This window comes from Amycolatopsis sp. Poz14, assembly GCF_006704225.1.
GTDB classification, from domain to species: Bacteria; Actinomycetota; Actinomycetes; order Mycobacteriales; family Pseudonocardiaceae; genus Amycolatopsis; species Amycolatopsis nivea.
The window spans coordinates 1691128-1803295 of the sequence record NZ_JACLHD010000001.1; the positions used below are offsets into that span (position 1 = coordinate 1691128).

At 69.2% G+C, this 112168-nt stretch carries 112 protein-coding genes, 1 tRNA gene and 1 riboswitch (2 of these 114 running past the window's edge); of the genes, 54 read left to right on the forward strand and 59 right to left on the reverse strand.

What is annotated here, in order from left to right; all coding sequences use genetic code 11:
• The 5 genes in view from FKO37_RS08420 to FKO37_RS08440 are tightly spaced (at most 17 nt apart) and all read right to left on the reverse strand, a layout consistent with a single transcriptional unit that may run on beyond the window.
• A protein-coding gene (locus tag FKO37_RS08420) for a bifunctional 3-(3-hydroxy-phenyl)propionate/3-hydroxycinnamic acid hydroxylase (protein WP_238604159.1) crosses the window boundary here: on the reverse strand, nucleotides 1-416 show its 5' portion. It extends 1036 nt beyond the left edge of the window; the window shows 416 of its 1452 coding nt (coding positions 1-416); it begins with the start codon at nucleotides 414-416; the stop codon falls past the left edge of the window.
• 14 nt (nucleotides 417-430) lie between these two features.
• Nucleotides 431-1642 (reverse strand): aromatic acid/H+ symport family MFS transporter, encoded by a 1212-nt coding sequence (locus tag FKO37_RS08425; protein ID WP_238604160.1) that lies wholly within the window; start codon nucleotides 1640-1642, stop codon nucleotides 431-433.
• Nucleotides 1639-2613 carry an amidohydrolase family protein gene (locus FKO37_RS08430; RefSeq protein WP_238604161.1) on the reverse strand — a complete coding sequence of 325 codons (975 nt, stop codon included), beginning with the start codon at nucleotides 2611-2613 and terminating at the stop codon, nucleotides 1639-1641. The genes FKO37_RS08425 and FKO37_RS08430 overlap by 4 nt, the downstream gene beginning before the upstream one ends.
• Nucleotides 2614-2630: 17 nt before the next feature.
• The gene (locus FKO37_RS08435) at nucleotides 2631-3557 is read right to left on the reverse strand and encodes a VOC family protein (protein ID WP_238604162.1); all 927 of its coding nucleotides are present in this window, start codon (nucleotides 3555-3557) and stop codon (nucleotides 2631-2633) included.
• Between the two features lie 13 nt (nucleotides 3558-3570).
• Complete coding sequence (locus FKO37_RS08440; protein WP_134729278.1) at nucleotides 3571-4404, reverse strand: fumarylacetoacetate hydrolase family protein; 834 nt, start codon at nucleotides 4402-4404, stop codon at nucleotides 3571-3573.
• Nucleotides 4405-4513: 109 nt separating this feature from the next.
• Between FKO37_RS08440 and FKO37_RS08445 the strand changes: the two genes are divergently transcribed.
• On the forward strand, nucleotides 4514-5197 hold the full coding sequence (locus FKO37_RS08445) for a GntR family transcriptional regulator (protein WP_037811108.1): 684 nt from the start codon (nucleotides 4514-4516) through the stop codon (nucleotides 5195-5197).
• A 116-nt stretch (nucleotides 5198-5313) separates the two neighbouring features.
• On the opposite strand, the gene FKO37_RS08450 is transcribed toward FKO37_RS08445, so the two are convergent.
• A complete protein-coding gene (locus FKO37_RS08450) occupies nucleotides 5314-6231 on the reverse strand; it encodes an alpha/beta hydrolase (protein WP_238604163.1) in 918 nt (305 codons plus the stop codon).
• Between the two features lie 70 nt (nucleotides 6232-6301).
• On the opposite strand from FKO37_RS08450, the gene FKO37_RS08455 reads away from it, so the two are divergent.
• Nucleotides 6302-6913: a TetR/AcrR family transcriptional regulator gene (locus tag FKO37_RS08455; protein WP_238604164.1), complete on the forward strand. Its 612-nt coding sequence runs from the start codon at nucleotides 6302-6304 to the stop codon at nucleotides 6911-6913.
• Here FKO37_RS08455 and FKO37_RS08460 read toward each other — a convergent pair.
• Nucleotides 6879-8066, reverse strand: coding sequence for an MFS transporter (locus FKO37_RS08460; protein ID WP_238604165.1), 1188 nt, complete (start codon nucleotides 8064-8066; stop codon nucleotides 6879-6881). The two genes, FKO37_RS08455 and FKO37_RS08460, sit on opposite strands and share 35 nt — an antisense overlap.
• Nucleotides 8067-8528: 462 nt before the next feature.
• Between FKO37_RS08460 and FKO37_RS08465 the strand changes: the two genes are divergently transcribed.
• The 7 genes from FKO37_RS08465 to FKO37_RS08495 all read left to right on the forward strand — a co-directional run bounded on the left by FKO37_RS08465 (nucleotide 8529) and on the right by FKO37_RS08495 (nucleotide 15734).
• The gene (locus FKO37_RS08465; RefSeq protein ID WP_009083595.1) at nucleotides 8529-9182 is read left to right on the forward strand and encodes a response regulator transcription factor; all 654 of its coding nucleotides are present in this window, start codon (nucleotides 8529-8531) and stop codon (nucleotides 9180-9182) included.
• A 9-nt stretch (nucleotides 9183-9191) separates the two neighbouring features.
• Nucleotides 9192-9812 (forward strand): trimeric intracellular cation channel family protein, encoded by a 621-nt coding sequence (locus FKO37_RS08470; protein ID WP_134665171.1) that lies wholly within the window; start codon nucleotides 9192-9194, stop codon nucleotides 9810-9812.
• A 131-nt stretch (nucleotides 9813-9943) separates the two neighbouring features.
• Nucleotides 9944-10636 (forward strand): response regulator transcription factor, encoded by a 693-nt coding sequence (locus FKO37_RS08475; RefSeq protein ID WP_037811118.1) that lies wholly within the window; start codon nucleotides 9944-9946, stop codon nucleotides 10634-10636.
• Entirely contained in the window at nucleotides 10633-12072 is a 1440-nt protein-coding gene (locus FKO37_RS08480; protein WP_134665169.1) for a HAMP domain-containing sensor histidine kinase, read from the forward strand. Before FKO37_RS08475 ends, FKO37_RS08480 begins: the two co-directional genes overlap by 4 nt.
• Before the next feature lie 119 nt (nucleotides 12073-12191).
• Complete coding sequence (locus FKO37_RS08485; RefSeq protein WP_238604166.1) at nucleotides 12192-12992, forward strand: DeoR/GlpR family DNA-binding transcription regulator; 801 nt, start codon at nucleotides 12192-12194, stop codon at nucleotides 12990-12992.
• Nucleotides 12989-14059, forward strand: a complete 1071-nt coding sequence (galT, locus tag FKO37_RS08490) for a galactose-1-phosphate uridylyltransferase (protein WP_238604167.1) — start codon at nucleotides 12989-12991, stop codon at nucleotides 14057-14059. The genes FKO37_RS08485 and galT overlap by 4 nt, the downstream gene beginning before the upstream one ends.
• 79 nt (nucleotides 14060-14138) lie before the next feature.
• Nucleotides 14139-15734 (forward strand): S1C family serine protease, encoded by a 1596-nt coding sequence (locus FKO37_RS08495; RefSeq protein ID WP_238604168.1) that lies wholly within the window; start codon nucleotides 14139-14141, stop codon nucleotides 15732-15734.
• 292 nt (nucleotides 15735-16026) lie between these two features.
• Here the strand turns inward: FKO37_RS08495 and FKO37_RS08500 are convergent, their stop codons facing one another.
• Genes FKO37_RS08500 through FKO37_RS08520 form a run of 5 tightly spaced genes read right to left on the reverse strand, consistent with a single transcriptional unit; the run spans nucleotide 16027 to nucleotide 19622 of the window.
• Nucleotides 16027-16479, reverse strand: a complete 453-nt coding sequence (locus FKO37_RS08500) for a hypothetical protein (protein ID WP_037811128.1) — start codon at nucleotides 16477-16479, stop codon at nucleotides 16027-16029.
• Nucleotides 16476-17687 (reverse strand): molybdopterin-dependent oxidoreductase, encoded by a 1212-nt coding sequence (locus tag FKO37_RS08505; RefSeq protein ID WP_238604169.1) that lies wholly within the window; start codon nucleotides 17685-17687, stop codon nucleotides 16476-16478. The genes FKO37_RS08500 and FKO37_RS08505 overlap by 4 nt, the downstream gene beginning before the upstream one ends.
• Nucleotides 17684-18313: a class I SAM-dependent methyltransferase gene (locus tag FKO37_RS08510; protein WP_037811130.1), complete on the reverse strand. Its 630-nt coding sequence runs from the start codon at nucleotides 18311-18313 to the stop codon at nucleotides 17684-17686. The genes FKO37_RS08505 and FKO37_RS08510 overlap by 4 nt, the downstream gene beginning before the upstream one ends.
• A complete protein-coding gene (locus tag FKO37_RS08515) occupies nucleotides 18310-18981 on the reverse strand; it encodes a DUF2064 domain-containing protein (RefSeq protein ID WP_134665165.1) in 672 nt (223 codons plus the stop codon). Before FKO37_RS08515 ends, FKO37_RS08510 begins: the two co-directional genes overlap by 4 nt.
• A complete protein-coding gene (locus tag FKO37_RS08520) occupies nucleotides 18978-19622 on the reverse strand; it encodes a glycosyltransferase family 2 protein (RefSeq protein ID WP_238608235.1) in 645 nt (214 codons plus the stop codon). Before FKO37_RS08520 ends, FKO37_RS08515 begins: the two co-directional genes overlap by 4 nt.
• Before the next feature lie 159 nt (nucleotides 19623-19781).
• Between FKO37_RS08520 and FKO37_RS08525 the strand changes: the two genes are divergently transcribed.
• From FKO37_RS08525 to FKO37_RS08535, 3 genes are read left to right on the forward strand one after another with little or no spacing between them, the layout of a single operon-like run.
• The gene (locus FKO37_RS08525) at nucleotides 19782-21185 is read left to right on the forward strand and encodes a hypothetical protein (protein ID WP_238604170.1); all 1404 of its coding nucleotides are present in this window, start codon (nucleotides 19782-19784) and stop codon (nucleotides 21183-21185) included.
• An 8-nt stretch (nucleotides 21186-21193) separates the two neighbouring features.
• Nucleotides 21194-21895 (forward strand): response regulator transcription factor, encoded by a 702-nt coding sequence (locus FKO37_RS08530; protein WP_238604171.1) that lies wholly within the window; start codon nucleotides 21194-21196, stop codon nucleotides 21893-21895.
• The gene (locus FKO37_RS08535) at nucleotides 21892-22941 is read left to right on the forward strand and encodes a sensor histidine kinase KdpD (protein ID WP_134729262.1); all 1050 of its coding nucleotides are present in this window, start codon (nucleotides 21892-21894) and stop codon (nucleotides 22939-22941) included. Before FKO37_RS08530 ends, FKO37_RS08535 begins: the two co-directional genes overlap by 4 nt.
• An 18-nt stretch (nucleotides 22942-22959) precedes the next feature.
• Here the strand turns inward: FKO37_RS08535 and FKO37_RS08540 are convergent, their stop codons facing one another.
• Nucleotides 22960-23841, reverse strand: coding sequence for an MBL fold metallo-hydrolase (locus tag FKO37_RS08540; RefSeq protein ID WP_238604172.1), 882 nt, complete (start codon nucleotides 23839-23841; stop codon nucleotides 22960-22962).
• Nucleotides 23842-23861: 20 nt separating this feature from the next.
• Entirely contained in the window at nucleotides 23862-24923 is a 1062-nt protein-coding gene (locus FKO37_RS08545; protein ID WP_238604173.1) for an SDR family NAD(P)-dependent oxidoreductase, read from the reverse strand.
• Between the two features lie 123 nt (nucleotides 24924-25046).
• On the opposite strand from FKO37_RS08545, the gene FKO37_RS08550 reads away from it, so the two are divergent.
• On the forward strand, nucleotides 25047-25547 hold the full coding sequence (locus FKO37_RS08550; protein ID WP_009083558.1) for a molybdenum cofactor biosynthesis protein B: 501 nt from the start codon (nucleotides 25047-25049) through the stop codon (nucleotides 25545-25547).
• Between the two features lie 64 nt (nucleotides 25548-25611).
• Nucleotides 25612-25785, forward strand: a complete 174-nt coding sequence (locus tag FKO37_RS08555) for a hypothetical protein (protein WP_162836035.1) — start codon at nucleotides 25612-25614, stop codon at nucleotides 25783-25785.
• Between the two features lie 4 nt (nucleotides 25786-25789).
• On the opposite strand, the gene mscL is transcribed toward FKO37_RS08555, so the two are convergent.
• The 4 genes from mscL to FKO37_RS08575 form a co-directional block, all read right to left on the reverse strand.
• Nucleotides 25790-26209 (reverse strand): large-conductance mechanosensitive channel protein MscL, encoded by a 420-nt coding sequence (gene mscL, locus FKO37_RS08560; RefSeq protein WP_037811136.1) that lies wholly within the window; start codon nucleotides 26207-26209, stop codon nucleotides 25790-25792.
• A gap of 74 nt (nucleotides 26210-26283) precedes the next feature.
• On the reverse strand, nucleotides 26284-26943 hold the full coding sequence (locus FKO37_RS08565; RefSeq protein WP_238604174.1) for an SAF domain-containing protein: 660 nt from the start codon (nucleotides 26941-26943) through the stop codon (nucleotides 26284-26286).
• Between the two features lie 129 nt (nucleotides 26944-27072).
• Nucleotides 27073-27402: an FmdB family zinc ribbon protein gene (locus FKO37_RS08570; protein WP_078870386.1), complete on the reverse strand. Its 330-nt coding sequence runs from the start codon at nucleotides 27400-27402 to the stop codon at nucleotides 27073-27075.
• Between the two features lie 770 nt (nucleotides 27403-28172).
• Nucleotides 28173-28772, reverse strand: a complete 600-nt coding sequence (locus tag FKO37_RS08575; RefSeq protein ID WP_238604175.1) for a 5-formyltetrahydrofolate cyclo-ligase — start codon at nucleotides 28770-28772, stop codon at nucleotides 28173-28175.
• A gap of 24 nt (nucleotides 28773-28796) precedes the next feature.
• On the opposite strand from FKO37_RS08575, the gene FKO37_RS08580 reads away from it, so the two are divergent.
• From FKO37_RS08580 to FKO37_RS08600, 5 genes are all read left to right on the forward strand, one after another.
• A complete protein-coding gene (locus FKO37_RS08580; RefSeq protein WP_043830782.1) occupies nucleotides 28797-29702 on the forward strand; it encodes a UTP--glucose-1-phosphate uridylyltransferase in 906 nt (301 codons plus the stop codon).
• On the forward strand, nucleotides 29699-31054 hold the full coding sequence (glp, locus tag FKO37_RS08585; protein ID WP_238604176.1) for a gephyrin-like molybdotransferase Glp: 1356 nt from the start codon (nucleotides 29699-29701) through the stop codon (nucleotides 31052-31054). Before FKO37_RS08580 ends, glp begins: the two co-directional genes overlap by 4 nt.
• 3 nt (nucleotides 31055-31057) lie before the next feature.
• The gene (locus FKO37_RS08590; RefSeq protein ID WP_037811141.1) at nucleotides 31058-31717 is read left to right on the forward strand and encodes a GNAT family N-acetyltransferase; all 660 of its coding nucleotides are present in this window, start codon (nucleotides 31058-31060) and stop codon (nucleotides 31715-31717) included.
• A gap of 161 nt (nucleotides 31718-31878) precedes the next feature.
• Nucleotides 31879-32697 (forward strand): gephyrin-like molybdotransferase receptor GlpR, encoded by an 819-nt coding sequence (gene glpR, locus FKO37_RS08595; protein ID WP_238604177.1) that lies wholly within the window; start codon nucleotides 31879-31881, stop codon nucleotides 32695-32697.
• A 73-nt stretch (nucleotides 32698-32770) separates the two neighbouring features.
• A tRNA-Ala gene (locus FKO37_RS08600) sits at nucleotides 32771-32843 on the forward strand.
• Nucleotides 32844-33000: 157 nt separating this feature from the next.
• On the opposite strand, the gene FKO37_RS08605 is transcribed toward FKO37_RS08600, so the two are convergent.
• Complete coding sequence (locus FKO37_RS08605) at nucleotides 33001-33963, reverse strand: amidohydrolase family protein (protein WP_238604178.1); 963 nt, start codon at nucleotides 33961-33963, stop codon at nucleotides 33001-33003.
• 165 nt (nucleotides 33964-34128) lie between these two features.
• Here FKO37_RS08605 and FKO37_RS08610 point away from each other — a divergent pair, with 165 nt between their 5' ends.
• The gene (locus tag FKO37_RS08610; RefSeq protein WP_238604179.1) at nucleotides 34129-35031 is read left to right on the forward strand and encodes a LysR family transcriptional regulator; all 903 of its coding nucleotides are present in this window, start codon (nucleotides 34129-34131) and stop codon (nucleotides 35029-35031) included.
• Nucleotides 35032-35052: 21 nt separating this feature from the next.
• Here FKO37_RS08610 and FKO37_RS08615 read toward each other — a convergent pair whose 3' ends face one another.
• The 4 genes from FKO37_RS08615 to FKO37_RS08630 all read right to left on the reverse strand — a co-directional run bounded on the left by FKO37_RS08615 (nucleotide 35053) and on the right by FKO37_RS08630 (nucleotide 40088).
• Entirely contained in the window at nucleotides 35053-36546 is a 1494-nt protein-coding gene (locus FKO37_RS08615) for an aldehyde dehydrogenase (RefSeq protein WP_238608236.1), read from the reverse strand.
• A gap of 42 nt (nucleotides 36547-36588) precedes the next feature.
• A complete protein-coding gene (locus tag FKO37_RS08620) occupies nucleotides 36589-37662 on the reverse strand; it encodes an amidohydrolase family protein (protein ID WP_238604180.1) in 1074 nt (357 codons plus the stop codon).
• A 138-nt stretch (nucleotides 37663-37800) separates the two neighbouring features.
• Nucleotides 37801-39561, reverse strand: a complete 1761-nt coding sequence (locus FKO37_RS08625; RefSeq protein ID WP_238604181.1) for a chitinase — start codon at nucleotides 39559-39561, stop codon at nucleotides 37801-37803.
• A gap of 104 nt (nucleotides 39562-39665) precedes the next feature.
• Entirely contained in the window at nucleotides 39666-40088 is a 423-nt protein-coding gene (locus FKO37_RS08630; RefSeq protein ID WP_037811147.1) for a MarR family winged helix-turn-helix transcriptional regulator, read from the reverse strand.
• 80 nt (nucleotides 40089-40168) lie between these two features.
• On the opposite strand from FKO37_RS08630, the gene FKO37_RS08635 reads away from it, so the two are divergent.
• Entirely contained in the window at nucleotides 40169-41317 is a 1149-nt protein-coding gene (locus FKO37_RS08635) for an MFS transporter (RefSeq protein WP_238604182.1), read from the forward strand.
• 59 nt (nucleotides 41318-41376) lie between these two features.
• A complete protein-coding gene (locus FKO37_RS08640) occupies nucleotides 41377-42333 on the forward strand; it encodes a LysR family transcriptional regulator (protein WP_238604183.1) in 957 nt (318 codons plus the stop codon).
• Here the strand turns inward: FKO37_RS08640 and FKO37_RS08645 are convergent.
• The 3 genes from FKO37_RS08645 to FKO37_RS08655 form a co-directional block, all read right to left on the reverse strand.
• Nucleotides 42330-43217, reverse strand: a complete 888-nt coding sequence (locus FKO37_RS08645; protein WP_238604184.1) for a carbohydrate-binding protein — start codon at nucleotides 43215-43217, stop codon at nucleotides 42330-42332. The genes FKO37_RS08640 and FKO37_RS08645 overlap by 4 nt on opposite strands.
• A 189-nt stretch (nucleotides 43218-43406) precedes the next feature.
• On the reverse strand, nucleotides 43407-43946 hold the full coding sequence (locus FKO37_RS08650; protein ID WP_205670053.1) for a helix-turn-helix domain-containing protein: 540 nt from the start codon (nucleotides 43944-43946) through the stop codon (nucleotides 43407-43409).
• Between the two features lie 197 nt (nucleotides 43947-44143).
• The gene (locus FKO37_RS08655; protein WP_238604185.1) at nucleotides 44144-44977 is read right to left on the reverse strand and encodes a LysR family transcriptional regulator; all 834 of its coding nucleotides are present in this window, start codon (nucleotides 44975-44977) and stop codon (nucleotides 44144-44146) included.
• Nucleotides 44978-45047: 70 nt separating this feature from the next.
• Here FKO37_RS08655 and FKO37_RS08660 point away from each other — a divergent pair, with 70 nt between their 5' ends.
• Together FKO37_RS08660 and FKO37_RS08665 are read left to right on the forward strand one after the other, a co-directional pair.
• Nucleotides 45048-45365, forward strand: coding sequence for a hypothetical protein (locus tag FKO37_RS08660; protein ID WP_043832494.1), 318 nt, complete (start codon nucleotides 45048-45050; stop codon nucleotides 45363-45365).
• Nucleotides 45362-46093 carry an SDR family NAD(P)-dependent oxidoreductase gene (locus tag FKO37_RS08665; protein WP_238604186.1) on the forward strand — a complete coding sequence of 244 codons (732 nt, stop codon included), beginning with the start codon at nucleotides 45362-45364 and terminating at the stop codon, nucleotides 46091-46093. The genes FKO37_RS08660 and FKO37_RS08665 overlap by 4 nt, the downstream gene beginning before the upstream one ends.
• Here FKO37_RS08665 and FKO37_RS08670 read toward each other — a convergent pair.
• Genes FKO37_RS08670 through FKO37_RS08680 form a run of 3 tightly spaced genes read right to left on the reverse strand, consistent with a single transcriptional unit; the run spans nucleotide 46090 to nucleotide 48781 of the window.
• Entirely contained in the window at nucleotides 46090-46860 is a 771-nt protein-coding gene (locus FKO37_RS08670; protein WP_238604187.1) for an alpha/beta fold hydrolase, read from the reverse strand. The genes FKO37_RS08665 and FKO37_RS08670 overlap by 4 nt on opposite strands.
• A 10-nt stretch (nucleotides 46861-46870) precedes the next feature.
• Entirely contained in the window at nucleotides 46871-47941 is a 1071-nt protein-coding gene (locus FKO37_RS08675) for an NADH:flavin oxidoreductase/NADH oxidase (RefSeq protein ID WP_238604188.1), read from the reverse strand.
• 45 nt (nucleotides 47942-47986) lie between these two features.
• The gene (locus tag FKO37_RS08680) at nucleotides 47987-48781 is read right to left on the reverse strand and encodes an IclR family transcriptional regulator (protein WP_238604189.1); all 795 of its coding nucleotides are present in this window, start codon (nucleotides 48779-48781) and stop codon (nucleotides 47987-47989) included.
• A 56-nt stretch (nucleotides 48782-48837) separates the two neighbouring features.
• Between FKO37_RS08680 and FKO37_RS08685 the strand changes: the two genes are divergently transcribed.
• Nucleotides 48838-49752, forward strand: a complete 915-nt coding sequence (locus tag FKO37_RS08685; protein WP_238604190.1) for a polysaccharide deacetylase — start codon at nucleotides 48838-48840, stop codon at nucleotides 49750-49752.
• Here the strand turns inward: FKO37_RS08685 and FKO37_RS08690 are convergent.
• Nucleotides 49705-50880: an MFS transporter gene (locus FKO37_RS08690; protein ID WP_238604191.1), complete on the reverse strand. Its 1176-nt coding sequence runs from the start codon at nucleotides 50878-50880 to the stop codon at nucleotides 49705-49707. The genes FKO37_RS08685 and FKO37_RS08690 overlap by 48 nt on opposite strands.
• 132 nt (nucleotides 50881-51012) lie before the next feature.
• Here FKO37_RS08690 and FKO37_RS08695 point away from each other — a divergent pair, with 132 nt between their 5' ends.
• Both FKO37_RS08695 and FKO37_RS08700 read left to right on the forward strand, forming a co-directional pair.
• Entirely contained in the window at nucleotides 51013-52344 is a 1332-nt protein-coding gene (locus FKO37_RS08695) for a sensor domain-containing protein (protein ID WP_238604192.1), read from the forward strand.
• A gap of 11 nt (nucleotides 52345-52355) precedes the next feature.
• Entirely contained in the window at nucleotides 52356-53003 is a 648-nt protein-coding gene (locus tag FKO37_RS08700) for a response regulator transcription factor (RefSeq protein WP_037811162.1), read from the forward strand.
• Between the two features lie 38 nt (nucleotides 53004-53041).
• On the opposite strand, the gene FKO37_RS08705 is transcribed toward FKO37_RS08700, so the two are convergent.
• Nucleotides 53042-54730, reverse strand: coding sequence for a 2-isopropylmalate synthase (locus FKO37_RS08705; RefSeq protein WP_051728833.1), 1689 nt, complete (start codon nucleotides 54728-54730; stop codon nucleotides 53042-53044).
• Between the two features lie 203 nt (nucleotides 54731-54933).
• Here FKO37_RS08705 and FKO37_RS08710 point away from each other — a divergent pair, with 203 nt between their 5' ends.
• On the forward strand, nucleotides 54934-55863 hold the full coding sequence (locus tag FKO37_RS08710; protein ID WP_134729226.1) for a LysR family transcriptional regulator: 930 nt from the start codon (nucleotides 54934-54936) through the stop codon (nucleotides 55861-55863).
• On the opposite strand, the gene FKO37_RS08715 is transcribed toward FKO37_RS08710, so the two are convergent.
• The 6 genes from FKO37_RS08715 to FKO37_RS08740 form a co-directional block, all read right to left on the reverse strand.
• Entirely contained in the window at nucleotides 55864-56568 is a 705-nt protein-coding gene (locus tag FKO37_RS08715; protein ID WP_134729224.1) for a GNAT family N-acetyltransferase, read from the reverse strand.
• Nucleotides 56569-56581: 13 nt separating this feature from the next.
• A complete protein-coding gene (locus FKO37_RS08720; protein ID WP_037811165.1) occupies nucleotides 56582-57313 on the reverse strand; it encodes a DUF2786 domain-containing protein in 732 nt (243 codons plus the stop codon).
• Nucleotides 57314-57544: 231 nt separating this feature from the next.
• Entirely contained in the window at nucleotides 57545-58195 is a 651-nt protein-coding gene (locus FKO37_RS08725) for a response regulator transcription factor (RefSeq protein ID WP_134665115.1), read from the reverse strand.
• Nucleotides 58192-59334 carry a sensor histidine kinase gene (locus FKO37_RS08730; RefSeq protein WP_238608237.1) on the reverse strand — a complete coding sequence of 381 codons (1143 nt, stop codon included), beginning with the start codon at nucleotides 59332-59334 and terminating at the stop codon, nucleotides 58192-58194. Before FKO37_RS08730 ends, FKO37_RS08725 begins: the two co-directional genes overlap by 4 nt.
• A gap of 213 nt (nucleotides 59335-59547) precedes the next feature.
• On the reverse strand, nucleotides 59548-60117 hold the full coding sequence (locus FKO37_RS08735) for a TetR/AcrR family transcriptional regulator (RefSeq protein WP_009083495.1): 570 nt from the start codon (nucleotides 60115-60117) through the stop codon (nucleotides 59548-59550).
• Nucleotides 60114-60899: an SGNH/GDSL hydrolase family protein gene (locus FKO37_RS08740; RefSeq protein ID WP_037811169.1), complete on the reverse strand. Its 786-nt coding sequence runs from the start codon at nucleotides 60897-60899 to the stop codon at nucleotides 60114-60116. Before FKO37_RS08740 ends, FKO37_RS08735 begins: the two co-directional genes overlap by 4 nt.
• Nucleotides 60900-61057: 158 nt before the next feature.
• On the opposite strand from FKO37_RS08740, the gene FKO37_RS08745 reads away from it, so the two are divergent.
• The 3 genes from FKO37_RS08745 to FKO37_RS08755 all read left to right on the forward strand — a co-directional run bounded on the left by FKO37_RS08745 (nucleotide 61058) and on the right by FKO37_RS08755 (nucleotide 63594).
• The gene (locus FKO37_RS08745) at nucleotides 61058-61702 is read left to right on the forward strand and encodes a lytic polysaccharide monooxygenase (RefSeq protein WP_037811170.1); all 645 of its coding nucleotides are present in this window, start codon (nucleotides 61058-61060) and stop codon (nucleotides 61700-61702) included.
• A gap of 86 nt (nucleotides 61703-61788) precedes the next feature.
• A complete protein-coding gene (locus tag FKO37_RS08750) occupies nucleotides 61789-62658 on the forward strand; it encodes a YwqG family protein (protein WP_037811171.1) in 870 nt (289 codons plus the stop codon).
• A 24-nt stretch (nucleotides 62659-62682) separates the two neighbouring features.
• Entirely contained in the window at nucleotides 62683-63594 is a 912-nt protein-coding gene (locus FKO37_RS08755; RefSeq protein ID WP_037811239.1) for an NAD(P)-dependent oxidoreductase, read from the forward strand.
• A 3-nt stretch (nucleotides 63595-63597) separates the two neighbouring features.
• Here FKO37_RS08755 and FKO37_RS08760 read toward each other — a convergent pair whose 3' ends face one another.
• Entirely contained in the window at nucleotides 63598-65076 is a 1479-nt protein-coding gene (locus FKO37_RS08760) for a helix-turn-helix domain-containing protein (protein WP_238604193.1), read from the reverse strand.
• A 100-nt stretch (nucleotides 65077-65176) separates the two neighbouring features.
• Between FKO37_RS08760 and adh the strand changes: the two genes are divergently transcribed.
• The 5 genes from adh to FKO37_RS08785 all read left to right on the forward strand — a co-directional run bounded on the left by adh (nucleotide 65177) and on the right by FKO37_RS08785 (nucleotide 68822).
• A complete protein-coding gene (gene adh, locus FKO37_RS08765; RefSeq protein WP_037811172.1) occupies nucleotides 65177-66700 on the forward strand; it encodes an aldehyde dehydrogenase in 1524 nt (507 codons plus the stop codon).
• Nucleotides 66700-67071, forward strand: coding sequence for a DUF779 domain-containing protein (locus FKO37_RS08770; RefSeq protein ID WP_037811174.1), 372 nt, complete (start codon nucleotides 66700-66702; stop codon nucleotides 67069-67071). Before adh ends, FKO37_RS08770 begins: the two co-directional genes overlap by 1 nt.
• Before the next feature lie 225 nt (nucleotides 67072-67296).
• Nucleotides 67297-67680 carry a hypothetical protein gene (locus tag FKO37_RS08775; protein ID WP_037811176.1) on the forward strand — a complete coding sequence of 128 codons (384 nt, stop codon included), beginning with the start codon at nucleotides 67297-67299 and terminating at the stop codon, nucleotides 67678-67680.
• A gap of 17 nt (nucleotides 67681-67697) precedes the next feature.
• Complete coding sequence (locus FKO37_RS08780; RefSeq protein ID WP_238604194.1) at nucleotides 67698-68123, forward strand: hypothetical protein; 426 nt, start codon at nucleotides 67698-67700, stop codon at nucleotides 68121-68123.
• A 9-nt stretch (nucleotides 68124-68132) separates the two neighbouring features.
• Nucleotides 68133-68822 carry an MOSC domain-containing protein gene (locus tag FKO37_RS08785; protein WP_238604195.1) on the forward strand — a complete coding sequence of 230 codons (690 nt, stop codon included), beginning with the start codon at nucleotides 68133-68135 and terminating at the stop codon, nucleotides 68820-68822.
• On the opposite strand, the gene FKO37_RS08790 is transcribed toward FKO37_RS08785, so the two are convergent.
• The 3 genes from FKO37_RS08790 to FKO37_RS08800 all read right to left on the reverse strand — a co-directional run bounded on the left by FKO37_RS08790 (nucleotide 68799) and on the right by FKO37_RS08800 (nucleotide 73808).
• Nucleotides 68799-70373, reverse strand: a complete 1575-nt coding sequence (locus tag FKO37_RS08790; RefSeq protein WP_238604196.1) for a beta-N-acetylhexosaminidase — start codon at nucleotides 70371-70373, stop codon at nucleotides 68799-68801. The genes FKO37_RS08785 and FKO37_RS08790 overlap by 24 nt on opposite strands.
• Nucleotides 70374-70564: 191 nt before the next feature.
• Nucleotides 70565-71455, reverse strand: coding sequence for a transposase family protein (locus FKO37_RS08795; protein ID WP_238603392.1), 891 nt, complete (start codon nucleotides 71453-71455; stop codon nucleotides 70565-70567).
• Between the two features lie 478 nt (nucleotides 71456-71933).
• A complete protein-coding gene (locus tag FKO37_RS08800; protein ID WP_238604197.1) occupies nucleotides 71934-73808 on the reverse strand; it encodes a propionyl-CoA synthetase in 1875 nt (624 codons plus the stop codon).
• A gap of 218 nt (nucleotides 73809-74026) precedes the next feature.
• On the opposite strand from FKO37_RS08800, the gene FKO37_RS08805 reads away from it, so the two are divergent.
• Nucleotides 74027-75748 carry a serine/threonine-protein kinase gene (locus tag FKO37_RS08805; protein WP_238604198.1) on the forward strand — a complete coding sequence of 574 codons (1722 nt, stop codon included), beginning with the start codon at nucleotides 74027-74029 and terminating at the stop codon, nucleotides 75746-75748.
• A gap of 41 nt (nucleotides 75749-75789) precedes the next feature.
• Here the strand turns inward: FKO37_RS08805 and FKO37_RS08810 are convergent, their stop codons facing one another.
• A complete protein-coding gene (locus FKO37_RS08810; protein ID WP_238604199.1) occupies nucleotides 75790-76356 on the reverse strand; it encodes a class I SAM-dependent methyltransferase in 567 nt (188 codons plus the stop codon).
• 55 nt (nucleotides 76357-76411) lie between these two features.
• On the opposite strand from FKO37_RS08810, the gene FKO37_RS08815 reads away from it, so the two are divergent.
• Complete coding sequence (locus FKO37_RS08815; RefSeq protein ID WP_238604200.1) at nucleotides 76412-77191, forward strand: helix-turn-helix domain-containing protein; 780 nt, start codon at nucleotides 76412-76414, stop codon at nucleotides 77189-77191.
• On the opposite strand, the gene FKO37_RS08820 is transcribed toward FKO37_RS08815, so the two are convergent.
• Nucleotides 77142-78710, reverse strand: a complete 1569-nt coding sequence (locus FKO37_RS08820) for a dolichyl-phosphate-mannose--protein mannosyltransferase (protein WP_238604201.1) — start codon at nucleotides 78708-78710, stop codon at nucleotides 77142-77144. The genes FKO37_RS08815 and FKO37_RS08820 overlap by 50 nt on opposite strands.
• Before the next feature lie 54 nt (nucleotides 78711-78764).
• Between FKO37_RS08820 and rsmI the strand changes: the two genes are divergently transcribed.
• Complete coding sequence (rsmI, locus tag FKO37_RS08825) at nucleotides 78765-79604, forward strand: 16S rRNA (cytidine(1402)-2'-O)-methyltransferase (protein ID WP_043832532.1); 840 nt, start codon at nucleotides 78765-78767, stop codon at nucleotides 79602-79604.
• Between the two features lies 1 nt (nucleotide 79605).
• Here rsmI and FKO37_RS08830 read toward each other — a convergent pair whose 3' ends face one another.
• The gene (locus FKO37_RS08830; protein ID WP_238604202.1) at nucleotides 79606-80727 is read right to left on the reverse strand and encodes a hypothetical protein; all 1122 of its coding nucleotides are present in this window, start codon (nucleotides 80725-80727) and stop codon (nucleotides 79606-79608) included.
• A gap of 9 nt (nucleotides 80728-80736) precedes the next feature.
• Nucleotides 80737-81213, reverse strand: a complete 477-nt coding sequence (locus FKO37_RS08835) for a QsdR family transcriptional regulator (protein WP_107050993.1) — start codon at nucleotides 81211-81213, stop codon at nucleotides 80737-80739.
• Between the two features lie 176 nt (nucleotides 81214-81389).
• Here FKO37_RS08835 and FKO37_RS08840 point away from each other — a divergent pair, with 176 nt between their 5' ends.
• On the forward strand, nucleotides 81390-82349 hold the full coding sequence (locus tag FKO37_RS08840; RefSeq protein WP_037811187.1) for an NADPH:quinone oxidoreductase family protein: 960 nt from the start codon (nucleotides 81390-81392) through the stop codon (nucleotides 82347-82349).
• Here the strand turns inward: FKO37_RS08840 and FKO37_RS08845 are convergent.
• The 5 genes from FKO37_RS08845 to FKO37_RS08865 all read right to left on the reverse strand — a co-directional run bounded on the left by FKO37_RS08845 (nucleotide 82346) and on the right by FKO37_RS08865 (nucleotide 86773).
• Entirely contained in the window at nucleotides 82346-83584 is a 1239-nt protein-coding gene (locus FKO37_RS08845) for an aminodeoxychorismate synthase component I (RefSeq protein ID WP_238604203.1), read from the reverse strand. The two genes, FKO37_RS08840 and FKO37_RS08845, sit on opposite strands and share 4 nt — an antisense overlap.
• 45 nt (nucleotides 83585-83629) lie before the next feature.
• The gene (locus tag FKO37_RS08850) at nucleotides 83630-84244 is read right to left on the reverse strand and encodes a glycoside hydrolase family 25 protein (protein ID WP_037811190.1); all 615 of its coding nucleotides are present in this window, start codon (nucleotides 84242-84244) and stop codon (nucleotides 83630-83632) included.
• A 97-nt stretch (nucleotides 84245-84341) separates the two neighbouring features.
• The gene (locus FKO37_RS08855) at nucleotides 84342-85106 is read right to left on the reverse strand and encodes an ABC transporter permease (protein WP_037811192.1); all 765 of its coding nucleotides are present in this window, start codon (nucleotides 85104-85106) and stop codon (nucleotides 84342-84344) included.
• Nucleotides 85096-86094 carry an ATP-binding cassette domain-containing protein gene (locus tag FKO37_RS08860; RefSeq protein ID WP_238604204.1) on the reverse strand — a complete coding sequence of 333 codons (999 nt, stop codon included), beginning with the start codon at nucleotides 86092-86094 and terminating at the stop codon, nucleotides 85096-85098. The genes FKO37_RS08855 and FKO37_RS08860 overlap by 11 nt, the downstream gene beginning before the upstream one ends.
• Nucleotides 86095-86188: 94 nt before the next feature.
• The gene (locus FKO37_RS08865; protein WP_037811196.1) at nucleotides 86189-86773 is read right to left on the reverse strand and encodes a PadR family transcriptional regulator; all 585 of its coding nucleotides are present in this window, start codon (nucleotides 86771-86773) and stop codon (nucleotides 86189-86191) included.
• 61 nt (nucleotides 86774-86834) lie between these two features.
• On the opposite strand from FKO37_RS08865, the gene metG reads away from it, so the two are divergent.
• Complete coding sequence (gene metG, locus FKO37_RS08870) at nucleotides 86835-88631, forward strand: methionine--tRNA ligase (RefSeq protein ID WP_238604205.1); 1797 nt, start codon at nucleotides 86835-86837, stop codon at nucleotides 88629-88631.
• A 471-nt stretch (nucleotides 88632-89102) separates the two neighbouring features.
• Here the strand turns inward: metG and FKO37_RS08875 are convergent, their stop codons facing one another.
• Nucleotides 89103-89945, reverse strand: coding sequence for a transposase family protein (locus FKO37_RS08875; RefSeq protein ID WP_238603465.1), 843 nt, complete (start codon nucleotides 89943-89945; stop codon nucleotides 89103-89105).
• Nucleotides 89946-90287: 342 nt separating this feature from the next.
• Between FKO37_RS08875 and FKO37_RS08880 the strand changes: the two genes are divergently transcribed.
• The 4 genes from FKO37_RS08880 (at nucleotide 90288) to FKO37_RS08895 (ending at nucleotide 95737) form a co-directional block, all read left to right on the forward strand.
• The gene (locus FKO37_RS08880) at nucleotides 90288-91112 is read left to right on the forward strand and encodes a TatD family hydrolase (RefSeq protein ID WP_238604206.1); all 825 of its coding nucleotides are present in this window, start codon (nucleotides 90288-90290) and stop codon (nucleotides 91110-91112) included.
• A gap of 349 nt (nucleotides 91113-91461) precedes the next feature.
• Nucleotides 91462-92922, forward strand: coding sequence for a resuscitation-promoting factor (locus FKO37_RS47395; RefSeq protein WP_370318254.1), 1461 nt, complete (start codon nucleotides 91462-91464; stop codon nucleotides 92920-92922).
• A gap of 93 nt (nucleotides 92923-93015) precedes the next feature.
• A complete protein-coding gene (rsmA, locus tag FKO37_RS08890) occupies nucleotides 93016-93858 on the forward strand; it encodes a 16S rRNA (adenine(1518)-N(6)/adenine(1519)-N(6))-dimethyltransferase RsmA (RefSeq protein ID WP_037820166.1) in 843 nt (280 codons plus the stop codon).
• A gap of 559 nt (nucleotides 93859-94417) precedes the next feature.
• Nucleotides 94418-94508: riboswitch (SAM riboswitch) on the forward strand.
• A 215-nt stretch (nucleotides 94509-94723) separates the two neighbouring features.
• Entirely contained in the window at nucleotides 94724-95737 is a 1014-nt protein-coding gene (locus tag FKO37_RS08895) for an ATP-binding cassette domain-containing protein (RefSeq protein WP_037820167.1), read from the forward strand.
• Nucleotides 95738-95846: 109 nt separating this feature from the next.
• On the opposite strand, the gene FKO37_RS08900 is transcribed toward FKO37_RS08895, so the two are convergent.
• Nucleotides 95847-96320 (reverse strand): hypothetical protein, encoded by a 474-nt coding sequence (locus tag FKO37_RS08900; protein ID WP_238604207.1) that lies wholly within the window; start codon nucleotides 96318-96320, stop codon nucleotides 95847-95849.
• A gap of 121 nt (nucleotides 96321-96441) precedes the next feature.
• Between FKO37_RS08900 and FKO37_RS08905 the strand changes: the two genes are divergently transcribed.
• The 5 genes from FKO37_RS08905 (at nucleotide 96442) to FKO37_RS08925 (ending at nucleotide 102727) form a co-directional block, all read left to right on the forward strand.
• The gene (locus FKO37_RS08905) at nucleotides 96442-97410 is read left to right on the forward strand and encodes a 4-(cytidine 5'-diphospho)-2-C-methyl-D-erythritol kinase (RefSeq protein ID WP_037820169.1); all 969 of its coding nucleotides are present in this window, start codon (nucleotides 96442-96444) and stop codon (nucleotides 97408-97410) included.
• Between the two features lie 37 nt (nucleotides 97411-97447).
• On the forward strand, nucleotides 97448-99217 hold the full coding sequence (locus FKO37_RS08910) for an ABC-F family ATP-binding cassette domain-containing protein (protein ID WP_134670252.1): 1770 nt from the start codon (nucleotides 97448-97450) through the stop codon (nucleotides 99215-99217).
• 10 nt (nucleotides 99218-99227) lie between these two features.
• Complete coding sequence (locus tag FKO37_RS08915) at nucleotides 99228-100307, forward strand: CdaR family transcriptional regulator (RefSeq protein ID WP_238604208.1); 1080 nt, start codon at nucleotides 99228-99230, stop codon at nucleotides 100305-100307.
• A gap of 115 nt (nucleotides 100308-100422) precedes the next feature.
• Nucleotides 100423-100971, forward strand: coding sequence for a nuclear transport factor 2 family protein (locus FKO37_RS08920; RefSeq protein WP_238604209.1), 549 nt, complete (start codon nucleotides 100423-100425; stop codon nucleotides 100969-100971).
• Nucleotides 100972-101038: 67 nt separating this feature from the next.
• The gene (locus FKO37_RS08925; RefSeq protein WP_238604210.1) at nucleotides 101039-102727 is read left to right on the forward strand and encodes a fatty acyl-AMP ligase; all 1689 of its coding nucleotides are present in this window, start codon (nucleotides 101039-101041) and stop codon (nucleotides 102725-102727) included.
• Between the two features lie 66 nt (nucleotides 102728-102793).
• Here FKO37_RS08925 and FKO37_RS08930 read toward each other — a convergent pair whose 3' ends face one another.
• The 3 genes from FKO37_RS08930 to FKO37_RS08940 all read right to left on the reverse strand — a co-directional run bounded on the left by FKO37_RS08930 (nucleotide 102794) and on the right by FKO37_RS08940 (nucleotide 104899).
• Complete coding sequence (locus tag FKO37_RS08930) at nucleotides 102794-103162, reverse strand: DivIVA domain-containing protein (protein ID WP_037820175.1); 369 nt, start codon at nucleotides 103160-103162, stop codon at nucleotides 102794-102796.
• Nucleotides 103163-103695: 533 nt separating this feature from the next.
• Complete coding sequence (gene pth, locus FKO37_RS08935) at nucleotides 103696-104289, reverse strand: aminoacyl-tRNA hydrolase (RefSeq protein WP_134670244.1); 594 nt, start codon at nucleotides 104287-104289, stop codon at nucleotides 103696-103698.
• A gap of 10 nt (nucleotides 104290-104299) precedes the next feature.
• Nucleotides 104300-104899 carry a 50S ribosomal protein L25/general stress protein Ctc gene (locus FKO37_RS08940; RefSeq protein ID WP_037820179.1) on the reverse strand — a complete coding sequence of 200 codons (600 nt, stop codon included), beginning with the start codon at nucleotides 104897-104899 and terminating at the stop codon, nucleotides 104300-104302.
• A 325-nt stretch (nucleotides 104900-105224) separates the two neighbouring features.
• On the opposite strand from FKO37_RS08940, the gene FKO37_RS08945 reads away from it, so the two are divergent.
• Both FKO37_RS08945 and FKO37_RS08950 read left to right on the forward strand, forming a co-directional pair.
• A complete protein-coding gene (locus tag FKO37_RS08945; RefSeq protein ID WP_238604211.1) occupies nucleotides 105225-106340 on the forward strand; it encodes a hypothetical protein in 1116 nt (371 codons plus the stop codon).
• A gap of 102 nt (nucleotides 106341-106442) precedes the next feature.
• Entirely contained in the window at nucleotides 106443-107087 is a 645-nt protein-coding gene (locus tag FKO37_RS08950; protein ID WP_037820183.1) for an NAD(P)-dependent oxidoreductase, read from the forward strand.
• A 48-nt stretch (nucleotides 107088-107135) separates the two neighbouring features.
• On the opposite strand, the gene FKO37_RS08955 is transcribed toward FKO37_RS08950, so the two are convergent.
• The gene (locus tag FKO37_RS08955) at nucleotides 107136-107981 is read right to left on the reverse strand and encodes a triacylglycerol lipase (RefSeq protein ID WP_238604212.1); all 846 of its coding nucleotides are present in this window, start codon (nucleotides 107979-107981) and stop codon (nucleotides 107136-107138) included.
• A gap of 110 nt (nucleotides 107982-108091) precedes the next feature.
• On the opposite strand from FKO37_RS08955, the gene FKO37_RS08960 reads away from it, so the two are divergent.
• On the forward strand, nucleotides 108092-108766 hold the full coding sequence (locus tag FKO37_RS08960) for a TetR/AcrR family transcriptional regulator (RefSeq protein WP_051729802.1): 675 nt from the start codon (nucleotides 108092-108094) through the stop codon (nucleotides 108764-108766).
• Here FKO37_RS08960 and FKO37_RS08965 read toward each other — a convergent pair.
• Nucleotides 108702-109574 (reverse strand): TIGR03621 family F420-dependent LLM class oxidoreductase, encoded by an 873-nt coding sequence (locus FKO37_RS08965; RefSeq protein WP_238604213.1) that lies wholly within the window; start codon nucleotides 109572-109574, stop codon nucleotides 108702-108704. The genes FKO37_RS08960 and FKO37_RS08965 overlap by 65 nt on opposite strands.
• Nucleotides 109575-109670: 96 nt before the next feature.
• Between FKO37_RS08965 and FKO37_RS08970 the strand changes: the two genes are divergently transcribed.
• Nucleotides 109671-110096 carry a pyridoxamine 5'-phosphate oxidase family protein gene (locus FKO37_RS08970; RefSeq protein WP_238604214.1) on the forward strand — a complete coding sequence of 142 codons (426 nt, stop codon included), beginning with the start codon at nucleotides 109671-109673 and terminating at the stop codon, nucleotides 110094-110096.
• A gap of 873 nt (nucleotides 110097-110969) precedes the next feature.
• Here FKO37_RS08970 and FKO37_RS08975 read toward each other — a convergent pair.
• Entirely contained in the window at nucleotides 110970-111950 is a 981-nt protein-coding gene (locus tag FKO37_RS08975; protein WP_037820198.1) for a ribose-phosphate diphosphokinase, read from the reverse strand.
• Nucleotides 111947-112168: the 3' portion of a bifunctional UDP-N-acetylglucosamine diphosphorylase/glucosamine-1-phosphate N-acetyltransferase GlmU gene (gene glmU, locus FKO37_RS08980; RefSeq protein ID WP_238604215.1), read on the reverse strand. Its footprint extends 1275 nt past the window's final position; only the last 222 of its 1497 coding nucleotides appear in the window; the start codon falls outside the window, past its right edge; its stop codon occupies nucleotides 111947-111949. The genes FKO37_RS08975 and glmU overlap by 4 nt, the downstream gene beginning before the upstream one ends.

A 112168-nucleotide genomic window follows, 5' to 3' on the forward strand; every position in this document is an offset into this window, starting at 1 on the left:
GCGTCGACGTACTGGGTGATTTCGGTGACGGACCAGCCGAACCACAGGTCGACGTTCGGGTCGTTCGCGAGCAAACCGCGCAGCCGGGATTCGAAATCCGGTTGGTGGAACTGGTAATCCGTGCGCCAGCCCTGTCCGGATTCTTCCCGGGCGTGGGCGAATTCGAGGAATGGCGTGCCGTCCGGCAGTTGCAGCGTCCATCCGGTCTGCCGCAGGAACCGGTCCTCCAGATCGGCCGCGCCCAGCGTTTGCAGAGTGCGCATCGATTCGTCGTCGAGATGAGTCGCCCGCGGATGGTGGCAGACGATCCGGTTCGGATCGATCGCGGCGACCCGCAGTCCTTTCGCGCTGAGCAGCCGCGCGAGGGTCAGGCCGACCGGACCGCAGCCCACGACCGCGATGTCGTACGTGTCCATGACTGTTCCTTCGTTCAAGCCGGTTCTTCGACCGGTTGCGACGCGGGGGTTTCGGCGGTGCGGCGGAAACTTCCGAGGACGACAGTGAGGATCGCCCCGAGGATCGCCGGTACCGCGAAAAGCAGGAAATTCCACTGTGGAGCGAACCCGGCGGCAAGGACCGATCCGCCGAGCACCGGCCCGGCGATCGCGCCGATCCGGCCGATTCCCAGCGCGACGCCGATCGCGCTGGCCCGGGCGTGCGCTGGATAAGTGCGGGCGACGTACACGTTGATCAGCCCCTGCACACCGAACGCGCCCGCGCCGCCGATCAACACGATCACCGACAGCACCGGCAATGGCGACCGAACGCTCAAGGCAGCCATAGCTCCTGCGGCAACGACAAAACAGGCGATGATCGGGATTCGCGATCCCGCCCGGTCGGCGAGCGCCGCGATCGCGAGACCGCCGACCGTCGCGCCGACATTGACCAGGGTCAGGAACATCAGCGAGGAATCCAGCGGATACCGCGCGGCCTGCATCAATTGCGGCAACCAGGTGTTGATCCCGAAAATGAGCAAGAACGAACAGATCACCATGGCGCAGAACAGCACGGTCGTTCCGGTATACGGCGGGCGCAACACGACGCGCAGACCGCGTGCTCCGGTCGGCTCTCGGCGGTAGACCGGTGATTCGGGAAGCCACCGGTAAGTCATCGGCACCAGCAGCAACCCGACCGCTCCGCCGACGAGATACTCGGGCCGGAAGTTGTCTCCGCTCAGGAACGCCGCGGCTACAACAGCGGCCAGCGAACCGCCGATGGTAACTCCACATTGGACGATTGCCGAACTGAGGTTCTTCCGTTTCGGCGGCGCGAGTTCGAAGATCAGCGGCCCCATCGCGGGGTAGACCGCGCCGACTCCCAGTCCGACGAGAAGCCTGCTGGCACCGAACAATTCCGGATTGGGCGCGAACGCACAAGCGAACATGCCCAGCGAGACGATCGCGATGCTGAGCAAAGTCGTCCGGCGGCGCCCGTGCCGATCAGTGAGCGGCCCGACCAGCAGTGCGCCGAAAAGCATGCCCACTGGCGTGAGGCTGCCCAACGTGCCTAGTTCGGGAAGGGAAAGCTGCCACGGTTGATGGCGGAGCAACAGGGGCGTCGTCGCGCCGTAAGCGACGAGGTCGTATCCCTCCAGTGTCATGACGGCCAGCCCGATCGCGATGGCTCGCCACGGCATCTTCATGTGCTCGCCTTGTCCGTGGAAAGGTGTAGCACCCGTTCGGCGTTGCCGTGGCTGATCTTCTCCCGGTCGCGGTTGCTGATCGGTGCTTGCTCGAGGAACTGGACGGCCTCTGCAGTGTCTTCGAAGGGATAGTCGACGGCGAACATGATCGCGTCCGCTCCGACGGCCAGTACCGCCCCGGCGAGCGCGGCCGGGGAACAAACCCCGCTGGTGGTGATCAGGATGTTGTCGCCGAAGTATTCCGACGGTTTCCGCGCGAGAGTCCGGAGTTCCTGCCGGTCGTAGCGCGAATCGAGACGCGCGAGCTGAAACGGCAGGAACTCGCCCAGGTGACCGAGGATGAGAGTGGCCCCCGGATGCCGGTCGAAGACGCCGCCGAAAACCAGCCGTAGCGCGTGTCCGCTTGTCTCGGCCGCCCAGCTCCACAATGGACCGCGCAGTTCGGGGCGTCCGTCGAGTACGTTCCAGGATTCGGCTGGGGGAGCGCCCGGGTGAAGGTAAAGCGGCACGTTCAGTTCTTCGAGGGCGGACCACACCGGTTCGTAGCGCGGGTCGTCGAGGTAGGTGCCGTTGGTGTGGTCGTTGACGAGAGCTCCGCTGAGCCCGAGTTCACCGACGGCGCGGTGAAGTTCCGTCACCGCCGCCTCCGGACTCTGGAGCGGCAACGCGGCCAGGCCGCGGAACCGATCCGGATGCGCGGCAATTACTTCGGCTAGATGGTCATTGGCGATCCGAGCATCCTTGACCGCCTGGTCGGCATCGGTCAGCCCTTGAATACCGGGTGCGGTCAGGGAAAGCACCTGAACATCGATGCCGTTCGCGTCCATTTCCGGCAGCCGGTATGTCGTGTAGTCGCACAACCGTTTCCCCCAGTCCTCGACCCACCGCGCGGCGGTTTCCGTCTTGGGCACTGGGTATCCGGCCTGCAGTTCGGGAAGCGCGAACGCTTCTTCCATGGCGATGTAACGCAAGATGATGGCCTTTCCGCTCAGCTGCCTTCGGCGTGCGCGCCGGTCATGTGCGCCGCCAGGTCCTCCGGATTGATGAACGACGGCGGGGGCGGCGGGCCCCATTCGTAGAGCGACCGCATGCCCTCGAACGACCGCGGCGTCCAGAGCTGGTCGTCGACGATGGCGTCCATGTCGGAGTAGTACTCGGCGAAGTTCCCGGCGGGATCCTTGAGGTACCAGAAGAAATTCGACCCGATGTGGTGGCGGCCGAGACCCCAGACGTGCCGTTCCGGATGCTCGGCGAGCATGCCCATCGCTCCGCGGCCGACTTCGTCCACATCGGACACCTGCCAGGACGTGTGGTGCAGGAAATTGAGCGGAGCCTGCTGCACCAGCAGGTTGTGGTGATCGGTGGAGCACCGCAGGAACGCCGCCCGGCCCGGAACCACGTCGCTGACCTTGAACCCGATGCCGTCGGTGAAGAACCGCTGGGTCGATTCCTGCTCGACCGTCCCGATCACGACGTGCCCCAGCGCGAGCGGCCGCACCGGCCCGGTCCGCGACAACACGGGCGCGCGAGTATTGGCGCGGTCCAACCGGCCAGGCCCGTTGTACGGAGTCGCCGCCACCGGTGCGCGGACCAGCCGCGGCGCGACGACCGCTTCGACGGCGATGTCCGCGATCGGCTCCCGGGCGTGCAGCGTGTCGGCCTCGCGCTGCACCGGAAAGCCGAGCCGGTCGAGGTTGGCGGCGATCCGAGCGAGGTCGTCGGCGTCGTCGACCGCGACGGTCAAACCCAGCAGGCGGCGGACATGCGAGTGCGCGAGCACGAACTGCTCGCCGCCCTCGACCGTGGCGAACCTGCCCGGTGTGAGCTGCGTGAGCCCGAAGTCGGCGTAGTAGCCGGCGGTGCCCGCGACGTCGGGCACTCCGACGGTCAGCGACTTCAATCTGTGCAGTGCCATGGAATCGCTCCCTTCACCCGGCGACGCAGGTCTGCCGGAGCTGTCCGATGCCCTCGATCTGGGTGACGACCTCGTCGCCCGGCCGCAGGTAGCGCCGCGGGGACCGCGAATGCCCGACCCCCGAGGGCGTGCCGGTGAAGATCAGGTCGCCGGGAAGGAGCGGGCACACCGCCGAGAGCCGCGCGATCAGTTCGGCGACCGAGAAGACCATTGACGACGTGCGCGCCTTCTGCACGCTCTCGCCGTTGACCAGGCACTCGATCGCGAGGTCGTCGGGGTCGGCGAACTCGTCCGCGGTCACCAGCACCGGCCCGGTGGGAGCGAACCCCGGGAACGACTTGCCGAGCGAGAACTGCGGCACCGGCCCCGCCGCCTGGACGACTCGCTCGGAAAAGTCCTGTCCCACGGTCAATCCCGCCACATGCAGCCAGGCGTCCTCGGCCGCGGTTTTCTCCGCCCGGCGGCCGATCACCACCACGAGTTCCGCTTCCCAGTCGACGAACTCGCTCGGCAGCTTCAGCTCCGTGTCCGGCCCGGTGAGGGACGTGGCGAACTTCGTGAAAGTGGCCGGCGACTCCGGAAGCTCGAGCCCGGCTTCCTGCGCGTGCTCGCGGTAATTCAGCCCGATGGCGAAGATCTGCCGAGGCTTCGGCGAAGGGCTCCCCGCGAGACCCTCGGGCGCGGCCGGTCCGTCGGTCGTCGTCCGCCCCCACTCCGCGAACTCGCTCCAGCGCTCGAAAACCGCGAGCGGATCGGCCGGGAACCGCCCGCCGCTCGCCCCTTCGACGTCGATCGCCCTGTCATTGAGCACTAGGCACATCCGGCCGGCCCGTGTCGTCGTTTGCATTCTCCGCGTCCTTCCGCTGCTTCCCGGCCAGTGAACACCGCTGAATCTCGATAAGTCAACTAAATCTCGAGATTATGGCGAGTATGCGGAACCAGGTACGATCTGCGACATGACTGGCGCTCGCAGCACGACCCGCGTCGAGGACGTTTACCTGCGTCTTCGCGCCGACATCCTCAACGGCCGGCACGCGCCCGGAACTCGGCTGCGCGTCGAAGCGCTCAAAGGGGACTACGACGCCAGCAGCGGCGTCCTGCGCGAAGCGCTGCCCCGGCTGGTCGGCCAAGGACTCGCGACTTTCGCGCCACAGCAAGGGTTCCGGGTCATCGACGTCTCCCCGGACACCCTGCAAGACCTCACCGAGGCGCGCGTGGTCGTCGAAACGCACGTGGTCCGCGAATCCCTCGCGCACGGCACCATCGAATGGGAGTCCGACCTGCTCGCGGCGCACCACAATCTCGCCCGCACCACGTTCGCCGACGAGTCAGACGCGATCAACGAGCGCTGGCTGTCCGCGCACGCCCGGTTCCACCAGGTCCTGCTGGAGGGCTGCCCGAACCAGCACCTGCGCACGGTGGCGACCCAGCTGCGCGAATCGGCCGAGGTCTACCGGTGCTGGGCCCGCGCCTCGAGCGAGGACAACCACCGCGACGTCGCGGCGGAACACCGGCTGATCTGCGAACGCGCGATCGAACGAGACGTCGCGGGCACGGTCGAGGCCCTGCGGGACCACATCGAGTTGACTACGAAGCTGCTGCTCGACGGGTATCGGAGCCGGGAAGAGGGCGACGGATAGTGGTGGTCATGCCTCGAGTTTTGCCTGCGTGCGGACCTGGCGTCCAAGACTGGTTCGCTATCCGGCGATAACCTGACGGCATCGGATCTCGAAAGTCTTGCGGCAAACAAGTTCTCTCAACTCCGAGCGAGAAACCGCCGCTGCTCCGCCGCCGCGTCCAAGTCCTCCGGGCTGTCGCCGCCGAACCCGCCGTGCGGCATCGCCTCGAACACGTGCAGTTCGGCTGCCACGCCGGCGGCGCGCAATTTCCGATGCATCCGGACCGTGTTCGACAGGAACAGATCGCGGGTACCGCTCCGGAGGAAGGTGCGCGGGAAGCCGGAAACGTCACCGAAGATCGGGGACAGGTACGGATCCCGCAGGTCGGCACCCGCTGCGTAGAGGGCGTTCGTGGGAGCCAGACTGCGGAGGATGTTGTCGACACCGTCCAGCGTCTGGAAGGTGTCGCCGGATTCGGTCAGGTCGACTTGCGGTGTGTTGAGCACCAGCGCGGCCGGCATCGGCAACCCGGCGTCCTTGGCGCACAACAAAAGCGCGGCCGCGATGTTTCCTCCCGCGGAATCGCCGCCGACGAACACCTGCGACGGATCACGCTCCCGCAACGCGTGCTGGTACACGGACATCGCATCATTCAGTGCCGCCGGATGCGGATAGAGCGGCGGCAGTCGATAGTCCACGCCCCACACGAGCATGCCGGTCGACAAGGCGGTCCTGGCCGTTGTCGCCCGGCACGCGTCCCCGCCGCCGACCAGGAGGCCGCCGGGATGCATCCACAGGAAGACGGCGTCGTCATCGACCCCATGCGGCCGCGCGGCGTACCCGGCGGCTCCGTCGACCTCGAAGTCCTCGACGTGCACCGGCAGTCCAGTGACCGGAAACCGCTGGGCTGTCGACTGATTCGCCCGAGCCGCCATCGCGAGCCAGCCATCCGTGTCGTCGGCAGCCGGATAGGTCAACTCACCGGCGTCGAGGGCGAGCCAAGACCGTGCTTGCTCGCTGATCGTCGACGGCGCGGGAAACACGCGCTCGCTCATGACTGGGCTCCCCTCTGCCAGGTAGTATCTTAACTAACTAAATTTAGTGACACAAGGAAGTGGTTTCCGGATGCCCAGAACCAGCGAACGCGGCGGCCCGCGGACGCGCGCCCGGATCCTGGCGGTCGCGAACCGGCTGTTCGTGGAGCGCGGGTACGAAGCCGTGACCGTTGCCGAGATCGCGCGGGAGGCCGGGGTTTCCAGCGTGACGGTCTTCAACCACTTCGCGCGAAAGGAAGACCTCTTCCTGGACCGAGCGGCCGACGCCGTGGATCTGCTGCGCGCGGCAGTCCGAGACCGCGCGCCGGACGCCGATATCCTGACCTCCTTGCAGGACCTGTGCTTCCGCCTGTGCGACGACTGTGCGCCGCTGTCCGGGATCAGCGCCAATTCCGTACCGTTTTTCTGGACGGTCGCCGGTTCCCCCGCCCTGATCGCCCGCGCGCGAGCCATCGGTTCCGAACTCCAGTCCGTCCTCGCCGAGGAGCTAGCCCAAGACCCCGCCTTCGACGGCGACGGGTTTTTGCTCGCGGCCTTCTTTATCGCTGGCTACAGCGCGGTGCTCGTGGAAACCGTCCGCCGCCGTATCGAGGGCGAGCCGGACCGCGCGGTGGCGAAGAACCACCGCGTCCGTCTCGATCAGCTGTTCACGGCACTGCGCGACGGCGTCGTGGCGCGCTGACGAGCAAGACGACCGCTGCGGCCGCGGTGCAGATCGCGAGGGCGGTGCCGGGTGCCGTGGTTTCCGTCGTCGCGCCGAGGAGACCCGAGCCGGCAGCGGCACCGAGGTTGACCGCGGTGTTGATCCAGCTGCTCGCTTCGGTCCGCACGGTGGGATCGGTGCGCGCGTCAGCCGCTAGGTACCCGACGATGAGCAGCGGTGCGATGAAGCCGCCCGCTATGCCGATGCCGACGACCAGCACTGGCGTGGACCCGATGAGCCCAGCGGTCGCGCTGACGCCGATCAGCGCTGTGCCGAGAACGAGCAGTTGTCGTTCGACCGACATCCGCGGATTGAGGCGGCCATACAGCAAACCGCCGAGCGCGCTCGCCCCTGCGAACAGGGCCAGGACGACGCCGGGCAGAACTGCGGAACCCTCGGCCGCGCCCACGGCCGGTGCCACGATCTCGACCGCGCCGAGGATGATTCCCGGAGCCATGATGGCGACCACCACCGGGAGAAAACCGGGCGACCGCAACGGTTTCGGCGCTTCCGCGGTTCGCTTGGTGCGGTGTCCGCGCTGTTGCCGGGACAGCGGGCTGAGCACGAAAAGGCCGCTCCCCGTGGCGACGAGGCTGGCCGAGACGTAAAGCGCCAGCGCCGGATCCGCGAGCGCGGTGAGGATTGCGGAAGTCAACGGCCCGACCGCGAAAATCAGCTCTTCGGCGACCGCGTCCAGGCTCAGTCCTCGAGTGCGAAGCGGTCCGCTGGCGAGCGCCGCCGACCACACCACGCGCATCGTCGATCCGAACGGCGGGAGCGACAACCCCGCGACGGCGCCAAGACCCAGCAAGAAGGGCAAGGGCGCGCCCGGATCCATGGCGAACACCACGAGCGCCATCGTGTGGACCGCGCCCAGCGTGGACAAGACGGTTGCCTGGCCGAATCGGTCGACGGCGCGCGCTCGCCAGGGTGTCGCGACGACGTTGGCGATTCCCAGCGTGGCCGTGACGGCTCCGGCGGCGGCGAACGACCCGCTGCCGGATTCGAGGAGGAACACGAGCGCGAGCCCGGACATCGCCAACGACGATCGGCCAAGGATGCTCGGCAGGAAGGAGCGCACCACGTGGGGCTGGCGCAGCGCGGTCCAGTAGGAAGGGTGTTCAGGTGACACGTCGTTCTCCAGGGCACAGCGCGAGTCGAGGCGCGCGGCTGACGGGGTCCTGCGCCGAAAACGGCGCGTTGAGACCCGCCCGGGCCGGTGCTGGATCTGCGAGGGGCGGGTCGCAGGACCGTCAGCTGAAGAGAACGATGAACTGGAACATCGCCGCGACCATAGCAGCGGCGGCGCGTCCGGCGGTCACCATTTTCGCGCGGACTCCAGCCAGCAAGCCTTCCGAACCAGCCGATGAACCTCCGCTCCTTCTGGATCGGTTACGCAACTCGGCGGCGCCCATCCGAAGAAGTCACTCAAGTGGGTGACCAGCAACCGGGTCGACTGCTGTTCTCGGCCGCTCCGGTGGACCAGCCGCGTCACCTGGTCGTGTCTGGTTTCGAAACCGTGAACAACAGTAGGTAATCTTCCGTAACGGGTGCGGGGAGCCGCCTCCAACCCACGGTTTGCCGGAGGGCTTCGTTGATCAAGCTCATGTTCGCCGACGACGAGGAACTAGTTCGGTCGGGGCTGCGCGCCATGATGTCCGGGGCGTCGGACATCGAGATCGTGGGCGAGGCGAGCGACGGCAGATCGGCGGTCGAGGTCGCCCGTCGCTATCACCCTGACGTCGCGCTGCTCGACATCAAGATGCGCGCCCCTGACGACGGCATTCGCGCGCTCCGGGCCATTCTCGCGCTGCCCGATCCGCCGACCGTCGCCATGCTCACCACCTTCGACATCGACGAGTACGTCAGCCTCGCGCTGCGGCTCGGCGCCAACGGCTTCCTGCTGAAGGACATCGACCCGGCGGCGTTGCTGCGGGCCGTGCGCGACCTGGCCAAGGGCGGTGCCGTCCTCGATCCGGGCGTGGCCGTGCGCATGGTGCAGAGCCACCGCGACGAGCAGCGGGCCGCGCAGCCGGCGCGCAAGCTCCTGGCCTCGCTGTCCGAACGCGAACGCGAGGTCGTCGCGCTGATCGGGCAGGGTCTGTCGAACGCCGAGATCGGCGGGCGGCTGCACCTGTCCGAGGCGACGGTGAAGGGGTACGTCTCGGCGGTGCTGTCGAAGATCGGCGCGGCCAACCGGGTGCAGGCCGCGCTCCTGGCCTACCGCGGCGGGCTTCTCGACCAGTAGAACCAGCACATGCTGCTGACCGCGCTCGAGTTCCTCGGGCTGGTGGCGTTCGCGGCGTCCGGGGCGCTGGCCGCGGTCCGGGCGCGGCTGGACGTGTTCGGGGTCGTCGTGGTCGGCCTGACCACGGCACTCGGCGGCGGCATCATCCGCGACGTGCTCCTCGGCATCCATCCGCCGACGTCCCTGCGCAACTGGCCGTACCTGGCCGTCTGCGCGGTGACAGCTCTGGTCGTGTTCGCCTTCCACCCGCAGGTCGCCCGGCTGCGCCACGCCGTGCTGCTCGCGGACGCGGTCGGGCTCGGAGTGTTCGCCACGGCCGGGACGACGCTGGCGCTGAACGCGGGCGCGACCGGGTACGCCGCGTGTCTGATCGGCATGACCAGCGGCATCGGCGGCGGCGCGGTCCGCGACCTGCTGCTGCGGGAGATCCCGCTCGTGCTGCGCAAGGAGATCTACGCGATGGCCGCGCTGACCGGTGCGGTGTGTGTCTGGGCGGGGCACGCGCTGCACCTCCCGGCCGGCGCGGTCACGACCGTCTCGGCGGTGGTCGTGGTCGCGATCCGCGTGCTCGCTCTCTGGCGACACTGGAACGCCCCGGTCGCCCGGCCGCCGGAAGAGCGCTCGTTGTGATTTCCGCGTCCGCGACCCCCGGCGCGGCCAGTGCGAATGTGCCGCCCTGTCCGCGGTCGTCCGGAAATGCTCTTTGTGTGTTCTGCGTGTGTTCTTAGGCGGGTCTCAGCACTCTGCGTAAGACTGACGGCATGCGCATCCTCGTAGTGGACGACGACCGTGCCGTCCGTGAATCGCTCAGGCGGTCTTTGGAGTTCAACGGCTACACCGTGGAGCTCGCGAGCGATGGTGCGCAGGCGTTGGAGACGATCCTCGCCAACCGTCCGGACGCGATGGTTCTCGACGTGATGATGCCGCGCCTCGACGGGCTCGAAGTGGCCCGCCGGCTCCGCAGCACCGGCGACGACCTGCCGATTCTCGTGCTGACCGCCCGCGACACCGTCTCCGACCGGGTCTCCGGCCTCGACGCCGGCGCCGACGACTACCTGCCCAAGCCGTTCGCCCTGGAGGAGCTGCTCGCCCGGTTGCGCGCCCTGCTGCGCCGCGCCGCGCCGGACGCTCAGCAGGGCGAGACGTCGGAGGTGCTGTCGTTCGCCGACCTCACGCTGGACCCGGGCACTCGCGAGGTCCGCCGCGGCGGTCGCGAGATCAGTCTCACCCGCACCGAGTTCGCGCTGCTCGAGCTGTTCCTCTCGTACCCCAAGCACGTGCTGACCCGCGGAAGGATCCTGGAGGAAGTATGGGGTTACGACTTCCCGACGTCGGGCAACGCGCTGGAGGTCTACGTCGGCTATTTGCGCCGCAAGACGGAAGCGGACAACGAACCGAGGCTGATCCACACGGTGCGTGGAGTGGGGTACGTCCTGCGCGAGACCCCGCCGTGACCGACTACCCGGCGGGTGCGCACGCCGCGCCGGAGGGGGAGGTCCCGGATCCGCGGGGCACCCGGTGGACCACCCGGCGGTTCTCGCTGCGCGGCCGCGTCACGCTGCTGGCCGCGGCGTGCGTCGCGGGTGCGGTGGCGCTCGTGTCCCTGTGCGCGTACCTCGTGGTGCGCAACAACCTCCTTACTCAGCTCGACGACAACCTGCTGGCCCGCGCACAAGCCGCGGCGAACTCGCCGCAGGTGCCGACCGACCAGTTGCGCGAGGTCCCGGGGGCACTGCTGGCCAGCGCTGACCTGCAGATCGGCCAGCTCAACGGCCTCACCGGCGACCTGATCTATCCGCAGCCGGGCACGCGGCCGCCGGTCGGCCCGTCCGAGATGCGCGTCGCGACCGGCGTGCTTCCGCAGTCGCTGCGCACCGACGCGGCCACCGGCATGCGCGTGGTCGCGGTGCCGCTCGGGCACGGGCAGGCGATCGTGCTGGCCCAGTCGATGGCTCCGACGATGCGCGCGCTGAACCAGCTGTCCGTGGTGCTGTTCCTCGTCGGCGGTGCCGGGATCGTGGTGGCCGCGGGCGCGGGCACGGCCGTCGCGCGCGCCGGATTGCGCCCCGTCGACCGGCTGACCTCAGCTGCCGAACGGGTAGCCGCGACCGGCGACCTGCGCCCGATCCCGGTGAGCGGCGATGACGAACTCGCCCGGCTCACGCACAGCTTCAACATCATGCTCGGCACGGTCGCGGACTCGCAGGAACGGCAGCGGCAACTGGTCGCCGATGCCGGGCACGAGCTGCGGACCCCGCTGACTTCCATGCGCACCAACCTGGAACTGCTGCTGTCGGCCAGTCGCCCGGGCGCGCCGTCGCTGCCGGACGAAGATCGCGCCGACATCGAGGCCGACATTCGCGGCCAGCTCGACGAGCTGACCCAGCTCATCGGCGACCTGGTGGAGCTGGCGCGGCAGGACGAACCGCGCGAGCAGGCCGAACGCGTCGACCTGATGGACGTGGTCGAGCGCGCGCTCGACCGGGCGCGCCGGCGGGCGGGCGAGATCGAGTTCGAGGTCGCGCTGCAGCCGTGGGTCCTCACCGGCGACAACAGCTCGCTCGAGCGGGCGGTGCTGAACCTGCTGGACAATGCGGTGAAGTTCTCGCCGCAGGGTTCGCGGGTGCGGGTCACGCTGCGTCCGCTCGGCGACGGCACCGCGGTGGTCGAGGTCGCGGACTCCGGACCGGGCATCGCCGAGGAAGACCTGCCCAAGGTGTTCGACCGTTTCTACCGCTCTTCGGAGGCACGCACCCTGCCCGGTTCCGGCCTCGGGCTGGCGATCGTGAAGCACGCCGCCGAACGGCACGGCGGCACGGTTTACGCCAACCGGGCACCGGAAGGCGGCGCTCTGCTCACCATCCGGCTACCAGGGGCGCCGGTCGCCTGAGCGGCCCGCCACGCATGGCTGTCGCCCGGCAGGGGGACGCTTGATCTGCACGTCGCGCACACCTGATGTTGAATCGTGTAGGATTTTGTGCAGTTGATGGGTGTGCTTGGGGAGTGGCGGTGCTCGCGCGGCAGCGACAGGCGGTGATCCTCGAGGAAGCACGCCGGACCGGTGCGGTCCGGGTCAGTGACCTCGTCGCGAGGCTCGGCGTCTCCGACATGACGGTCCGCCGGGACCTCGACGTGCTCGCGGGCCGCGGCCTGGTCGAGAAGGTCTACGGCGGCGCGACGTCGCTGGTCGGCAAGAGCACCGACGAACCGGGGTTCGAGGCGAAATCGGTGCGCCAGCGCGCACAGAAGGAAGCCATCGCCGAACTGGCGGCCACCCTCGTCAAGCCGGGCACCGCGATCGGCCTGTCCGCGGGCACCACCACCTGGACGCTCGCGCACGCGCTCGACGGCGTCGAGGGCCTCACCATCGTCACCAACTCGATCCAGGTCGCCGATGTGCTGCGCAACGCGGGACAGCCGGAACGCACGGTGGTCCTCACCGGCGGGGTGCGCACCCCCTCGGACGCGCTGGTCGGCCCGGTCGCCGTGCAGAGCCTGCGGACACTGCACCTCGACTTGGTGTTCCTCGGCGTGCACGGCATGGCGGTGGGGCCCGGGTTCACCACCCCGAACCTCACCGAGAGCGAAACCGACCGCGCGCTGGTGGAGGCCGGACGGCGGCTGGTGGTGCTCGCCGACCACACGAAGTGGGGCACCGTCGGCATTTCCACGATCGCGGACCTGGAAGAAGCACAGGTCGTGGTGACCGACGACGGACTGGACGACCGCGCGCGGGAAGACCTCGCGGAGCGGGTCGGAGAACTCATGATCGCCGAAACGGCGGAGAACCTCGAGGCAGAAGAAGCGTGAAACGCACTGCGGCGCACCTGGCCGACGGCCGGGAGATCATTTATTTCGACCACACCGACGACCGTGAACGGATCGCCGAGGACACCCGGGACCTGCCGCCGGTCGCGGCGGCCTCGGAGATCCGCCGCGACCCGCTGACCGGCGAGTGGGTCGCGATGGCGGCGCACCGCCAGACGCGCACGTACAAGCCGCCCGCCAACCTCTGCCCGCTCTGCCCGACCCGGCCGGGCAAGCCGAGCGAAATCCCCGAAGCCGACTACGACGTGGTCGTCTTCGAGAACCGGTTCCCGTCGTTCTCGCAGCAGGCGACCGGCGAACCGTCCACTGTGGACGGATTGGGCCTCGTCCCGACCGCGCCGGGACTCGGCCGCTGCGAGGTCGTGTGCTTCACGAGCGACCACGACGGCGCGTTCTCCCGGCTGACTCCGGAACAGGTGCGCCTCGTGGTGGACGCCTGGGCTGACCGCACGGCCGCGCTCGCGCAGACGCCTGGCGTGGAACAGGTCTTCCCGTTCGAGAACCGCGGCGAAGAAATCGGCGTCACGCTCTCGCACCCGCACGGCCAGATCTACGGCTACCCGTTCGTCACGCCGAAGACCGAGCGGATGCTGGCGGTCGCGCGCGAGCACGGCGGCTCGGTGCTCGGCGACGTGCTGGCGGCGGAACGGAAATCGGGCGAGCGCGTGATCGCGACCGGCGAGCACTGGACGGCGTTCGTGCCGCCTGCCGCGCGCTGGCCGGTGCACGTCCAGATCGTGCCGCACCGGCAGACACCGGACCTCCCGTCGCTCACCGACGCCGAGCGCGATGACTTTTCCCGCGTGTACCTCGACGTGCTGCGCCGGTGTGACGCGCTGTACGACCGGCCGCTGCCGTACATCGCGGGCTGGCATCAGGCTCCGGTGCGGCGGGACCGCGAGCTGTCGTGGCTGCATCTGGAGCTGTTCTCCGTGCTGCGGGCCAAGGACAAGCTGAAGTACCTGGCCGGATCCGAGTCGGGCATGGCGGTCTGGATCAACGACGCCACCCCGGAACAGATCGCGGAACGGCTTCGTTCGGCAGGCTGACCGGAACTCGCGGCATACTCATCTACGAAACACAGGTTCGACTCAGGAACCTCTCAGGCCCAGCCGCTTAGGTGAGGACATGACCGAGAACGACCCCCACGTGCCCGACTCCGCGGCGGGTCGCCAGGACCCGGGCGCCCAGCCGGGCGCCGAAGGCCAGGCGGCCTGGCAGCAGACCCCGGCTCAGCCGGACCAACCCGCTTCCGGCGGCGACGCGAACCAGTCGGCTTCCAGCGCCACTGGTTCGACCGCCGCGTACGGTTCGGCCGCTGAGGGCTCGGCGGGAACGTCCGGCACTGGCACGGCGAGCGGCGACGCTTCCGGTGCGTACGGAGCGCCTGCGGGGCAGTACGGTGCCGCTCCGACGTACGGGGCCGCTGCTCCGGCTGGCAGCACGCCGAATCCGTGGTCGGCCCAAGGCGCGGCCGCACCGCACGCTGGCGCGCCCCAGAGCGGCGCGATCCCCGGCGCGCAGCAGCCTTACGGCAGCCAATACCCCGGCGGCACGCACACTCCGCCCGCCGGAGCCCCGGCCAATCCTTACGGCGCACCGGGAACCTCGGTGTACGGCGTCCCCGCGCAGCGCGAGAAGAAGGGTTCGGCGGGCAAGCTCCTCGCGAGCGTCGCCGCGATCTCGCTCGTGATCGGCGGCGTGGCGGGCGGAACCGTCGGGTACCTGACCGGCGGGTCCGGTTCGTCGGTGAGCGCGCTCGACGCGCCGAAACCCGCGCAGCAGACCGGCAACGTGCCGGCCGGCTCGGTCGAATCGGTGGCGCAGAAGCTGTCGCCGAGCGTGGTCGAGCTGCAGGTGTCCGGCCGGACCGCGGCGGGCGAGGGCTCCGGCTTCGTGATCAGCAGCGACGGCTACATCCTCACCAACAACCACGTCGTCCAGGTCGCCGCGAACGGCGGCCAGATCCAGGCCGTGTTCCAGGACGGCAAGAAGGCCGCGGCGAAGGTTGTCGGCCGTGACCCGACCACGGACATCGCCGTGGTCAAGGTGTCCGGCGTCAGCAACTTGAAGCCGGTCGAACTGGGCCGCTCCGACGACCTGCGGGTCGGCCAGCAGGTGGTGGCCATCGGTTCGCCGTACGAGCTGACCGGCACGGTCACCTCGGGCATCGTCAGCTCGCTGCACCGCCCGGTGCAGGCGGGCGGCGACGAAACCGACCAGACCACGGTGATGGACGCGATCCAGACCGACGCCGCGATCAACCCCGGCAACTCGGGCGGTCCGCTGTCGAACATGAACGGCCAGGTCATCGGCATCAACTCGGCCATCTACAGCCCGAACTCGGGCCGCGGCCAGGGCAGCGGCAGCGAGGGCGGCAACGTCGGCATCGGCTTCGCCATCCCGATCGACCAGGCGCGCCGCACCGCGCAGGACATCATCAAGACCGGGCACGCGACCCAGACGTTCATCGGCGCGAAGGTCACCGACGCGCCCCAGGGCGGCGCTCAGCTCGGCGACATCACGCCGGGCAGCCCGGCGGAGAAGGCGGGCCTGAAGTCCGGCGACGTGGTGACCAAGATCGACGACCGCGTCATCGACAGCGCCAACACGCTCGTCGCCGCGATCCGCACCCGCGCCCCGAACGACCAGACCACCTTCACCCTCGCCGACGGACGCACGGTGCAGGTCACCTTGGGCGGACAGGCGGTACCGGCCAACTAGTTCGCTCGGCCGCCGAGGCGCGGCCGAGACCAGCCACGGCTCGACCCCCTATCCGCGCTGGGGCCGAACCTTTGCAGGCCGCGCGCGACCGGAGCACAAGAGCCGGTCGCGCGTGGCCGTTTTTCATGCCCAGCGCGCGAAAACCGGCTCGCACACGAAAACACGAAGAGGCTCTCCGTGCCGCCTCCGACTCGGCACGGAGAGCCTCTCCGCGTGCGGTGAGGTGCCCACGCGCACGCTGTCCCAAACGCCGAATCCGCGGGAAAATTCCGGTACCGGAAGAAAACCCAGGTCAACTACGTGCGCGCGGCCGAATTTTCCGTGCCGCCTGCCGCCGTACCCGGACAATCCGGACGAGCGAAACGACCAGCACGGCACTCCACACCACGGCGAGCGTCGCCAGCAGCCCCAGCCATGTGTTCCCGTCGTGCAGACCGGGCTTCGGCGGCACGCCATAAGCACGCCACAGCAGCGGGAACGCCACGAAACCCAGCACCGCGGTCAACGCCGCGCCGACCTGCACTGGCCCACGCCACGGCAGCGGCAGGAATCGAGCGAGCAGCAGACCGACTACGCCCGCGATCGGAGCGAACACCGCGTCGTTGACGATCGGACCGCCGCCGATCCACAGCAACGTCGTGAAACTGTCCGGCCACGCCGGCGCCGCGTACTCGAGGAACAGCACGATCCCGTACGCCAACGCCGTTAATCCGGGCAGCACCAGCAGAATTCGCGCGGTCTTCACCGCACCTCCAGCTTCTCGACCCACTTCGTCTGCAACACGCCTGGCCGACTGGGTGCGATCACGCGGCACGGATACCCGTGGTCGAGATTCAGCACCTCACCGTTCAGTTCCAGCGCCAGCAACGTGAGCGGGTCGGCCGTGTGCTCGCCGGGCAACACGCTGACGCCGTACAGGCCGGTCTTCTCCAGCGACGACACCCGCACGTCCACGCCGGGCGAAGTCCCGCTCGCGCGCAGCAGGTCCGGGAACGAGACGCCGCGCCAGGTCGCCATCTGGCTCCACCCTTCGACGCACGCGATCGGCAAGTCCACAGTGGTCTGCGGCAACGCCCGCAGCTCGGCCAGCGTGAACTGCCGAGTCCCCGCCGGAGTCACCACGGACAACCGCCATCCAGGATCCTGCGCTGCCCGCGTGACCCGCGCTGCCACGGCCGTGCGGTTGACCGGCAGCTTCTGCGTGCCCTTGTCCGATCGCCACGACAACCCGGAGACGTTCCGCAGCGCCGGAACGGTCGCCCCAGCGGTCGCCAGCACGGCAACTCCGGTCGCGATCCCCGTGGTGGTCAGGAATCCCCGACGCGACAACCCAGGGCCAGACTGCTGAGCGGGCGCACGCTCCCGCGTCAGCGCCCGCCGGATCACCGGGAGCTTCACCGCGACATGCACGAAGATCGATCCGATCGCGACCCATGCCACCGCATAGTGCACCTGAGGAAAGTAGAAATTCCATGGGTAATTCTGCGCGACGTTCAGCAGTCCCGAACTCAGCTCGAAGAACGCTGCGCCGGACAGGACAAGGATCGACAGCCGCTCCACGGCGTGCGGCACCGAGCGCACCAGCGGCCGCTCGAACAGCTTCGGGTAGACGCTCCACAGTTTGGCCAGCAGCAACGGAATCGCCGCGATCCCGGACAGCACGTGTGCGCCCTGCGTCACCCGATACAGCCACACCGGACGGCTCGGCCAGAAGAACCACTCGGGCGGATGCTGGATCAAATGGCTCAGCAGACCGGTGATGAAGCAGATCAGGAACGCGAGCCCGAGCAGGCTGCCGACCCGGGCGGTCGCGCGTTCGCCGTGCGCACCGCCCTTGAACTGCTCCGCCCTCGGCACCCGGCGATCGACGGCACGGGCCCGTTCGCCGATCTTTGCCTGTGCTGCGGAAACCCGAGCGTCGAGCCCGCGCCACGCGGCTGCCAGCCGTTTCATGCGCGTGCCAGCTTCGCGAACCAGCGGCGGCCGCGACTGGTCGTCCACGCCACTCGAAAACCCGTCCGCACCGCGATTTCCGCAATGGCGTCGACACCGACCCACGCCCAGGTGAACCACCGCCCACCAGCGGGATCCGGCCGCAAGCGGACGTGGTCGCGGCGCACTCCCTGGCCGGGCTCCTCCAGTTCCACGAGCACGTCGCCATCTAGCGTGAGCAACTCGTGCACCCGCCGCAGCAGCGCATCGGGATCACCACCGATCCCGATGTTGCCGTCAGCCAGCAGCACGTGACTCCATCGTCCCTCGCCAGGAAGGCGAGTGAAAACGTTGCGCTGCAACGCACTCGCTCCGCGCCGTCGAGTCAGCCGCACCGCGACCGGCGAACTGTCCACGCCGAGGGCCACCACGCCTCGACGCGTCAACGCAGCGGTAAGCCGACCGGGTCCGCAGCCGACGTCGAGCGTCGGACCCGCGCACGCGTCCAGCAGCACGGCGTCGCCCGCACCGCAACCGTCCGCCCAACGACCGACCGGCAGCTCGATCCGGTCGCCGTTGGCGAGCTCCAGCCAGCAGTGATGGCCGAGCAGCCCGCGATCGAATTCCCGCCCAGTCGCGAGTTTCATGCCACCACTCCCACCGCGTCGACCGCGGCGGCGAACCTGGTGTCCGGCCGGATCGCGGCCACCCGCAGCGCGTCCTCCATGGTGTCCACATCGGACAGTGTCGGCAGCTCGACGACGCGGAGCCCGTTTCCTTCCAATGCCGCTCGGGTGCGGAATCCGGTGTCCGGACGCGACATCGGAACTCCGGCGAGCACTTGCGCCTGCCGCGGATCAGCCAGCCCGAGTCCCCACCAGCCCCCGTCTTCCGCGCTGCCCAGCACTGCGCGGCTGTCTCCGTCGACGACCGGCTTGATCGCCGAAGCCAGCAATACGGGGGAGACCTGCGGCGTGTCCATGCCGATCTGCAGCACGGGCAACCCGGCATGCACCGCGGCGGTGTCGGAGTGCGCGTTGGCCAGCCGGGTGCCGAAATCCCAGCCCCGCTGCGCAATCACGGTCGCCTTCCGCAACGCCCGGCCGATTTCGCCGCCTCGCGCCGCCTCCGAGAGGTCGCCCGTCATCGCCACGACGGTGATCGCGCCGTCAGTGGCGAACGCAGCGTCCAGCGTGTCCAACAGCGCGGAGGCGGCGATCTCCGCGGCCTGTTCTGGCGTCGCCGGCGGGCACAACCGAGTCTTCGCGAAGCCCGGCACCGGGGCTTTCGCGACTACAAGCAGGCAGAACGTCATCGGGCGAGCACCCGCCCGAAGTCCCGCACCGCTCGCAACGTGCCGCGCATCGAACCGGACACCTTCGATTTCGTGCCCCGTGCTCGTTCCTGGTAAGCGACGTCGAACTCCCGGACCGTCCAGCCCGCGCGCTGAGCCTTCACCAACAGCTCAAGCGGGTAGCCGAAAGCCCGGTCCGTGACGCCGAGAGCCAGCAACTCCCGACGACGCACCGCCCGCAGCGGCGCGATGTCCCGCACCGACAGTCCGCGGGACCGCAAGAGCAGCGAGAGGACGGCATTGCCTGCTCTTGCGTGCCACGGCCAAGCCGCCCGGGAAACCGGCACCCGTCGCCCGACCGCGAGGTCAGCACCATCCACAACCGCGGCGACCAGACGCGGCAACTCGGCCAGATCGAGTGACCCGTCGGCATCCGCGAAACAGACGATGTCGGCGGTCGCGTTCTCCAACCCGGTGTGGACAGCGGCACCGTAACCACGCCGCGGCTCGTCGACGACTTTCGCGCCGTGCGCGGCCGCGGCATCGGGGGAACCGTCGCGCGACCCGTTGTCCACGACGATCGCGCGATACCCCGCCGGCAGACCGGCGAGCACGCCGGGCAGCGCGGCCGCCTCGTCGAGGCAGGGGAGGACGACGTCCACTCCGAATTCGTTCACGAGGCGTACGGTAGGTCTGGAAAGGACAGTGCAGAACCCTTGCTGTGCTTACCAAATCCTGACGTTCGCCCAGATCTTACCGACTTCTCACGGATCCGCCGGAACCCTGCCGGACGCCCGCCCGCGGGGTTATCGTGACCGGCGATGAGCGAGTCGACGAAGGCTGCCCGGCTCGCCGAGCCGCCGCCCCCGGTTCCCGTCCGTCCCCGGTTCCGCGCCGATCTCGTGACGGTCGGCGTCACCCTCGTGGTGGTCGCCGCCGCGACCGCGGTTGGCGTGTACTACAACCGGCCAGGTTCGGACGTGGTGATCTACGCGTTCGCGCCGCCGTTGTTCGCGCATTGGCTGCCACACGTCGGCCCCGGCTCGGTGTTCGCCGTCCTGATCGCCGCCGGTGTCGTCCTGCACGGCCCGACCCTGGCCGCCCGGCTGCGATGGCGGCGCGCCCTGGCCGCGAGTTACCTGGCCTCCCTCGCCTGGATCTTCTCGCTCGCCATGGTGGACGGCTGGACGCGCGGCTTCACCGGTCGGCTGACCACTGTGCAGGAGTACCTGCACGAAGTCCCCGGCATCACGGACATCCCGCGGTTCCTCCGCGAATTCTCCTCGCGCATCCTCGACTTCCAGCCGAACTCGTGGACCACTCACGTGTCCGGCCACCCGCCCGGCGCGACCCTCGTCTTCGTCTGGCTCGACCGGCTCGGCCTCCACGGCGGTGCCTGGGCGTCGACCGCGGTCGTGCTGGTGGCCGCGCTGGTCGCGGTGGCGGTACCCGCGACGATCTCCCTGCTCGGCCGTCCCGATGCCGCCCGCGCGGCGCTTCCGTTCGCCGTGCTCAGCCCAGGCGCGGTGTGGCTGGGCGTATCCGCGGACGGCCTCTTCGCCGGTGTGACCGCCACCGGCATCGCACTGCTCGCCCTGGCGTCGGTGGGCTTCCGGGAACAGCGCGGTTACGCCTGGCCCACGGCGTTGGCAGCCGGGATTCTCATCGGATTCGGCATCTTCCTCTCCTACGGCCTCGTCCTGCTCGGCTTGGTCGCGCTGGCCGTCGCCGTGCTCGGCAGGCAATGGCGGACCACTCTCGTCGCCGCCTTTGGTGCGCTAGCAGTGGTCGCCGTGTTCGCGCTCGCCGGTTTCTGGTGGTTCGACGGCTACCACCTCGTCGTCGAGCGCTACTACCAGGGCGTCGCGCTGGTGCGGCCGTATTCCTACTGGGTGTGGGCCGATCTGGCCGCGGTGGCGGTCGCGTGCGGCCCCGCAGTGGTCGCAGCGGCTCGCCGGGGAGTGGCCAACGCGGTCTTCTTGCCTTCCCGCCGGACGATCCTGCGCGATCCGGTGTTGCTGATCGTGGTGGCGGCTCTGCTCACGATCGTGTTCGCTGATTCGTCCGGCCTGTCGAAGGCTGAGGTAGAACGGATCTGGCTACCGTTCGGCGCGTGGCTGATCCCGGCCACGGCGCTGCTCCCGGAGGGCCACCGCCGCTGGTGGCTGGCCGGACAGGCGGTGGTCGCGCTCGCGGTCAACCACCTGCTGCTGACGAACTGGTGAGGTGAGGCATGGAGGACCAAGCGGGTCGCGTGCTCGTGGTGGACGACGACGAGACCGTGCGCGACGTCGTCCGTCGCTACCTCGAAACCGCCGGTTTCACCGTCGACCTGGCCGGCGATGGCACGGCGGCGCTCGCCCGGTTCGCCGAGCGGGCGCCGGACCTGGTGGTGCTCGACGTGATGATGCCCGGCCTCAACGGTCTGGAGGTGTGCCGTCGGCTGCGGCAGACGAGCCAGGTGCCGATCGTCATGCTCACCGCACTTGGCGAGGAGGAAAACCGCATCGCCGGACTGCAACTGGGGGCCGACGACTACGTCACCAAACCGTTCAGCCCCAAGGAACTCACCCTGCGCGTGGCATCCGTGCTGCGCCGGGCCCGCATGCCGCGGCCCGAGCCGCCCACGGCTGAACTGACGGACGGCAACCTCCGGCTCCAGATGACCGCCCGCCAGGCGACCCTCGACGGCGCGGCGCTGCCGCTTACGACGCGCGAGTTCGATCTCCTCGCGTTCTTCCTCTCCCATCCCGGCGTCGCGTTCAGCCGGGCCGACCTGCTGGAAAAGGTGTGGGGCTGGGATTTCGGCGACCAGTCCACGGTGACTGTCCACGTGCGCCGGCTGCGCGAGAAAATCGAACGTGACCCGGCCAAACCAGTCCGCGTCGCGACGGTGTGGGGCGTTGGCTACCGCTACGACCGGACACAGCCGTGATCGGCTCGGGCGAGTCGGCGTGGGACATGTTCGTCCACGTCCTCCACATCCTGCCGCTCGCCTTGCTTTTCGCCTTGCCGGTGGCAGCACTGGGCGGACTCGCGCTTTACCTGCTGCGGCACCGGTCGCTGGCCACCACGATGACCACGCTCGTGCTGACTCCGGTCGCCGCGATGCTGGTCGGGATCCTCGGCGTGAGCGGCTTCATGTTCACCGAGGCCCTGACCACGGAACTGCTGGTGTGCCTGCTCGTGGCACTGGTGGCGGTGCCCGCGGCGATGGTGCTGGGCCGGGTCATCGCGCGGCGCAGTGTGTGGGAACGCGAGGCTCGGGAACGCGAACGCGCGGCGGAGGCGTCGCGTCGCGAACTGGTCGCGTGGATCAGCCACGACCTTCGCAGCCCGCTCGCCGGGATCCAGGCGATGGCCGAGGCGCTGGCCGACGGCGTGGTTTCGGAGCGCGCCGAGGTGGCCGACTACGCCCAGCGCATCAGCGGCGAGACCACCCGGCTGTCCGGCATGGTGGGGGATCTCTTCGAGCTGTCCCGGATCACCGCGGGAGCGCTCGAACTGAGCATGTCGGCGGTGCCGCTGCGCGACGTGGTGAGCGACGCGGTCGCCGCGCAGGCACCGGTGGCGGACCGCAAACGCGTACGGGTGCTGGAAAACGCGTCGGCGTGGCCAGTGGTGTCCGGCAGCGATCCGGAGCTGGCGCGGATCGTGCGGAACCTCGTGTCCAACGCCATCCGGCACACCCCGCCGGACGGCACAGTCGCCGTGCAGATCGGCATCGACGGCGACCAGGCGCTGCTGGCCGTGGACGACGGCTGCGGCGGGATTCCGGACGACGAGATCAGCCGGGTCTTCGACGTCGCCTTCCGCGGCACCCAAGCCCGCACCCCCGACCGCAGCGGCACCACCAGCGGCGGCGGGCTGGGCCTGGCGATCGCGAAGGGCCTGGTGGAAGCACACCGGGGACGGATCGGCGTGCAGAACCACGGCCCCGGATGCCGCTTCGAGGTGCGGTTGCCGCTGGCGGCCTCCTGAGCCGTCTATTGTGGACAGTCAGGAAGCGGCAACCGCCGCGACCGGCTCCACGCTGTGGTCGGCCGCGATCCGGAAGAACGGCTCGTCCGGGAAATGCACGGCCGCGACGATCGTGCCGGTACCGACCACCTCGCCGAGCCAGCGGCGGCGGGTCAGCTCCGCCTGTCCGGGATTGGCGTCGGACGCAGCACCGATCGCCGGATCAGCCATCTGCTCCGGAATCTGGAAGACGTCACCGATCAGGACAGCGCGACGGTCCTGGTCCGCGACTTCCAGCACGTAATGACCTGGCGTGTGTCCGGGCGCATGCCGGACGGTGACGCCGGGAGCGACCGTTTCCCCGTCAAGCATCGGACGCAGTTTGCCCTGGGAGCGAAGGGCTTCCAGCGCTACGCGGCCGCGGTCGTGCCGCCCCGCCGGCTCGATGAAGGCTGCCCAGTCGGGCGCGCCATACCGCACTTCGGCATTCGGGAAGTACGGCTCGCCGTTCGGCGCGACCCAGCCGATGTGGTCGGCGTGCAGATGAGTCAGCACCACGGTGTCGATGTCTGCCGGGGCAATCCCGGCCTCAGCGAGCGCTGCGGGCAAGCCGCCGGTGCGCTCCGGCTCGGCACCGCTGACCACGGGATGCAGTTGCTCTTTGGAGTGCTGCGGCAGATGCGGCTCGCCGGACGCACGCGGTCCGAAACCGGCGTCGACCAGCACGCTGCGGCCGCCCGTCCGGATCAGGAACGCGCCGATGACCACGGGCACGGTGCTCGGCGCCGAGCGCTTGCCCTGGAGTCTCGGGAAGAACGACGACGGCAGCTGCAACCGTCCGTCGGTCAGCGCGTGGATTTCAATGTCCCCCACCACGATGGAACGCATGCCCAGCATCAAGATCCGGTACGGCCGATTCATTCCGGAACGTGATCTTCACCTCATCGGGTGACGGAGGCACGCAGCTCCGCGGTGGCGAACGCGGCGATGCCCTCCGGGAAGGACGTTTCCGCCCGGAACCCGAGCAGCTCCCGTGCTCGAGCCGGGTCGGCGACCACGTGCCGGACGTCCGCGGGCCGCGCACCGCCGACGATCCTCGGCTCCGGCCCTCCGCAGGCACGGGCCAGCTCCCGGGCCAGGTCGCCGACGCTGTGCGGCTGTCCGGAACAGACGTTCAGCGGCGTGAGGTCTGCCTCCGGACCGTCGCTCTGGAGCGCGAGGACATTCGCTCGGGCGACGTCGTCCACGTGCACGAAATCCCGCTGCTGCCGCCCGTCCTCAAGCACGGTCGGCGCTTCGCCGCGCTCCAATGCCGAGCGGAACAGCGATGCCACGCCCGCGTATGGCGTGTTCTGCGGCATCCGCGGGCCGTAGACGTTGTGGTAGCGCAATGCGCAGACCGTGCCGCCGGTCTGCCGTGCCCATGCGCCCGCGAGATGTTCTTGCGCCAGTTTTGTTGCCGCGTAGGTGCTCCGGGGCAACAGCGGCGCGTCTTCGGGCACGAGTTGCCAGCCCAACTCGGCACCGCAGTGCGGGCAAGTGGGTTCGAATCGTCCGGCGTCCACATCGGACTGCCGGCGAGGTGACGGCGGAACGACACCGTGTTCCGCACACGCGTAACGCCCCTCGCCGTAGACCACCATCGACGAGGCGAGCACGAGCTTTCGCACCTTCGCCGCGTGCATCGCGGCCAGCAGCACGGCGGTGCCGTAGTCGTTGTTTAGCGCATACGAGGGCGCGTCGGAGGGATCCACGCCGTGCCCGACCACCGCGGCCTGGTGACAGACCGCGTCGACGCCGTCGAGCAGTTCGGCGACGATCTCGGTGTCGGTGACGTCACCGCGGAGGAAGCGGTGCCGCTGGGTGTATTCGGGCGGCGTGGTGGAGCCGTGCGCGGTGGACAGCAGGTTGTCCAGCACGACGACCTCGGCGCCGTCGTCGGCCAGCTGATCGGCGATCCGGGACCCGATGAACCCGGCTCCGCCGGTGATGAGCACTCGCACCTCGCCGACGCTAGGCGGCCCGCCCCGGGGTGCGCGCGGCCTGCGGGGACCACGTCACCGAATCGTCAGAAATCACCGGGCCCGCGGCGGCGAAGCGGGCCCCGAACCGGATACGGTGTCGGCATGGAACGGAGCGCACAGCGGCTGGGCCGGGCACTCGTGGTGATTGTGGACGACCGGGTCGCGCACGGGGAGCACGAGGACACCTCGGGGCCGCTCGTCACCGAGCTGCTCGAGGAGGCCGGGTTCATCGTCGACGGCGTCGTGGTGGTCGAGGCCGAGACTGCGGGCATCCGCAACGCGCTCAACACGGCGGTGATCGGCGGCGCTGACCTGGTGATCACGGTCGGCGGCACCGGAGTGTCGCCGCGCGACCGCACGCCGGACGCGACCGCCGGGGTCCTCGACCGCCCGATCCCGGGCATCGGCGAGGCCCTGCGCGCCTCGGGGCTGGCCGCGGGCGCGGTCGACGCCGGGATCTCCCGCGGCCTGGCCGGCGTTTCGGGCAGCACGCTGGTGGTCAACCTGGCCGGCTCGCGCGCGGCTGTGCGCGACGGCATGGCGACCCTCTCCTCGCTGGTCCCGCACGTGATCGACGAGCTTTCCGGCCTCGAAGAGGTCTGAGCCCGGCCGTTTCGCGGCGGATGTCTCTCTGCACTTGTCAAACAACAGGTGGGACGATGGACCCATGCCGCACGAGGAACGACGTCCCCGCACAGACGAGGCCCAGCGCCGCCGCCGGGTCGACGAGATCTTCGGCGACGTCCTGCCGGAGACCACGTCCGATGAGCGGGGCCGGGGCCCGGAGACCACTCCGGATTCGTGGTATCTCGAGAACCGGCCCCCGCATCACGATCGGTGACCCCTCAGCTGTCGCGGCTGGAGGGGCCGTTGCCCTGCTGCGCGCGCAGCAGGTCGCGGATTTCGATGAGCAGCTCGACGTCGGTGGGCTCGGCGGGGCCGGGCTCCTGGCCGCGCTTCCGCCGCTCCTGCAGGTGCTTCACCGGCAGGACGACCAGGAAGTAGACGATCGCCGCCACGATCACGAAGTTGATCGCCGCGTTGATCACGCCGCCGAAGTCCATGAAAGTCGCGCCGTTTGCCTTGAGGATCCGGAAACCGAGCCCCTGCGCCGCGTCGGAACCGCCGATCGCGCTGATCAGCGGCTTGATCAGGCCGTTGGTGAACGCGGTGACGATCGCGGTGAACGCGGCGCCGATCACGACGGCGACCGCGAGGTCGACGACGTTGCCGCGCATCAGGAAGTCCTTGAAACCTTTCAGCACTGCTGCTCCCAGGGGATTCGGGACAGGCGTCTGGCCGCCTTCAGACAGCCGTCGCCCATCGGAACAGGGTCGGGTTAGCGGAGAGTAACCGTTACCGGTCGTTCGAGCGAGGAAGCAGCGACCTGCGTGGCAACCTGCGCCGGCAGCGCGAGCAGCACCAGCGGACCCTTCTGCGGCGGGCCCAAAGTGTGGTTCCCGGTGTCGTCGGAACGCCGGACGGTGACCACCGAAGCCCCTCTGGCCAGCACAGACGCGGAATTTGTGGTATCCGCGCCCGCGACGACGTCAACGCGCTGGCCCGGCTGAAGCAACTCGGCGACGGCCGCGTCCGCGAGCCGGACGGCCACGGTGACCGCGCCGGGTTCACCCGTTACGGGGAGGTTGTTGCCCAGAAGCCGGACGTCGGTGATGGGCTCGCCGGCTCGCGCCGCGCCGGACAGAAGCCGGCCCACCGCTGTGTCGGTCGCCGAGAGCGCGCCGGACGGACGGAGGTTGTCGGGCAGCGCGACGGTCCGCACGTCCGCAGCGCGCAGGACTGAGCCCGCGGGCAGGTCGCGTGCGGAGACCACCGTCGAGGTGGCGGGTGCGCCCCGTGCAGAGGGCGGGAGAAACAGGACAAGCAGGCCGGCCAAGAGCAGGGCCGCCGCGAGACACCGGCGGAGCATCCGGGCTCGCCGCCCGCGCGGCAGACGGACGTCAGGCAGCGCGGGAAGGCGGCTGAGCAAGGTGTTCACGGTTGTCCCCTCGTCGGTTCCGGTGCGGCGGGATGCCGCACGAATCCGACGTTAAGGACGTCGCGAACCGGCCGGAAGAGCCGATTCGCGAACCTGTGGACAACTGGCCCCTTGTGGATAACTCGGGGGTCAGGAGGGCGTGGAAGCCGTTTTTGTCGTGCTCGTCGTGGAGGATGTGTTCGAGGACGAAGAAGACGTCGACGAAGAGGAGGTGGTGGACGACGAGTCGGACTTGGCGCTCTCGGTCTTGGCCGGGGTCGCGGAGGTGCTCGACTTGCTCGAATCACGCGAATCCGTGCGGTAGAACCCGCTGCCCTTGAAGACCACGCCGACCGAACTGAAGACCTTGCGCAGGGCGCCGGAGCACTGCGGGCAGACGGTCAGGCTGGGGTCGGAGAAGGACTGCACCGCCTCGAAGCGGTGGTCACATTCCTTGCAGGCGTACTGGTACGTGGGCACTGAAGCTCCTTCATGCACTGGCACTCGACCTACAAGAGTGCTAGCCCAATTGTGCTGGACAGCATTCCCTCAGCGCAATTACCCCTTGCTCACAGTGCGGGCGAGGAAGGGGCGGTGGCGGGTTAGTGCTGGTCAGGGCGTCCTGGGCGGCGGTGGGTGGGTGGCTGGACTGCGGCTGGTCCGGTCGACTGGGCCGTTGCTGGGCTGGTTGGCGGGGCCTGGAGGGCCTCGTGCGGGCTTGCTCGCGGCGGTTTTGGTGGTCGTGAGGGGCGGGTGCTGGTGTGGGTTGTGTGCGGATGCGTGGTTTGGGTGGTTCGTGGCTGGACGGTGGCCATCGGATTCGAGTGGCGGGTCATGGTGGCGGCCATCGGGTTCGGTAGGGGCCATGACGGTGGGCATCGGGTTCGGGCGGCGGTACCGGACACGGCTGGCCGGTTGAGTGGTCTTGACCACTTTCGAGCCGAGGCAGGCCGAGCCGCGCCGTGCCGCGTCGCCGTGCCGCGCCGAGCTGCGTCGCCGCGCCGAGCCGCGCCGAGCCGCGTCGTGCCGCGTGGAGCCGCCGAGCGAGCCGCGCCGAGCGAGCCGCGCCGAGCGGGCCGCGCCGCGCGGAGCCGTCGAGCCGAGCTGTGCCGCGTCGCGTGGAGCCGTCGCGCCGTTGAGCCCTTGAGCGGCGTCGCGTGGAGCTGAGCCGAGCCGTGTCGCGCTGAGCCGCCGAGCGGAGCCGTTGTCGCGCTGCGTCCCGCCGAGCCGAGCCGCGCCGAGCGGCGGTCTCACCTGGCAGCGGCAGCCCTTGGCAGCTGGATGAGGCCGGAGGGCGTCAGGACGGCGGTCATGGGCACGTCGTGGGGTTCGGCGGGGAGATGGTCGACGACCTCCTCGGCGCGCACCACGGCCACGCGGGCGGTGTCGGGCGCGGCGGTCAGGGTGCGGTCGTAGTAGCCCGCTCCGCGGCCGAGGCGGGTGCCGTGGCGGTCGACGGCCAGGGCGGGGATCAGCAGCACCTGCGCCGACGCCACCGCGGCGGTGCCCAGGCGCGGACCGGACGGTTCGAGGACGCCGCGGAGGCGTCCGGGGATCAGGGCGTCCGGGCCGGTGTACTCGGACCAGTCGAGCGGGCCCGGAGTGTCCGGGATGACGGGCAGCAGGACGCGCGCGCCCGTCGCGGCCAGGGCGTTCACCAGGGAGATTTGGCCGGGCTCGGTGCCGAAAGGGAGGTACGCGCACACCGTTTCCGCGTGGATTGACGACGCTGCGGTCGCCAGGGCGGCTGCCTCGCGGGCATGGGCTTCGGGGGGCAGTTCGGCGCGGGCTCGAAGGATTCGTGTCCGCCACTCCGCCTTGCTCGGGGTCTCATTGCCCGGCTCGTGCATGAGACCAGGTTAGGCTTTGCGCCCATGACGGGCGCCTCAACCACCCAGACCTTCAGAACCGCCATCGTGCCTGCCGCAGGCCTCGGCACGCGATTCCTGCCGACCACGAAAGCGGTGCCCAAAGAGCTGCTGCCAGTGGTCGACACGCCGGGGATCGAGATCGTCGCGAGCGAAGCGGCGAGTGCGGGGGCGAAGCGGCTGGTGATCGTCACCTCGCCGGACAAGGAAGCTGTCGTCCGGTACTTCGAGGCGAAGCCGGACCTGGAGAAGACGCTCGAGGACAAGGGCAAGACCGAGCTGCTGGCGAAGGTCCGGCGCGGGCCGGAGCTGCTGGACGTCGAGGTCGCGATCCAGGAGCAGGCACTCGGGCTCGGGCACGCGGTCGCGCAGGCCGAGCCGAACCTCACCGACGAAGACACCGCTGTCGCCGTTCTCCTGCCCGATGACCTCGTGTTGCCCGCCGGGGTCCTCGACCGGATGTCGGCCGTCCGCGCCCAGTACGGCGGAAGCGTGCTTTGCGCCTTCGACATTCCGAAAGAACAGATCTCCCCGTACGGCGTCTTCGACGTCACCGACACCGACGACCCGGACGTCAAGCAGGTCCACGGCATGGTCGAGAAGCCCAAGCCGGAGGACGCGCCGTCGACCTACGCCGCGGCTGGGCGGTACCTGCTCGACCGGGCGATTTTCGACGCGCTGCGCCGGATCGAGCCCGGTGCGGGCGGCGAGCTGCAGCTCACCGACGCCGTCGCGCTGCTGATCCAGGAGGGGCACCCCGTGCACATCGTCGTCCACCGCGGCGGGCGGCACGACCTGGGCAACCCGGGCGGATTCCTGCGCGCCGCCGTCGATTTCGCGCTCGAGGACCCGGATTACGGGCCGTCGCTGCGCACCTGGCTGACCGAACGGATCGGAAACGATCGCCCATGACGGACTCCCTCGATTCCACCCCTGCCGTCCCGACCGAAGACGTGCCCGAACCGACGGTTCAGGCCGTCGCCGCGGCGGAATCGGCGGAAATCGTTGCCTCGACGGAAGAATCCGCCGAGACCGGCGATTTCCGCTCGGTCGACGAGCAGATCGCGCTGACCCTCGACGCCGCCGTGCGCCCGCGTCCGGTTCGCGTCGCGATCTCCGAAGCGCAGGGTCTGCTCTGCGCTGAGGAGGTCGTCGCCGAGCACGCGCTGCCCGGGTTCGACCAGGCGGCGGTCGACGGTTACGCGGTCCGGAGCGTCGACGTGCAGACCGCCGGACAGGAACCGGTCCAGCTGCCGGTCGTCGGCGAAATCCCGGCTGGCTCGCGTCAGCCGCGACGGCTGCAGCCGGGCCAGGCCGTGCGGGTCGACACCGGCGCGCCGCTGCCCACGCTCGCGGACGCCGTCGTCCCGACCGCTTACACCGACGGCCACCAGGCCAAGGTCACCATCACCCGTTCCGTGCCGTCGGCCGGCTACGTGCGCCGGACCGGCGAGGACGTGCAGATCGGCGACGTCGCGGTGCGCAAGGGCGACACCATCGGCTCCGCGCAGGTCGGGCTGCTCGCCGCGGTCGGCCGCGCGAAGGTGCTGGTCTACCCCCGGCCGCGGGTCTCGATCGTGTCGGTTGGCGACGAGCTCGTGGACATCGACCGCACGCCGTCGGTCGGCCAGGTCTACGACGTCAACTCGTACGCGCTGGCCGCGGCCGCTCGCGACGCGGGCGCCGAGGTGAGCCGGGTCGGCATCGTGCCGGGCGACCCGAAACGGCTCCGCGAGGTCGTCGAAGGACGGCTGCTGATGTCCGAGATCGTGGTCGTCGCGGGCGGAGCAGGCGGGTCTTCCGGCGACGAGGTGCACGCCGCGCTGTCCGACCTCGGGCACATCGACCTGACGAGGGTCGCGATGCACCCCGGCTCGGTGCAGGGCTTCGGCAGGCTCGGCCCGGACTCGGTGCCGACCTTCCTCATCCCGGGCAACCCGATGAGCGCGCTCGTGGTGTTCGAGGTGCTGGTACGGCCGCTGATCCGCACCGCGCGCGGCACGCGCAACCCGCACCGCCGGGTGGTCGGCGCGAGGCTGCTGTCGTCGATCACCTCGACGAAGGGCCGCCGCGGCTACCTGCGCGGCCAGCTGCTGCGCGACGAGGCGAACGGCGAGTACCTGGTGCAGCCGCTCGGGACGTCGGGTGCGCATCTGCTCGCGTCGCTGGCCGAGGCCAACTGCCTCATCACCGTCGAGGAGGACCTCACCGAGGTGGCCGCGGGCGACCAGGTCAAGGTCACCTTCCTCGCCCAGCGCGCCTGATCCGTGGCCGCACTCGCCGACTCGGTCGAAAACCGGCACCCCGGCTGGCCCGCCACGCTCGGCCCCCTGCGGATCCCGGCAGGCGTGCTCGCCGTGCGCCCGGTGCGGTTGCGCGACGCCGGCGAGTGGAGCCGCGTCCGGCTGCGCGACCGCGAGCACCTCGAGGAGTGGGAGCCGACCGGGATCGGGCCGTGGGCGGACCGCAACGCGTTCTGGTCGTGGCCGTCGCAGTGGGCGGCGCTGCGCGGGCTCGCGCGGCGCGGGCAGTGCCTGCCGTTCACGATCACGGTTGACGGAAAGTTCGCGGGGCAGATCACTGTCGGTAATGTGATCCGCGCCGCACTCCGGTCGGCCTGGATCGGGTATTGGGTGTCCTCCGAGATCGTCCGGGGAGGCGTGGCCACCGCGGCCGTCGCGCTCGTGACAGATCACGCTTTCGATGTCGCCGGCCTGCACCGGCTCGAAGCGACCGTGCGGCCGGAGAACAACGCCAGCATCCGCGTGCTCACCAAGGCCGGATATCGGCAGGAAGGGCTGTTCGAGCGGTACCTCGACGTCGCCGGAGCCTGGCGTGACCACCTGTGTTTCGCCGTGACGAAAGAGGAGACCGGCAACGGCCTGGTGTCCCGGCTGGTGGCGTCCGGACGCGCCGAACTGGCCTGACGGTGACTACGCGTCCCAGTGCGATCACGCGTTACCACATCATGTGAGATTCACCTAATGCGGTGATGCATTTTCGTGATCGAACCCGGCGAGTCTGCGCCTCCTGTGTGACTGTTGTGGCTAGCGTGACTACAGCAGAGGATCGGGGGAGGTGACGGGAGATGCCCAGTTCGGTGATCATCGTCGCGCTCGCCGCGGCATGGCTCGTCGTTCTCGTGCCCATGGTGGCTCGCAAACGCCAGCAAGTCACGCGGACGCCAACCTCCGCGCTGGCCGCCCGGGTAGTGCGAAGGGGCAGTGCTCGCAACGAGGGACAGGAGGACGACGCCATGTCCGACCATGCGAATCCTTCGGTGGAGGATGACCTCGCCGAACTCGAGGCGGAACTCGACGCTGACCTGGACGCCGAGCCCGAACCCGAACCGGAGCCGCTTCCGCAGCCTTCGCGCGCGGAACGGGCCGCCGAACCGCGCCGCGAACGCCGCAGCTACCGGCCCGGCCGGGGCGGCTTCGACCCGGAGGCAGCGGAGATCGCGGCCAAGGCCAGGTACGCGTTCCGTCAGCGGGTGGTCGTGATCCTGCTGATCGCCGCCGTCGTCACGGCCGCGATCGCCGGATTCGCCATCTCGCTCGCGTGGTGGGCGCACGCCGCGGTGGACGTCGCCCTCGTCGGCTACCTCGTGTACCTCCGCCGCCAGGTCCGCATAGAGAACGAGATCCGGCAGCGCCGGATGGCCCGCTACGCGACGACGGCTCCCGCTCCTGCCTACGAGGCGTACGACTCCTTCGAGGAGGAGGAAGAGGAGGACGTCGAGGTCGTGGCACCCGAGGTGCCGCGCGACATCGTGGAGCGCAAACCGTCCCCGATGTCCCGCATCCGCCGGCAGGCAGTCGTGGTCGACCTGGACGACGAAGACCCGGCTTTCGAGGAACTCGCCGAGCCCACCGCGGGCCCGTACCGCCGGGCGGTCGGAGAGTGACCCCCGTTGTTCGGTGCCTGGAGGGCGCTGCTAAGCTTTCCAAGCACTGAACAACAGGGGCTCACGCTCCTGAGGGGCTGTAGCGCAGTTGGTAGCGCGTCTCGTTCGCATCGAGAAGGTCAGGGGTTCGATTCCCCTCAGCTCCACAGCAAGTCAGAGGCCCTTTCCGGGTAACCGGGAAGGGCCTTTTTCGTGCCCGTACAGCAAAGTACAGCAGCGTCTTTCGCCTCCCTATTCGTCAGTGCTGCAGTGGCGTCGGGCGAGCGATTCGATCTCCGCCGTATTCGGGTGCACGGAGTCTGCTCAGGCGGGCGTAACGTGCCGGCCGAGTCGTGCGGCGGCTTCGGGGAATAGGCGTAGCGCGTTGCCGCCGATGGCTTCGAGTTGATCGCGCGGCAGTCCGTCGAAGTGCGCCAGGGCATGTCTGTTGGCTTCCAGCGTTGCCTCCGTGCTGCACGGCACGCCGCTGTCGGAGCCGTAGACGATGTGGTCGGGGGTGGTCATGGCCAGAGCCGCGGCGAGAGAGTGCGCGGTGCCGGTGGCGGCGGTGTCCAGATACAGGCCGGCAAGGTGCTCCCGGATCTCGCGGGGGTCGAGCTGGTTCGGGTTCGGCACCCAGGCTTCCGTGCCCAGCAGTCGCAGCCGTCCGGACAGGGCGGGCAGCGCGCCGCCGCAGTGGGCGACGATCAGCCGCATGTTCGGGAATCTGCGGAAGATGCCCGCGTAGAGCATGTCGACGATGGTGCGCGCGGTTTCGAAGGCGACTTCCAGCAGCGGGCTGGGGCGACCCAGGGACGCGGGAGCGTAGGCGTCCGGGTGGGCGAACACGGTCGCGCGCCGGCGATCGAGTTCGGCCCACACTGGTTCCAGGCTTGCGTCGCCGAGGGAGATGCCGTTGTAGTTGCAGGTCACTGCGAATCCGTCCGCCGACAGGTCGCGGGAGGCGCGCTCGATTTCGGCGAGTGCGGCGGGCGGGTCGTCGGTGGGCAGTGCGGCGAGCAGACCGAAGCTCGACGGGTGATCCGACACGAGGGACGCGCCGTAGTCGTTAGACGCGCGAAGGGCGTCCGGCGTCTTCGGGATGTTGCTGAGGAACTGCATCGTGACGCCGGCGCGATTCATGTAGTCCAACGCTCCGTCCACAGTCCAGTGGTAGGGCGCTGGCGCGAGGAATTGCGCCTCCCGCATCGACCGCCATCGTGCTTCCCGTTCTTCGGGAGTGGTGGGCGGGGTGAAATGCGCGTGCACATCGATCAAATCGGACATCGTCACGGGTAATCCTTTGCCTTGGAGGTGGCGCACTGGCCACGGGATCGATGGTCCACTCTCATTCACAACAAAGGAAGCAAATACTCTCCATGTGGAGTATAGAGTGAAGCGATAACGCACCGTCGCCCGTCGGAGTTCACCGTGGTTTCTGAGTCGGCTGAGTTGCACAGCCTGGACAACAATCACCTGCACGCATTGCATGCGCTGCTGACCGAGCGCACGGTCACCGGTGCGGCACACCGTCTGGGCCGTACCCAACCGACGTTGTCGGTCGCGCTGGCCCGGTTGCGCCGCCATTTCTCCGATGATCTACTGACCCGGGTCGGGAATCATTACCAGCTCACCCCGTTCGCGGAGCAGTTGCGGCCGCTGGTCAGTGTGGCCGTGGCCGCGGTCGAGCGAGTGTTCTCGGCCGAGCCGGAATTCGATCCGGCGAATTCCAGCCGGGTTTTCACCATCGTTTCCTCGGACTACGGAATCAGCGTCGTCGGTGCGTATCTGGTGGGGTTGCTGGAAAAGCGGGCGCCCGGCGCGGGGGTTCGCTTCGAGCCGGTGACCCCGGAAGCGCTGAGCCGGGACCCGGACTTCTACCGGACCGTGGACGGCGTTTTCATGCCGCATGGGTACATCGATCTGCCGCAGTCGATGGATCTGTTCCAGGACCAGTGGGTCTGCGTCGTCGCTGCCGGCAACCAGGAAGTCGGAGACCGGCTGACCATGGACGATCTGCGTCGCTTGCCCTGGGTCACCACCTTCGGCGACCCGTTGGGGCGGACGCCGGCGTGGCGGCAGATGGAACTTCTCGGCGTGACGCCCCGCGTGTGCGCGACCGCGGAGTCCTTCCTTCCTATGCTGCAACTTGTTCGCCGTAGCGGTGGTCTCGCGCTGATGCAACGCAAGCTCGCCGCCGGGATGGCCGAGGCGGCGGGGGTGCGGATTCTGCCTTGCCCATTCGACGCGGTACCCATCGTCGAGGCGTTCTGGTGGCATCCGATGCACGATCCGGATTCCGGTCATGCCTGGTTGCGTGGTCTCCTCGCGGAGGCGAGCGCCCTGATCGCCTGAACGTGACCGCCGGGCGGCGAATCAGGAATCGTTCGCGTCGATGACTTCCAGGGACGGTGCCCAGCGCGGGATCTCCGCGGTGCCGGAGGGTAGTCGGAGGCTCTTGCTGTAGCCGAACTCGTGCAGCGTTTCCAGGGCGTGTTCGCGGCCGTAGCCGCTGGCGCCCACCCCGCCGAACGGGGTCCCGGTGAACGCGCGGTGGTAGTGGTTGACGAACACCATGCCCGCGCGGATCGCCCGGCTGACCCGCAGAGCGCGCTCGGAATCGCGGGTGAACACCCCGGCCACCAGGCCGAAGTCCGTGCCGTTGGCGATGGTGATCGCTTCCGCCTCGTCGCGGAACGGGATCAAGCACACGACCGGGCCGAAGATCTCCTCCTTGGCGATGCGCATGTCCGGGGTCACGCCGGTGAACAGGGTCGGCGGTGCGTAAAACCCGTCCGCCAGGCCCGGATCGGCGGGCAGCGCCGCCTGTGCCGCGATCGTCGCGCCCTCGGCCACACCGATGTCGAGGTAGTCCAGCACCCGCTGGCGCTGTGCCGGTGTCACCAGTGGACCCACGTGGGTGCCCGCGTCGGCGCCATTGCCGACCTTCAGCCGTTTCACTGCGGCGGCGTAACGCCGGGCGACCTCGTCGTAGAGATCGGCATGCACGAGGACACGGGACGCAGCGGTGCAGGCTTCGCCCTGGTTGAAAAAGCCACCCTCCACGGCCCAGGGCAGCGCCGAGTCCAGGTCGGCGTCGTCGAAGAGCACCAGTGCGTTCTTGCCGCCGAGTTCCATCAGGGTGGGCGTCAGATTGTCCGCCGCCGTCTTGATCACTGCGGTCCCGGTGGCGGGAGCTCCGGTGAAGGAGATCTTGCCGACCAGCTTGTGTCCGGCCAATGCGGTACCGATCTTGCCGGTGCCCGGGACGACGTGCACGACGTCGTCCGGAAGCACGGACTGCGCCAGTTCCACGACGCGCAGCACCGACAGCGGCGCCTGCTCGGGCGGCTTGATGACCACGGCGTTTCCTGCCGCGAGCGCGGGGGCGAGCTTGCCGGCGGCGTGCAGCGGCGGCCAGTTGAACGGCACGATGGCACCGATGACGCCATAGGGTTCCAGCACGGTGACGTCCAGAATGCTGCCCGCGTCGCGCACCTGGTTGGGCATGGCTTCACAGAGACTGGCGAACAGTTCGAAGATCGCGACAGCGGCTTCCACATCGAACTCGCGCGCCTGGGACACCGGCTTTCCATTGTCGCTGGACTCCAGCGCGGCGATCTCGTCGCCATGCTCGCGCACCGCCTGGGCGATCTTCCACAGCCACCGCCCGCGCTCCCGTGGCGTGCGGGCTTTCCACGCGCCCTGCGCCTCATCCGCGGCACGGACCGCCTGATCCACTTGGTGCACACCGGCGCCCTGGATCACCGCCACCGGCTGCCCGGTGGCCGGATTGTCCACAGTGAACTGATCAGCGTCGTCCTCCGACGACCACCGGGTGCGCAGCACTTGACCGGGTCCAAATGTCATGGGCACGAAATCCTCCTTGTCCAACGGGTCATCGCCCACCGGTCACCGGCGGCCGGGCGCAGGGTTTCCGGGCGACGGGGCGGAACGCGGCAGCAGGTTGAGGTTCGCCGCGTTCCGACCTCTGATGGCCGCGGCGACGACGGGGTCGGACACCGCCTCGTCGACCCGCCGCACGGGGTCGTCGACGCCCATGTCGAATGGGTAATCGGAGCCGAGCACGAGCTGGGTGGGGCCTGCCGCACGGATCAGGGCGTGCAGCGACTCCGGGGTGTACACCAGTGAGTCGAACCACATCCGGCGCAGGTACGTGGCCGGCAACTCACGACATCCGCTGGCTTCGGGACGATTGAGCCAGGCGTGGTCATTGCGCCCGAGACAAGCGGGCAGATATCCGCCGCCATGCGCGATAAGCAGACGCAGCCGGGGAAACCGGTCCAGCACACCGCCGAAGATCAAGTGCGACACAGCGACCGCGTGCTCCACTAGTTGCCCGACGGAATTCGACAGATACCAACGGTCCAAGCGCGCGTCGAGGGTGCACCCCCAGGGGTGAACGAAGATGACGGCTTCGAGCTCTTCGGCGCGTTTCCACAGCGGGTCCAGCCTGGGATCGGACAGCTCGATCGTCCCGCCCGGCTGATCCGGTGCGTGGGAGGAAATCTCGACGCCGCGCAGTCCGCTGCGCACAGCGTGCTCCAAGGCGGCCACGGCTACCCCGGGATGCCGCAGCGGAGCAACTCCCAGACCGCATAACCGGTCCGGATAGACCGCGCAGTGCGTCCGGATGCCTTCGTTGGTGGCCTGGGCCAGCTCCCACGCCAGCGCGGAATCCGCCCAGGAATGGTATTGCGTTGGCGAGACCGAGACGACCTGAACTTCAACCTGGGCCTCGGTCATCACCTCGATCCGGGTGCGCGGATCGATCAGCCGCTCCCGCCGCTCAGCGAAACGACGCTTGCTCACCGCGCTCGATTCCCGGCCCGCGCGCAACTCTTCCAGGCCCGCATACGCCGCGTATCCCGGACGATTTCGCACGAGCGCCTCGACTTCCGGCAGCCAGGCGTGCGCATGCACGTCCACGGTCGGAAACACGGAACTGCTTACCTCGCCGGGCATGGAGCGCCTTTCACCATTGCACTGTCACGCAGTCAATGCTCGGCGTTCCACCCGCAGTAAAGGAAGCCAATTTTCACGATAGGCGGTATAGATCAGTGCGATGGCGCGCTGTCCGAGACCGGATCCCTGGCCTACGGCTCAGCCAAGACCGTCCAAGAACGGTCGGTGTGCGTTCTGGAAAGCCCAGCCGTAGTACCGATCCCAGTTCACCGACCAGGTCATCAACCCCCGCAGCGCTGGCGACGGTCCACCGCGCAAGGTGTACGACCCGCAGCCGGTTCCGTGGGCCAGGCAGGTCACGGCGGTTTGGACTTCCGCCGGGGAGACATAGCCGTTGCCTGCGCTGACCGCCGCGGGCAGGCCGACGGCGATTTGGTCTTCCCTGAGGCCCGGGAAGGTCTGGCCGGTGTTCGCGACCTTGAAGCCGGACTTGAGCATGTCAGTCATCGCGATCAGGAAGTCCGCGCCGCCCATAGTGTGGTACTGGTTGTCCAATCCCATGACTGGGCCGGAGTTGTAGTCCTGGACATGCAGCACCGTCAGTGAGTCGCGCAAGGCGTAGATCACCGGCAGGTACGCGCCGGTCCGGCTGTCGCCGCCGCCTGCGCCTCCGTAGAACTGGTAGCCCACCTGGACGAAGAACGTTTCTGGGGCCATCGTCAGGACGAATTTGGCTCCGTAGCGGGCTTTCAACGTTTTCAGGGCCGAGATCAGGTTGACGATTACCGGGGTGGTCGGGTTGTGGAAGTCCGTGTCGCCCGAGTTCAGGGACAGGGACTGGCTTTCGAAGTCGACGTCCAGACCGTCCAGGCCGTATTTGTCGATGATCGCCGCGACTGAGTTGACGAAGTTGTCGCGGGCGGCGGTGGTGGTGAGCTGGACTTCGCCGTTTTGGCCGCCGATCGAGATCAGGACCTTCTTGCCTTGTGCCTGCTTCGCGCGGATCGCCGCGATGAAGTCCGCGTCGCTTTCTACCCCGGGGCATTCGGTGGTTGAGCAGCGGTTGAAGCGGATGTCGCCGGAAGTTACCGACGTGGGTTCGGCGAAGGCCAGGTCGATGATGTCCCACGCGGCGGGGACGTCGGCGAGTTTCAGGTAGCCCGAGCCGTTCGCGAAGCTTGCGTGGACGTAGCCGATCAGTGCGTGTTTGGGCAGGCCGGTGCTGGTGCAGCCGCCGGTCGTGGCGGAAACCGCTGGGGTGTGGGCGGATTCGGCCTGGTCGTTGTAGGAGGTGATCGAGTAGCTGTGCGAGGTGCAGGGGGTCAGGCCGGAGAGCGTCGTGGTGGTTCCGGTGACGGTGGCGCGCAGGGTGTTGTCTTCGTAGACGCGGTAGCCGGTCACGGTGCCTGCGGCCGCGGTCCAGTTCAGGGCGATTGACGTGTTGGTGACGGTGCCGACGGTTGGCGTGCCTGGGGTGCCGGGGGCACCCGGGGTGTCGCCGCCTGGGCCGTCGAGGACTACGTCGTCGGCGTAGTACGTGCCGGTGCCGTACCAGCCGTGCAGGTACAGCTCGGCGGACGTCTGGTTCGCGGTGGTGGTGAAGGACAGCGAGAGCTGGCTGTAGGCGGAGGCGTTAGTCCAAGTGGACGAGCCGCCGGTGACGCCTAGGTAGACCGGTGCGCCTTGGACCCAGGCGGAAACCGTGTAGGTCGTGTTCGGGCGCACGGAGACTGTTTGGGTGCATTGGCCCTGGTCAGACGCACCGGGGGTGACGGCTAGGGCGTAGCTGCCCGAGTGCACTGGCGTCTTCACGGCCGCACCTGCGGGGCAGGTCCAGCCGGAGGTCGAACCGGCTTCGAAACCGGGGTTGGCGAGCAGGTTCGCCGCCTGCGCTGGCCCGCCGACGACCAGTCCGGCTGCGGCTAGCAGGAGCACGACGAGGAAACGAGCACGCTTCATTGCGGTTCCTCCGGTCCGATGCGACCCTCTGAGCACATATTGTCTAGACCACTCGCGGAGTTGTCCAGACCTATTGGGGCGACGAAAGTCGGCTTTCCGGTGAACTAGGCCGTGCTGTCCGGCATCAGTGCGCGGAGCAGTTCGTGCAGGGATTCCTGCTGGGCCGGGCTGAGCGGCGTCAGCGGGGAGCGCGCGTCCAGGTGGCGTAGTGCTTCGGTGCGGCGGCGTTTGCCTGCCGGGGTCAGCACGATCTGTTTGGCCCGGCGGTCCGCAGGGTGCGGCTGGCGCTGGATGAGGTCCTGCTCTTCGAGTCGGTCCAGGACGAAGGTGGCGTTCGACGCTTCGCACACCATTCGGGCGGCCAGTTCGCGCGCGGTGATCGGTTCGGACAGTTCGCGCAACGCGATCACCTGGCTCGGCGTCAGGCCCATCTGCTCCGCCACGCGACGCACGTGGACATCCAGCGTGTGCGCGAGGTGGTGGACCAGTTTGCACACGTCGCGGTCCACGCCCGGAGTCCCTGCCATGCGCCCGAGTCTAGCGGAACTGATTCGAGCTGTGATAGTTCTAGTTCGAATCATTCGAACTAGAACTACTGTGGGGTGTCGTGCCGCTCTCGGTGTTTTCCTTGCTGCTCGTTGTCTTCAGCCTCACCACCGGCGAGTTCGTGATCGCCGGCATCCTGCCCGACGTCGCCGCCGGGCTGTCGGTCTCGGTCGGATCGGCCGGGCTGCTCGTCACCGCCTACGCGATCGGGATGATCGTCGGCGGGCCGCTGGTCACGCTGGCTACCGCGCGGGTGGCGCGCAAGCCGCTCATCGCCGGGCTGATCGTGGTGTCCATGGCCGGCAATCTGGGGTCGGCGTTCGCTCCGGGCTACGCGCTCGCGGTGGTGTCGCGGTTCGTCGCTGGGCTGGTAGTGGCGACGTTCTTCGCGGTCGCGATCGCGACTGTCGTGTCGATGGCTCCACCGGGAAGGGCGGTTTCGACCATCGCGAAGGTGACCATGGGCTTGAACCTGGGCATCGTCGCGGGCAGTCCGCTCGGCACGGTTCTCGGTCATCATCTTGGCTGGCGGGCGACGTTCGGGGCGGTGGCCGTGGTCAGCGGGATCGCGTTGCTGCTCGTGCTGCGGTTCGTTCCGGCCCAGCCCGCGACCGGGTCGATGCGCGGGGAGTTGCGGGTACTGGCGGATCGCAACGTCTGGCAGGCGATCGGCCTGACCGTGCTCGGCAACGTGGGCGTGGTGACCGTTTTTACGTATATCGCGCCATTGCTCACCGACGTCAGTGGATTCAGCAGCGAGCTGCTTCCGGTGCTGCTGGTTCTTTACGGGGTCGGCGCGGTCGCGGGCAACTACCTCGGCGGGCGGTGGGCGGACCGGGCGCTGCTGCCGTCGCTGGCCTGGATGCTGGCTGCCCTGGTGGTCGCGCTGGCAGCGGCGTGGCTGGGCAGCCCGGTCAAACCGGTGATGATCGGGTTGGTGTTCGTGCTCGGGATGCTTGCCTTCGGGATCGTCCCGGGAATGCAGGCGCGGGTGATCGCCGCGGGCAGCAGCGCTCCGACGCTGGCGGTAGCGGTCAACGCGTCCGGGTTCCAGCTGGCCGCCGCGGTCGCGGGGCTGCTGGGCGGGCAGGTGATCGCCCGTGCGCCGCAGTCGATTTATCTGCTGGCCGCGGTCCTCACCGTGATTGGCCTCGGCATCGCGCTGTACGCGCTGCGCCGGGAGCGACTGAGTACCGACTCGCGTCGGTAATTCCCCACGATCTTCGGCGTTACAGTGGCCAGGCGAGAGGGGTTGCGGCCGGAGGAGTCATGGAGCTGGAACTGCGCCACCTGCGCGCGCTCGTGGCCATCGCCGACGCGCACAGCCTCGTTCGCGCGGCCAAGGCGTTGCACGTTTCTCAACCGGCGTTGTCCGGATTGCTGCGGCGGGTCGAACGGTCGGTCGGCGGGAGTTTGTTCGCGCGCTCGCCGACGGGATGCGTGCCGACCGCGCTCGGGGAGGGCGTCGTCGCGGACGCGCGGGCGGTGCTGGCTGGGATGTCGGCGCTGACCGAGCGGGCCGGGGCGCGGCGGGAGGCGGCTGGGGCGGTTCGCCTCGGCGGGTACAGCGGGTTTCTGCATCTCGCGTTGGCGAGGTGGTTGCGGGATCAGCCGTGGTGTCCCGCGGTCCGGGTGCACGAGGAGCAGGATGAGGCCCGGACGTTGGCGGCGCTCGCGGACGGGGACCTTGATCTCGCACTGGTTTACCTTGCGCCCCTTCCGGATCGGATCGTTCCGGACGGCGTCGAGAGTCTCGTCGTGCAGGCGCGGGAGCCGGTTTTCGTGATTCTGGCCGAAGAGCATCCGCTGGCTTCCCGCGCGGAGATACCGCTGGCGGAGCTCGCCGGGTATCCCTGGGCGGACGATCCGCCGTGGACGACCCGGTGGTCGGCGTACTTGCAGGAGGTCTGCCGACAACGCGGGGTCGTGCTGGATCAGCCGCACCGGCCGCAGTGTCTGGCTACTTTGCTGGATCTGGTGCGCGAGGGCATGGCGGTCGCGCCGGCGTTGGCGACTCGGGAGGACCGGCAGGACGGGATCGTCGTGCGGGCGATCGAGGACGCGCCGCTGTGGCAGGAGCTGCGGTTGTGTTACCGGGCGGGCACGGCCGTCGCGGACCGGGCCGGCGAGATATCTCAGAAGGTGGCCCGTGATTACGCCAACCGGCAGGGGTGCAGTGCCGCGTTCGACCGCTGGTGGCACGCACTCCTGCCGGCTGGGGCTTAAACGGTGACTCGCCAGTTGCTGTTCGGCGTCGGCACCTCGAAGTTCAGCGACGAGCAGCTGTAGTCGCTCGGGTTCGGGTTGGCGGTCGGCTGCAACGGCGAGTTCGACTCCGTCGCCGGGGTCCACTGGCCGCCGATGCGCAACTGCAGCTGGCTGGATTCGAAGACCTTGCCCTTGGCGTCCGAGCAGTAGTAAGCCTGGCCGGTCGACGGGTCGACGGTCGAGTACAGCTCGAAGATGTCCCAGCCCTCGTTGAGGGTGCTCTGGTCGCTGCCGCTTTGCGAGAACAGGTCGTCCCACTTGCCGGTCTTCACGTTGTAGAGCGACGCGGTCCAGCTGTTGGCGCTCGCGTCGGTCTGGACTTCCTGGACGGTGAACGCCGGGTGTCCGTCCACTGTGGACGTGTAATTGGAGAGGAACGAGCTGTCCAGCGGGACGACCTTGGCCGGGCCGACCGTTCCGCACCAGTCCCAAGCCCAGACCTGACCGCCTTGGTCGAGTCCGTACGCGGTGACGACCTCGATGCAGGAATGGCCGGTGGGCTTGACCGTCGGGGCGTAGACGACGTCCGCGCTGTTCGAGAGTCGCAGGTCGGGGACGACACTGTGCGTGACGAGAATTCCGTCCGCGCCGCTGGACAATTGCGGTTCGGGACCCCAGAAAGTGTGCTGCTGCGCGTCGATCCGCGGTTTGACGGAGCGGCCGGCTTTTTCGCGGCGCAGCTTGAGGAACTTGTCCGCGGCGGTCCCGGCGGCGGCTTTCGCGGCGGCACCGGTCAGCCCGGGCACCACCCCGCTGCCCGGTGCCGCGGAAACCGGCGGGCTGCCGGCGACGACGGCCGCGGCCGCCAGGGCGGAAGTGAGCAGGACAAAGAGTTTCCGCATCGATGCATCTCCTCGTCGTGGGCGAAGGAAACGCGCGGAGGGAAAAGGGTGTCCGTCCGCGGGACACGGATGTTAAGTCGGGATTTTTGGTGCTAGGCACCGACTTTCGACGGTGTGTTCCGATAAGCGCAGCTCAGTGCGGACATAGGTTTTTCCCTGCGCCCGGGGTTATACCGCCAAGTGGAGCAATCAGCGGGTCTTGGCGCGGACGCGGATGCGCTCGCCCTGCTTGCCGAACATGCTGAGGATTTCGACCGGGCCCTCGCCGGTGCTGCCGAACCAATGCGGGATCCGGGTGTCGAATTCGGCGACCTCGCCTGCTTTCAGGACGACGTCGTGGTCGCCGAGCACGAGCCTGCCCTTGCCGCTGAGTACGCAGAACCACTCGTGGCCGGGATGCGTGCGCGGATCGGGTTCGCACTGGGCGGCGTCGAAGATCATCTTGAGCGACTGGAACTGCCCGGGCTGCTGGGTGAGCGGCACGACGGTCCGGTCGCTGCGCGTGACCGGCTGCAGCGGGGCGGTGCCGACCAGTTCGTCCAGCGGGACCCGGTGCGCGCGGGCGATGGGCAGCAGCAGTTCGAGGGTGGCCTTGCGCTGGCCGGATTCGAGACGGGAGAGAGTGCTGATCGAGATGCCAGTCGCGTTCGACAGTTCGTCCAGGGTGCGGTTGCGTTGCCGCCGGAAGTGGCGGAGCCGGGGTCCGACCGCTGCGATGATGTCCTCCACGCAACCCAGCATGACACTCCTGGCCGCGGGTTTGAACGCAATTAGACCAACGGCTACCCGCGATCGACCGCGGACGGATGTTTCGCCGGTTCGGCCGCCCTAGCGTGGTGCGGGTGACCGGGCAGGCAGCCGTCCCCGCACCCGCGGTCGTGGGGGCTGCGGTGTTCGGGGCGGCGCGCCTGGTCTTCAACCGCAGGTCAACGGACCGAATCCAGCGCCGCGTTCACGAACGACGCCACCTGCGGCCGTCGGTCCTGCTCGTTCCACGCGAGCACCAGCTGGCTGGGCGGAGCGTCCGCGATCGGCACGCAGACCACGCCTGGCGGGACCTGGTCGACCAGTGACCGCGGCAGTACGCCGACCATCCGTTCCAGCGAGATGAGGTGCAGCAGCTGGACCACGTCAGCCACCTCCGGTCCGGTTCCCTCGACACCGGGCACGCCTTTCCACGACGGCAGCGTTTCTCCGTCCAAATCGGACAGCCGGACCGACGGCTGCTGAGCCAGCCGGTGTGTGCTGGGGACGATGGCCACGCGGTCCTCGGCGTGCAGGGTTTCGTGGGCAAGCCCGGTCAGGTTGTCGAACGGGACGAACAGGAGGCCGACGTCCGCGCGGCCGCTGAGGAGGAAGTCGGCGCGGTCGGCGGGGCCGCTGAAGAGGATGTCGACCTGGTGGGCGTCGGGATGGTGGGAGTATTCGGCGAGGATTCCGGACAGCAGTCCGGCGTCGCCGCCCGGTTTGAGCACCAGGCGCAGGTGGCTTTCACCGGCGCGGCGGGCGTTGCGGGCGGCGGCGCTGACCGCGTTGAGCGCGTGCCGTCCGTGTTCCTGGAGTGCCTCGCCGGCCGCGGTCAGTTCGACGTGGCGGCTCGAGCGGGCGAACAACTGCACGCCGAGCCGGGTTTCGATGCGTTGGATCGCCTTCGAGAGCGCCGGCTGGGCGATCGACAGCCGTACCGCGGCCCGCCCGAAGTGCAGCTCGCTGGCGACTGCCAGGAAGTACTCGAGTTCGCGCGTCTCCAGTTCAGCCATGCCTCCAGGTTATCGCCAAATAGCGAATCGGTCTTGGACGTCCAGCCGGAACCCGGGCAAAACTTGAAGCATGATCACGCACACGATGATTGTTTCGTTCGACCAGCCGCTACCCGACGGCGAGCTGGATCAGTACCTCAGCGATATCAAACAGGCCATGCTGGCGACCGGGTTCGCCGAGTCGGTCGAAACTCGCCGCCACCTGCCGATCCCCGGGGAAGACGCCATCCCGGCGCTGATCGCGACGGCGATCGTCCAGGTCACCCTCGCCGACCTCGACACGCTGGCCAAGAGCTTCACCGCGCCCGAACTGCACGAGGTGATCGAGAAGTGGCAGGCGCGGCATTCGTACCGCGTGGCCTGGGCGAACCACGAGTCGCTGTCGTGAGCCGGCGACGCGGGCTTGTCACCGGGGCGGGCAGCGGGATCGGCCGGGCGGCGGCGATCGAGTTCGCGCGCGCCGGGGCGGCGGTGGCCGTGCTCGACATCGACGCGGCAGCCGCGGCGGAAACGGTCGAGTTGATTAAGAAGGACGGCGGGGAAGCGCTGGCCGTCCAGGTCGACATCGGCGACGAGTCTTCAGTACAGGCCGCGGTGAAGCAGACGGTCGAGGCGTACGGCGGGCTCGACTTCGCGGTGAACAACGCCGGGTTGTCGTCGCACAAGCGCGTCGACCAGCTGACGCTCGCCGAGTTCGAGCGCGTCGTGCAGGTGAATCTGTCCGGGACCTTCCTCTGCATGAAGTACGAACTGCCGCACCTGAAGGGCGGCGCGATCGTGAACGTCGCGTCCAACGGCGGGTTGTACGCGATCCCGAACGCGCCGGCTTACGTCGCGTCGAAGCACGGGATTGTGGGCCTGACCAAGGTCGCGGCGGTCGACTACGCGGCGGACGGCATCCGCGTCAACGCGGTGTGCCCGGGGCCGACGCGGACGCCGGGGTTCGACAAGTGGGCTGGCGACCCCGGCATGATCGCCCGGCAGGAAGCGATCACTCCGCTCGGCAGGCTGGCGACTCCGGAGGAAGCCGCCGCGGCCGTGGTCTGGCTTTGTTCGGACGCCGCGTCGTACGTCACTGGCACGACGTTGTCGGTCGATGGCGGGCGACGGGCCTAGAGTTCGTCGGCCAGGAGCTTGGCGGTTTCCGCGGGGGATTCGACGGGGAAGTGGTGGCTGCCGAGGTCGATCAGTTCGATCCGGATCCGGTCGCCGTAGCGGTCGATCGCCTCCTTGGCGATGATCGAGCGCACGGCGTACAGCACGACCGGCTGGGCGATCTCGCGCAGCGCCGCGTCCATGTCCCAGCGTGCGAGGCCTTCGAGCGCGTGCAGACCGGCGGGCTGACGTACGGAGCCCATCTTGTTGATATACGAGTCCACTAAGGACGGATCGGTGCCTTCTGGCGAACCGGCTTCGACCATTCCTCGCATCGCTCCGGTGAAGTCCTCGCGGAACGGCTGCAGCAACGCTTGGGCGTCCTCCTCGCTCTGCGCGGGGAACAAGCCCAAGTAGTGCAACGCATCGAGCGCGATCACCCGGGTGATCGTGTCCGGAAGCAGCCGGGCGGTCTCGACCGCGACCGCTCCGCCAAGCGAATGCCCGGCTACGACAGTGGATTCGACCGACTCGGCGGCCAGTACGGCGGCTACGTCGCGAGCAAATTCCTCGATGGTCCAAGTGTCGCGAGACGACCGTGAGTCGCCGTGTTCCGCGAGATCGACGGCCAGCACGCGGACCTCGGGCGGGAGGTGTTTGACGATCGTGTCGAAATCCCCGCGGTCGCAGCCCCAGCCGTGGATGAGCGTCAGTGCGGGTCCGTCGGCAGAACCGGTTGCGGTGTAATGGATTCTCGTGCCGTCGGGGCGGGTGGTTTCGTGATTCACGGGTAGTCCCTCAGAAAGCGCGGTGGTAGCGGACGGGCCAGGCGTCTTTGGGCTGGTTGCGCAGGGCGAGGTACGGGTCGCGCAGCAGTGATCGCCCCATCAGCACGGCATCGGCCTTGCCCTCGCGGATGATCCGGCCCGCGGCCGCCAAGTCCGTGATCTGTCCGACCGGCGCGACCGCCAGCCCGGACGCTTCCTTGAGCGCGGCGGCGAACTCGACGTTCACGCCTTCCCGGTTCGGCGGCCGGGCGCCTCGATCGCGCACGAGCACGCCGGAGGTCACGTCGAGCAGGTCGATCCCGATCGCCGCCAGTTCCTTGGCGAACGCCGCGGCGTCGTCGAGCGCGATGCTGTCCTCGACCCAGTCGGTGGCGGTGATGCGGACGAACACCGGTTTTTCCTGCGGGAACGCCTCCCGCACGGCGCGGGCCACGCGCAGCGGGAAGCGCATCCGGTTCCGCGGGCTTCCGCCGTACTCGTCGGTGCGCTGATTGGACAGCGGCGACAGGAACTGGTGCAGCAGATAGCCGTGCGAGGCATGGATTTCGACAGCCTGGTAACCGGCCAGCTCGGCCATCCGGGTGGCGTGCGCGAAATCCTCGACGACCTGGTCCAGGTCGGCCGCGGTGGCCGGGCGGGGCATCGCCAGGTCGCCGAACGGGATCGCCGACGGCGCGATCAGCTCCCAGCCGCCGTCGGCGACCGGCACCGGTCCGTTCTGCCCGTCGCCGACCCACGGGACCTGGTGCGATCCCTTGCGGCCGACGGCATTCAGCTGCACCGCGGGCACCGCGCCGTGGCCAGCGACGAACGAGGTCATCTTCCGGTGCGCGAGCGCCTGTTCCTCGTTCCAAAGCCCGAGGTCGGCCGCGGTGCACCGGTTGTCTGGGCTGATCGCGGTGGCCTCGACCATGACCAGCCCGACGCCGCCGATCGCGCGGGGGCCGTAGTGCGCCAGATGCCATTCGGTCGGCAGCCCGTCCGGGCCCGCCGCGTACTGCGCCATCGGGGACATCCAGACGCGGTTGCGGAAGATGACGTCGCGCAAGCGCAACGGGGTCGTCTCCGGGAACTCATTCATGCCACAAAACGGTACGCGTCATTCCGCAATGCGGCACGCGTCTTGTCAGCTTTCGGCGAGCAGGCGGCTGACCTCGGCTGCTGCCGCCACGACCAGCGGCGCGAAGGTCTTCTCCTGGGCGCGGGAGTAGCGCATGTCGGGAATCGCGAGGGTGATCGTCGCCACTGGCCGTCCGGCCGGGTCCGTGATGGCCGCGCCGATCGACGACACCTGCGGGCGGTACCACGACGAGGACCCGTTGAGCGCGTACCCACGCTTCGCGGTCAGGGCGATGTCGCGGCGAAGGGCGACGAAATCCGGTGCCGGGTCCTGGGCGAACTCGGGAAGTTCGTGGGTAAACAGCTCCTCGACCTCGGATTCGTCGAGCCGCGCCATGATCGCCGTGCCGCCGGAGGTGGCCAGCAGCGGGACGCGCGTGCCGACATCCAGCACGACCCGCACGACCTGGTCAGTGTGCTGCGTGGCGATGACGACGAGGTTGTCGCCGTCGCGTTCGGCCAGCATGACGGTCTCGTTCGTCTCCGCGGCGAGCCGTTTGACGACCGGGTCGGCCAGCTCCTTGAGGTCCGGCTTCCCGCAGTCGCGCAGACCGAGCGCCAGCACGCGCGGCGCGACACCCCAGCGCGAGCGTTCGGCGTCCACGACTTTCAGCCATCCTGCCTGCTGAAGCGTGATCAGTCCGCGCTGCACGGTGCTCTTCGGGATCTCCGTGCACCGTGCCAGCTCCGAGACGCCGATGGGCTGTCGCTGGGCGACTTCCTCGAAAACTCGCAGCGTGCTGAGGACGCTGTTCATCGTCCGGACCCCGCTGGCCGGCTTCTCGGGCTCTTCGTCGTGCATGTGCCTCATCGTGGCACAGCGATACGATGAAGCCTCGCGGCGCAGGGGGAGGAAGCATGACCGAACCGTGGCAGTGGAGCGAGCAAACCTGGCGGGGTCACGTCGAGCGCGTGCGTGCCGGGCGGCCGCTGCGGCCGGACTCTTGGCCGGGCGGGGCGCGGGTGGCCGTGGCGTTGTCGTTCGACTCCGACCACGAGACGATCTCGCTGCGCGACGGCCACGTGCTGCCGGGCAAGCTCTCGCAAGGCGAGTACGGCTCGCGGGTCGGGGTGCCGCGGGTGTTGAAGCTGCTTGAGCGGTTCGGGGTGCCGTCGACGTTCTTCATGCCCGCGGTGTCGGCGTTGCTGCACGACGGCGAGGTGCAGTCCTATGTGGACGCTGGGCACGAGGTCGCGTTGCACGGCTGGATCCACGAAAGCAACGCCCAACTGCCGCCCACCGCTGAACGTGACCTCACCTTCCGGGCCGCCGACACGCTGGAGCGGCTCACCGGCACGCGTCCGGTCGGCATCCGCACGCCGTCGTGGGACTTCTCCGAAAGCTCGCTCGCGATCATCCGCGAACTGGGCCTCGCCTACGACTCCTCGTTGATGGCGGACAACGACTGCTACGAGATCCTCGCCGATGGCGAACCGACCGGCATCGTCGAACTTCCGGTGGAATGGATCCGCGACGACGCGCCGTACTTCACGATGAACCGCTTCGGCTCGCAGCGTCCGTACACCCCGCCGCGGGAAGTGCTGCCGATCTGGCGCGACGAGTTCGACCTCGCCTTGGCCGAGGGCGGCCTCTTCCAGCTCACGATGCACCCGCACATCATCGGACATCGTTCCCGCATCACGATTCTCGCCGAGTTGCTAAAGCACATCGCTTCGCACGACGGGGTTTGGTTCGCTACGCACGCGCAGGTCGTCGACTACGTGTCATCGCCGATGGATGACAGCCACGACAATCCCGATCGCCGCGGCTAACGCTCCGGCCAGGACGAACGTCGTCCCCATCCCGACGGCGTCGATCACCGGTTGCGCGATCAGCGGCGAGGAGAACTGGCCGAGGAACAACGCAGAGGTCAGCAACCCCAGCGCCCTGGTCCGTACCCCAGGGGAGGCGGTGGAGACCAGCCAGCCGTTCACGGTCGGGTTCTGCAGCCCAATGCCAAGTCCGACCACGACCATGCCCAGCGCAGCCGTCCACAATGCACTCGCGGTACCGAGGACGACCAGCCCGACGGCGAACGCGGCGAACATCGCGATGGCCAGCGCGGGGAAGGACCAACGGGCCCGCAGGCGGCGGAAGTTCAGACCCACCAAGGTCATCACCAGATTGACCGCGGCGATCAAGGCTCCCGCGACCGCCGGTCCCGCGCCGCCGACTTCGGCCAGCCAGAACGGTGCCTGTGTCGGAACGGTGTAGAAGACGACGACGCCGATGAAGATCAGCGCGTACAGCCCGAGCAGCCGTGGTTGCCACGGCGACGCGGCCGTGGTGGTGTCCGCCGGATCGGTCGGCTGAACGGGCGCGTCTGGCACGAATCGCAGCACGAGCACCAGTATCGGAATCGCGAGCAGGTAAATGGCGAACGGCCCGCGCCAGTCCAGCGCGGCCAGCAAGCCGCCCAGCAGCAGCGCCACGACGCCGCCGAAACCCATTGCCGCGCCTTGCAATCCGAGCACGCGGCCGTGTTCCTCGGGGTCATGGTGGTCGGCGATCAGCGCGGTGGACGTGGTCATGATCCCGGCGATGCCGATCCCGAGCACGGCCCGTCCGACGAGCAGCGCGGGGAGCGAGTCTAGCAGCAGGCCGGACCCGCCGCCGACGGTGTAGAGGGCGAGGCAGGCGAGCAGCAGCGGCACGCGTCCGGTCCGGCCGCTCAGCTTGGCGAGCAACGGCGCGGAGACCATGATCGCCAGCCCCGGCAACGTCAGCACCAGCCGGACGAGAAGTTCCGCGTGCGGTTCGGCAGCGAAGTGCTGCTGCATGCCTGGCAACGCGGGTGTGATCGTGGCACTGGCCATGATGGTCATGGTGCTGACGCCGAGCAGCGTCGCCAGCAGAGATCTCGGTGGGCGCCGCACTCCGGCGTCAGTCGTTTCGGTCACGACGCCGAAGGTAGAACTTCAACTTAACTTGAAGTCAAGGCCGAGAGCGCGTGCCGGGTATGCCTAGCCCTACCTCCGAGACTACGGGCAAGCTGATCGAAACCGGGCAGCACGCTGGCTAATCTGGATCTCGTGGCTACCGTCTCGACAACCGCGAAACCGCGTACTGTGCTGGATGCCTTGTCGCATCGGACATTCCTGATTTCCTCCTGGCCGTGGCGGGCGCTGCTGTACGGGCTCAGCACCGGCCCGATGACGCTGCTGTTCGGCCTTCCGTTCGGGTTCTGCCTGTTGCCGCTCGCGGTGCTGGTCAGCCGCGTCGTGCACGGGCAGACCTCCGATCTGGGGCTCGTCGCGGCGTTCTCGGTGTTCGGTATGCTGCTGTTCCTGAGCGCGGGCCCGGCGTGGGCAGCGGTGGTTGCCGGGGTCGAACGGCAGCGGTTGCGCATGGTCGACCTCAACCCGGTGACCGTCCCCTTTGGACCGATCAGTGAACCGGGCTGGTGGCCCCGAATGCGGACGCGCTACACCGAACCGGCGGCGTGGCGTGAACTCGGGTACGCGGTGCTGTTGTGCACCGCGATTCCCGCGCTGTACTCGGTGGCTGGCATGGTCGCGTTGTTCGCGGCCGTTCTGGTGGCGAGTCCGCTGCTCGTCAACGAGAACGACACGATTTCCGTTGGCTTCACTGAGGTTTCGACTCCTGGCGGTGCGGTGCCATACGCGTTGGCCGGGGTGGTGTTGCTCGTTCTGTCCGGCTATCTGCTCTCCGGGTTTGCTGGCCTGCACGCGATGCTGGCGCGTTCGCTGCTCACCGACGGGGCCGCCGAGAAGCTCCGCGGCGAGCTGACCGAGGTGTCGCAATCGCGGACCCGGCTGCTGTCGGCATTCGACGCGGAACGCAAGCGCATCGAACGCGATCTGCACGACGGCGCGCAGCAACGGCTGGTCGGGCTGAGTCTGCAGCTCGGGCTCGCGAAGGTCGATCTGCCGCCGGATTCCGCGGCGGCGAAGGCGGTGTCGGACGCGCATGACCAGGCCAAGAAGCTGATGGTCGAGCTGCGCGAGCTGATCAACGGCATCCATCCGCGTGCGCTCGCTGAACTCGGCTTGCCCGCCGCGTTGGAGGAGCTCGCCGACGGATGCGCGGTGCCGGTCACCGTGGACGTGGCGGTGCCGGTGCGGTTGCCGGAGTCGGTGGAGTCCACGGCGTACTTCGTGGTGGCCGAGTCGCTGACCAATGTCGCCAAGCATTCCGCGGCCAGTTGCGCCTCGGTGACCGCCGGAATTGTCGGTCGGGTGCTTACCATTGAGGTATGGGACAACGGAGCGGGCGGTGCTGAGCCGTCGCGCGGCACGGGGATCACCGGGTTGAGCGATCGGGTCGCCGTGCTGGGCGGCCGGATGTGGGTGCGCAGTCCGGTCGGCGGGCCGACCGTCGTGCGAGTGGAGCTGCCGTGCTGAGGGGAGAGTCGATGCGGGTCGTTCTCGCCGAAGACGAGGTGCTGCTGCGCGAGGGATTGTGCGGATTGCTGGAGCGGTTTGGTTTCGAGGTCGTCGCCGCGGTCGGTGATGCCGAGGGGCTGCACGCCGCGGTGCGCGAGCACGGTCCGGACCTGGTGCTCACCGACATCCGGATGCCGCCCGGTCATTCCGACGAGGGCCTGCGCGCCGCGGTCGAGCTGCGACGCACGCGGCCGGAGCTGGCTGTGGTGGTGCTGAGCCAATACGTCGAACACCACCACGCGGCCGAACTGCTCGACTCCGCCGAGGGGCGCGGGGTCGGCTACCTGCTGAAGGACCGGGTGGTCGACGTCGAGGAATTCGTCGCGACGCTGCGCCAGGTCGTCGACGGCGGAACGGCGGTGGATCCGCAGGTGGTGCGCCAGTTGCTGCGCCGCCGGGCCGACCCGCTCGCCCGGCTGTCGGCGCGGGAACGGGAGGTCCTGTCGCTGATCGCCGAGGGGCACTCGAACGCGTCGATCGCCCGGCGGCTGGTGGTGTCCGACGCCGCGGTGGGCAAGCACGTCGGAAGCATCCTGTCGAAACTCGACCTCCCGCCGACGGACGACGGGAACCGTCGAGTGCTGGCAGTGCTGGCCTTTCTTCGCGGGGGCGGCTGAAGCGGTGCGAGCGCAGGTCGCGCTCGCACCGCTGGGCTTTAGGCCGCGTTTACCACCGCGGTGAGGCTGGCCGCGAGCACCGAACGGTCGCGCCCGGCTGTCCATTGTGTACCGCTGTCAGTGCGATATTCCAGCAGAGTCAACGCTTCGCTGTCGTTGCCGGAGCCGATGCTCGTCTGGTGCAAGGCCACGATGTCCACCTTCCGCCCGTGCTCGCCGAGCGCCGCGGTGAGCGCTTCGACCGGCCCGGTTCCGGTGTGCGTGCTGGTGTGCTCGATCCCGTCGACGCGCAGGGTGATGCTGGTGTGCTCGTCGGCTGAGTTTTCGAAGCGGGACAACGTGATCGTCGGGTTCGGCTGCAGGTAGGCGGCTTCGAAGAGCTGCCACAGTTCGGTCGCGGTCACCTCGTGTCCGGAGCCGTCGGTGTGGCCTTGGACGCGGCGCGCGAAGTCGATCTGCAGCCGCCGCGGCAGCGTGATGCCGTACTCGTTTTTCAGCAGATAGGCGATTCCGCCCTTGCCGGACTGCGAGTTCACCCGGATCACGGCGGCGTAGTCGCGGCCGAGGTCGGCGGGGTCGATCGGCAGGTACGGGACGCGCCAGTCCAGATCGTGGGCGGGCACGCCGGTTTCCGCGGCGCGCGCGTGATGTTCGGCGAACCCCTTCTTGATCGCGTCCTGATGGGTGCCGCTGAACGCGGTGTGCACGAGGTCGCCGACGTACGGATGCCGCGCGTGGACCTCGATCCGGTTGCAGTACTCGACGGTGCGGCGGATCTCGTCGATGTCCGAGAAGTCGATCATCGGGTCGACGCCCTGTGCGTGCAGGTTCAGCGCGAGCGTCGCCAAGTCGACGTTCCCGGTGCGCTCGCCGTTGCCGAAAATGCAGCCCTCGACGCGCTCGGCCCCGGCCAGCACGGCGAGTTCGGCGCAGGCGACGCCGGTGCCGCGGTCGTTGTGCGGGTGCACGGAGAGGATTACCGAATCGCGGCGCGCGAGGTTGCGGTGCATGTACTCGATCTGGTCGGCGTACACGTTGGGCGTCGCGATCTCGACGGTCGCCGGCAGGTTGAGGATCACCGGACGGTCCGGGCTTGCCTGCCAGGTTTCGGTGACCGCGTCGCAGACTTCCAGGACGTAGTCGGGTTCGGTGAGGTTGAAGACCTCGGGGGAGAACTCGAAGCGGATGTTCGGCCGGTCGCCGGCCGCGCGCAGAACGTCGTGGGCACCGTCGAGGATCAGTTCTTTCAGCGACGCTCGATCGTGGCCGAGGACCACTGTGCGCCAGGTCGGCGCGGTGGCGGTGTACAGGTGGATCACGACGTCGTTGCGGATGCCGCGGACGGACTCGACCGTGCGCTCGATCAGGTCGCGCCGTGCCGGGGTGAACACGACGATGGTGACGTCTTCCGGAGCCAGGTCGGTGTCCGCGAGCAGCCGGACGAAGTCGTAGTCGGTCTGCGAGGCGGACGGGTAGCCGACCTCAATTTCCTTGTACCCCATGCTGATCATCAGCTCGAAGAACCGGCGTTTGCGCGCCGGGTCCATCGGTTCGGCCAGCGCCTGGTTGCCGTCGCGCAGGTCGACCGGCACCCAGAGCGGGGCTTGGGTGATCCGGTTGCCGGGCCAGGCGCGGCCGGTGTTGGGGACGTCGACGCGCTGGTAGACGTCGCGGTAGCGGTACGACGGCATGCGAGAGGGTCGCTGCCGGTTCCAAACGGTGTTCATCTGCGGTCCTTCAAGTGGTCGGGAGCCGACCGGCGCGCGTGCTTGCCCCACGGCGGGGGGCCGGTCCGGTCAGGCCCCGCCGTGGCGGCGAAGGAGAAGGAAGCGCGTGAACATCGAGGCGGAGCGTAGCACAACTCCTCAGACAAGTAGCGGGGTCGGGGCAACTCGCCGCGGCGGGCGGCGCGAGCGCTTAGGATTGGTCCGTGGAGCTGGAATTCGTGCGGACCTTCGTCGCCGTCGTGGACGGAGGGCAGTTCCAGGAAGCGGCCGCGGAGCTGGGGATCACGCAGCAAGCAGTGTCCAAACGCGTCGGCGCGCTGGAACGCGAACTAGGGGTGCAGTTGTTCACCCGCACCGCGCGCGGGGCTCGGTTGAGCAGCGATGGCGAGGCGTTCCTGCCGCACGCCCGGGTGCTGCTCGACGCCGAGAAAAGCGCGCTCGCCGCGGTGCGCCCGGAGCAGCGGCCGTTGCGAGTGGACGTGCTGAACCGGCGGACCAAGTCGGCGCAGCTGGCACTGAGCTTCCACCGGGCGTTCCCGGAGGTGGAGCTGGAGATCGTGACCACCGGCGCCGAGTTGAGCTTCGACGCCGCCGTCGCCGCGGTCGCGGCCGGTTCGGTCGACGCGGCGTTCCGCGGGGTCCCGAAGCACGACCTGCCGGGCGGCGTGACGAGCGGGGTGGTGGACTACGACGCGCACGAGCTGCTCGTCGGCCCGCGCCATCCGTTCGCCGACCTGCCGTCAGTGCCGATCGCGAAACTCGCCGGCCATCGGATCTGGATGCCGGGGCTGTCGGCGAGCATGGAATGGGGCGCGTACTACGCGGAGCTGGCCGAGGCGTTCGACCTGACCATCGATGTGTCCGGCCCGGTCTTCGGCAACGAAACGATGCTGGACGAACTGGCGACCTCGCCTGACCTGGCGACGTTCGTGGGCGCTGGTTCGCGCTACTTCTGGCCGGACGAGTACGACCTCCGCCGCGTGCTGGTGGTCGACCCGACGCCGGTGTACCCGATGTCGCTGCTGTGGCGGCGCGAGCCCGCGCATCCGGACGTGCGGAAACTGCGCGATCACCTGGTGACCGGGCAGGAACCCGGGGACGGGGTTTGGCTGCCTGGCTGGGAGCAGGCGTAGTCAGAGCGGGTGCTCGTACCAGACGTTCGGCTCGACGTACACGCCCAGATCCTGTTCCGTCGACGCCAGCACCGGGGCGATTCCGCCGGGCACGACGGTGTGTCCGTCTTCGAGCCGGATGCCGGTCCACTGCTCCCACTGCGCGAGCGTGCCGGTGACGGTCATCGCGAACGGCGCGATCTTCCGGAACTTCGCGCCCAGCCGCTCGTGACTGCGCAGCCAGGGATCGGTGCCTCGGCCGAGATAGTCCACAATGGACTCCAAGGGCGGTTTTCCGGTGGGCCGCACCGGCACGACCAGCCGGGAAAGCCCAGCCCGGCGCGCCCGGTTCTGCAACTCCACGAGCGCTTGGGCGGCAATCCCTTGCCCGCGCGCGGATTCCGCGACGTACACCTCCAGCGCGACCAGCGTGGTGGGTGCCCGTCCGTCGAGGTGGTCTTCGGCGGCCCAGACGAGAGCACCGTCCCAGCCGTGGTCGGGCAGTTCAGTTCGCTCTGGGGTGGGGAAGGCGACGGGAATCGCCGCCGCTCGCGCTACCGGTACGTCGTCGTCGAGGAGGACCAGGAAGAACTCCGGGGCGATCCGCCTCGAGCTCGCCAGCCCGGCGGTGAGGCCCTGGCCGAGGAACTCCCCGCCGACGAATCCCAGCTGGAGCGCGGGAACGCGCAGCTCCGGCCGGGCGGCGAGGTCTTCGATGCGGAGCACGACGCCCTCCAGGTCAGCGCACCGGAAGCGCTGACCGCCGCCTTCCCAGCGCCGCCGGGTCGAGATTCGCCCGGGTCCCGGCCCGGTGCCCCTCCCGGTATCCGGACCCCGACAACCGTCGCGGGGCCGCCGAGCGCAGGTCGCCGTACTCGCGGTCGAAGGCCTGCTGCACCAGCGCCGTCCGGTCCCGCACCACCAGTTCCGCCGACTTCCCGCCGGCGACATCGGAGTACGTCCGCGCGGCGTTTTCTTCCGCCGCGGTCAGCCGTTCGTGCACCGCTCGCGCGAAACCGTGCAGCCACGTCCGCCGGTACGCCGCCAGCGATTCGCGGAACACCCGTTCCTCCGGCCGCACCCGCGTGAGCTGCGTGCTCGCCTGCAGCAACAGGCTGGTGAACAGCAGCTCGACCCGCGCGAGGTCGGTGCGGAAGCCGAACACGGTGACCTCTTCGACCCCTTGGCCGACCCGGTGCAGCAAGGTCCGGCAGCGCAACGGGTACGCGATGCTGGTGAGCAGGCTGGCTTTGTCACGGCTGTACGGATTGGAGATCGGCAGCTTCAGCACCGTGATGTCGTCGCCGCTTTGCCCGGACGCGGCGAGCATCGCGTTGTCGATCCCGTGCCGCGCGATCAGCTGCGCCGCTTTGGTGTTGTACAGCTCGGCTTCGGCGGGCGTGACGGCCGGGTCCTCGGCCTTGGCCAGCAGCTTCCGCACGCGCTCCAGCAACGTGTCGTGGTCGGGCATGACCCCCCCTCTCCAGCAGGCGCGGCCCGTGCGGACCGGCATGGGGTGCACGGTAGGCGTGAGGTACGACAATATTCGATCAGATGTTCGGGAGTGACACTGGGCGCCCGGTTCGTCGCAGCCGTGGTCGGCTCGGGTCCGAACGGCCTGGTCGCGGCTGTCAGCCGAGGGTTACTGTCCACATTGGAGGGACGAAAGCCGAGGAGAACGCGTGCTGCGCCGCGAATTCGGCTACCGCCCTGGCCGGACCAAACCGGTTTCGTAGGCGACGACGACCGCCTGCGCTCGGCTGGAGATGCCGAGTTTGGGCATCAGCCGGTTGAGGTGCGTCTTCACCGTCGCCTCGCTGACCAGCAACCGGGCCGCGATCTCCGCGTTCGGCATTCCCGTGCCGACCAGCCGGAGCACCTCGCGTTCGCGTTCGGTCAGCCCGCTCAGTTCCGGCGCGGGCTCCGCGGGCGGCGCGCTCGTGTAAGCCTCGACCAGCCGCCGCGTGATCGTCGGGCCGAACAGCATGTCCCCGCGCGCCACCGCCTGGATGCCGGAGATCAGCGTCTCCGGCGGGCTGTCCTTCAGCAGGAATCCGGCCGCACCGGCCCGCAGCGCGCGGTACACGTATTCGTCGAGGTCGAAGACGGTCAGGATCAGTACGCGCGGGTGGTCCGGCCCGGCGAGGATGCGGGCGGTGGCCGACACGCCGTCGAGACCGGGCAGCCGGATGTCCATCAGGATCACCTCGGGCCGCAGCCGCGCCGCCTCGTGCACGGCCTCGATCCCGTCGCGCGCCTCTCCGACGACCTCGACGCCCGGCGCGGCGTTGAGCAGCGCGACGAGCCCGGCGCGGACGAGGTCCTGGTCGTCCACCACGAGCACACTGGTCACTTCGGTTCTCCGCCGGTCCGGTCCGAGTACGGGAGGGTCAGCACCACCTCGAACCCCGCCGGTTCGCGAGGCCCGATTTCGATCTCGCCACCGTACATACGCGCCCGTTCCCGCATGCCGACGAGGCCGTGACCGGCGGGATTGCCGTCGGTGCGCGGTCCGCCGCCGGAGTCGGCGACGCTCAGCCGCAGTGCGTCGGACAGGTACTCGACGTCCAGCGTCGCGAAGGATTCCGGCGCGTGCTTCAGGACGTTCGTCAGCGCTTCCTGCGCGACCCGGTACGCGCACAGCTGCTGCCCCGACGGCAACGTCCGCGGCGTTCCGGCGACGCGCAGCCGCACGGTCAGCCCGGCCTCGCGGACCCGGCTGACCAGCGAGGGAAGCTCTTCGAGACCCGGCTGTGGACGGTATTCGCCCGGCTCGTGGTGCGGCGGACGCAGCACGCTGAGCAGGCGGCGGAGCTCGTCCAGCGCCTCGGTGGTCGTGCCGGTGATCGTGTCGAGCGCACCGCGTGCGGTGTCCGGCGCGGACTCGAAGACGTACCGCGCGAGGTTGGCCTGCACGGAGATCACCGACAGATGGTGCGAGACCACGTCGTGCAGCTCGCGGGCGATGCGCAGCCGCTCCTCGACGACCGCCAGTTCGGCGCGGTCGGCCCGTTCCGCGGTCGCGTGCAGGGCGAGCCCGCGGAGGTAGACCGAGTGTCCAATAAGGACGGTCGCGGACGCTTGCAGCACCGCGATCACCGTGTCGCCGATCGGATTCGAACTGTCGCCGACGAGCATCGTGACCTCGAACCCGGCCACCGCGAACAGCGACGGCGGCCAGGCTTGCCGGACCGGATAGCGCGCCCACACCGTGTACGCGGCGATCAGCAGGTCAGGACGGCCGAGCGTCGCGCGGTACCCGGCCAGCGCGAACGCGCCGACCAGCAGGGTCACCGCGAGCAGCACGGCGATCGGGTAGCGCCGGCGGACCACCAGCGGCGCCGCGCCCGCCGCGGCGAGCAGCAGCCCGAACAGCCCCGGCCGGTCGCCGAGGGAGCCGTGGTGGACCGCCGCTCCGGCGAAAAGGAATAGTCCGACCGCAGCCGCCAGCAGCGAATCCGTGCACAGCGGCCGCGCCCGCAGGATCCGCATCACGCGCCCGAAACTACCTGCCTGACCGGCGGTTTCCCAATTCCGTACCGCGATCGCGGCAGGCCGCCTACCGCTAGGGTTTACCCGAGGCTGCGGCGAAGGGCGGATTCCGCGGACGCGATCGAGCGGTTACGGTCGTTTTGAATGGTCATCCATTCCCGCTGTTCGGCGGAGAGCCAGGGGTGGGGAGGATTCCGGGCTCTCCGCTGAGCTTCACCCCAGATACGCGTCGAGCGTCACCGCCAACGCCGATTCCGGCGAAGGCGCGAAGCTGGCTCCGGCCAACCCGCCCCACAACCACAGTTGTGCGAGACCGTGCAGCGCTGCCCACAGCGACGCCGCGACCAGCCGAGGATCCGTACCCGGACGCAGTCGATCGTCGTCCGCTTCGGCGCGGTCGAGCCGCACTAGTTCGGCGAAGGTGTCGAAGACGGCGCTGCTGGCCGCGACCAGCCCTGGCTCCTCCGGGTCGATGAGGTCGCGACGGAACATCAGCTCGAACATGGCGGGGTTCGCCACCGCGAAGTCGACGTACGCGTGACAGGCGGCCGTGACGCGTTCGCGCGGGGTGCCGTCGGGCAACTGTGCGCCGCGATGGAGCAGCTGTGTGAAGCCAAGCGTCGCTACCGCGGACAGCAACTCCGCGCGTCCCGAGAAGTGGCGAAGCGGCGCACCGTGCGACACGCCTGCCGCCTTCGCGATACCGCGCAACGTCACGGCCTCGACGCCGGAGCCGACGAGGAGATCCGCTGCGGTGCGGATCAACCGCTGTCGCGCGCTCATACCTGAGCTTCGGAGAAGGCCACCGGCAGCAGCTCCGGACGCTTCGGCACGAAGCCGTCGCCAGGGGACCGGCCGGTGAGCCGGTTGCGCAGCCGCGTGATCCCGACCGGCAGCACCTCCTGCCACAGCCAGCGCAGGTCGGCGATCGCGCTGCCCTGGGCCGGAGCGCCAGGAAGCGGCCGCAGCCAGCTGCCGTCGTGCGTGACGCCGAGCCGGTCGAGCACGTGCCCGGCGACGCGCAGATGCCCGGCCTGCGACAGGTGCAGCCGGTCCGGCCCGAAGTAGCGCGAATCGTGCGCGGCCTGGTCCGGCCACAGGTCGACGAGCTTCGCGCCGTAGCTGACCGAAGCCTCGCGGATGGCGTCGTTGAGCGCGGTGACCCGCTGTCGCATCCGCCCGCCGAGCGGCATGCGATGCGCGATGTCGCTCAAGGTGAAGGTGACGACGGTGGGCGCGATCTGGGTGCACTGCCGGATCGCGGCGTCGACGCGCCGAGCGACCGTGCGAGCGTCCCAGCCGCGGCTCATCACGTCATTGCCGCCGCCGAACAACGCGATCAGATCCGGTTCGTGCCGCTCGGCCGCGGGCAACTGCTCCGCGGCGATCTGGTCCAGCCGCCGCCCGCGAACGGCGAGATTGGCGTAGCGAAACGCGGTTTCGTCGCGCGCGAGCCGCCCGGCGACGTAATCCGCCCAGCCGCGGTACCGGCTGTGATCCGGGTAGGGATCGTCCAGCCCCTCCGCGCAGCTGTCGCCGACGGCGACGAACGTGTGGAAACCCATTCCGCTCTCCGTAACCCCTGGTTCATCTTGTAGACACTGTCTATCAAAGTAGGTAGACGGTGTCTACCTCGGGGGCGCCCGACTTTCGGGTCTACAGCGCGCCGCTGCCGCGCCCTTACCGTGGGTTTGGTCTAGACCTCTCATGAGAGGAACCCGCGATGAAGTTTTCCCGCTCCGCCGTCAAAGTCGGGATACTGACCGCCGTGCTCGGGACGGTTTCGGTGTTCACCGCCGTTCCCGCACTCGCGCACGGTTCGATGGGCAACCCGATCAGCCGGATCATGCAGTGTTTCCAGGAGGGTCCGGAGAATCCGCAGTCCGCCGCGTGCAAGGCCGCCATCGCGGTCGGCGACAGCTGGCCGATCTACGACTGGGACGAGGTCAACATCGGCGACGCCAGCGGCCGCAGCCGCGAGATCATTCCGGACGGCAAGCTGTGCAGTGCCGGCCGGGACAAGTACAAGGGGCTCGACCTCGCCCGCGACGACTGGCCGGCGACCACGCTGCCGAGCAGCGGCCCGTACACCTTCCAGTACCAGCTGACCGCCGCGCACGAGGGCACCTTCGAGCTGTACGTCACCAAGCCGGGCTATGACCCGACGAAACCGCTCAAGTGGTCCGACCTCGAAGACACCCCGTTCTACAAGCAGGACAACCCGCCGATCGCGGGCAACGCCTACCAGCTCCAGGCGAACATCCCCGGCGGGCGCACCGGCCGGCACTTGATTTACTCGATCTGGCAACGCCATTGGCCCGATTCCGGCGAGGCCTTCTACTCCTGCTCGGACGTGATCTTCCGCTGATCGCGGGGCCCGGCAGGGGCAGCGAAGACCTCTGCCGGGCAAGCTGCTCGAGCGTTTTTGTCGGTGTGCCGCGCCATCATGACGGAGTGACGGCATGGAAAGATCGACTCAGCGCTCTCGCTCAGGATCGGCTGCCCGCTGAGGTGGCGGCGAAATGGATCGAGCTGTTTCAACCCGGAATCCGGCTGGTGTCCCGCGGCACCGGTCCACGGGTGGGGCAGCTCGGCGGAAACCCGGCGTTGCCGGAAGCGGTGGAATGGCCTGCCTGGGCGGACCATGGGCCGCTGACGTTCGTCGCCGCGGTGGACTGCGCGACGCTGCCGCGCGAGTTCGTGACCATCCCGCTGCCGGAGGCCGGAACGCTGTTGTTCTTCTGCTTCGACGGCCGCTACACCCCCGATCGCTACCAGCACGATCTGCCCCGCGATGCCGACGGGTACCGAGTGCTCTTCGTGCCCGCAGGCACTCCCGTCGCCGAACGGACGCCCCCGTCCGGCCTCGATCCGTACCCGCGCCGGGACGTTTTCGCGGAAATCGTGGCCACCGCGCCGGAACGAGAGCACTTCCTGCTGGACCACACCACGATCGCGAGCGGAGAGTCTCTGGCCGAAGCGGTCAAGACGGTCCTCGGTCCTGGGCGGTCAGGCACCGATGTGTTCGGGGAGATGACGTGGGAAGTCGCCCAGGGCACGCGGCGGCATCAGGTCGGCGGCCTTGCCGCACCAGTCCAGGGTGCCGTGGAGAACGAGATCGCGGCGGAAGTGCTCGAGGGCGGGTGGGAAGATCCGCGGCACAAGGAGGAAGCGGCCCGCTGGGTGCTGCTCGCCCAGTTCGACAGCGCCGAGGAAACCGACATGATGTGGGGCGACGTCGGAATGTTGTACTGGCTCATCCGGCCGGACGATTTGAAGGCAGGCCGGTTCGACGCTGCCCGCTGCTTGATGCAGTGCGGCTGACGACAAGCCCGAATGGAACGGACCATGAAGATCTTGGTGGTGGGCGGCAGCGGACTGCTGGGCCAGCATGTGCTCGACGAACTGCGGAACCGCGGGCACGAAACGACCGCCGTCGCGCGGACGGCGCGTGCAGGCATCGACCGGACGCTCGACGTCTCGAAGGCTTCGCACGCGGAGTTGCGCGAAGCGCTCGACGGACACGACGGTGTCGTCTTCGGCGGTGGCATGGACGACCGTGCGGTCGGCCGCGGACCGGTCGAGCCTCGGCTGCGCGCGGGCAACGTCGCGCCTGTCGCCGCGTTGTTGCGCGCGGCGCGCGAAGCAGGCTGTACGCGCGCGGCGGTGCTCGGGTCGTACTACACGTACTTCGACCGCGTACACCCTGAGTGGGGGTTGGCCGCGAAGCATCCGTACGTGCGTAGTCGGCTGGAGCAGGCCCGCGTCGCGCGCGAAACGGCTGGGCCGGGGTTGCCGGTGGCGGTGATCGAGGTGCCGTTTGTCTTCGGCGTTGCGGAGGACCGGGTGCCGCAGTGGTCGGTGCCGATCGTCAAGTGGGTCCGTTCCAACTCGCCGCTCTTCGCGCCTCCCGGCGGGACCGCGGCGACGAGTGCGCGCGGCGTTGGCGTCGCGACGGTGGACGCGCTGGAGCAAGCATCCGGCGCGGATGTCCCGGTAGCAGAGGAAAATCTCCAGTGGGCGGACATGTTCGCCCGGCTGGCGGCAGCAGCGGGACGACCGCGCCGGGTCCGGCCCATGCCCTCCTGGCCGGTGCGCGGTGCGTTCAAGCTCGGCGGATTTCTCAACGGGCTGAGCGGAAAACAGCCGGGGCTGACGGTGCAGCACATGGACGGCTTGTTGCTGCGGGAGTTGTATTTGGAGCTGAATTACCCGGCTCCGGTGGACGAGGCGATCAGGGAGACTGCTGTGGCACGGTAAGAATCAACCCAGCCGGGCCCGATGCGTCCGCACCGCCGCCAACCGCGGATCCGACGGTTCGAGCACCGAGGCCAGCGCGTCCAGGATCGCCAGATCATCGACACCACAGGAGGTTTCCCAGAACGCCCACAACGTGTCCGCGTCCCGGCTGTTCAACGCGAGCTGCCGGACCTGCGCGCTGATCGACTCGCGTTCCTCCAGGATCGCGGGCGATTCCGACTCCGCGAGCAGCGGGCCCTGGAACGACCGGACCGCCGCCGCGGCGTCCCCGGCGCGCAGAGCTGCTTTGGCGCGCAGGAAATCCGCGTCCACCGTGGCCGCGAGGCGGTACGGGCGCGTCTGCAACACCCCGGTGCCGAGCTGGGTGCGCAACCGGTGGATCTCGGCGCGCACGGTCACCGGATTGCCGGTCTCGCCGTACAGCTGCAGCGCCAGCTTCTCCGCCGACAAACCGCGCGGCTGAAGCGCAAGCAGAGTCAGCAATTCGGCGTGCCGCAGGGTGAACGGGATGTCCCGACCGTCCACAGTGGTCGATCCAGGGCCATCGGTGAGGTACTCGAGCGACAACTTCCGCCGGGTCGCGGAGCCGGACGTGGCGATCCGCAGGAGGTAGCCGTCGTCGAGCGGGTCGACGGTGGCGATCCGGCCGTCCGGGAGCGTCACGGTGCCGCCGCCTTTCCGTACCTCCACAGTGGACGGAAGGGTGCACGCTTCGGCGGCCAGCACCCGTCCGCCCGCTGAAAGGAGCGCGCCGGGGCGTCCGCGCAACGACGCCAGGTGCGGCATGTTCGCCCGCCGCACCTTCTCGTCGCGGACCGCCAGCTGCGCTCGCAACCGCCCCTCGGCGAGCTGCGCGGTGGCCGTGACCAGCGACAACATCGCCGGATGCACCGTGCGCAGAGGTCCGCTGACGTCGATCGAACCGAGCAACGCGCCGGTGTCCGGATCGCGTACGGGGGCCGCCGCGCAGGTCCACGTGTGATAGCGGCGGACGAGGTGTTCGGCGGAGTAGATCTGCACCGGCTGCCCGGTCGCGAGCGTGGTGCCCATCGCGTTCGTGCCGATCGCCTCTTCGCTCCACCGCGTGCCCTCGGTGAGCGCGACCTGGTCCGCGCGCAGCAGCACGCCGGTCGCGCCCTCCCGCCACAGGATGAGCCCGTTCGCGTCGGTCACGATCATCATGTGCTCGGCGTCGTCGGCGATGCTCACCAGCATCTCGCGCAACAGCGGCAGCACCGGGGCCAGCGGATGCTCCGCGCGCAGGTCGGAGAGCTCGTCCGCCTCGCAGATCAGCGGGGCCTCGCCGGCGTCCGGGTCGACGCGCGCGGCCAGCGAGCGTTCCCACGACGCCGACACCACCGAGCGCGGCGAACGCGGCGAGGTGGACCCGGACAGCACCGCCTCGCGGACATGCCGGAGCAGCCGCGCGTACGACTCCGGATCGCGCAACAGGTCGGGTTCGGGCGCCTCTGCCACGTCCACGAGAGTAGAGACCCTGGTCACAAGGCTGCAACGTCGGCGCAACGTTGCCCGGCCTACGGTCGCCGCCGACCGTCACCGACCAGCAACGAGGCAGGGCAAGATGGCCGTATACGCCGCACCGAACACCGACGGCTCCGTCGTCGACTACGAGACCCGCTACGACCACTACATCGGCGGCGAATACGTCGCGCCGGCCGGCGGGCAGTACTTCGAGAACCCGACCCCGGTGACCGGGAAGACCTTCACCGAGATCGCCCGCGGGACGGCGGCCGACATCGACCGGGCGCTCGACGCGGCCGAGGGCGCCGCGCCCGCGTGGGGCCGCACCTCGCCCGAGGAGCGCGCGAACATCCTGCTCAAGATCGCCGACCGGATGGAGCAGAACCTCGAGAAGATCGCGGTCGCCGAGTCCTGGGAGAACGGCAAGCCGGTCCGCGAGACCCTCGCCGCGGACATCCCGCTCGCGATCGACCACTTCCGCTACTTCGCCGGCGCGCTGCGCGCCCAGGAGGGCGGCATCTCGCAGATCGACGACAACACCGTCGCCTACCACTTCCACGAGCCGCTGGGCGTCGTCGCGCAGATCATCCCGTGGAACTTCCCGCTGCTGATGGCGGTCTGGAAGCTCGCCCCGGCGCTGGCCGCGGGCAACGCGATCGTGCTGAAGCCCGCCGAGCAGACCCCGGCGTCGATCCACCTGCTGCTGTCGATCATCGGCGACCTGATCCCGCCGGGCGTGCTGAACATCGTCAACGGCTTCGGCGTCGAGGCGGGCAAACCGCTCGCGTCGAGCAACCGCGTGCGCAAGGTCGCGTTCACCGGCGAGACCACCACCGGGCGGCTGATCCTGCAGTACGCCAGCGAAAACATCATCCCGGTGACGGTCGAGCTGGGCGGCAAGAGCCCGAACATCTTCTTCGACGACGTCGCCGCGGCCAACGACGCGTTCTACGACAAGGCGCAGGAGGGCTTCGCGCTCTTCGCACTGAACCAGGGCGAGGTCTGCACCTGCCCGTCGCGCGCGCTGATCCAGTCCGGCATCTACGACCGGTTCCTCGGCGACGCGGTCGAGCGCGTGAAGAAGATCAAGCAGGGCAACCCGCTCGACACCGAGACGATGATCGGCGCGCAGGCCTCGAACGACCAGCTCGAGAAAATCCTGTCCTACATCGACATCGGCAAGCAGGAGGGCGCGAAGGTCCTGACCGGCGGCGCGCAGTCCGACCTCGGCGGCGACCTGTCCGGCGGCTACTACGTCCAGCCGACGGTGTTCGAGGGCGACAACAAGATGCGCATCTTCCAGGAGGAGATCTTCGGCCCGGTGGTGTCCGTGGCGAAGTTCGACGACTACGACGACGCGCTGAAGATCGCCAACGACACCCTGTACGGCCTCGGCGCTGGCGTCTGGTCCCGCGACGGCAACACCGCCTACCGCGCGGGCCGCGACATCCAGGCCGGCCGCGTGTGGGTGAACAACTACCACGCCTACCCGGCACACGCGGCCTTCGGCGGCTACAAGGCGTCCGGCATCGGCCGCGAGAACCACAAGATGATGCTGGACCACTACCAGCAGACGAAGAACATGCTGGTCTCCTACTCCGACCAGGCGCTGGGCTTCTTCTGATGCCGCAGCGGGTGGACCTGACCCCAGCCGCCGCCGACCTCCTGCGGCGGCTGGTGCCAGTCCACGGACCGGTGATGTTCCACCAGTCCGGCGGATGCTGCGACGGCAGCGCCCCGATGTGCTACCCGGCCGGCGAATTCCGGGTCGGAGCTCGCGACGTCCATCTGGGCGACCTGACGGTGGAGGGCATCGACGCGGTGCCGGTATGGATGTCCGGTCCGCAATTCGAGTACTGGCGGCATACGCACCTGACGATCGACGTGGTGCCGGGACGGGGGAGCGGGTTCTCTTTGGAGGCTCCGGAGGGGGTGCGGTTCCTGATCCGGTCCCGGTTGCTCAGCGACGAGGAGTCGGCTGAGCTGAACGGATAACCGGACAGGTCCGCTACGGCGGCACCCGGTGAGTGTTTCCCGCTCACCGGGTGCCGCCGTTTGTTTGTTGACGGCTGGTTGAGCGCACCATTAAGCTTCCTTGTGGTTCGGGGGTTGACTGATTTCTGCGAGAAGAAGTGTGCTGTTGTCGTTCTTCTCGCCCTGGTGGCGGCCGGGTGTAGCGGGCCGCCGGATCCTCGGGCGTATCCCGGCAGCGAGGACGGAGTGAGCTGGGAAGAGGCTGCTGCGCGGTACGCGATCGCGTTGCCGTCGTGTCCGACCAAGGCTTTCCGGTTCGACGTGCAGCCCCGGCTTCGGGACCATCTGGTGTTCACTTTCGTGGCATCGAAGTCCTGCGTGGACGGCTTTTTGACGAAGTACGGTGCGGACCCTGCTCACCCGGGGCTGAAATGGCCTCGGGACGACAACTTTCCGCCGTTCGGAGCGGACAAGTCGGAGCGATACGGCTGGACCTATGACTTGAAGCAGCGCTCCGCTCTGTACCACGGTTTCCGGACACCGAATGGCTCGTCGTTCTGGGTGTTCGTCAAACAGGGTGCCGAGGAGACGGTGTACGCCTATAGTCTGACGACCGGTTACCCGAACTAGTAATCGCCGCAGGGAAAATGACAAAGAAATCGATAGCCGCGATTCTCTTTTCCGTCGCGGTAGTCGCCGGATGCGGTGGCCAGCCGGACCCGCGGGCGTATCCGGGCAGTGAGGACGGCGTCAGCTGGGAAGAGGCCTCCGCCAGGTTCCAGATGACGCTGCCGTCCTGTCCGGTCAAGGAGTTCCATTTCGACGTCCAGCCCAGGCTCACCGAACGGCTCGCCTTCGCCTTCGTCGCGTCGAAGTCCTGCGTGGACAAGTTCCTGAAGCAGTACGGCGACGATCCGGCGAACCCGACCCGCAAGTGGCCGGTCAGCGACCCCGAGCCGCGGCCTCCGTTCGACGCGGACGAGATGCGGCAGTTCGGCTGGACGTGCGACCCCAAGGCGAAGGCTGACCTCTGGCTTCCCAGATCCGTCGAAATAGTCGGGGCCCCTTGCTAGGTTCATCCCATGCTGTCGCTGAAAGACGTCTACGCAGGCGCGCCGACCGTCCTCGGCCACCAGCGGGACCAGCCCGTTCTGAGCGCCATCCGGAAAACCCGGGTCGCCACTCAAGAGCTGGCACTGTCCGAACTCAACCTCTCCGGGGACCGTCAGGCCGACCTTTCGGTGCACGGCGGGCCCGACAAAGCCGTCTACGTCTACCCGATCGAGCACTACCCGGTGTGGACCTCCGAGGGGTACTCCGTGGCGCACGGTGACTTCGGCGAGAACCTGTCCGTCGAAGGCGCGCTCGAGACCGACGCGCGGATCGGCGACGTCTGGGCCTGGGGCGACGCGCTCGTACAGATCGCCCAGCCGCGGCATCCGTGTTTCAAGCTCGCGATGCGGACCGGCCGCAAGGACGTCGTTCCCGCGATGATCAGCACGAATCGCTGCGGCTGGTACCTGCGCGTGCTGCGGCCGGGCACGGTCCCGACGGCCGGTCCGCTCGAGGTCGTGGAGCGGGCCGAGGGACCGACCGTCGCGGAGACCTTCCTGGTCACTTCGGCGAATTACGCGCAGTTGCCCGACCCGGCGCCGATGCTGGAGCTGGCCGAGCGCGTGCTGACGTCGACCGCGCTGCCCGAAAGCTATCGCAAAGGCATTAAGTCCAAAGTGGACCGGGCGAAGGGGTTACTTCCAGTCGACCTGGGGTGAGCGGTAGAAGTCGATTCCCTGCGCCTCCCAGCGCGGCGCCTGCTTGGCGATGCGGTCCCGGTAGCCGTCCCAGGTCCGGGACGCTCGCGGCGACCAGCCGATTTCCGCGACGCCGGGCAGGCGCGGGAAGGCCATGTACTCGATGTCGTCGTTGGTCCGGATGGTTTCCGTCCACAGTGGAGCTTCGACCCCGGCCACGGACTTCTCCTCGACCCCCGGAACGAGCGTCGCCGGGTCCCATTCGTAGGCGTCGCGGACTTCGACCAGACCGGCCCAATCCTGGCCCAGTTTCGTCGATTCCGTGTACTTCATGTCGAGATACGCGTGGTTGGCGGGCGACATGACGAACTTGTTCCCGCGCGCCGCGGCAGCGGCCACGTCCTCGTTCGGGCCGCCTTGGTCCCAGTACTGCGGCACGGCGGACGTCGGCAACGGAGTCTTCGCGATTTCGTGCCAGCCGGTGATCAGCTTGCCGTACTTGGCGACCATCGGGCTTACCTTCTCGTAGAAGGTTTTGTAGTCCGCGGCGGGCGTCGAATGTGCTTCGTCGCCGCCGATGCCGATGTACTTTCCGGGCGTGATCGCGGCGAGTTCGCGGATCACGTCCTCCACGAATCGGTACGTGGTGGGCGAATTGATGCACAGCGAGCTGTACCCGACCTCGATGTCGGTGCGCGGCGGGACCGCGACGCCGTCGCAGTTCAGCTCCGCGTAGACCGACTGGGCTGCGTTGGTGTGCCCGGGCATGTCGATCTCCGGCACGACCGTCACGTGCCGGCTCGCGGCGTAGGCGACGATGTCGCGGTACTGCTCCTGCGTGTAGTAACCGCCCGGGTCGCCGTAGGCCGCGGTCTTGCCGCCTTCGGTCGCCAGGCGCGGCCAGCTCTTGATCTCGATGCGCCAGCCCTGGTCGTCGCTGAGGTGCAGGTGCAGCGTGTTGATCTTGTACTGGACGATCTGGTCGATGTACTTCTTCACCTGCGCCGGCGTGAAGAAATGCCGCGCGACATCGAGCATCGCGCCGCGGTGGGCGAAGCGCGGGTAGTCGAGGACGCTGCCGCCGGCGATCGTCCACGTGCGGTGCTGCACGGTCTTCGCCTCGATCGCCGACGGCAGCAGCTGCCGCAGCGACTGGACGCCGGTGAACAGCCCGGCGGAGGTGTTGGCGCGCAGCCGGACGCCGTTCTTCGAGACGTCGAGCTGATACCCCTCGTCGCCGACGCGCGGGTCGGCGTGGCCGAGGTCGAGCGAGATCGCGGACAGCCCCGGGCTCACCGGGACGACCGGCAGCGGAAACCCGGTCGCGGGCCGCAGCAGGCCGCGCAGGTACCCGGCGACGTCGCCGGTGCCGTGCCCGGCGCGGATCACCGTCAGCGGCGTGAGCCGGAAGGTGGCGTCCGCCTTCGCCACGGCATGCACCGGGACCGGTACGAGGTCGGTGACCTGCCGTTCACTGGGCGCGGGACTCGCCGCGGCCGGCCCGGGCACTCCCACCGCGGCGAGCCCGAGCACGGTCACCCCAAGCACGGCCCTGGACAGGGTCTTCCTCACGGCATACCTCCGGTCGCGTCGCGGAGAAGGCGGACTCCAAGAGGTATAGACCACTCCGGGCGGACTGACAACGCCCGAAAGGGTCGGCTGGCACTTGATGTCCCGTTCGCCGGGATGCTCGCGGCGCCCCAATGGGGTTTTTTCATCCTGGTTTGTGCTGGTCATGGCGGGTTGGCGGGGTGTGGTAGTTGTCAGGCCGGGGTGGGCTGGGCGGTGTCGCGGGCGTGTTGTTCGTGCTGGGTGAGGACGAGCAGGGCGCGCAGCAGTGTGGTGGCGTGGCGTGGTGCCATGCGGAGTTTGTCGAGGATGCGCCAGTTTTTGAGGGCGGCGAAGCCGCCCTCGACCGCGCAGCGCATCGCGGCGAACGCCGCGTTCGCCTGTTTCTGGCCTTTCGTCAGCGGCCGGTTGGTTTCGGCTTTGAACGGGGTGAGCACGATCTGCTCGCAGGGCCCGCCGCAGTGCGGGCAGTCGCGGGCGGTGCGGACGTCTTTGTGCCAGCCGTGGAAGCCCTTGTCCCCGGCCGGGGACAAGCCGCGGGCGTGGAGCCGTTCGCGGATCCGCAGCCGGCGGGCGGCGGTGATGTCGGCGGTGCGGCCCGGCAGGACCGCGGAGATCCACAGCAGCCGGCCCGCCTCGTCGGTCAGCCCGAGCACGACCAGCCCGTGCTGTTTGTGCTTGCCGCTGTAATGGGCCCGGTTGGCGCGCCCGGCCCGGCGGCGGGTCCGGATCAGCGTCCCGTCCACCAGCGCCACCGCCGCGCCGCGGGCGGCCAGCCGGTCCAGGACCCGGTCCAGCCGGGCGGCGCGGGCGGCGAGCAGGCCGACGGTTTCCAGCACCCACCGGCGCACCGTGGAGGCCGAGACGCCGTGACCGCCGGCGATGTGCGCCAGCCGCGGATCGTGGCGCAACACCGCCAGCACCACCAAAGCCTGCCCGGCCGGGCCGGCTTTGCGCCAGCGGGACCGCAACCGCCGCCGGCGCCCGCGGATCAACTCGGCGACCAGCTGCAGGGTCTGCCGCGAAAGAGGAAGAACGACCTGGTAGGAAAGAGGGTCGAAGCCCTCGGCGGATGGTTGACTCACATCTCGATCCTGCCGAGGGCTTCACCCATGCCCACGCCGCCACGCCGGGCCTCGACAGCACTTCCCCTTGCCCCACAACCCAACCAACCCGCAACCACCGCCCCCACCAGCCACAACCACGATGAAACAACCCCAATGCCGCATTGGGTGCGCTGGACGCACCGAACGCCGCATTGGGTGCGTCGCATGCACCCAATGCCGCATTGGGGGTTTTCAGCAGCTGTGGTGTGCGGCGGGTCCCGCCCATCGGCTAGGGACAGCTTCACGCACCGCACTCGTGGGGCTGGCACGCGCTGGCGAAGTCCGTGAAGGGCTCCTTGCGGGAATCAGATTCCCTCAAGGAGCCCTTCACGGACTCAGCGGGAGTGAAACCGTCCGGCGCGGCTCGGCGGCCGGTGCCCGCAGCGCCCGGCAAACACCGCCACCGCGAACCCGCCACACACACCGCGCTACCGAGAAAACCTCCCCGTGTCGGTCCTCAGGGCCGCAGAATCGCCCGCAACGCGTCGAGCACCGACGGGTCCTCGATAGTCGACGGAATCACCTCGTCGCGTCCGTCGGCGATCCCGCGCATCGTCTTGCGCAGGATCTTCCCCGAGCGTGTCTTCGGCAACGCGCTGACCACGGAGACGTCCCGGAACGCCGCCACCGGCCCGATGTCGCGGCGAACCAGCGCCACCAGCTCGTCCCGCAACTGCTCCTCAGGCACCTCCGCCCCGGACTTCAGCACGACGAAACCACGCGGCACCTGTCCCTTCAACTGGTCCGCGACCCCGATGACCGCGCACTCCGCGACCGCCGGGTGCGAGGCCAGCACGGCTTCCATCGAGCCGGTCGACAGGCGGTGCCCGGCCACGTTGATCACGTCGTCGGTGCGGCCCATGACGAACAGGTAGCCGTCCTCGTCGAGGTATCCCGAATCGCCGGTCAGGTAGTAGCCGGGGTAGCGCGACAGGTACGCCTCGCGGTAGCGCTCGTCGTCGCCCCACAACGTCGGCAGCGAACCCGGCGGCAGCGGCAGTTTGAGCGTGATCGCGCCCTCGCGGCCCGCCGGGAGTTCTTCGCCCGCCTGGTCGAGGATGCGCACGTCCCAGCCGGGCACCGGTTTCGTCGCCGACCCGGGTTTGACCGGCATCGGTTCGAGCCCGCGCGGGTTCGCCGCGATCGGCCAGCCGGTTTCGGTCTGCCACCAGTGGTCGACGACCGGCGTGCCGAGGATGTCGTGCGCCCAGTGGTAGGTCTCCGGGTCGAGCCGCTCGCCCGCCATGAACAGGGTGCGGAACCGCGACAGGTCGTACTTCTTGAGCTCTTCCGCGTCCGGGTCCACCTTCTTGACCGCGCGCAACGCCGTCGGCGCGGTGAACAGCGCCTGCACGCCGTGCTCGGAGATGACCCGCCAGAACGCGCCCGCGTCCGGGGTCCCGACGGGCTTTCCTTCGTACAGCACGGTTGTCGCGCCGACCAGCAGCGGCGCGTAGACGATGTACGAATGCCCGACGACCCAGCCGACGTCGGAAGCCGTCCACCAGACGTCCCCGGCGTGGACGTCGTACAGCGCGCCCATCGACCACGCCAGCGCGACCGCGTGCCCGCCCGCGTCGCGGACCACGCCCTTCGGCCGCCCGGTGGTGCCGGACGTGTAGAGGATGTACAGCGGGTCGGTCGCCTTCACCGGAACCGGGTCGACCGGGTCGGCGTCGGCGACGAGTTCGGTCCAGTCGAGGTCGGCGCCGGACAGTTCCGCGCGCGCCTGCTCGCGCTGGAACACCACGACGTGCTCCGGCTGGTGCTCGGTGGTCTCGAGAGCGGCGTCGATGATCGGCTTGTACTCGACGACCCGCGTCGGCTCGATCCCGCACGACGCGGCGAGGATCAGCTTCGGCTTGGCGTCCTCGATCCGCGCGGCCAGTTCCTTCGGCGCGAACCCGCCGAACACCACGGAGTGCACCGCGCCGATCCGCGCGCAGGCGAGCATCGCGATGACGGCCTGCGGGATCATCGGCAGGTAAAGGATCACGCGGTCGCCGCGGGTCACCCCGAGCGACGCGAGCGCGCCGGCGAAGGCCGCGACCTCGTCCCGCAACTCGGCGTAGGTGTAGCGGCGTTTGCGGCCGGTGACCGGCGAATCCCAGATCAGCGCGTCCTGCGCGCCGCGGCCGCCGTCCGCGTGCCGGTCGAGCGCGTTGTAGGAGGTGTTCAGCTCCCCGTCGGGATACCAGCGGTAGAACGGCGCGGCGGACGAGTCGAGCGCGCGGGTGGGCCGCTGCGTCCAGTCGATCGCCCGGGCCGCTTCGAGCCAGAACCGCTCGGGGTCGTCCAGACTGCGTCGATACGTCTCGGTGTACGCGCCCACGAGGTCTCCTTTGACTTCCGACGGCCGAATCTGCCCTCATGATGGCCTTTCCCCCGGCGGAACGCAGGTCAGCGAGGTCAGGCGAGAACGATGCAGTGGATCACGATCCCCGGCGCGACCCGGCAACCCCGCGAAGGCCGTGTGCGTCCTAAGCTGGACCGTGGGGAACAGCCGCGCAGCGGCACCAAGACGACACTGACAGTGAGGGGAACCAGCCGGTGAGCGGAATCGCGAGCGCGCTGCTCTCGCTCGCGCACACCTTGTTCGGCCCGGGGTTCTGCCCCGGCGACTGGGTGTGGGCGACGACCACAGCGGGTGCGCTCGTCGCGCTCTTCCCGGCGGCCGGGGCGCTGATCGTGGCGATCGTCCGCAAGGGGACCGGCAACCGGTACGACGCGACGACGCTCACCGTGTTCGGGCTCATCGGCGTGGTCAGCGTGCTGGTGCTGCCGTGGCTGATGGCCTCGGGCATCTCGGAGACCTTCCGCGCGGCCAACGCGGGCGGCGTAAGCGGGCTGTCCGCTTCCGAAACCGCCAAGCTGAGCACGAACTACTGCTCGTTCATCGGCGTGCAGAAGACCTACCTGGGCGGCGGACCGAACGTCTTCGAGACGCTCTTCTACCCGCGCGGCCTCAAGCTGTCGTACGCGCTGTACCTGCTCGCCTTCACCGTGCTGCCGGTCGGCTCGCTGCTGTTCGTGATGCTGCAGGCGCGCACCGCGTTCCGCCGCGGGCCGAAGTGGCCGTCGCGGTTCTTCTGGATTCCCTTCGTGGTCATGGCGGTCGCGAGCTCGGGCATGTCGGCCAACACCGCCGTGCACTTCTGGCTCGGGTTCCTGCCGTTCAGCATCCTGGGACTGATCCCGGTCGCGCTGGTCGGCCCGCCGCCGTGGTCGGTGATCAACCGGCCGGAGCCGCGCCGCGACGAACCGCCCGCCGCGCCGCCTCCGCCGCGCCGGGATCAGCTGCCGCCGCCCCCGCCGCCGCAGAACAAGCAGTACCCGGCCACCGCGCTGGCGTCCGCTCCGGAGCCGCCGCCCGCCGGGATGCTGGCCGCCGCGCCCGGCGCGATCCCGCCGCCGCCCGGTTCGCGCAACGCGGGCAGCAGCCGGTACCGGCGCGTCCGCCAGCTCGGGCACGGCGGGTTCGGCACGGTCTGGGAAGCCGTCGACACGCAGCTCAACCGCACTGTCGCGCTCAAGATCGCGCACGCGCCCGACCGCGACACCGAGGAGCGCATGCAGCGCGAGGCGCGGGCGCTGGCCGTGGTGAACCACCCCAACTGCGTCCGCGTGTACGACCTGGTCGAGGAGCCGGACGGGCTCGCGCTCGTCATGGAGTACCTGCAGGGCCGTCCGCTCGCCGAGGTCGTCGACGGACAGGGGCCGATCGACGACGTCGCCGCAGGCCGGCTGTGGTCCACGATGGCGGGCGCGCTGGTCGCCGCGCACGAGCGGGGCGTGCTGCACCGCGACGTGAAGCCGTCCAACGTCATCCTCGACCCGGCGGGCATCGCGCATCTCATCGACTTCGGCATCGCCCGCAGCCAGGGCGACTCCAAGATGACCGCCACCGGAATGATGATCGGCACGCCCGATTTCGTCGCGCCGGAACAGGCGATGGGTTCCCCGGCGAGCCCGGCGTCGGACGCCTGGCAGCTCGCCGCCACGGTCAGCTACGCGCTGTCCGGCCAGCCGCCGCGCGGTACCCGCGAGACGCCGATGGCCGCGCTGATGGCCGCGGCGCGGGCCGATCCGGTCACGCACCTGCCGCAGCGTTCGGTGCACGCCCGGATCCTGGCGGCGTCGCTGGACCCGGAGCCGCGCCGCCGCCCGACACTGAACTCGGTGCGGCGCGAGGTCGACGGCTGGCTGAGCCGGCAGGGCAAGGCACTGGACGGGCCGGTCACGCAGATCGTGCCGCGCCGGTCGTCCCGCTGAGTCTCGTGAGCGGCTAAGCCGGTTCTAACCGGCGCAGCCGCTCACGACGGCTTCACCGCGGAAAACTCCAACCGCTTGCGCTCGATCCCCACCCGCACCCGCTCAAACCCGGCCGCCGCCAGCCGTCCCGGCAGCGTGCCCGCGTCGAGGACGTTCATCGTGTCCCCAATGTGCAGCAGCCGGAATCCGAAGCTGAGCTGGCTGTCCACGCCGCAATAGGTGCCGCCGGGCCGCAGCACCCGGAACGCCTCCGCGAAGATCCGGTCTTGCAGTTCGTCGGTCGGCACGTGGTGCAGCATCGTGAAGCACACGACCCCGGAGAACCGGCCGTCCTCGAACGGCATTTCCGCGCCGCTGCCCTCCACGATGTCCGCCCGGTCCCCGTATTTCTCCCGCAACAACCGGGTCGACGCCGGGTCGATTTCCAGCGCGGTCAGCCGTGGGAGAGCGTCGACCAACACCCTCGTGGTGGCACCGAAACCCGGTCCGATCTCGAGCACGTCGTCGCCCAGTTCGAAGCGGGCGAGCCAGTCCGGCAGCACCTCGGCGACCGCGGCGGCCCATTTTTCCGAGCTGCAGAGCTTGCGGTGCATCAGGTTCATCGGCATGGCCCCGACGCTAGGGACGAGCCTGGCTGACCGGAAGACGATAGGCTGCCACCTCATGTCGCAGTACGGTCAAACCGGCGCGATGCTGCTCGGCGACCTCCCGATCGCGCCCGGAGCCTGGTTCCCCTGGCACGAACATCCGGCGCACCAGCTCGTCTGGGCCGCGCGCGGGGTCGCCGCGGTGATGGTCGGCGACGCGCAGTGGGTGCTGCCGTCCACGCGCGCGCTCTGGATCCCGGCCGGGGTCCGGCATCGCACCGGCGCGGCCGGGAACGTCGAACTGCGCGGCATCTACGCCGATCCCGAACAGTGCCCGGTCGACTGGCCGTCCCCGCGAATCGTCATCGTCCGGCCGTTGCTGCGGGAGCTGCTGGAGCACCTGTCCGCGGACGGAATCAGCGACGCCGCCCGACGCCGTGCCGAAGCCGTCGCGTTCGATCTGCTAGAGCCGATGGACGTAGCGCCGATCGTGGTCCCCGCGCCCGCCGATCCGCGAGCGCGGGACGTCGCCGACGCGGTGCTCGCCGACCCCGCGGACTCGCGCAGCCTGGCCGAGCTGGGCCGCGAAGTCGGCGCGAGCGAGCGGACGCTGGCCCGCGCGTTCGTCCGCGACTGCCGGATGACGTTCGGGACCTGGCGCACGCAAGCCCGGCTGCGCGCGGCCTTGCCGTTGCTGGCGAAGGGAACGCCGATGACGACCGTCGCGCACCGGGTCGGGTACGCGACGGCCAGCGCGTTCGTCGCCGCCTTCCGCCGGGCGGTGGGGGTGCCGCCGGGCGCTTACTTCAGCGCCACGAAGGCAGCCACATTTCCGCCTGCCAATGGGCGTTCGTGATCGGGATTCCGTTGAGGATCGGCCACAGCCAGGCGAAGTTCGCGACCACCAGCCCGACGTAGAGCGACACGACGAGCAGACCGGTGCCCCGGCGTTCGAATCCGCGTTTGGCGCTGCCGAGGATCTGCCCGAGCGCCAGCACCAGCCCGAGCACGAGGAACGGGGCCATCGGCGTGGCGTAGAAGAAGTACATCTGCCGGTCGATGTTGGTGAACCAGGGCAGGTAGCCGGCGAAGTAGCCGGTGAGCACGGCGGCGTAGCGCCAGTCCGCGCGGAAGAACCAGCGCCACAGGCCCCAGCCGAGCATCGGGACGGCCAGCCACCACATCGCGGGCGTGCCGATCAGCATCGTCGCGCCGAGGCAGCGCGATTCGCCGCAGCCGGTGACGTCGCCGTCGTAGTAGTAGAGCATCGGCCGCAGGCCCATCGGCCACGTCCACGGCTTCGACTCCCACGGATGCGGATTGTCCTTGGGCGTCAGCAGGGTTTCGTGGAAATGCAGCACGTTGGCGGTGTAGCTGCCGAGCGAGCGCAGCGCGGGCGGGATCCAGCCGAACATGCCCGGGTCGAGGTTCTTGATCTCGGTGTAGTGCCGGTCGGTCGCGGTCTCGCTGGCGAACCACGCCCAGTACGCCGCCAGGTACATCAGCACCGGCACGACCAGGATCGCCCACAGCGCGGGCGCGACGTCGCGCCGGATCGTCCCGACCCACGGCCGCTGCACGCCCGCCGCGCGCCGGGCCGCGACGTCGAAGAACACGGTGAGCAGGCCGAACGCCGCGATGTAGTACAGCGCCGACCATTTGACGCCGAAGGTCAGGCCGATCATCAGCCCGGCCGCGAACCGCCACCACCGGAAGCCGAGCTTCGGCCCCCACTGCGATTCGCCGATCCAGCCCTCGCGCACCGCGACGGCCAGCCGTTGCCGCACTTGGTCGCGGTCGCAGAGCACGCAGGCGAACGCGGCGAGCACGAAGAACGCGATGAAGATGTCCAGCATCCCCATCCGCGACTGCAGGTGCAGCACGCCGTCGCAGATCACCAGCACGCCCGCGATGCCGCCGAGCAGCGTCGAGCGGGTCAGCCGGCGCGCGACGCGCACGGTGAGCAGCACGATCAGCGTGCCTGCCACCGCCGACATCAGCCGCCAGCCCCAGCCGTTGTAGCCGAAGAGCCACTCGCCGAAGGCGATGAAGTCCTTGGCCAGCGGCGGGTGCACGATCAGCTCGTACCCGGCGTTGTCCTCGTACCCGCCGTTGCGCAGCATCTGCGCGGCCTGGGGCACGTAGTGCTTCTCGTCGAAGACGGGACTGCCGTGGTCAGTGGGCAGGCCAAGGTTCTGCAGCCGGACGACGCCGCCGATCACGGTCAGCACGATCGTGACGATCCAGCCGCGCAGCCGGTCGCCGGGCATGGCCCGGCCGAGCAGGGTGGCTTCGCGGTCGGTCGGGGGACGGCGCGCGTCGACCGGGTCCGGCCGCACGCTCTCGTCGTCGGCACGGGTCAGCAGCGCGGTCACGGGGCCCGATAGTACGGCCTGATCCACCGGTGGCGTCTGGTTAGGCTGACTGCCATGACTTCTGCGCCCGGACGGCTCGTCCTCGCCGCCACCCCGCTGGGCGATCCCGGCGACGCGTCCGCCCGGCTGATCGAGGCGCTGGGCTCGGCGGACGTGATCGCGGCCGAGGACACCCGGCGCCTGCGCGGGCTCGCTTCCGCGCTCGGCGTGTCGCCAACCGGGCGGGTGGTCAGCTTCTACGAGGACGTCGAGACCGCCCGGCTCCCGAAGCTGCTGGAGGCACTCCACGGCGGCGAGACGGTGCTGGTCGTGACCGACGCCGGGATGCCGAGCGTGTCCGATCCGGGCTTCCGTCTCGTGGCCGCTTGCGTCGAGGAGGACCTGCCTATCACCTGCCTCCCCGGCCCGTCGGCGGTGACGACGGCGCTCGCGTTGTCCGGGCTGCCGTGCGACCGGTTCTGCTTCGAGGGCTTCGCACCGCGCAAGCCTGGCGAGCGGTCGAAGTGGTTCGCGGAGTTGGCGAGCGAACGCCGGACTGTCGTGTTCTTCGAATCGCCGCACCGGATCGCTTCCCTGCTGTCGGACGCTGCCGCCGCACTGGGCGGTTCGCGGCGGGCTGCGGTGTGCCGGGAGTTGACGAAGACGTACGAAGAGGTCAAACGCGGCACGCTCGCGGAACTTGCCGAGTGGGCAGCGGACGGGGTGCGCGGCGAGATCTCGGTGGTGCTGGAGGGGGCGACGCCTCGGCAGGCATCGGTGTCGGATTTGGTGCCGGAGGTGGCGGAGCGGGTCGCTTCGGGGGAGCGGTTGAAGACCGTGGCGGCCGAGGTGGCGGGTGCGGCTGGGGTGTCTACGAAGGAGCTTTACGCGGCGGTGCTCGCGGCTCGGAAGTGAGTCAGCTTCTCCGGGCGTTGCCTTCGGCTAGAAGCCGCAGCCAGTGCGGGTCGCCCGGCGCGGTTTTAGTGATCGTGGCCAGTTCCTCCGGCCGCCAAGTGCCGACACCGTCGGTGTGCACGACGTGGTCTTCCGTCAGGCCGTCGTCGGGAATTTCCTTGGTGCTGGCAAGGAACTCGGCGACGGTGGCCGGATCCGCGACGGTGCGGGGAGAAGGAACGGGCACCAGTGCGAGTTCGCCGTCTCCGGCGACCACGAGGTCGCCGTTCGACGTCGCGGCCAGCGCGGTCACTGCCGAGCGGAGCAGTTTGTGCTTCTTGGTTCGGTCGCGCTCGACGTCCACCTCCAGCAAGGTGCCGGACGGCGTCCCGATCCACAGTGCGCCGGGCCGTGCACCGAAGGCGATGGTGAGCTGGGACGAGATGGAATACCTTTTGAACGAGGCCTTCAGGATTCGGCGCAGCGAAGGGAACTCGAATACCAGGACCTGGTGTTCGTAGGTGTTGCCGCGAATCGCCAGGTACCGCCCGTCGGAGCTGAAGACCGGAAGGCCCCAGCAGTTGGCCTCCAGAATCAGCGCCCGGTCCAGGAACCGCAGCCGGTCGCCTGGACGGGAGAAGAGCACAAAGCTCGCGCCCTGGTCGCTTTGCTTCGTGGCGATCAGCCCTCCCGCCGGATGCGCGGCGATGCCGCCGTCCCACATCGGGGCAGGCGTGACGGCCCCGGTGTCGAGATCGATGACGTCCGAACGGTCGTAGCGCTCGGGTGGGGTCGGCGACGTCCACAGCGACTGGCCGTCCGGGCTGAACGCCACGTCGAGAGAGACGGCGACATCCAGCACGGAGGTGCCGTTCCGGGTCCAGCGCACCGTTTCCCCGCTGCCGGGCACGACCAGTTCCGGCCGTTCCGGATGCCAGGCGACGACGGGCCAGCGGCCGAACTTCCCGTACTCCGCGGAATCCGCCCCCACCGCGCCGATTTCGCGCAGCACTTTCTCGGCGTAGTAGAGATGCACCGCGGGCCGCTCCTGGTCGATCCCGGCGACGAGCGGCAGTTTCGGATGGGATACCAGCTCGCCGATCGAAGCGGCGGGGATCCGGGCGATGGCCTGGACAGCGGTCACCAGGGGACTTTAGCGACTGCGCAACAGCATTTTGGCCGCTATTAAGGCCTTCTCCGCGTCCGGCTCCTCGCCGGTGATCGCGTCGGTGTAGATGAACGACTCGCCGACCCGCACCAGCAGGTACGCCAGATCCGCTACCGGCAACGGAGACTCCAGCCGCCCGGCCGCGACCTCGTCGGACAGCAACGCCTGCACCTTCTCGATGGTCCGCGACTGCACCAAGCTCGCCTTGGTCGTCAGCAACCGCAGCGCGCGCTCGGGCTCCCGGCGCAGGAAGGCTCGGAACGGCGAGGAAGCGTTGACCGTCCGCACGAACGCCCCGATCGCCTCCGCGATGCCGTCGCCGCCGCGGCCTGCATAACTGACGTTATCCAGCACCGAGGCCGTCTCCGCCCACAGGATTTCGCTCAGCAGGTGGTCTCGGCTGCCGACCCAGCGGTGCAGGGTCGCGCGGCTGACGCCGAGGTCGGCGGCCAGGTCGCGCATGTCGACGCGGTCTCCGGCGAGGAACCGGGCGCGGGCGAGGCGGAAGGCCGCGACGGCGTCGGGTCGCGAGGTGCGGGTGGACAGTGGCGTATCGATGAGTGAGACGTTAGCAGAAAGTGTTCCATCGATGAGACATATGGCAGAATGTCTCACGAAGAGCGAGAGGAGCCGCGAAGATGCGTGCTGTGCAGGTGACCGAGTTCGGCGGTCCCGAGGTGCTGAAGCCGGTCGAGCTGCCCGATCCGGTGGCCGGGCCGGGACAGGTGCTGATCGAGGTCGACCGCGTCGGGCTGAATTACGCGGATACGCATCAGGCGGAGAACTCGTATCTCGCCCCGAGCAAACTGCCGCTCGTGCCGGGCGGCGAGGTCGTCGGGCGCACGGCGGACGGCAAGCGCGTGGTCGCGCTGCTCAACGACGGCGGCGGGTACGCCGAGCGCGTCGCGGCCGACGAAGCCATGACGTTCCCGGTGCCGGACGGCGTCGACGACCTGAACGCGCTTTCGATGCTGGTCCAGGGCGCGACCGCGTGGATCATGCTGCGCAAGAACGCCCACCTCGAGCCCGGCGAGACCGTGGTCGTGCACGCCGCGGCCGGCGGGGTCGGGTCGATCGCGGTGCAGCTGGCGAACGCGTGGGGCGCGGGCCGCGTCATCGCGACCGCGAGCAGCGAGGAAAAGCGCGAGCTGGCGATCGAACTCGGCGCGGACGTTGCGGTCGATTCCCGTGCCGAGAACATGACCGAAGTCCTGCGGGAAGCCAACGGCGGCAAGCGGGTCGACATCGTTCTCGACATGGTCGGCGGCACGACGACCGACCAGAGCATCGCCGCGCTCGCTCCGTTCGGCCGTCTGGTGTTCTACGGGATGGCCGGCCGCCGCTCGCCGAAGCCGATCGAGTTGCGCAATCTGCTCGGCCACAGCACGACCGTCGCCGGGATGTGGCTGCCGCACGTGTTCCGCTTGCCGGGCAACGTTTTCGGCACCGCGCTTGCCGACCTGTTCACCATGGTGCTGGACGGGAAGCTCCGCGCGATCGCGGGCGGCGAGTACGCGCTGGCGGACGCCCGGAAGGCCCACGAAGCGCTGCGTTCCCGTGGCACGACTGGAAAACTGCTGCTCGACCCGCGGCGCTAGCACTCCCGGGGGCTGGCGAGCAGGGACTCCAACGGCGCCGCTTTGTGCAGGCACTCCTGCCACTCGGCGGCGCTGTCCGAGTCCGCCGTGATCCCGCCGCCGACCCCCAGTGCGATCCGGCCTTCGGCGATCTCGAAGGTCCGGATCGCCACGTTCAACTCCAGCCCCGCCAACGGCGACAGCAACCCGACCGCGCCGGTGTACACGCCGCGCGCGGCCGGTTCCAGCTCGGCGATCAGGTCCAGCGCCCGGATCTTCGGGGCTCCGGTAACCGACCCCGGCGGGAACGTCGCCGCCAGCAGTCCGGCATCGGTGACCCCGTCCGCGAGCAGACCCTCCACAGTGGACGCCAGATGCCACACTCCGGGAGCCGGGTGCACCGCGAGCAGTTCCGGCACCACGACGCTGCCGACCTCGCACACCCGCCCGAGGTCGTTGCGCACCAGGTCGGTGATCATCACGTTCTCCGCGACGTCCTTCGCCGACTGCCGCAACCGCGATGCGTTGCCGTCGTCCGCCGGGCCGCGACGGGGCAGGGTGCCCTTGATCGGCGACGACCGCACGCGGCGGCCGTGGCGTTCCAAAAACAGCTCCGGCGACAGCGAAACCACCGAACCCCATTCACCGGTGACGTAAGCCGCCCGCTGTGGAGCCAGCCGCCGCACTCCCTCGGCGAACAGCGCGGCGGGCGAGCCCTCGAACGTCCCGGTGAACCGCGAGCAGACGTTCGCCTGGAACAGTTCGCCCGCCTCGATCTCGTGTACGCACGCCTTCACTGCCTGCTCGTGCCCGGACGGCCGGTCCAGCGCACTAGCGGACCACGACAACTCCGCGGACCCGGCCAACGCACGCTCCACCACGGCGAGCTGCGCGTCCGCGTCGCCTTCGAGCGACTCGAACCAGCACGCGCCCGCCGCGTCCCAGCGCAGCACGTGATCCGCCCAGCCCCAGGCCGACACCGGAACCCCGGTGGAGCGGCCTGACGGATCGGCCTGGTCGTAAGCCAGAAATCCGAACCACCCGCCGCCGATCCGGCCTGAGGGTCCCGAGGCGGAAAAAGCCGACGGGAACGGTCGCGGAGTCACCGACACGAACGGCGCCACCACCGCGCGCGATCCGAACCAGTTCCCGCACACCGCGGCGGGTTCGGGCAGGCCGTGGGCCCGGGCGTACGCGGACAGCAGAACGAGCGCCCGAGAAGGGGTCAGGTCGGTCCGCAGCCGCTGGAAACGCATCGCGCCATTGTGCCGGAAACCGGCGGTGACCAGCGGAAAAGGTGATCAGAGCAGCACATCGGACAGGGCGAACGGATACACCACCGCGTCCTGCGCCACCGGTCCGTCGACTCCGGGCACGTCCGGCGCGAAGGCGTGCTGGTGCAGCCCGAGCCGAGAATGGAACCACCCGGGCCGCCCGGGGATGCCGTTGTGCCGCACGAGCCACAGCACGACCTCGGAATCGGCCCAGCGGTCCGGGTGCAGCCGGTGCGCCCAGCAGTCGTGCCCGGCGTACACGAGCACCCGGCTGATCTTCGCGGCGTGCCGCACGTGCTTGATCCACGCCTTCACGAACCGGTCGTCGACGCTCTGCGCGTCCACCTCCAGCGCGGGGGCGAGCGATCCGGGCGCGAACGCGCCGAGCCTGCTCGCCGTCCGGACGAAATGGTCGGCCTGGTCGTGCACCGCGCCGGGCCGGGCGTAGTGCCGGGCCCCGGTGTGGATGCCCGCGTGCTGGGCCGCGGCGAGCATCCGCTCCGCGCCCGGATCGCTCCAGTTGACGTTTTCACTGATCGTGACCGAGGCGAACCGCACGTCGGCGCCGCGCACCGCCGTCCAGTCGAGCACCTGCTCGCGATGAGTGAGCGTGAGTCCGCGCCCACTCTCCGGTTCCGCCACCTCGCACCCCTGACAAGCCCCACGACGGGTGAAAGGCCACCCTACGTCCGGAATTCCGGAGCGGGGTGACCTTTCCCGGCGTGTCGATGGGCTTTGATCAGGCGTTTTCCCGCTGGAAGGTGCGCGTTCCCCACCAAATCGCCAAAACGGCCATGACCAGCACGACCACGCTGCCGGTGAACAGCGCGTCCATCGAGAAGTCGCCGCGGAAGCTGTTGCGCTCCACGTCGACCACGTGCCGGAACGGGTTGATCTGCGAGATCGTGTACAGCCACTTCGGAGCCAGTCCGGCGGTGATCGGGATGAGGATCCCGGACAGCAGCAGCAACGGCATGAGCACCGCGTTGAGCAGCGCCGGGAACGACTCCTCGCTCTTGAGCGTGAGCGCAAGCGCGTAGGAGCACGACGCCAGCGTGAGCGCGAGCAGGAACACGATCGCGAGGCTCAGCAGCACGCCGCTGAACGGCGCGTTCAGGTCGAATACCAGGTAGGCGAGCAGGATGATCAGCACCGATTGCACGGTCGCCTGCAACGCGTTCGCCAGCACCTTCCCGAGCAGCAGCGCGGCCCGGTGCACCGGGGTGACGCGCAGCCGCTCGACCACGCCGGACCGGAACTCGGCCAGCAGCCCGAAGCCCACGAACGAACTGCCGAACAGCGCCAGCTGCGCGATCAGCGCGGGCGTGAGCACCATCCAGCCGTCGACCTCGGACATCCCCTGCGCGCTGAGCGACTTCACCAGCAGTGGGCCGAAGAAGAACAGGTACAGCAGCGGCTGGGCGAGCCCGATCAGCAGCCACGCCGGATTCCGCAGCGCGGCCGCCATGTCGCGACGGAAGATCAGCCAGGTGTCACGCAGCATCGGGCACCTCCGGTCGCGCCGGCGCGGGCTGCTCGGCTTCGCGCAGCGACCGGCCGGTGAGCGCGAGGAACACGTCGTCCAAGGTCGGTCGCGTGACCTGCATCGAGGTCGTCGCGATTTCCTTGGCGTCGAGCGCGCGCAGCAGTTCCGGCATCGCGGTGTCGCCGCGCGGCACCCGGAACCTGATCGAGCCCTCGCGCACCGCGAACTCGTGCGCGCCGGGCAGCTGCCGGGCCAGGTCCGCAGCGGCCGCGGCGGATTCCGGATCGACCTCGATCGCGACGCCGTCGCCGGAGACCTGCTCCTTGAGCGCGTCCGGATGCCCGTCGGCGACGATCCGGCCGTCGTCGATCACGATCAGCCGGTCGGCCAGCGCGTCCGCCTCGTCGAGGTAATGCGTGGTTAGGAAGATCGTGACGCCCTGCTCGGCGCGCAACCTCCGGATGTGCTCCCACAGGTTCGCCCGGCTCTGCGGGTCGAGCCCGGTGGACGGTTCGTCCAGGAAGACCAGGCCGGGCGAATGGATCAGGCCCAGGGCGATGTCGAGCCTGCGCCGCTGACCCCCGGACAGCGTCTTCGTGGCGCGCTGTTCGAGCCCGGTCAGGTCGAGCTGGCCGGCGAGCACCTTGCCGCGCGCGATCGCGTCGGCCTTGCTCATCCGGTACAGCCTGCCCTGCAGCTCCAGCTCTTCGCCGACGCGCGATTCGGGCGCGGTCCCGCCGCCCTGGGCGACGTACCCGATGTTGCGGCGCACCCCCGCCGCGTCGGTGAGCAGGTCGTGCCCGCCGACGGTGGCCGTGCCCGCGGTCGGTTTCAGCAAGGTGGTGAGCATGCGCAGCGTGGTGGTCTTGCCCGCCCCGTTCGGGCCGAGGAACCCGACCAGTTCGCCCGCCTCGACGTCGAGGTCGACCCCCTTCACCGCGTGCACCTCGCCACCGGCTCGGCCCTTGCGGCGGAACCGCCGCTCGAGTCCGCGTGCCGTGATCATGGAAACCCCTCTCCTCCCAAGAAGATCAACTAGTCAAGCTTGACTAGTTGACGCGCACACTGTGCCCGAGCAAGAGCGAGTTAGTCAAATTTGATTACTGGGCCGGTTGGCCGAACGCCGAGCCCGGGTCGTCGGCCATCACGTATTCGCCTGCCTCGAGCCTGGTGATCAGCCCGGTGAGCCATTCCCGGCTGGCCTTGGCGATCCCGCCCCACAGCCGGAACAGCTCGGACACGTGCGGCGGCTTGTTCCAGGTGTCGTCTTCAAGGCCCAGCCGCGACCGGCGCTCCTCGGCCTCGAAGTGGATCAGGTTCTGCCGGAGCAGGCTGATCACGTTCCTGCGGGGAAGCGCGGGCATCAGGCTGATCGCCGCGCACAGCTCCGCGTTGCTCGCGCTCGGATCGGACAAGCCCTTCGCCAGCAGCGTCTGGAACTCCTGCTCGCCGTCCGGGGTGAGCCGGTAGGCGACCCGGTCCGGACCGCCGTCGCCCGGTTCGACGTCGATCTTCTCCAGCAGGTCCTCGGCGGTCATCTTCTTGAGCGCGTGGTAGATCGAACCGGGCTGGACGTTCGCCCACTTGTCCGCCGACCACGACAGCAGTTCGCGGCGCACCTGGTAGCCGTGCGCGCGGCCGAACATCCGCACGACCCCGAGCACCAGCAGACGCGTCGCCGACACCGGCTCTCCCTTCCCCGACCGCCAGGAAACGCCCTGGAGCGCATCCGTAGGCTAAACAGGTATGAGCACCCCTGTGTTGACCGCGGTGGCCTGGCCCTACGCCAACGGCCCCCGCCACATCGGCCACGTGTCCGGATTCGGCGTCCCGTCCGACGTCTTCTCCCGCTACCAGCGAATGGCCGGCAACCGGGTGCTCATGGTGTCCGGGACCGACGAACACGGCACGCCGATCACCGTCCAGGCGGACAAAGAGGGGATGACCCCGCAGCAGACCGCGGACAAGTACACCCGCCAGATCGACGAGGACCTGCGGGGCCTCGGCCTCTCCTATGACCTGTTCACCCGCACCACCACCGGCAACCACGCCGCGGTCACGCAGGAGATCTTCCTCGCGCTCAACCGCAACGGCTACGTCGTCCCGAAGACCACCCGCGGCGCGATCAGCCCGTCCACCGGCCGCACGCTGCCCGACCGCTACATCGAGGGCACCTGCCCGATCTGCGGCTACGACGGCGCGCGCGGCGACCAGTGCGACAACTGCGGCAACCAGCTCGACGCCGCCGAGCTGATCAACCCGAAGTCGCGGATCAACGGCGAGACGCCGAAGTTCGTCGAGACCGAGCACTACTTCCTCGACCTGCCCGCGTTCACCCAGACCCTCGGCGACTGGCTGGGCACCAAGACCGACTGGCGCCCGAACGTCCTCAACTTCACCAAGAACCTGATCGACGACATGCGCCCGCGGCCGATCACCCGCGACCTCGACTGGGGCGTGAAGATCCCGCTGGACGGGTGGCGCGACCAGCCGCTCAAGCGGTTCTACGTGTGGTTCGACGCGGTCATCGGCTACTTCTCCGCCAGCGTCGAATGGGCGCGCCGCAACGGCACGCCGGACGCCTGGCAGGAGTGGTGGGCCAACCCCGACGCGCGCGCCTACTACTTCATGGGCAAGGACAACATCACCTTCCACGCCCAGATCTGGCCCGCGCTGCTGCTCGGCCAGAACGGCGACGGCGACCGCGGCGGCGAGCCCGGCAAGTACGGCAAGCTGCACCTGCCGGACGAGATCGTGTCCAGCGAGTTCCTGACCATGAGCGGGTCGAAGTTCTCGACTTCGCGGGGCACGGTCATCTACGTGCACGACTTCCTGCGCGAGTTCGGGCCGGACGCGCTGCGGTACTTCATCTCGGTGGCCGGGCCGGAGACTCAGGACACGGACTTCACGTGGGACGAGTTCGTGCGGCGGACCAACTTCGAGCTGGCCAACGAGTGGGGGAACCTCGTCAACCGGTCGATCTCGATGGCGCACAAGAACAATGGGGCTATTCCGGCTCCGACTGCGCCTGCGCCTGCTGATGAGGAGTTGAAGTCCTTGTCTCGGCAGGCGTTCGAGACTGCGGGTGGGCATCTTGCGCGGTCGCGGTTCAAGTTGGCTGCGGCTGAGGCGATGCGGGTGGTTACGGCGGCTAACCGGTATCTGTCGGATCAGGAGCCTTGGAAGCTCAAGGACGATCCGGATCGGCGGGATGCGGTGTTGCATACGGCGTTGCAGGTGGTTAGTGACGCTAATACGTTGCTGACGCCGTTCCTGCCGCACTCGGCGCAGAAGGTGCATGAGGCGCTTGGCGGGACTGGGGTTTGGGCTGCGCAGCCTGAGCTGCAGGAGGTTCCGGATCTTGATGTGCCGGATCGGGTTAATCCTATTTTGACCGGGGATTATGCCGGGGAGCAGGCTCGGTGGGAGTCGAAGCCGGTTGAGGTCGGGCGGCCGTTGGCGAAGCCGACGCCGTTGTTTGCGAAGCTGGATCCGAAGTTGGGGGAGACTGGGCCTGAGTGGGCTCCGATTGTTACTGACTGACTGGGGGCTTGTCGCCTGGCGGCGACATCGGCTTTTGGTTGCGTGGGGCACCCCGAAGCTTGATTGTGCTGACGGTTCGGGGGTGCTTGTCAAGGCGGGAAAGATGCCTTGACAAGCACCCCCGAACCGCAGATGCGCTTCGTATCGGGGTGCGGGGGAGGGGCTGGGTGCCTCGCTCGTTGGGTGCATCGGCTGCGGTGGGGTGCCGTGATGCGTGGGTGCATCGGCTGCGGTGGGGTGTCTCGATGGTTGGGCGCACTGGGTGCGGCTGGGTGCCTTGATGGTTAGGTGCTGCGGCTGCGGCTGGGTGCCTTGATCGTTGGGTGCACCGGGTGCGGCGGGGTGTCTCGATGGTTGGGTGCTGGGGCCGGGTCCTTCGATGCGTGGGTGCATCGGTGCGGTGTGGTTAATGGCGGGGGCTAGCGCCCCAATGTGGCATTGGGTGCGTCAGATGCACCCAATGAGGTTTTCTCAGTAGCGTCCGTGGTGTTCGTGGTGGGTGAGGACGAGGGCTGCTTGGGTGATGTGGCCGATGCGTTTCGGGCAGAGGGTGACGTGTCGGAGTGCTCGCCAGCGGGTTTTCAACATTGCGGCGGCGCGTTCGCCGAGGCAGCGCAGCCGGGTGTGGAGCAGGTTGAAGGCGTGCTCGTCGAGGGTGAGCGGCGGTCGGCCGGTGGTTTTCTTGACCGGGGTGAGGATGCCGATGCCGGCTGCGTGGTAGGCCTTGTCGGCCAGGGTTTTCAGGCCGTGGGCCGCGACTGCGGTCAGGGCGCCGGTGATGCCGTGGTGCCTGGCCGAGGCGAGGTCGTTGCGGGAGCCGGGCAGCACGGGCGAGACCCAGAGCGGGAACCCGTCGGCGGTGGCGAGGAACTGGATGTTCCCGCCGAAACAGCGGTGTTTGCCCGAATACCACAGATGGACGGTCGCGCCGCGGTTGCGGCCTTTGGTTTTGACGGTGGTCGCCGCGACCCGGTCGCAGGCGATGAGGGTGCCGTCCAAGATGACGTGCGCGTCCCCGGCGCTGCGGCGTTGTTCCAGGACCTGGTGCAGGTCGGGGGCGTGGGCGGCGAGGGCGGTGATGGCTTCGTGCAGGTACCGGTAGGCGGTCGCGACGCTGACGGCGTGGCCGACGGCGAGGCGGTGCACCGGGACGGCGTCGCGGAACCAGGCCAGCGCCAGCACCGCCTGCCCGAACGGCGTCAACGCGCGCCGGCCGCGGCGGGTGCCGCGGCGACGGCGTTCGGCGTGCAGGACACGCGCGACGAACAGGGCCAGCTCGCGCGCCACGTCGAGCGTGGCACCATAGGCAATCACGTGGGGCCTCTGGAATCTCTCGGACTTGATCTTCAGCAAATCCAGTCCTACCAGCGGCCCCACGCCTCGCCCCTCGGCGACACACCCCCACCAAGCCCTACTGAGAAAACCTCAATGTGGCGTTCGGTGCGTGGGATGCACCCAATGCCACATTGGGGCGGGCAACCCGGCCGAAGGCTGCGGCTGGCGGGCGGGTCCGTGAAGGGCTCATCGAGGGAATCTAAGTCCGTGAAGGGGTCCCTCACGGCCGTCGTGGGTCGTGAGGGGAACCCTGGGGGAATCTGGGTACGTGAGGGTTCCCCTCACGGCATTCGCGAGGCGAGGGCGCAGTAGCTTGGAAGCATGGGTGCCGAAAAGCGCGAACTTCCTCCGATTCCTGATCGGCTGCCGGTGACGGTGGTTGACGCGCACACTCATCTCGACGCGTGCGGGGCCGAGACTGCGGCTGATGTCGCCGCGATGGTCGACCGTGCCGAGCGGGCTGGCGTTGCGCGTGTTGTCACTGTCGCGGATGATCTCGCGGCCGCTCGCTGGGCTTCCGAAGCGTCCACCTGGGACTCGCGGGTCTTCGCTGCGGTGGCTATTCATCCCACGCGTACCAAGGAATTCGGGCCTGACGAACAGTCCGAAGTGGAGCGTCTGGCGCGCGGGGAGCGGGTGGTCGCGGTCGGTGAGACGGGGCTCGATTACTACTGGGACTACTCGCCGCACGATGCACAGCAGGCTGCGTTTCGCTGGCACATCGACCTTGCGAAACGGCTTGGCAAGGCGCTGATGATCCACGACCGCGACGCGCACGAGGACGTGCTTCGCATCCTCGACGAGGAAGGTGCGCCCGAGACGGTCGTCTTCCACTGCTTCTCCGGCGACGAGCACATCGCGCGGCGCTGTGTCGACAAGGGCTACATCCTGTCCTTCGCGGGCACGGTCACCTTTAAGAACGCGCGCGGGCTGCACGAGGCCGCGCGTCTTGTGCCGCGTGGACAGTTCCTCGCGGAGACTGACGCGCCGTTTCTGACCCCTCATCCCTACCGTGGGCGGCCGAACGAGCCGTATTGCACCGCCTACACCGTTCGCTTCCTCGCTCAACTGCGCGGCGAAGCGGTCCACGAGGTGGCCGAAGCGGTCCGGACCACTGCCGAACGCGCATACCGGCTGCCTGCGTGATTCCGTAGTGTCACAACGGGTTGCACGGATTGCGACATTCGAGACCGCGCATTCGTCCACCTGATGAGTGACGCAAGTCACGACACTCCGGGGGGTGTTTGCGCAACCTGCCGACACCCGTTACTGTCCCGTGATCGTGCCGGTCGGTACCGCGCAGCGGAACCGGCTGATACGCCCACCAGTCACGTCAGTGCACGTCGGGGAAGCGGAACCGGGGTTGGTACGACCTGGGACCGTGACGATGGCGCTGGCTGGGGGTGTCGGACTTGAGAGGCGCGCCCGAGGGTGCGTCGCGAACGAAGGACGACGCGCGAGGTACGCGCGATGTCTTGGGAAAGGGAACGACCCGGTGACTGGTAGTCGGCAGGATGATTCGCGTCTTGACGCGGGTTCGGCGTATTTCTCCTCCTCCGAGTCCTCGGTGGCCGTGCTCGACCGCGAGCTCGAGGACACCGCCTACGGGCAGCTTGACTTCTCCGACGAGCTCCGCGTGACCGAGCAGGACGTGCTCGCCGCGCTGGGGCCGGACGCCGACCTGCTGATGTCGGAAATCGACGTCGACGTCGACGAGCTGATCCGCCTCATCAACGCGGAAACCACGATGCTTCCGCCTCTCGTTCTCCCGGACGAGGTCGAGCAGGACCGCACCGCCTCCCCGCAGGCCAAGAAGGCCGCGGTCGAGGAAGGGCTGCGCGAGGCGACCAAGACCTGGAAGCGCCGCTTCCTCAAGGGTGCCGTGCTCTCGCTGCTGGTCACCGTCGGCGGTGGCGGCGCGGCGGCGCTCGCGATGAACAAGAGCATCACCGTCGACGTCGACGGCCACCAGCAGACCGTGCACAGCTTCGGCGGCACCGTCGGCGACGTGCTCAAGGACGCGGGCCTCTCGGTCGGCGAGCACGACGCGCTTTCGCCCTCGCCGCAGGCGGCGGTCGGCGACGGCGGCGTCATCAAGCTTGAGCGCGGCCGTCAGCTGAACCTCGTCGTGGACGGCGTGTCCCGGCCCTCCTGGGTCCGCGCGACCACGCTCGGCGAGGCGATGAACCAGCTCGGCATGGGCAGCATGCTTTCCCAGGGCGCGTGGACGTCGATGCCGTCGTCCGGCGAACTGCCGCTGGAGGGCTCGACCGTCCAGGTCAAGACCCTCAAGCACATCACGCTTTTCGACGGCACCAACGCGCCGCGCAAGGTGGACACCACCGCGGTGACCACCAAGGAGCTCGCCTCCGACCTGAAGCTGAACCTCGGCCCGGACGACGCGATCGAGGGCGGTCTCGACGTCAGCCTGAAGAACGGCGCCGAGGTCCACGTCAGCCGCATGGGCGTGTCGATGGTCAACCAGGAAGAGACCATCGACCCCGAGGTGCAGAAGGTCGACGACCCGACGCAGCTGCAGGGCCAGCAGAGCGTCGAGGACCCGGGCACGCCGGGCAAGAAGCTGGTGACCTACAAAGTCACGAAGAAAAACGGCGAAGAGATCGCGCGCGAGCACGTCTCGGAGAAGGTCCTCGTCGAGGCCAAGGCCAAGATCATCAAGGTCGGCACCAAGAAGCCGCCGGCCCCGGCCATCGGCGACACCGGCGCGTGGGACCGCATCGCGCAGTGCGAGTCGGGCGGCAACTGGTCGATCAACACCGGCAACGGCTACTACGGCGGCCTGCAGTTCGACCGGCAGACCTGGAACGCCTACGGCGGCCAGCAGTACGCCCCCACCGCCGACAAGGCGACCCGGGAGCAGCAGATCGCGATCGCCGAGAAGGTGCGCGACGCCCGCGGCGGCTACAGCGCCTGGGGCTGCGGCTACAAGGCCTGAGCCACGCTCTGATTTTCCGGCAGGCGGCCGGGAGCCTCGCGCTCCCGGCCGCCTGTTTTCGTCCGTCGCGCCGCCGCTGGGTAGGCTCGTCCGGTGGTGGAACTGCTGGGGCCTGCCGAAATCCGCGGGCTGGCCGACGAACTCGACGTCCGGCCCACGAAGAAACTCGGGCAGAACTTCGTGCACGACCCCAACACGGTCCGCCGCATCGTCGAACTCGGCGGTGTGCAGCCTGGGGACGTCGTCCTGGAGGTCGGACCCGGTCTCGGCTCGCTGACGCTCGGCCTGCTGGCCGCGGGCGCTCAGGTCGTCGCTGTGGAGATCGATCCGGTGCTGGCCGCCCGCCTGCCGCGCACAGTCGCCGAGCGCGCGCCTGAGGCCGCGGACCGGCTGACCGTCGTCGGCGCCGACGCGCTGCGGGTGCGGGCGGCTGACCTGCCGGCTGAGCCGGTGTCGATCGTCGCGAACCTGCCGTACAACGTCGCGGTGCCGGTGGTGCTGCACCTGCTGGCCGAGCTGCCGTCGCTGCGCAGCGGGCTCGTCATGGTCCAGACCGAGGTCGCGGACCGGATGGCGGCCGGGCCGGGCAGCCGCACTTACGGCGTGCCGAGCGTGAAGCTCGCTTGGTACGGGCCCGCGCGCAAGGTGGCCGCCGTGCCGCGCGCGGTGTTCTGGCCGGTGCCGAACGTCGATTCCGCTCTGGTCTCGTTCACCCGGACCGACCCGGTTTCCGGAGTGGATCGGGCCCGGCTGTTCGCGGTGGTCGACGCGGCGTTCTCGCAGCGGCGCAAGACTTTGCGGGCCGCGCTGGCCGGATGGGCTGGTTCTGCCGAGCGGGCTGGCGAGTTGCTCGCCGAGGCGGGGATCGACCCGAAGACGCGCGGGGAGCAGTTGGACGTGCACGCTTTCGCGCGGATCGCGGCTGCCGGAATGTGACCCACCTCCCCCAGGGTGCTCGCCTTGCGACTTCCAACGGCGGTGTCGGAGCAGGTATTCCCTGGTTTCGCTGCGTTCTCCGATGATCTTGTGTCGTCGCTGATTGTGGGTCATCCACAGCCTTCTGGCTACGCTTGGTGATCACGCGAGCACGGCTGAAACAGCCCTCCACCTGTGACGAGCAGCTCGGCATTCGGGGGAGTCGGCCTGCTCCACGCCCGGGATTGTTCCGCAGGGCTGCCCCCAGGTGCTTCGCTTCGCTGACCTATCTCGGCTCGGTCGAGGCCCCGGTGCGCCGCGCGTCGAGGCCCGCGAACCATCGCCCCTTGACAACGAGAAAACTCTTGTTCCACAAAGATCCTTGATCGTCCACAGTGGAACGAACCCGTTCGCCGCCGGTGCCCGTGACGAGCGTTTCGCAGGTCGAGGCACTGTTCGGCGGCCGAGGTTCCGGGCTTCCGGTTTTTGGACGCGGTGTTCCGGTATGCGGGCACCACCAGACGTGTGATCTGCACCAACGCGCTTGCGTTCAGCCAATGGGATCGGCTTTACTCGAAAGCGTCCATCCCGAGCGACTGAGAGACCTGGCTCGCCGAAGTCGCAGCAACCACCCTCCGCAGGGCAGGTGCTACCGCCAGGACCGATGGAGGCTGTTTTCGATGAAGAGGGTCACCCGCCCGCTCCTGCTGACCCGCCGGCGCGTAGTCGACGAAGGTCGCCGCTCGGTATGTGCGTGTCAACGCTCCATGGTCATCGCCTGATCGTTTTTTCCGCAGTTTCTTGCGCCGTCCACAGTGGACGGTAATTCGATGACGCCTGGCGCGCCCGGAATCGGCGCCGCGCCTCGTTTGCCTGGAGCCCTTTCGTGATCACTGTCGAAAACGTGTCCAAGTCCTTTCCCTTCCACGGAAATCGGGTCGCCGCGCTGCGCGATGTGAGTGTCGACGTGCAAGCCGGTTCGCTGTTCGGGGTCGTGGGTCCGTCCGGTTCCGGCAAGTCGACCCTCGCCCGTTGCATCGCGCTGCAGGAGCGCCCCGACCGCGGCGTCGTGCGGCTCGACGGCCTCAACACCGCGACGCTCGACGGCAAGCGGCTGCGGGAGATCCGCCGCCAGCTGGGTGTCGTCGGGACCAAGCCGGAGCTGATCGCCGAGCGCACCATCGCGGGCAACATCGCCAGCCCGCTGGAGCAGCTCGGCGTCGACGGCCCGCAGCGGCGCAGCCGGGTCGGCTCGCTGCTCGACCTTGTCGGCCTCACCGCCCGCGCCGGGCAGAAGCCGGAAGAACTCACCGACGGCCAGCTCCGCCGGGTCGCGGTCGCCAGGGCGCTCGCCGCCGGACCGGCCGTGCTGCTCGCGGACGACCCGACCGCCGGGATCGCGGCCGAGGACGCGGGTGCGGTGCTCGCCGTGCTCGACCGGGCGCGGGCCGAGCTGGGCGTGACGGTGGTCGTCACCACGCCGGACGCGGACGTCGTCCGCCGGGTCTGCGACGACGTCGCGGTGCTCGACAACGGCGCGATCGTCGAGCGCGGCACGGTGCTCGACCTCATCTCGACGCCGGACAGCTGGACCGCGCAGGCGGTGCTGCCGTCGGTCGAGACCTCGCGCGCCCAGTCCGCGAAGTACGACCGCGCGGTCGACGTCGTGCTGATCGGTTTCGCTTCGGTGGGCGCCCTGCTGCCTGAGGCGGCCAGCCGGTTCGACGTGGAGCTCGCCACCATCGGCGGCGGCCTCACCCGCATCGGGGACACCCCGATCGCCCGGTTCCGCCTCGGCGTCCGCGGCGAGCGGGCCGACGCCGCGCTGTCCTGGATCTCTGACCGGGGTGCGCACGTGAGCCAGCCGGCTCGCGGTCCGCAGAGCGTCGTGGCTGCCTGATTTCCCTTTAACTGAGCGGTTTTCCGAGGGCCGTCCCATGCGATGGGGGCGGCCCTCGCCGCGTTCGCGGGACGCGTCGCCCCAGGAATCAGGTCGCCGGGTCAAAGTTTCAGGACAAGTGTCCTGAATTCTGTCCATTGTGGTCGTTCCGGCGCAGGATCTCCGCCAGCTCCGGATCCGCGTGCGTCTCGGCGGTCTGCTTCCACCTCGCCACGAGGGCGGCGAACGGCACCGGGTTGCCGAGGGATTCGGCTCGCTCCAGGGTTTCGGCCAGTTCGCCGACGAATGTCCGTACCTCCTCCGCGGACAGGTACCGCGCCCACGGGAACGCGGCGGGCAGCGCCTCGGCGGCGAGCGCGGCGGTCTCGGCGCTGCGGCGCATCAGTTCCGCGAGGATCGTGACGGTCGCCGAAAACCCGGCCGCCGCCTGTTCGGCGCGCTCGGCGGTCACGAGCAGCAGATCGGGTTTGTCCTTCTCCCGTCGGCGAATCCGGACCGAACGGGTCGGCGAACTTTCGAGCCGGTCGGTGACCCGGCGCGGGTGCAGGGACAGCTCGGACAGGTTGACCTCCGGCGCGCGCATAGTTCCAAAGTAGTTCCAAATTAGTCCGGATGGCCACTCCGGAGCGACGGTTGGGGGAACTTCCGTGCCGACGTTTTCTCCTGGCGACACCTGGTCAGCGCCAGCCACGTAGGCTGGACGGGTGCTCGCCGTCGTACCACCACCAGTCACCGTCCGGGTCCCGGCCAAGGTCAACCTGCACCTGGCCGTCGGCGACCTGCGGGCGGACGGGTTCCACGAGCTGGTCACCGTCTTCCAGGCGCTTTCGCTCACCGACGAGGTGACCGTCGCCGCCACCGACGAGCCAGGGCTCGAGGTGTACGGCGAGGGGGAGCGCACGGTGCCCACCGACGGCGCCAACCTCGCCTGGCGCGCGGCGCGCGAGCTGGCCTCCTACGCCGGACGGCCGGACGCGGATGAGCCGAAGGTGCGAATCGTGCTGCGCAAGGGCATTCCGGTCGCCGGCGGCATGGCGGGCGGGAGCGCGGACGCGGCGGCGGCGCTGGTCGGGCTCTCGTCGCTCTGGAAGCTCGACATCACCCGCGACGAGCTGGCCACCATCGCCGGCCGGCTGGGCAGTGACGTGCCCTTCGCGCTGTACGGCGGCACTGCGCTCGGCACCGGCCGCGGCGAGCAGCTCGTTCCGGTGCTCGCGCGCCACACGTTCCACTGGGTGCTCGCCTTCGACGAGGAAGGCCTGTCCACGCCCAAGGTGTTCGGCGAACTCGACCGGCTGCGCGCCGACGGCAAACCGCCGCGGATCGGGTCGCACACGCCGGTCGTGGAGGCGCTCGCGTCGGGTGATCCTCGCCAACTAGCCCTGTTGCTCGGCAACGACTTGCAGGCGGCCGCGGTGTCGCTGCGGCCCGGCCTGCGCCGCACGCTGCGCGCCGGGGTGAACGCGGGCGCGCTCGCCGGCTGCGTGTCCGGCTCCGGGCCGACGTGCGCGTTCCTGTGCTCCGACGCGGAAACCGCGGTCGAGGTGGCCGCTGAGCTGTCCGGCGCGGGAGTGTGCCGGACGGTGCGGGTCGCGCACGGCCCGGTGCCGGGGGCCCGGGTGGTCGGCGGCGACGACGCCCCGCGCAACGCGCCGCCGCGCGTGCACGCCTGAAAGCTCGAATCAACAGTCCACAGTGGAAAGGATCCGGATGGCCAACCTGGTCAACCTGGAATCGGTGAGCAAGTCCTACGGCGTGAAGCCGTTGCTGGACAACGTTTCCCTCGGCGTCGCCGAGGGGCAGCGCATCGGCGTCGTCGGGCTCAACGGCGGCGGCAAGACGACGCTGCTCGAAGTCCTTTCCGGACTGAGCGAGCCGGATTCCGGCCGGGTGAGCCAGGTGCGCGACCTGCGGATGGCGGTGGTCACCCAGCGCACCGAACTGCCCGCGGGCAGCACGGTCGGCGACGTGGTGCTGCAGCGCTACGGGGCCGAGCACGAATGGGCCGCCGACGCGCGCGTCCGGTCTATTGTGGACGGTCTGGGCATCACCGCGATCGGCCTCGAGACCCCGACCGCGAACCTGTCCGGCGGCGAACGCCGCCGCGTCGCGCTGGCCGCCGCGCTGACCGGCGAACTGGACCTCGTGGTGCTCGACGAGCCCACCAACCACCTTGACGTCGAAGGCGTGCGCTGGCTCGCCGACCATCTGCTGGGCCGCCGGATCGCGGTCGTGGTCGTGACCCACGACCGGTGGTTCCTCGACACCGTCGCGAGCCTCACCTGGGAGGTCGCGAACGGCCGGGTCGAGCAGTACGAAGGCGGTTACGCCGACTGGATTTTCGCGCGCGCCGAACGCGCCCGCCTCGCCGCGACCGCGGAGGAGAAGCGGCAGAACCTGGCGCGCAAGGAATTGGCGTGGCTGCGGCGCGGACCGCAGGCGCGTTCCTCGAAGCCGCGGTACCGCGTCGAAGCCGCCGAGGCGCTGATCGCCGACGTGCCGCCGCCGCGCGATTCGGTGGAGCTGATGGCGTTCGCGAAACGCCGGCTCGGCAAGACGGTGCTGGAGCTGGAAGACGCGTCGCTGCGGGTCGGCGACCGGACCTTGCTCGACCACGTCACGTGGCGGATCGGCCCTGGCGACCGGATCGGTCTCGTCGGCGTGAACGGCTCCGGCAAGACCACGCTGCTGAAGCTGCTGGGCGGCGACGTCGAATCGCCGACCGGACGGCGGGTGCAGGGCAAGACGGTCGCGCTCGCGCACCTGCGCCAGGAACTCGACGACCTGCCCGCCGATCTTCGCGTGCTGCAAGCGATCGAGCAGATCTCCGGCCGCGTCGTGTTCGGCAAGCAGGAGATGACCGCGTCGCAGCTCGGCGAGAAGCTCGGGTTCCCGGCGGCTCGGCAATGGACGCCGGTCGGCGACCTGTCCGGTGGCGAACGCCGCCGGCTGCAGCTGTGCCGGTTGCTGATGGCCGAGCCGAACGTGCTGCTGCTGGACGAGCCGACGAACGACCTGGACATCGACACCCTGCAACAGCTCGAAGACCTGCTCGACGGCTGGCCGGGCACGATGGTGGTGGTCTCGCACGACCGGTACCTGGTCGAGCGCGTCTGCGACGCCACGTACGCGCTTCTCGGCGACGGCAAGGTCACCCACCTGCCGGGCGGAATCGAGGAGTACCTGCAGCGCCGCGCCCGCGCGAAGGAGGCCGCGCCGCGTCGCGAGGCGCCTCCGGCGGAGAAGACCGAGGCCAAGCGCAGTGCGGCGGAAACCCGTGCGGCGCAAAAGGAATTGGGCCGGTTGGAGCGGAAGCTGGACCAGCTCGCGAAGCGCGAAGAGAAGCTGCACGCCGCGCTGGCGGAGGCGGCGACCGACCCGGAGAAGCTGATCGAGCTGAACACCGACCTGAAGGCCGTCCTGGCCGAGAAGGACGACGTCGAAGCGCGGTGGCTGGAGACGTCCGAACTCGCCGAGTGACAATCGGCGGATGGACGACGACGTTCCGCGGCTGTCGACGCTGCCCGCCGACACCACGTCGGTGCTGCGGCTGATCGCGTATTTCGACGCGTTGACCGGCCTCGCGCCTGACGCGGTGGTCCGGTTGGCAACGCTCGTCGCGGGCTGTTCGGTCGGTGCCGTGATCGACGGCGAGAGCGTGTGGTTCGACGGCGCGGGTTTGCCGGTTTCCGGCCCGCCATTGGACGACGTCCAGATCGACCGGCCAGCGCCGCATCCGCTCGACGTCGTCCTGCTCGACCAGCTCCGCCGGGCCCTGCGCGCGACCCGGCCCGCCCCGCCGCTCCGGCTCGGCGAACCCGGTCTGCTGGAGATCGCCGTCTCGGACCGCGAACAACGCAGGGATCGCTTGCGCGCACTGCATTTGCTCGGTTACGACCTCGACCAGCCCGTCGTCGCGCTCGTCCTCGCCGGTACTCCGGAGGACGGCCTGGACGCACTCGCCCGCGCCGGTGCCGGACGGCTGCAACACCACCGCCTAGGCCGCCTGACCCTCACACTGACCCAAGGCGGCCCGGCCCCGCGCGAACTGGCCGGGCACCTGCACGACGACCTCGCCGCCCGCCATCCCGCCTCGACCGGACTGGACCGGGCCGTGGACGTCTGGATCGGCCTCGGCGAACCAGCAGCGGCGGCCGACGCACCCGTGTCGTGGCAGCAAGCCCGCACCGCGCTGCGCTTCGCATCGTCCACTGTGTTCGGTCGCCGTGCCGTGCCGTATGGACCCCTCGGAGTCCTTGTCCTGCTTGCGGAACTGCCGCCGTCCCAGCTCGCGGCGACCCCAGGCGTCGCGGCGCTCGAAGCCCACGCCCGCACCCCCGGCGGCGCGCTCGACGTCGAAGCTCTCGAGTCGTACTGCGTGTTCGGCGCGCTTCGGCGGACGGCGACCGAACTGAACCTCCACCACAGCACCGTCGCGGCTCGCCTGGGCCGGATCGAAGCGGCGACCGGCTGGCGGCTCGAGGACGCGATGGACCGGTTCCAAGCGACGTTCGCGCTGCTGGCCCGGCGGTTGGTGACGTCGGATCGCACGCTGGGCGACGTCGGGTAGGCGACGCCCGTCGCCCGGACCGGCCGGATCCGGCGACGCGCGTCGGCTGACCCGCCGGGGCTCGCCAGCGACGATCGAGCACGCGCAACGACGCGCGTTTCCCGGAGGGACGCCCATGATCGACCCCACCCGCACCTGGCAGATGCTCGAACAGCGGCTCGAGACGACCGAGAACCCCCGGCACCGGCAGGTGCTCGGCATCGTCCTGGAACACATGAAGGCCGAAGCGGAACCCGATCTCGACCGGCTGATGGCGACGGTCAGCAAGGACGCCGCGTATCACTTCTGGGGCGCCAGCGGCGACACCGGACCGAAGGGCCACGACGGCGTCCGCGAGTACTACGCGGCATTCGTGGCGAGCAAGGCGAATCACCTCGAATACCGGATGGACCGGCTCGTTGTTGACGATCATGCGCTGGTCACCGAGGGCGATCTGCACATGCTCCTTCCCGGCGCGACCGCGCAGCAGATGGGTTTCCCCGCCGCCGATCCGGACGCGGACTACCTGTACGTCAGCAGGCAGCTGATCGTGTGGCCGGTCGACGCCGACGGCCTGATCACCGCGGAGGATTCCTACACGTCCGGACCGCTGGAATTCCGGAAACTGACCCGCGCCGAGCTGCCGCAGGCCTATCTGGACCGGGTGCGTCCGCAACCCGCCTGACGCCGGACATCCGCTGTTCACGCCGCCGCGGGCAGTGCCGGAAAAACCGGACAGTAATCTGACGCACATGAGTCGGTTTGTGGACACACTCGTCGGGAACGCGGCGGACCGGGGGCAACGGCGCGGCATGGTGACCGGCGAGCCCAAGGAGCCGGTGCGCCGGACCTGGGCGCAGGTGCACGACGAGGCGCGCCGGATCGCGGGCGGGCTGGTCAGCGGCGGGTTGAAGCCGGGAAGCGCGGTGGCGGTGCTGGCCGCCGCGCCGGTGCTCATCGCGCCGACCGTGCAGGCGGTGTGGCTCACCGGCGGCAGCGTGACGATGCTGCACCAGCCGACGCCGCGCACGGACCTCGCCGAATGGGCCGAGGACACGGTCAAGGTGCTCGAGATGATCGGGGCCGAGCTGGTCGTGCTGGGCGAACCGTTCGACCAGCTCGCCCCGGTGCTCGAAGGCAAGGGCATCAGCTACCGGCTGATCTCTGAACTCGCCGGCGCGGAACCGCTGGCCGAGATCGTGCGGACGGCCGAGAGCGACACCGCGTTGCTGCAGCTCACCAGCGGATCGACCGCGGAGCCGAAGGCCGTCCGGATCACCTACGGCAACCTGTACACCAACGTCAAGGCGATGGTCGACCGCGCCGAGTTCGAGTTCGACACCGACGTGATGGTGTCGTGGCTGCCGACCTTCCACGACATGGGCATGGTCGGCTTCCTGACCGTGCCGATGACGTTCGGCGTTGAACTGGTCAAGATCACCCCGGTCGAGTTTTTGACCGGCCCGCTGATCTGGCCGGAGCTGATCAGCAAGTACGGCGGCACCACGACGGCCGCGCCGAACTTCGCGTACGCCATCGTCGGCAAGCGCATGGCCCGCGTCGAGGACGACAACGCCTACGACCTGTCGAAGCTGCGGATCGCGCTCAACGGCGCGGAGCCGATCGACGAGACGGCCGTCGAGACCTTTGTGGACGCGGGCAAGCGGTTCAAGATGCCGCCCGAGTGCGTGTTCCCCGCGTACGGCATGGCGGAGGCGACGCTGGCGGTCTCGTTCGCGCCGCTGTTCACCGGGCTCACGCTGGACGTCGTCGAAGCCGACGCGCTGGAAGCCGACAACCGCGCGGTGCCGGTGCCGGAAGGCGACCCCCGCCGCGGCACGGACGAGGTCCGCTCGTTCGCCCTGCTCGGCCGTCCACTGGACGGTTTGGAAGCGGACATCGTGGACGAATCCGGTGCCGTGGTGGGCGAACGGGAGGTCGGCGAGATCCGCCTGCGCGGCGAGGCCGTGACGCCCGGCTACCTGACCGTCGACGGCCCGCTGGACACCCAGGACGCGGACGGCTGGATGAAGACCGGCGACCTCGGCTACCTGGTCGACGGCCAGATCGTGATCTGCGGCCGCCGCAAGGACGTCATCATCATGGGCGGCCGCAACCTGTACCCGACCGACATCGAACGCGCCGCCGGTTCGGTCGAGGGTGTCCGGGCAGGCAACGCGGTCGCCGTCCGCCTGGACGCGGGCAGCCGCCGCGAGCGCTTCGCCGTGGTCGTGGAGTCCAAACTGGCCGGTGACGCCGCCGAGGAAAACCGCCTGGCCAAGGAAATCGCCGCGCGCGTCCGGGACGCCGTGGACATGCGCCCCTTCGCGGTCGTGGTGCTTCCGGCTGGCAGCCTGCCCAAGACCCCGTCCGGCAAGGTCAAGCGGGCCGCTACCGCGGTGCAGTACGCGGACAAGATCGCCAAAAACGCGGCCGATTGATCCGGGCTTGAACGCACGAAGGCCGCTTCGAGTCCTCGAAGCGGCCTTCGCGGCAAGATCTGGGGATTATCGGCCGGGCAGCCGCTCCGCCGGTGCCTCGGCGACGACGGGCCACGCGGCGCGTCCCGCGGTGGCCTCGGTGTGGTCCCGGCTCCCTGGAATCAGCGGAGCCCGCCGTCCGGACCGGTCGGCCAGTTGCGTCTCCACCTGGTCGAGAAACTCGTCGACCTCGCGCTCGTCGTATCCGCGCTTGCCGATCAACGGCTTGGAGAACAGCACGTGGTGGACCTCGGCCGCGGTGAGATCGTCCTCGTCGGCGATCGTCTTGGCGATCCGCCGCACGAAGTCGTCGACCTCCTGCTTGGCGTAGCCGCGGCGGCCGATCGGGGCGTTACCGAAAGCGACCTCAGCGAGATCCTCGGCGGTAAACGGCATGGATCATTCTCCGATTCAGGGTCGGGGTGGTGCGAACTCCTGCAGTCCGTCCTAACCGGTCCCGGCCACCCCGGGAAGCCCGCACCCACCCGGACGACTCGATCAGGGCCCCAGAAGACGCCCATCGAGTGAGAAATCCATCACGCAGGGCCACAACGACTCACCCACAGGCACAACGGCCCAATCGGCCCGAATGCCGCTTCGGGTGCGGGGGACGCACTGGATGCGGTGGGGAGGTTTTCTCGGGGGCTGGGGGTGCGGTGGGTTCGCGGTAGCGGTGCTGGTCAGGGCGCTGGGGAGCGTCGGCCAAGGAGACGCGCCGGGCGGCTTTGCTCTCGCGGACCGCACCGCCGCGCCGGACACGCCGCAGCACGGCCACGCGAACCCGACCGGATGCTGGCGCATCGCCGCAGCGTGGCCGCGCAAGCAGCTACCGAGAAACCCCAATGTGGCATTGGGTGCATCGCACGCACCCAATGTGGCATTCGGTGCATCTGACGCACCCAATGCCACATTGGGGCGAAACCAGCAGGTCAGGCAGCGTGAAACGCGTTCTGCGCCGCAGCCAGCCCCCGCGAAACCAGCGCCTCGACCGCGTCCGCGCAACGGTCGACCTCGAACGGGAGCTCCTTGCGCTCGACCGTCGAAAAGTCCTTCAGCACGAAATCCGCCGGATCCTGCCTGCCCGGCGGCCGCCCGATGCCGAAACGCACGCGGTAGTAGTCACGCGTGCCGAGCGATTTGGTGATGGACCGGAGTCCGTTGTGCCCGTTGTCGCCGCCGCCGAGCTTGAGCTTCAGCGCGCCGAAGTCGACGTCCAGCTCGTCGTGCACCACCACGACGCCGGACGGCGGCACCTTGAAGAACCGGGCCGCGCCGACGACCGGCCCGCCCGAGAGGTTCATGAACGACCGCGGCTTCACCAGCACCACGCGGGAACCGGCGAGCCTGCCTTCGAGCACCTCGGCCCCGCTGCGGTGGGCCTTGAACTTCCCGCCGACCCGGCCGGCCAGTTCGTCGAGCACCATGAACCCCACGTTGTGCCGGTTCCCGGCGTACTGGGGTCCTGGATTGCCAAGGCCGGCGAGCAGGATCAGCTCGCCGGCCCCGGGCAGGTCTTCACTCACGAAAGCGAGTTTATTCGGCAGCTTCGGTGGTGGCTTCCTCGGCTTCGGCGTCCTCGTCAGCGGAGCCGCGCGGGGCCTCGTTGACGGCGACGACCAGCGCCTCGGCGTCGGTGACCAGCTCGGCGCCTGCGGGCAGCTCGATCTGGCCCGCGGTGATCTGGGTGCCGGCCTCGATGCCCTCGACGGAGACCTCGAACTGCTCCGGGATGTGCAGCGCCTCGACCTCGACCTGGATCGTGTCGATGTCCTGGGCGACCAGGGTGCCCGGGCCGGGGGTGCCGGAGACGACGACCGGGACGTCGACGGTGACCTTCTCGCCGCGCTTGACGACCAGCAGGTCGACGTGCTCGATGTAGTTCTTGAGCGGGTGGACCACGATGGTCTTGGTCAGCGCCAGCTCGACGTTGCCCTGCAGGTCCAGCGTGATGACGGCGTTGGTGCCGTTCTCGCGGACGACGCGGGCGAACTCGATGGCCGGCAGCGCGAAGTGCCGCGGGTCCGAGCCGTGCCCGTAGAGCACCGCGGGGATTTTGCCGGCGCGACGGGTGCGGCGGGCGGCACCCTTTCCGAACTCGGTGCGCGGTTCGACGGAAAGACGTACCTCGGACACGGTTTAGCACTCCTTCAAATCACACGACGTGCGGCAGGGGGCGGCGGGGATCGTCGATCTCTGCTCGGGGCGGTTGGCACGGCGGCGAGATTGCGGGCGTGAGCGGACCACGGGGCTTCTCGAGCCGCCGCGTCGATCACGCCGGGCACCTACAGGCGCACCCGCCTCGCCGAGACAACCTAAGAAGTGTAAACCAGCCGGTCCGCGCGGGCCCGCACCGGGTCCGGGCAGCCTCCCCCTCGCGGGTGGGTGACGACACAAATCCCGTCCCGCCCGCCGATCTGGTGGGAGTGGCATGATTTCCGCGGAAAGAGGGGCGGCCGACATGCGGGCTCGATGGACTGCGACAGCACTGGTGCTGCTTGGTGGGCTTCTCGCGGGCTGCCAGGTCGCGGTGACCGGCACGGCGGGACTGTCCGATGCCGACCGGCAGCTGGCTGCCCAGCGTGCGCAGCAGCAGACGGCGGTCGACGCCGCGCTGCAGGCGCTGGAGCAAGCACCGGCACTGCAATACGACGCGACGCTGAAGGACGGCGCCGGCAATCCGGCGACGCTGACGTACCGCGTCGCGCGCGACGGCAACGGCTTCGGCGCGCTGCCGCTGGAGGGCAAGTCGGTGCGGCTGACCGAACCCGACGGGCAGCTGTACCTCGCGGCCGACGCGGACTACTGGAAGTCGCACGGCCTGGAGGAGAACAGCACCCAGTTCGGCAGCGGATGGGTGCACACCGTCGGCAGCGAACTGCCGGTCGACCCGGCCGCGCGGATGTCCCCGCCGAAGCTCGCCGGCGAACTGCGCAAGGCACTCGGCGGACTCGGCACCGGCGCGCCGCGAAAGCAGAAGCTGCCGGACGGCACCGAGGTGTACGACCTCGGCGGCGCGCTGCAGGTGACCACCGCCGAACCGCACCGGGTCACCGGGTTCGCGCCCGCGCTGCTCGATCCGCGCGGCGGCCCGAAGCTGGGCGCGGCGTTCCGGGTCCGGCCGCTGTCCGACGCCGAGATCAAGCAGTTCCACACCGATTTCAACGCCGCGGTCGACGCGATCGGGCAGCCGTTCGACGGGCTCGCGCAGGCGAGCGTCACGGTCCTCAACGACAAACTCGACTGCCAGGACTACGTCGGTTCCTGCAAGACCACAGTGGACGTTTCGAACAGCGTCGTCGGCAATCAGCCGGGCTCGAAACCGACCGTGCACATCAAGCTTTCGGTGGAGATCAGCGCGGACACGCTCGGCTCGCAAAGCTGCGCCACCGAAGGCGACGCCGCCGCGGACGCGACCATCACGATGTCCTGCTCGGTCAAATTCACCCTGCCCAACCGCACCGCGAGCTACCAGGTGCTGGCGAAGCCGACGGCGGTCGCCGAGGTGCGTTCGCCGGTCGACGCGAACGCGGTGAAGGCGAAGCTGGCCACCGCTTTCGCCGCGCTCGGCGGCTGACCTGCACGCTCACCTCGAGGTGCGTTTCTTCCGTTGAAGTAGCCGAAGACCGGTCCTTACCATCGGTGGCGTCGATACGGATTTTCTTTGCGAGGAGCGGCAATGAGCAAGCTGGTGGTGTTCGGCGCGACGGGATTCGCCGGTGGCCGGATCACCGACGAGGCGCTGCGGCGCGGGCACTCCGTGACCGGGGTCGCGCGCAAGGCCGAGGGGTTGCCGTCGGGGGTCGAAGCGCGGTCGGGGTCGATGCATGACGCGGAGTTCGTCGCGTCGGTGGCCAAGGGCGCGGACGTGCTCGTGATCGCGACGCCGGGCCGTGCGGACGACCAGGGCCGCCGGCTGGTGGACGCCCTGCCGACGCTGGTGGAAGCGGCCCGCGCGAACGGCGCGCGGCTGGCGGTCGTCGGCGGCGCTGGCTCGCTGCGGGTCAGCGAGGACGGGCCGCGGGTGATCGACACGCCGGAGTTCCCGGAGGAGTACAAGCCGGAGGCGGGCAGCCACGTCCTCGTCCTGGAGGCGCTGCGCGAGCTGCCGGACGACGTCGACTGGTTCTACGTCAGCCCGGCGGCCGAGTTCGGTTCCTGGATCCCCGGCGAGCGCACCGGCAAGTTCCGTCTCGGCGGCGACGTGCTGGTCAGCGACGCCGACGGCCGCTCGCACATCAGCGGCGCGGACCTGGCGATCGCGTTCGTGGACGAGATCGAAGAGCCGAAGCACTCGCGCGCCCGGTTCACCCTGGCGTACTGAGCGCGGAACCCGGTGGCGCTCGTGCCGCCACCGGGTCCGCCTCGCGCGTCAGCCGGGAGATCCCGCCGTGCACAGGAATTTCGTGGCGTGGTCCGGGTCGAGCGCGTTGGTGACGAGGTTCCAGACGTTGAGGTCGTAGGCCTCGCCGATGTGCCCGACGGGATCGAACGGGCAGGTGTCCTGGACGTATTCGTTCGTGACGCCCGGTTCGCGCACGAAAGACGTTTCGGTGGGCGTGACCAGTTCGTCGAACCGCGACGTGAGCACGGTGTAGCGGACGCCGGGCTGCGCGATGGGACCGTTCGTGAGCGTCTGGACCGCGCTGCCGTCGGTGATCAGGTTGTCGCAAGCCGGGCAGCCGAACGCGGTGAGCGCCTTGCCGACTTCATCGCGAATTCCCAGCAGGTACGCCAGTTTCGTCAGATTGGCGAACGTGGTGCCGTGCGTGGGCGGCGCGATGGCGACGACGGAGCCGATGCGGTCGGCGATGCCTTGGGTCTTCGTGACGTACAAGGTCTGGAATCCGCCCTCGGAGTGGCCGACCAGATCCACTTGCGCCGCACCGGTTTCGTTCAGCACCTCGCCGATGAACTGCTTGATTTCCGTTGCGGAGTCGGCGATCGGGCGCAGTCCGCCGACGACCGGGAACTGCGGGTACGCGCCGTAGGTGCGGCTGAAGGTGCAGTATCCCTTGGCGGCGACGTGATCCTGCAGGTAGTTCAAGTCCTCATAGGACGTCGCGCCGAGCCCGTGCAGGAACACCACCGGACGCGGGTGTGCGCTGCTCGGCCGGCACGCCGGATCGTTGACGCCGCCGGTCGGGGCGGCCGTGGCTGGGGCGGCGAACGCGGCGGTCAGCAATGCCGCGGCGGCCAGGACGATGCGCAACCTCATCGGAGCGGTCCTTCCCTGTCGTCCTTGACAGTGGATACCCTGGGGTATTGGATACCTGAAGGTATTGAGCGAGCTGATCCAGTGTCAACCCCCGGATGAGGGAGAAGCCGATGACCGGCCGGACGCGGCCGACGCGGGCGGAGACCCGGCGGCGCATTCTCGACGCCGCCTTCGCCGTGTTCGGGGAACAGGGCATCGCCGCGACGAAACTGACCGAGGTGGCCGCGGCGGCCGGGCTGACGAAAGGCGCGGTCTACTCGAGCTTCGCGTCGAAAGACGAACTGGTGCTGGCGTTGATGGAGGAGCACGCCGCGCACCGGCTCGAAGCGAGTTTGGCGAGTTTCGCCGAAGCGGACGACGGCGGTGCCGGGCTGGCGAACGTCGCGGCGGTGCTGATGTACGAAATGCGCGCCGACGCGGTGTGGCACCGGCTGCTGGCCGAGTTTTTCGCGATGGCGCACCAAGACGACCGGCGGCGCGACGCGTTGCGCCGGCGCCGCCGGGAGGTTCGCGACACGATCGCGCGTGCCTTGAACCGGCTCGCCGAGGGATTGGACCTCGAACTTCCGTTGCCTGCTGAGGAATTCGCCGTCGTGTTGCTCGCGTTGAGCAACGGTTTGGCCGTGGAAGCCGAAATCGACGACGAAGCCGTGCCGGACGGTCTCCTCGGCCGGGTGCTCACGCTCATCGCCGGAGACGCCGTCGCGAAGGTGCAGGCGGCTAGCGACCTCGCAGTTCAGCCACCACCGGAGCGAAAGTCTCCATCATCGCCTCGAAAACGGTGAAGTAGGAGAAGCCGTACCGCTCGCGGTGCGCGATCAGCTGCTGCACCATCTCGTCCACCGTGCCGAAGAGAAGCTGGGGTGCGTTGAGCAGTTCGTCGACATCGGCCGCACTGCGTTCCTCGGTCTCGGCGTGCCATGCCGCCGCGGCTTCGCGCCGGTCGTCGGTGACCACGACGCGCTGGATCAGCATGTTGTAGTCGATCTCGCGATCCCCTGCCAGCGAACGGAAATACGCGACCCGCTCGTCCATCGCGACGTCGTTGTCGAGCACGAACGTGCCCGGCGGACGGCCGCGGTCCTGGCGAAGACCGGCGAATCCGACGATGTCCGCCTGTTCCGCCGCGAGCTTGAGCACGCCGTCGCTGTTGCCCGCGATCAGCAGCTTCGGCATGCCGCCCTCGTCCTCGACGCGCGTGCGCAGTTCGGCGAGACCTTCGGTGAGGTAGGTGATCCGGTCGGCGGCTTTGCGCCACGGCAGCCCGGCGTCGTCGAACTCGTGCTTCATGTGGCCCGAGCCGAGGCCGAGTTCGAAGCGGCCTTCGGTGAGTTTGTTGGTAGTGGCGACATCGCGGGCGAAGAGCGCGAGGTTGTAGAAGGGCACATTGGACACCAACGTGCCGACCCGCACCCGCTCGGTCACCGCCGCGGCAGCCGTGAGCGCGGGAAACGGCGACAGCCGCCCCGGCCCGAGATGGTCGGGAACGGTCAGGTGGTCGTAGCCGAGCTCCTCGGCCCGCCGGCATTTTTCGGTCCACTCAGTGCCGTTGGCCGTGAGCCGCAGGCTGACGCCGAATTCGAATTTCCCCATGGCTAGGACGCTAGCCACTCACGTACGGGTGACGCACCGGTTTTCGCCGCCGGCGGAACCCGGTTTTTGTCGTACCTGGTGGCTAGCTTCGAGGGCATGGTGTTGTCGAGGGAAGAACGGGAACAGTTTCTGGCCGAACCGCACATCGGCGCGCTCTCGGTGGTCGAGCGCCCGGACCGCGCGCCGTTGACGGTGCCGATCTGGTACCAGTACACGCCGGGTGGCGAGCTGTGGGTGATCACGCCGCCGGAATCGCGCAAGGCGAAGGCGATCCAGGCGGCGGGACGGTTCAGCCTGATGGTGCAGCGAGTCGAGCCGACGGTCCGGTACGTGTCAGTGGAAGGCCCCGTGGTGCGGACCCGCCCCGGCAGCCGTGAGCTGACGTGGGAGATGGCTGCCCGGTACCTGCCTGCCGACAAGGTGGCGGGGTATGTGGAGTTCGAGCGGACGCAGCTGGGTGAGCACATGGCGATCCATATGCGGCCGGAGAGGTGGTTGTCTGCGGATATGGGCGAGGTGTGAGGTCGTGCTGGTGCGAGGGGAGGAGAGAAGGGTGAGGGGTGCTTTGGCTGACGACAGTGGGTGGCTGCTCGGAGCGCGTGCCGGAGACGGGTGGCGCTGAGCTGGCGCGGGACTGCTTGCGTGCTGCGGTGAGCGCGGGGTGCCGCGTGCGGGTGAGGGGCTGAATGCGTGCGGTGCCGAGCGCATGTGCCGTTTGTCCGCGTGGGGCGCTGGAGTGCGTGTGGCTGTGCCGGTGGCGTGCTGCCCACGCGCGGCGCTGAATCGCGTGCGGTGAGTTTGCTTGGGGCGTTGAGCGCGTGTGTCCTCTGGCCTGGTGCGGCGTCGGGCGTGTGCTCTTCGCCCGGGCGTGGTGCCGAGCGTGGGTGCAGCGGCGAGCCCGTGCGGCTGTGCCCGAGTGACGTGCTGCCCACGCGCGGGCGCTGAAATGCGTGCGGCTCTGCCGGAGTGGCGTGCTGCCTGCGTGCGGTGCTGAAGTGCGTGTGGCTGTGCCGGTGGCGTGCTGTTCACGCGTGGCGCTGCTTCGCGTGCGGTGGGTTCGCTTGGGGCGTTGAGCGTGTGCGCCTTCTGCCTGGCGCGGCATCGGGCGTGTGCTCTTCGCCGGCGTGGCGCTGAGCGTGGGTGCCGCGGCGAGCGCGTGCGGCTGTGCCCGAGCGAGGTGCCCTCCGCGCGCCGCCGTGCTCTGCGTGCGGTGCCGTTCGCGCGGGGCACCGCGTGTGTGCCCTCTGCCTGAGTGCACTGCCAGCGTGTGGGTCCGACGAACATCACCCCGCCAACCCGGCCACAGTCAGCAAACGACGCGACCCGAGCCAGCCGCTGCGACCTGATCCAGGCCGCGCCGCCAACCCGGGCCGCGTCGTCAGAAGCTGCTGTAACTCAGGCGTTGCCGTCGAACAGCGACGTGACCGAGCCGTCCTCGAAGACCTGCTGGATGGCTTCCGCCAGCATCGGGGCGATGGACAGCACCGTCAGTCCCGGGAAGCGCTTTTCTTCCGGGATCGGCAGCGAGTTCGTCACGATGACCTCGCGGGCCTTGCACTGCGAAAGCCGCTCGGTGGCCGGGTCGGAGAGGATGCCGTGGGTGGTCGCGATGACCACGTCCGCTGCGCCCTCCTCGAGCAGTGCCTCGGTGGCCTTCACGATCGTGCCGCCGGTGTCGATCATGTCGTCGATCAGCACGCAGAGCTTGCCCTCGACCTTGCCGACCACGCGGTTGGCGACGGCCTGGTTCGGCTTGTCCGGGTCGCGGGTCTTGTGGATGAACGCGATCGGCCGGTCGCCGAGCTGCTGCGCCCACTTTTCGGCGAGGCGCACGCGGCCCGAGTCCGGCGAAACGACGGTGATGTCCGCGTCGCCGTAGGTCGACTTGATGTGGTCGGCGAGCACCGACTGGGCCAGCAGATGGTCGACCGGGCCGTCGAAGAAGCCCTGGATCTGCGCGGTGTGCAGGTCGACCGTCATGATCCGGTCCGCGCCCGCGGTCTTGAACAGGTCCGCGATGAGCCGCGCCGAGATCGGCTCGCGGCCCTTGTGCTTCTTGTCCTGCCGCGCGTACGGATAGAACGGCATGACCACGGTGATCCGCTTGGCGCTCGCGCGCTTGAGCGCGTCCACCATGATCAGCTGCTCCATCACGTACTCGTTGATGGGCGTGGTGTGCGCCTGGATCACAAACGCGTCGGTACCGCGCACCGACTCCTCGAACCGCACGAACAGCTCGCCGTTGGCGAACGTGTGCGCCGTCTGCGGGGTGATCGTCACGTTGAGGTGCTTGGCGACCTCTTCCGCGAGCTCGTGGTGCGCACGGCCGGAGAAGAGCATCAGATTCTTCTTCGGCGTACCTGACTTCGGACTCATGCTGGCGACTCCCCGTCGGTTCCTGCTGCTGACTCGGACACAACGGTGTCCTGCTGCTGGGCGGCGAGAGCAGCTTCCGCTGCCTCCGCCGCGGGCGTCCCCGGCCTGCGCCGGACCGCCCAGCCTTCGATGGTGCGCTGCGGACCGGCCGACAGCGCCAGTGAACCCGGCGGAACGTCGTCGCGGATGACCGCACCGGCTCCACTGTAAGCGCCGTC

Coding starts and splice junctions, on each gene's coding strand:
- FKO37_RS08425 (WP_238604160.1), bottom strand. CDS start 1,642: ATGAAGATGCCGTGGCGAGCCATCGCGATCGGGCTGGCCGTCATGACA.
- FKO37_RS08435 (WP_238604162.1), bottom strand. CDS start 3,557: ATGGCACTGCACAGATTGAAGTCGCTGACCGTCGGAGTGCCCGACGTC.
- FKO37_RS08440 (WP_134729278.1), bottom strand. CDS start 4,404: ATGCAAACGACGACACGGGCCGGCCGGATGTGCCTAGTGCTCAATGAC.
- FKO37_RS08445 (WP_037811108.1), top strand. CDS start 4,514: ATGACTGGCGCTCGCAGCACGACCCGCGTCGAGGACGTTTACCTGCGT.
- FKO37_RS08450 (WP_238604163.1), bottom strand. CDS start 6,231: ATGAGCGAGCGCGTGTTTCCCGCGCCGTCGACGATCAGCGAGCAAGCA.
- FKO37_RS08455 (WP_238604164.1), top strand. CDS start 6,302: ATGCCCAGAACCAGCGAACGCGGCGGCCCGCGGACGCGCGCCCGGATC.
- FKO37_RS08470 (WP_134665171.1), top strand. CDS start 9,192: ATGCTGCTGACCGCGCTCGAGTTCCTCGGGCTGGTGGCGTTCGCGGCG.
- FKO37_RS08475 (WP_037811118.1), top strand. CDS start 9,944: ATGCGCATCCTCGTAGTGGACGACGACCGTGCCGTCCGTGAATCGCTC.
- FKO37_RS08495 (WP_238604168.1), top strand. CDS start 14,139: ATGACCGAGAACGACCCCCACGTGCCCGACTCCGCGGCGGGTCGCCAG.
- FKO37_RS08505 (WP_238604169.1), bottom strand. CDS start 17,687: ATGAAACGGCTGGCAGCCGCGTGGCGCGGGCTCGACGCTCGGGTTTCC.
- FKO37_RS08510 (WP_037811130.1), bottom strand. CDS start 18,313: ATGAAACTCGCGACTGGGCGGGAATTCGATCGCGGGCTGCTCGGCCAT.
- FKO37_RS08515 (WP_134665165.1), bottom strand. CDS start 18,981: ATGACGTTCTGCCTGCTTGTAGTCGCGAAAGCCCCGGTGCCGGGCTTC.
- FKO37_RS08525 (WP_238604170.1), top strand. CDS start 19,782: ATGAGCGAGTCGACGAAGGCTGCCCGGCTCGCCGAGCCGCCGCCCCCG.
- FKO37_RS08530 (WP_238604171.1), top strand. CDS start 21,194: ATGGAGGACCAAGCGGGTCGCGTGCTCGTGGTGGACGACGACGAGACC.
- FKO37_RS08540 (WP_238604172.1), bottom strand. CDS start 23,841: ATGAATCGGCCGTACCGGATCTTGATGCTGGGCATGCGTTCCATCGTG.
- FKO37_RS08550 (WP_009083558.1), top strand. CDS start 25,047: ATGGAACGGAGCGCACAGCGGCTGGGCCGGGCACTCGTGGTGATTGTG.
- FKO37_RS08555 (WP_162836035.1), top strand. CDS start 25,612: ATGCCGCACGAGGAACGACGTCCCCGCACAGACGAGGCCCAGCGCCGC.
- FKO37_RS08575 (WP_238604175.1), bottom strand. CDS start 28,772: ATGCACGAGCCGGGCAATGAGACCCCGAGCAAGGCGGAGTGGCGGACA.
- FKO37_RS08580 (WP_043830782.1), top strand. CDS start 28,797: ATGACGGGCGCCTCAACCACCCAGACCTTCAGAACCGCCATCGTGCCT.
- glp (WP_238604176.1), top strand. CDS start 29,699: ATGACGGACTCCCTCGATTCCACCCCTGCCGTCCCGACCGAAGACGTG.
- glpR (WP_238604177.1), top strand. CDS start 31,879: ATGCCCAGTTCGGTGATCATCGTCGCGCTCGCCGCGGCATGGCTCGTC.
- FKO37_RS08605 (WP_238604178.1), bottom strand. CDS start 33,963: ATGTCCGATTTGATCGATGTGCACGCGCATTTCACCCCGCCCACCACT.
- FKO37_RS08615 (WP_238608236.1), bottom strand. CDS start 36,546: ATGACATTTGGACCCGGTCAAGTGCTGCGCACCCGGTGGTCGTCGGAG.
- FKO37_RS08620 (WP_238604180.1), bottom strand. CDS start 37,662: ATGCCCGGCGAGGTAAGCAGTTCCGTGTTTCCGACCGTGGACGTGCAT.
- FKO37_RS08625 (WP_238604181.1), bottom strand. CDS start 39,561: ATGAAGCGTGCTCGTTTCCTCGTCGTGCTCCTGCTAGCCGCAGCCGGA.
- FKO37_RS08630 (WP_037811147.1), bottom strand. CDS start 40,088: ATGGCAGGGACTCCGGGCGTGGACCGCGACGTGTGCAAACTGGTCCAC.
- FKO37_RS08640 (WP_238604183.1), top strand. CDS start 41,377: ATGGAGCTGGAACTGCGCCACCTGCGCGCGCTCGTGGCCATCGCCGAC.
- FKO37_RS08645 (WP_238604184.1), bottom strand. CDS start 43,217: ATGCGGAAACTCTTTGTCCTGCTCACTTCCGCCCTGGCGGCCGCGGCC.
- FKO37_RS08655 (WP_238604185.1), bottom strand. CDS start 44,977: ATGGCTGAACTGGAGACGCGCGAACTCGAGTACTTCCTGGCAGTCGCC.
- FKO37_RS08660 (WP_043832494.1), top strand. CDS start 45,048: ATGATCACGCACACGATGATTGTTTCGTTCGACCAGCCGCTACCCGAC.
- FKO37_RS08675 (WP_238604188.1), bottom strand. CDS start 47,941: ATGAATGAGTTCCCGGAGACGACCCCGTTGCGCTTGCGCGACGTCATC.
- FKO37_RS08680 (WP_238604189.1), bottom strand. CDS start 48,781: ATGCACGACGAAGAGCCCGAGAAGCCGGCCAGCGGGGTCCGGACGATG.
- FKO37_RS08685 (WP_238604190.1), top strand. CDS start 48,838: ATGACCGAACCGTGGCAGTGGAGCGAGCAAACCTGGCGGGGTCACGTC.
- FKO37_RS08700 (WP_037811162.1), top strand. CDS start 52,356: ATGCGGGTCGTTCTCGCCGAAGACGAGGTGCTGCTGCGCGAGGGATTG.
- FKO37_RS08705 (WP_051728833.1), bottom strand. CDS start 54,730: ATGAACACCGTTTGGAACCGGCAGCGACCCTCTCGCATGCCGTCGTAC.
- FKO37_RS08720 (WP_037811165.1), bottom strand. CDS start 57,313: ATGCCCGACCACGACACGTTGCTGGAGCGCGTGCGGAAGCTGCTGGCC.
- FKO37_RS08730 (WP_238608237.1), bottom strand. CDS start 59,334: ATGCGGATCCTGCGGGCGCGGCCGCTGTGCACGGATTCGCTGCTGGCG.
- FKO37_RS08735 (WP_009083495.1), bottom strand. CDS start 60,117: ATGAGCGCGCGACAGCGGTTGATCCGCACCGCAGCGGATCTCCTCGTC.
- FKO37_RS08740 (WP_037811169.1), bottom strand. CDS start 60,899: ATGGGTTTCCACACGTTCGTCGCCGTCGGCGACAGCTGCGCGGAGGGG.
- FKO37_RS08745 (WP_037811170.1), top strand. CDS start 61,058: ATGAAGTTTTCCCGCTCCGCCGTCAAAGTCGGGATACTGACCGCCGTG.
- FKO37_RS08755 (WP_037811239.1), top strand. CDS start 62,683: ATGAAGATCTTGGTGGTGGGCGGCAGCGGACTGCTGGGCCAGCATGTG.
- adh (WP_037811172.1), top strand. CDS start 65,177: ATGGCCGTATACGCCGCACCGAACACCGACGGCTCCGTCGTCGACTAC.
- FKO37_RS08770 (WP_037811174.1), top strand. CDS start 66,700: ATGCCGCAGCGGGTGGACCTGACCCCAGCCGCCGCCGACCTCCTGCGG.
- FKO37_RS08780 (WP_238604194.1), top strand. CDS start 67,698: ATGACAAAGAAATCGATAGCCGCGATTCTCTTTTCCGTCGCGGTAGTC.
- FKO37_RS08785 (WP_238604195.1), top strand. CDS start 68,133: ATGCTGTCGCTGAAAGACGTCTACGCAGGCGCGCCGACCGTCCTCGGC.
- FKO37_RS08810 (WP_238604199.1), bottom strand. CDS start 76,356: ATGCCGATGAACCTGATGCACCGCAAGCTCTGCAGCTCGGAAAAATGG.
- FKO37_RS08815 (WP_238604200.1), top strand. CDS start 76,412: ATGTCGCAGTACGGTCAAACCGGCGCGATGCTGCTCGGCGACCTCCCG.
- rsmI (WP_043832532.1), top strand. CDS start 78,765: ATGACTTCTGCGCCCGGACGGCTCGTCCTCGCCGCCACCCCGCTGGGC.
- FKO37_RS08835 (WP_107050993.1), bottom strand. CDS start 81,213: ATGCGCGACCTGGCCGCCGACCTCGGCGTCAGCCGCGCGACCCTGCAC.
- FKO37_RS08840 (WP_037811187.1), top strand. CDS start 81,390: ATGCGTGCTGTGCAGGTGACCGAGTTCGGCGGTCCCGAGGTGCTGAAG.
- FKO37_RS08845 (WP_238604203.1), bottom strand. CDS start 83,584: ATGCGTTTCCAGCGGCTGCGGACCGACCTGACCCCTTCTCGGGCGCTC.
- FKO37_RS08855 (WP_037811192.1), bottom strand. CDS start 85,106: ATGCTGCGTGACACCTGGCTGATCTTCCGTCGCGACATGGCGGCCGCG.
- FKO37_RS08860 (WP_238604204.1), bottom strand. CDS start 86,094: ATGATCACGGCACGCGGACTCGAGCGGCGGTTCCGCCGCAAGGGCCGA.
- metG (WP_238604205.1), top strand. CDS start 86,835: ATGAGCACCCCTGTGTTGACCGCGGTGGCCTGGCCCTACGCCAACGGC.
- FKO37_RS08880 (WP_238604206.1), top strand. CDS start 90,288: ATGGGTGCCGAAAAGCGCGAACTTCCTCCGATTCCTGATCGGCTGCCG.
- FKO37_RS08900 (WP_238604207.1), bottom strand. CDS start 96,320: ATGCGCGCGCCGGAGGTCAACCTGTCCGAGCTGTCCCTGCACCCGCGC.
- FKO37_RS08910 (WP_134670252.1), top strand. CDS start 97,448: ATGGCCAACCTGGTCAACCTGGAATCGGTGAGCAAGTCCTACGGCGTG.
- FKO37_RS08915 (WP_238604208.1), top strand. CDS start 99,228: ATGGACGACGACGTTCCGCGGCTGTCGACGCTGCCCGCCGACACCACG.
- FKO37_RS08920 (WP_238604209.1), top strand. CDS start 100,423: ATGATCGACCCCACCCGCACCTGGCAGATGCTCGAACAGCGGCTCGAG.
- FKO37_RS08925 (WP_238604210.1), top strand. CDS start 101,039: ATGAGTCGGTTTGTGGACACACTCGTCGGGAACGCGGCGGACCGGGGG.
- FKO37_RS08930 (WP_037820175.1), bottom strand. CDS start 103,162: ATGCCGTTTACCGCCGAGGATCTCGCTGAGGTCGCTTTCGGTAACGCC.
- FKO37_RS08945 (WP_238604211.1), top strand. CDS start 105,225: ATGCGGGCTCGATGGACTGCGACAGCACTGGTGCTGCTTGGTGGGCTT.
- FKO37_RS08950 (WP_037820183.1), top strand. CDS start 106,443: ATGAGCAAGCTGGTGGTGTTCGGCGCGACGGGATTCGCCGGTGGCCGG.
- FKO37_RS08955 (WP_238604212.1), bottom strand. CDS start 107,981: ATGAGGTTGCGCATCGTCCTGGCCGCCGCGGCATTGCTGACCGCCGCG.
- FKO37_RS08960 (WP_051729802.1), top strand. CDS start 108,092: ATGACCGGCCGGACGCGGCCGACGCGGGCGGAGACCCGGCGGCGCATT.
- FKO37_RS08965 (WP_238604213.1), bottom strand. CDS start 109,574: ATGGGGAAATTCGAATTCGGCGTCAGCCTGCGGCTCACGGCCAACGGC.
- FKO37_RS08970 (WP_238604214.1), top strand. CDS start 109,671: ATGGTGTTGTCGAGGGAAGAACGGGAACAGTTTCTGGCCGAACCGCAC.
- FKO37_RS08975 (WP_037820198.1), bottom strand. CDS start 111,950: ATGAGTCCGAAGTCAGGTACGCCGAAGAAGAATCTGATGCTCTTCTCC.